Annotated in this window: 91 protein-coding genes (2 of these 91 cut by a window edge); 43 read left to right on the forward strand and 48 right to left on the reverse strand. The window is 62.5% G+C overall.

Annotation, left to right across the window (positions count from 1 at the left end):
• Both P3T17_RS15235 and P3T17_RS15240 read left to right on the forward strand, forming a co-directional pair.
• Positions 1 to 146: the final stretch of a CaiB/BaiF CoA transferase family protein gene (locus tag P3T17_RS15235; RefSeq protein WP_429407609.1), read on the forward strand. 1,045 nt of this gene lie to the left of the window's left edge; 146 of the gene's 1,191 nt are visible here — the last part of the coding sequence; its start codon lies off the left edge, out of view; it ends in the stop codon at positions 144 to 146.
• A gap of 22 nt (positions 147 to 168) precedes the next feature.
• Entirely contained in the window at positions 169 to 1,119 is a 951-nt protein-coding gene (locus P3T17_RS15240) for a hydroxymethylglutaryl-CoA lyase (protein WP_429407611.1), read from the forward strand.
• A gap of 18 nt (positions 1,120 to 1,137) precedes the next feature.
• On the opposite strand, the gene P3T17_RS15245 is transcribed toward P3T17_RS15240, so the two are convergent.
• From P3T17_RS15245 to P3T17_RS15280, 8 genes are all read right to left on the reverse strand, one after another.
• Complete coding sequence (locus P3T17_RS15245) at positions 1,138 to 2,076, reverse strand: endo alpha-1,4 polygalactosaminidase (RefSeq protein ID WP_429407613.1); 939 nt, start codon at positions 2,074 to 2,076, stop codon at positions 1,138 to 1,140.
• Positions 2,077 to 2,085: 9 nt separating this feature from the next.
• Complete coding sequence (gene pelG, locus P3T17_RS15250) at positions 2,086 to 3,459, reverse strand: exopolysaccharide Pel transporter PelG (protein WP_074265075.1); 1,374 nt, start codon at positions 3,457 to 3,459, stop codon at positions 2,086 to 2,088.
• Positions 3,459 to 5,087 carry a GT4 family glycosyltransferase PelF gene (gene pelF / locus P3T17_RS15255; RefSeq protein WP_429407614.1) on the reverse strand — a complete coding sequence of 543 codons (1,629 nt, stop codon included), beginning with the start codon at positions 5,085 to 5,087 and terminating at the stop codon, positions 3,459 to 3,461. The genes pelG and pelF overlap by 1 nt, the downstream gene beginning before the upstream one ends.
• Entirely contained in the window at positions 5,084 to 6,097 is a 1,014-nt protein-coding gene (locus P3T17_RS15260; RefSeq protein ID WP_429407616.1) for a tetratricopeptide repeat protein, read from the reverse strand. The genes pelF and P3T17_RS15260 overlap by 4 nt, the downstream gene beginning before the upstream one ends.
• Entirely contained in the window at positions 6,090 to 7,514 is a 1,425-nt protein-coding gene (locus P3T17_RS15265) for a PelD GGDEF domain-containing protein (RefSeq protein ID WP_429407617.1), read from the reverse strand. Before P3T17_RS15265 ends, P3T17_RS15260 begins: the two co-directional genes overlap by 8 nt.
• Before the next feature lie 49 nt (positions 7,515 to 7,563).
• Positions 7,564 to 8,115, reverse strand: a complete 552-nt coding sequence (locus P3T17_RS15270; RefSeq protein ID WP_074265079.1) for a penicillin-binding protein activator LpoB — start codon at positions 8,113 to 8,115, stop codon at positions 7,564 to 7,566.
• A gap of 116 nt (positions 8,116 to 8,231) precedes the next feature.
• Positions 8,232 to 12,359 carry a tetratricopeptide repeat protein gene (locus P3T17_RS15275; protein WP_429407619.1) on the reverse strand — a complete coding sequence of 1,376 codons (4,128 nt, stop codon included), beginning with the start codon at positions 12,357 to 12,359 and terminating at the stop codon, positions 8,232 to 8,234.
• Positions 12,349 to 15,204 carry a sugar ABC transporter gene (locus P3T17_RS15280; RefSeq protein ID WP_429407621.1) on the reverse strand — a complete coding sequence of 952 codons (2,856 nt, stop codon included), beginning with the start codon at positions 15,202 to 15,204 and terminating at the stop codon, positions 12,349 to 12,351. The genes P3T17_RS15275 and P3T17_RS15280 overlap by 11 nt, the downstream gene beginning before the upstream one ends.
• A 776-nt stretch (positions 15,205 to 15,980) precedes the next feature.
• Between P3T17_RS15280 and P3T17_RS15285 the strand changes: the two genes are divergently transcribed.
• Together P3T17_RS15285 and P3T17_RS15290 are read left to right on the forward strand one after the other, a co-directional pair.
• Positions 15,981 to 17,387: a sensor domain-containing diguanylate cyclase gene (locus P3T17_RS15285; RefSeq protein WP_429407623.1), complete on the forward strand. Its 1,407-nt coding sequence runs from the start codon at positions 15,981 to 15,983 to the stop codon at positions 17,385 to 17,387.
• A 116-nt stretch (positions 17,388 to 17,503) separates the two neighbouring features.
• Positions 17,504 to 17,665: a DUF1328 family protein gene (locus P3T17_RS15290; RefSeq protein WP_074265082.1), complete on the forward strand. Its 162-nt coding sequence runs from the start codon at positions 17,504 to 17,506 to the stop codon at positions 17,663 to 17,665.
• Between the two features lie 109 nt (positions 17,666 to 17,774).
• On the opposite strand, the gene P3T17_RS15295 is transcribed toward P3T17_RS15290, so the two are convergent.
• The 3 genes from P3T17_RS15295 to P3T17_RS15305 form a co-directional block, all read right to left on the reverse strand.
• The gene (locus tag P3T17_RS15295; protein ID WP_429407625.1) at positions 17,775 to 18,119 is read right to left on the reverse strand and encodes a hypothetical protein; all 345 of its coding nucleotides are present in this window, start codon (positions 18,117 to 18,119) and stop codon (positions 17,775 to 17,777) included.
• Between the two features lie 51 nt (positions 18,120 to 18,170).
• A complete protein-coding gene (locus tag P3T17_RS15300; RefSeq protein WP_429407627.1) occupies positions 18,171 to 18,809 on the reverse strand; it encodes a GNAT family N-acetyltransferase in 639 nt (212 codons plus the stop codon).
• 146 nt (positions 18,810 to 18,955) lie between these two features.
• The gene (locus P3T17_RS15305; RefSeq protein ID WP_429407629.1) at positions 18,956 to 19,996 is read right to left on the reverse strand and encodes a glycosyltransferase; all 1,041 of its coding nucleotides are present in this window, start codon (positions 19,994 to 19,996) and stop codon (positions 18,956 to 18,958) included.
• 331 nt (positions 19,997 to 20,327) lie between these two features.
• Here P3T17_RS15305 and P3T17_RS15310 point away from each other — a divergent pair, with 331 nt between their 5' ends.
• A complete protein-coding gene (locus tag P3T17_RS15310; RefSeq protein ID WP_074265085.1) occupies positions 20,328 to 21,752 on the forward strand; it encodes a hypothetical protein in 1,425 nt (474 codons plus the stop codon).
• Between the two features lie 50 nt (positions 21,753 to 21,802).
• On the opposite strand, the gene rfbC is transcribed toward P3T17_RS15310, so the two are convergent.
• Both rfbC and P3T17_RS15320 read right to left on the reverse strand, forming a co-directional pair.
• Entirely contained in the window at positions 21,803 to 22,354 is a 552-nt protein-coding gene (rfbC, locus tag P3T17_RS15315; RefSeq protein WP_074265086.1) for a dTDP-4-dehydrorhamnose 3,5-epimerase, read from the reverse strand.
• Positions 22,355 to 22,582: 228 nt separating this feature from the next.
• Positions 22,583 to 23,830 (reverse strand): oligosaccharide flippase family protein, encoded by a 1,248-nt coding sequence (locus tag P3T17_RS15320; protein ID WP_429407631.1) that lies wholly within the window; start codon positions 23,828 to 23,830, stop codon positions 22,583 to 22,585.
• A 134-nt stretch (positions 23,831 to 23,964) separates the two neighbouring features.
• On the opposite strand from P3T17_RS15320, the gene P3T17_RS15325 reads away from it, so the two are divergent.
• Complete coding sequence (locus P3T17_RS15325; RefSeq protein ID WP_074265088.1) at positions 23,965 to 25,236, forward strand: glycosyltransferase family 4 protein; 1,272 nt, start codon at positions 23,965 to 23,967, stop codon at positions 25,234 to 25,236.
• 78 nt (positions 25,237 to 25,314) lie between these two features.
• On the opposite strand, the gene P3T17_RS15330 is transcribed toward P3T17_RS15325, so the two are convergent.
• Positions 25,315 to 26,481, reverse strand: a complete 1,167-nt coding sequence (locus P3T17_RS15330; protein ID WP_429407633.1) for an acyltransferase family protein — start codon at positions 26,479 to 26,481, stop codon at positions 25,315 to 25,317.
• 272 nt (positions 26,482 to 26,753) lie between these two features.
• On the opposite strand from P3T17_RS15330, the gene P3T17_RS15335 reads away from it, so the two are divergent.
• Complete coding sequence (locus P3T17_RS15335; protein WP_429407634.1) at positions 26,754 to 27,953, forward strand: glycosyltransferase; 1,200 nt, start codon at positions 26,754 to 26,756, stop codon at positions 27,951 to 27,953.
• 80 nt (positions 27,954 to 28,033) lie between these two features.
• Here the strand turns inward: P3T17_RS15335 and P3T17_RS15340 are convergent, their stop codons facing one another.
• Both P3T17_RS15340 and P3T17_RS15345 read right to left on the reverse strand, forming a co-directional pair.
• Complete coding sequence (locus P3T17_RS15340; protein ID WP_429407636.1) at positions 28,034 to 29,782, reverse strand: FAD-dependent oxidoreductase; 1,749 nt, start codon at positions 29,780 to 29,782, stop codon at positions 28,034 to 28,036.
• A 281-nt stretch (positions 29,783 to 30,063) separates the two neighbouring features.
• Positions 30,064 to 30,702: a putative colanic acid biosynthesis acetyltransferase gene (locus P3T17_RS15345; protein WP_074266118.1), complete on the reverse strand. Its 639-nt coding sequence runs from the start codon at positions 30,700 to 30,702 to the stop codon at positions 30,064 to 30,066.
• A gap of 275 nt (positions 30,703 to 30,977) precedes the next feature.
• On the opposite strand from P3T17_RS15345, the gene P3T17_RS15350 reads away from it, so the two are divergent.
• Positions 30,978 to 31,550 (forward strand): hypothetical protein, encoded by a 573-nt coding sequence (locus P3T17_RS15350; protein WP_429407637.1) that lies wholly within the window; start codon positions 30,978 to 30,980, stop codon positions 31,548 to 31,550.
• 29 nt (positions 31,551 to 31,579) lie between these two features.
• On the opposite strand, the gene P3T17_RS15355 is transcribed toward P3T17_RS15350, so the two are convergent.
• From P3T17_RS15355 to P3T17_RS15400, 10 genes are all read right to left on the reverse strand, one after another.
• Positions 31,580 to 32,938, reverse strand: coding sequence for a glycosyltransferase WbuB (locus tag P3T17_RS15355; protein ID WP_429407639.1), 1,359 nt, complete (start codon positions 32,936 to 32,938; stop codon positions 31,580 to 31,582).
• A 77-nt stretch (positions 32,939 to 33,015) separates the two neighbouring features.
• Positions 33,016 to 34,161, reverse strand: a complete 1,146-nt coding sequence (locus tag P3T17_RS15360) for a glycosyltransferase family 4 protein (protein WP_074265093.1) — start codon at positions 34,159 to 34,161, stop codon at positions 33,016 to 33,018.
• 1 nt (position 34,162) lies between these two features.
• Positions 34,163 to 35,119, reverse strand: a complete 957-nt coding sequence (locus P3T17_RS15365) for a GDP-L-fucose synthase family protein (RefSeq protein WP_429407641.1) — start codon at positions 35,117 to 35,119, stop codon at positions 34,163 to 34,165.
• 17 nt (positions 35,120 to 35,136) lie between these two features.
• The gene (gmd, locus tag P3T17_RS15370; protein WP_074265095.1) at positions 35,137 to 36,255 is read right to left on the reverse strand and encodes a GDP-mannose 4,6-dehydratase; all 1,119 of its coding nucleotides are present in this window, start codon (positions 36,253 to 36,255) and stop codon (positions 35,137 to 35,139) included.
• Between the two features lie 111 nt (positions 36,256 to 36,366).
• Positions 36,367 to 38,598, reverse strand: a complete 2,232-nt coding sequence (locus tag P3T17_RS15375) for a polysaccharide biosynthesis tyrosine autokinase (RefSeq protein ID WP_429407643.1) — start codon at positions 38,596 to 38,598, stop codon at positions 36,367 to 36,369.
• 84 nt (positions 38,599 to 38,682) lie between these two features.
• The gene (locus tag P3T17_RS15380; RefSeq protein ID WP_083611435.1) at positions 38,683 to 39,855 is read right to left on the reverse strand and encodes a polysaccharide biosynthesis/export family protein; all 1,173 of its coding nucleotides are present in this window, start codon (positions 39,853 to 39,855) and stop codon (positions 38,683 to 38,685) included.
• Positions 39,856 to 39,874: 19 nt separating this feature from the next.
• A complete protein-coding gene (locus P3T17_RS15385) occupies positions 39,875 to 41,263 on the reverse strand; it encodes an undecaprenyl-phosphate glucose phosphotransferase (protein ID WP_074265097.1) in 1,389 nt (462 codons plus the stop codon).
• 51 nt (positions 41,264 to 41,314) lie between these two features.
• Positions 41,315 to 42,859, reverse strand: coding sequence for a mannose-1-phosphate guanylyltransferase/mannose-6-phosphate isomerase (locus P3T17_RS15390; protein WP_429407645.1), 1,545 nt, complete (start codon positions 42,857 to 42,859; stop codon positions 41,315 to 41,317).
• A gap of 156 nt (positions 42,860 to 43,015) precedes the next feature.
• A complete protein-coding gene (locus P3T17_RS15395; protein WP_074265098.1) occupies positions 43,016 to 44,014 on the reverse strand; it encodes a GlxA family transcriptional regulator in 999 nt (332 codons plus the stop codon).
• Positions 44,015 to 44,070: 56 nt separating this feature from the next.
• Positions 44,071 to 44,358: a hypothetical protein gene (locus tag P3T17_RS15400; protein WP_143787526.1), complete on the reverse strand. Its 288-nt coding sequence runs from the start codon at positions 44,356 to 44,358 to the stop codon at positions 44,071 to 44,073.
• A gap of 51 nt (positions 44,359 to 44,409) precedes the next feature.
• Here P3T17_RS15400 and P3T17_RS15405 point away from each other — a divergent pair, with 51 nt between their 5' ends.
• From P3T17_RS15405 to P3T17_RS15415, 3 genes are all read left to right on the forward strand, one after another.
• On the forward strand, positions 44,410 to 44,679 hold the full coding sequence (locus tag P3T17_RS15405) for a hypothetical protein (protein ID WP_429407647.1): 270 nt from the start codon (positions 44,410 to 44,412) through the stop codon (positions 44,677 to 44,679).
• Positions 44,680 to 45,189: 510 nt separating this feature from the next.
• Entirely contained in the window at positions 45,190 to 47,730 is a 2,541-nt protein-coding gene (locus P3T17_RS15410; RefSeq protein WP_429407649.1) for a hypothetical protein, read from the forward strand.
• Positions 47,731 to 47,850: 120 nt separating this feature from the next.
• On the forward strand, positions 47,851 to 48,303 hold the full coding sequence (locus tag P3T17_RS15415) for a GDP-mannose mannosyl hydrolase (RefSeq protein WP_429407651.1): 453 nt from the start codon (positions 47,851 to 47,853) through the stop codon (positions 48,301 to 48,303).
• Positions 48,304 to 48,380: 77 nt separating this feature from the next.
• On the opposite strand, the gene galU is transcribed toward P3T17_RS15415, so the two are convergent.
• Positions 48,381 to 49,274: a UTP--glucose-1-phosphate uridylyltransferase GalU gene (gene galU, locus P3T17_RS15420; RefSeq protein ID WP_429407653.1), complete on the reverse strand. Its 894-nt coding sequence runs from the start codon at positions 49,272 to 49,274 to the stop codon at positions 48,381 to 48,383.
• Between the two features lie 250 nt (positions 49,275 to 49,524).
• Here galU and P3T17_RS15425 point away from each other — a divergent pair, with 250 nt between their 5' ends.
• The 8 genes from P3T17_RS15425 (at position 49,525) to P3T17_RS15460 (ending at position 58,706) form a co-directional block, all read left to right on the forward strand.
• Positions 49,525 to 49,893, forward strand: a complete 369-nt coding sequence (locus P3T17_RS15425; protein ID WP_174567531.1) for a hypothetical protein — start codon at positions 49,525 to 49,527, stop codon at positions 49,891 to 49,893.
• Positions 49,894 to 50,213: 320 nt separating this feature from the next.
• Positions 50,214 to 51,137, forward strand: a complete 924-nt coding sequence (locus P3T17_RS15430; RefSeq protein ID WP_074265104.1) for a LysR family transcriptional regulator — start codon at positions 50,214 to 50,216, stop codon at positions 51,135 to 51,137.
• A 28-nt stretch (positions 51,138 to 51,165) separates the two neighbouring features.
• On the forward strand, positions 51,166 to 51,840 hold the full coding sequence (locus P3T17_RS15435) for a response regulator transcription factor (RefSeq protein WP_074265105.1): 675 nt from the start codon (positions 51,166 to 51,168) through the stop codon (positions 51,838 to 51,840).
• A gap of 285 nt (positions 51,841 to 52,125) precedes the next feature.
• Entirely contained in the window at positions 52,126 to 55,377 is a 3,252-nt protein-coding gene (locus tag P3T17_RS15440; RefSeq protein ID WP_429407655.1) for an efflux RND transporter permease subunit, read from the forward strand.
• Positions 55,367 to 56,584 carry an efflux RND transporter periplasmic adaptor subunit gene (locus P3T17_RS15445; RefSeq protein ID WP_429407657.1) on the forward strand — a complete coding sequence of 406 codons (1,218 nt, stop codon included), beginning with the start codon at positions 55,367 to 55,369 and terminating at the stop codon, positions 56,582 to 56,584. Before P3T17_RS15440 ends, P3T17_RS15445 begins: the two co-directional genes overlap by 11 nt.
• Positions 56,577 to 58,064, forward strand: a complete 1,488-nt coding sequence (locus tag P3T17_RS15450; RefSeq protein ID WP_429407659.1) for an efflux transporter outer membrane subunit — start codon at positions 56,577 to 56,579, stop codon at positions 58,062 to 58,064. Before P3T17_RS15445 ends, P3T17_RS15450 begins: the two co-directional genes overlap by 8 nt.
• A 152-nt stretch (positions 58,065 to 58,216) precedes the next feature.
• Entirely contained in the window at positions 58,217 to 58,489 is a 273-nt protein-coding gene (locus P3T17_RS15455; protein WP_429407661.1) for a DUF4148 domain-containing protein, read from the forward strand.
• A gap of 61 nt (positions 58,490 to 58,550) precedes the next feature.
• Entirely contained in the window at positions 58,551 to 58,706 is a 156-nt protein-coding gene (locus tag P3T17_RS15460) for a hypothetical protein (RefSeq protein ID WP_429407663.1), read from the forward strand.
• A 117-nt stretch (positions 58,707 to 58,823) separates the two neighbouring features.
• On the opposite strand, the gene P3T17_RS15465 is transcribed toward P3T17_RS15460, so the two are convergent.
• The 3 genes from P3T17_RS15465 to P3T17_RS15475 all read right to left on the reverse strand — a co-directional run bounded on the left by P3T17_RS15465 (position 58,824) and on the right by P3T17_RS15475 (position 61,667).
• Positions 58,824 to 59,537: a winged helix-turn-helix transcriptional regulator gene (locus P3T17_RS15465; protein WP_429407665.1), complete on the reverse strand. Its 714-nt coding sequence runs from the start codon at positions 59,535 to 59,537 to the stop codon at positions 58,824 to 58,826.
• 38 nt (positions 59,538 to 59,575) lie between these two features.
• Positions 59,576 to 60,874 (reverse strand): ATP-binding protein, encoded by a 1,299-nt coding sequence (locus tag P3T17_RS15470; protein ID WP_429407903.1) that lies wholly within the window; start codon positions 60,872 to 60,874, stop codon positions 59,576 to 59,578.
• 115 nt (positions 60,875 to 60,989) lie between these two features.
• Positions 60,990 to 61,667, reverse strand: coding sequence for a response regulator transcription factor (locus P3T17_RS15475; RefSeq protein ID WP_074265112.1), 678 nt, complete (start codon positions 61,665 to 61,667; stop codon positions 60,990 to 60,992).
• Positions 61,668 to 62,075: 408 nt separating this feature from the next.
• On the opposite strand from P3T17_RS15475, the gene P3T17_RS15480 reads away from it, so the two are divergent.
• The 7 genes from P3T17_RS15480 to P3T17_RS15510 all read left to right on the forward strand — a co-directional run bounded on the left by P3T17_RS15480 (position 62,076) and on the right by P3T17_RS15510 (position 68,890).
• Entirely contained in the window at positions 62,076 to 62,423 is a 348-nt protein-coding gene (locus P3T17_RS15480; protein WP_074265113.1) for a DUF4148 domain-containing protein, read from the forward strand.
• A 913-nt stretch (positions 62,424 to 63,336) separates the two neighbouring features.
• Entirely contained in the window at positions 63,337 to 64,038 is a 702-nt protein-coding gene (locus P3T17_RS15485) for an energy transducer TonB (RefSeq protein WP_074265114.1), read from the forward strand.
• 80 nt (positions 64,039 to 64,118) lie between these two features.
• Complete coding sequence (locus tag P3T17_RS15490) at positions 64,119 to 65,039, forward strand: MotA/TolQ/ExbB proton channel family protein (RefSeq protein WP_074265115.1); 921 nt, start codon at positions 64,119 to 64,121, stop codon at positions 65,037 to 65,039.
• A 3-nt stretch (positions 65,040 to 65,042) separates the two neighbouring features.
• Positions 65,043 to 65,468: an ExbD/TolR family protein gene (locus P3T17_RS15495; RefSeq protein ID WP_074265116.1), complete on the forward strand. Its 426-nt coding sequence runs from the start codon at positions 65,043 to 65,045 to the stop codon at positions 65,466 to 65,468.
• Between the two features lie 111 nt (positions 65,469 to 65,579).
• The gene (locus P3T17_RS15500) at positions 65,580 to 66,008 is read left to right on the forward strand and encodes an ExbD/TolR family protein (protein ID WP_429407667.1); all 429 of its coding nucleotides are present in this window, start codon (positions 65,580 to 65,582) and stop codon (positions 66,006 to 66,008) included.
• A gap of 16 nt (positions 66,009 to 66,024) precedes the next feature.
• Positions 66,025 to 67,227, forward strand: a complete 1,203-nt coding sequence (locus P3T17_RS15505) for a tetratricopeptide repeat protein (RefSeq protein ID WP_074265118.1) — start codon at positions 66,025 to 66,027, stop codon at positions 67,225 to 67,227.
• Positions 67,228 to 67,504: 277 nt separating this feature from the next.
• The gene (locus P3T17_RS15510) at positions 67,505 to 68,890 is read left to right on the forward strand and encodes a Fic family protein (protein ID WP_429407669.1); all 1,386 of its coding nucleotides are present in this window, start codon (positions 67,505 to 67,507) and stop codon (positions 68,888 to 68,890) included.
• A gap of 54 nt (positions 68,891 to 68,944) precedes the next feature.
• Here P3T17_RS15510 and P3T17_RS15515 read toward each other — a convergent pair whose 3' ends face one another.
• The 12 genes from P3T17_RS15515 to uvrA all read right to left on the reverse strand — a co-directional run bounded on the left by P3T17_RS15515 (position 68,945) and on the right by uvrA (position 92,210).
• Complete coding sequence (locus tag P3T17_RS15515; RefSeq protein WP_429407670.1) at positions 68,945 to 72,157, reverse strand: multidrug efflux RND transporter permease subunit; 3,213 nt, start codon at positions 72,155 to 72,157, stop codon at positions 68,945 to 68,947.
• A gap of 11 nt (positions 72,158 to 72,168) precedes the next feature.
• On the reverse strand, positions 72,169 to 72,723 hold the full coding sequence (locus P3T17_RS15520) for a GNAT family N-acetyltransferase (RefSeq protein WP_074265121.1): 555 nt from the start codon (positions 72,721 to 72,723) through the stop codon (positions 72,169 to 72,171).
• Positions 72,698 to 73,270: a GNAT family N-acetyltransferase gene (locus P3T17_RS15525; RefSeq protein ID WP_429407672.1), complete on the reverse strand. Its 573-nt coding sequence runs from the start codon at positions 73,268 to 73,270 to the stop codon at positions 72,698 to 72,700. Before P3T17_RS15525 ends, P3T17_RS15520 begins: the two co-directional genes overlap by 26 nt.
• Before the next feature lie 4 nt (positions 73,271 to 73,274).
• On the reverse strand, positions 73,275 to 74,624 hold the full coding sequence (locus tag P3T17_RS15530; RefSeq protein WP_429407674.1) for a TldD/PmbA family protein: 1,350 nt from the start codon (positions 74,622 to 74,624) through the stop codon (positions 73,275 to 73,277).
• 11 nt (positions 74,625 to 74,635) lie between these two features.
• Entirely contained in the window at positions 74,636 to 76,072 is a 1,437-nt protein-coding gene (locus tag P3T17_RS15535) for a TldD/PmbA family protein (protein WP_429407676.1), read from the reverse strand.
• Positions 76,069 to 77,712, reverse strand: coding sequence for an ABC transporter ATP-binding protein (locus tag P3T17_RS15540; RefSeq protein WP_074265124.1), 1,644 nt, complete (start codon positions 77,710 to 77,712; stop codon positions 76,069 to 76,071). Before P3T17_RS15540 ends, P3T17_RS15535 begins: the two co-directional genes overlap by 4 nt.
• Positions 77,712 to 78,824 (reverse strand): ABC transporter permease, encoded by a 1,113-nt coding sequence (locus P3T17_RS15545; protein WP_429407677.1) that lies wholly within the window; start codon positions 78,822 to 78,824, stop codon positions 77,712 to 77,714. The genes P3T17_RS15540 and P3T17_RS15545 overlap by 1 nt, the downstream gene beginning before the upstream one ends.
• Positions 78,778 to 79,830, reverse strand: a complete 1,053-nt coding sequence (locus P3T17_RS15550; protein ID WP_074265126.1) for a microcin C ABC transporter permease YejB — start codon at positions 79,828 to 79,830, stop codon at positions 78,778 to 78,780. Before P3T17_RS15550 ends, P3T17_RS15545 begins: the two co-directional genes overlap by 47 nt.
• A gap of 8 nt (positions 79,831 to 79,838) precedes the next feature.
• Entirely contained in the window at positions 79,839 to 81,779 is a 1,941-nt protein-coding gene (locus tag P3T17_RS15555; protein ID WP_429407905.1) for an extracellular solute-binding protein, read from the reverse strand.
• 324 nt (positions 81,780 to 82,103) lie between these two features.
• On the reverse strand, positions 82,104 to 84,809 hold the full coding sequence (locus tag P3T17_RS15560) for a TonB-dependent receptor (RefSeq protein ID WP_429407679.1): 2,706 nt from the start codon (positions 84,807 to 84,809) through the stop codon (positions 82,104 to 82,106).
• A 383-nt stretch (positions 84,810 to 85,192) separates the two neighbouring features.
• The gene (locus P3T17_RS15565) at positions 85,193 to 85,768 is read right to left on the reverse strand and encodes a helix-turn-helix domain-containing protein (protein WP_074265128.1); all 576 of its coding nucleotides are present in this window, start codon (positions 85,766 to 85,768) and stop codon (positions 85,193 to 85,195) included.
• Between the two features lie 553 nt (positions 85,769 to 86,321).
• Entirely contained in the window at positions 86,322 to 92,210 is a 5,889-nt protein-coding gene (gene uvrA, locus P3T17_RS15570; RefSeq protein ID WP_429407681.1) for an excinuclease ABC subunit UvrA, read from the reverse strand.
• A 307-nt stretch (positions 92,211 to 92,517) separates the two neighbouring features.
• Here uvrA and P3T17_RS15575 point away from each other — a divergent pair, with 307 nt between their 5' ends.
• Positions 92,518 to 92,664, forward strand: a complete 147-nt coding sequence (locus P3T17_RS15575) for a hypothetical protein (RefSeq protein WP_167379392.1) — start codon at positions 92,518 to 92,520, stop codon at positions 92,662 to 92,664.
• Positions 92,665 to 92,699: 35 nt separating this feature from the next.
• Here the strand turns inward: P3T17_RS15575 and P3T17_RS15580 are convergent, their stop codons facing one another.
• Positions 92,700 to 93,068, reverse strand: coding sequence for a single-stranded DNA-binding protein (locus P3T17_RS15580; RefSeq protein ID WP_429407683.1), 369 nt, complete (start codon positions 93,066 to 93,068; stop codon positions 92,700 to 92,702).
• An 86-nt stretch (positions 93,069 to 93,154) separates the two neighbouring features.
• The gene (locus tag P3T17_RS15585; RefSeq protein WP_074265131.1) at positions 93,155 to 93,946 is read right to left on the reverse strand and encodes an SDR family NAD(P)-dependent oxidoreductase; all 792 of its coding nucleotides are present in this window, start codon (positions 93,944 to 93,946) and stop codon (positions 93,155 to 93,157) included.
• A 229-nt stretch (positions 93,947 to 94,175) separates the two neighbouring features.
• Here P3T17_RS15585 and P3T17_RS15590 point away from each other — a divergent pair, with 229 nt between their 5' ends.
• Complete coding sequence (locus P3T17_RS15590) at positions 94,176 to 95,147, forward strand: LysR substrate-binding domain-containing protein (RefSeq protein WP_429407684.1); 972 nt, start codon at positions 94,176 to 94,178, stop codon at positions 95,145 to 95,147.
• A gap of 54 nt (positions 95,148 to 95,201) precedes the next feature.
• Here P3T17_RS15590 and P3T17_RS15595 read toward each other — a convergent pair whose 3' ends face one another.
• Positions 95,202 to 96,095, reverse strand: a complete 894-nt coding sequence (locus tag P3T17_RS15595) for a LysR family transcriptional regulator (RefSeq protein WP_429407686.1) — start codon at positions 96,093 to 96,095, stop codon at positions 95,202 to 95,204.
• A 192-nt stretch (positions 96,096 to 96,287) separates the two neighbouring features.
• On the opposite strand from P3T17_RS15595, the gene P3T17_RS15600 reads away from it, so the two are divergent.
• The 11 genes from P3T17_RS15600 to P3T17_RS15650 all read left to right on the forward strand — a co-directional run bounded on the left by P3T17_RS15600 (position 96,288) and on the right by P3T17_RS15650 (position 106,891).
• Positions 96,288 to 97,034, forward strand: a complete 747-nt coding sequence (locus P3T17_RS15600) for an SDR family oxidoreductase (protein WP_074265134.1) — start codon at positions 96,288 to 96,290, stop codon at positions 97,032 to 97,034.
• 54 nt (positions 97,035 to 97,088) lie between these two features.
• Positions 97,089 to 97,982 carry an SDR family oxidoreductase gene (locus P3T17_RS15605; protein ID WP_429407688.1) on the forward strand — a complete coding sequence of 298 codons (894 nt, stop codon included), beginning with the start codon at positions 97,089 to 97,091 and terminating at the stop codon, positions 97,980 to 97,982.
• Between the two features lie 97 nt (positions 97,983 to 98,079).
• Positions 98,080 to 98,886, forward strand: coding sequence for a hypothetical protein (locus P3T17_RS15610; protein ID WP_429407690.1), 807 nt, complete (start codon positions 98,080 to 98,082; stop codon positions 98,884 to 98,886).
• 129 nt (positions 98,887 to 99,015) lie between these two features.
• On the forward strand, positions 99,016 to 100,062 hold the full coding sequence (locus P3T17_RS15615; RefSeq protein WP_429407692.1) for a LacI family DNA-binding transcriptional regulator: 1,047 nt from the start codon (positions 99,016 to 99,018) through the stop codon (positions 100,060 to 100,062).
• A gap of 245 nt (positions 100,063 to 100,307) precedes the next feature.
• Complete coding sequence (locus P3T17_RS15620) at positions 100,308 to 101,252, forward strand: substrate-binding domain-containing protein (protein WP_074265138.1); 945 nt, start codon at positions 100,308 to 100,310, stop codon at positions 101,250 to 101,252.
• A 19-nt stretch (positions 101,253 to 101,271) separates the two neighbouring features.
• Complete coding sequence (locus P3T17_RS15625; protein ID WP_429407694.1) at positions 101,272 to 102,063, forward strand: ATP-binding cassette domain-containing protein; 792 nt, start codon at positions 101,272 to 101,274, stop codon at positions 102,061 to 102,063.
• Positions 102,060 to 103,079, forward strand: coding sequence for an ABC transporter permease (locus P3T17_RS15630; RefSeq protein ID WP_429407696.1), 1,020 nt, complete (start codon positions 102,060 to 102,062; stop codon positions 103,077 to 103,079). The genes P3T17_RS15625 and P3T17_RS15630 overlap by 4 nt, the downstream gene beginning before the upstream one ends.
• 3 nt (positions 103,080 to 103,082) lie before the next feature.
• Complete coding sequence (locus tag P3T17_RS15635) at positions 103,083 to 104,177, forward strand: phosphotriesterase family protein (RefSeq protein WP_429407698.1); 1,095 nt, start codon at positions 103,083 to 103,085, stop codon at positions 104,175 to 104,177.
• A gap of 116 nt (positions 104,178 to 104,293) precedes the next feature.
• Positions 104,294 to 105,055, forward strand: a complete 762-nt coding sequence (locus P3T17_RS15640; protein ID WP_074265141.1) for a glutamine amidotransferase — start codon at positions 104,294 to 104,296, stop codon at positions 105,053 to 105,055.
• Positions 105,056 to 105,067: 12 nt separating this feature from the next.
• Positions 105,068 to 106,045, forward strand: a complete 978-nt coding sequence (locus tag P3T17_RS15645) for a ribokinase (RefSeq protein WP_429407700.1) — start codon at positions 105,068 to 105,070, stop codon at positions 106,043 to 106,045.
• 6 nt (positions 106,046 to 106,051) lie between these two features.
• The gene (locus P3T17_RS15650) at positions 106,052 to 106,891 is read left to right on the forward strand and encodes a BtpA/SgcQ family protein (RefSeq protein WP_074265143.1); all 840 of its coding nucleotides are present in this window, start codon (positions 106,052 to 106,054) and stop codon (positions 106,889 to 106,891) included.
• A 50-nt stretch (positions 106,892 to 106,941) separates the two neighbouring features.
• On the opposite strand, the gene P3T17_RS15655 is transcribed toward P3T17_RS15650, so the two are convergent.
• On the reverse strand, positions 106,942 to 107,340 hold the full coding sequence (locus P3T17_RS15655; protein WP_074265144.1) for a PPC domain-containing DNA-binding protein: 399 nt from the start codon (positions 107,338 to 107,340) through the stop codon (positions 106,942 to 106,944).
• Between the two features lie 24 nt (positions 107,341 to 107,364).
• Positions 107,365 to 107,850 (reverse strand): hypothetical protein, encoded by a 486-nt coding sequence (locus P3T17_RS15660; protein WP_429407702.1) that lies wholly within the window; start codon positions 107,848 to 107,850, stop codon positions 107,365 to 107,367.
• A gap of 243 nt (positions 107,851 to 108,093) precedes the next feature.
• Between P3T17_RS15660 and P3T17_RS15665 the strand changes: the two genes are divergently transcribed.
• A complete protein-coding gene (locus P3T17_RS15665; protein WP_429407704.1) occupies positions 108,094 to 109,662 on the forward strand; it encodes an amidase in 1,569 nt (522 codons plus the stop codon).
• Here P3T17_RS15665 and cls read toward each other — a convergent pair whose 3' ends face one another.
• Positions 109,663 to 110,925, reverse strand: a complete 1,263-nt coding sequence (cls, locus tag P3T17_RS15670; RefSeq protein WP_429407706.1) for a cardiolipin synthase — start codon at positions 110,923 to 110,925, stop codon at positions 109,663 to 109,665.
• Positions 110,926 to 111,174: 249 nt separating this feature from the next.
• Between cls and P3T17_RS15675 the strand changes: the two genes are divergently transcribed.
• From P3T17_RS15675 to pstS, 3 genes are all read left to right on the forward strand, one after another.
• Positions 111,175 to 112,572: an MFS transporter gene (locus tag P3T17_RS15675; protein WP_429407708.1), complete on the forward strand. Its 1,398-nt coding sequence runs from the start codon at positions 111,175 to 111,177 to the stop codon at positions 112,570 to 112,572.
• 404 nt (positions 112,573 to 112,976) lie between these two features.
• Entirely contained in the window at positions 112,977 to 114,461 is a 1,485-nt protein-coding gene (locus P3T17_RS15680) for an MFS transporter (RefSeq protein WP_074265147.1), read from the forward strand.
• Between the two features lie 69 nt (positions 114,462 to 114,530).
• On the forward strand, positions 114,531 to 115,343 hold the 5' portion of the coding sequence (gene pstS / locus P3T17_RS15685) for a phosphate ABC transporter substrate-binding protein PstS (protein ID WP_429407710.1). 279 nt of this gene lie beyond the right edge of the window; 813 of the gene's 1,092 nt are visible here — the first part of the coding sequence; the start codon lies at positions 114,531 to 114,533; the stop codon falls past the right edge of the window.

The following is a 115,343-nucleotide window of genomic DNA, read 5'->3' on the forward strand; positions in this document are numbered from 1 at the left end:
CCGGCGTTTTGCCGAAACTGAACGCCACTCCGGGCACGATCCGCACACTCGCGCCCGAACTCGGCCAGCATACCGATGAGGTGCTCGCCACCCTCGGCCTGGACGACGCCAAACGCGCTGCGCTGCGCGAACGCGGCATCATCTGAACAAGCATTCAGGAGACCTTCGATGAACGCCACCCGCCCTCGCCTGTACATCCAGGAAGTCGCCACCCGCGACGGCTTCCAGAACGAAGCCCGCTTCATTGAAACCGACGACAAGGTTGCCTTGATCGATCGACTGAGTGCCTGCGGTTTCGCCAAGATCGAAGTGACTTCGTTCACCTCGCCGCGCGCCATTCCGGCGCTGCGCGATGCCGAAGCGGTAATGCATCGTATCGAGCGCCGCGCCGGTGTGGTCTATACCGTGCTGGTGCCGAACGTGCGAGGTGCCGAACGCGCGTTGTCATGCGACGTCGACGAAGTCAATCTGGTGATGTCGGTCAGCGAAAGCCACAATCGGGCAAATCTGCGCATGAGCCGGGAAGAATCGTTCGCACAACTGCGGGATGTGATCAAAGTAGTGAGCCGCACGCGAGTCGCGATTAACGTGTCGCTGTCGACCGCGTTTGGCTGCCCCATGGAGGGCGACGTTGCGGAAGACGAAGTGCTGAGCTGGGTTGCGCGCTTCGCCACGCTCGGCGTGCACGGGGTCACGCTGTGCGACACGACCGGCATGGCGTATCCCAACCAGGTCCGGCAACTGGCACAACGCACGCGCGATGAATTCGCCGGACTGGAAACCACACTGCACTTTCACAACACGCGGGGGATGGCGCTCGCCAATACGCTGGCTGCATTGGACGCGGGCATCGACCGCTTCGACGCCTCGCTGGGCGGCCTGGGCGGTTGTCCCTATGCACCGGGCGCGACGGGGAACGTGTGCACCGAAGAACTCGTGCACATGCTGGAACTGAACGGCTACGATACCGGTGTCGATCTAAGCCAGGTGTTGCAGGCTGCCGCATATTTGCCAAGGCTGATCGGCCACGACGTGCCGAGCCAGTTGCTCAAGGCCGGTCGGCGGCTCGATCTGCATCCGGCTCCGGATGCGGGTGAGCAGCGTCCTTCCGCGGCCTGAACGGCGGCGTTCCGCTCGTCAGGGCTGCGCGCCCGGTATCTCGTCAGGGCAGATTCCCGCACGTCCGACTCCAACGGTCTGCAGCGCGCCGTCTGCCACATACGGCACCAAACCGTCCTTGCAGATTTTCAGCACGGTGTCGCGCGTGCATTGTTCGTCGCCGGGAGCACAGTAGTCGATTGCGATCACTGGCAACTCATATTTTTCGCTCACAACCCTCGCCTGCCCCAGCAGCCAGTCGCGGTCTGCCTGTGACACCGTCGTATAACGCTGGTTCGGCTGATCCCAGCCGCTGTAGAGCGATTCGAAAGCCACCGCGTACACGAGATCGTGCACCTGCGGCAGGATCTCGAAGCCGCGGTTAAACATCAATCTGGCTCGTGGATAGCGCTTCTTGATCGCGCGGATCACCTCCACCAGTCCCGCTTGCTGGCGGGCGCGGTCTGCATCGGTCTTGGCGATCAGTTGATACGAATCGAGCGTATCCAGAAAGAAGCCGCGATAGCCTTTACGCCAGAGCGGCGCAATCACCTGCTTCACATAGAACGCTGGCCAGCCGGGTGCGTCCTGATCGACGACCTTCGACGCCCACGCGGGGTTATTGCCAGCCAGCCAGTCCTGCGGCATCGCCGCGTAGTAGTCGCGTTGCGGCGTGACTTCGCCGACGCTGACGTACGCGAACCAGGCGATATGACGATTATGCTGGATTGCAGGATCGAGGTTGCTATCCGGCTCGACCACCACCACATCGAATCCGGACAGTGCCTCGACAGGTACCTTGTCACCGTAAAAGAACGCCACTGAGGGCTGCATGGAAGCATTCGCCGCCGTGGCGGCGTGACTCCCCGCGCTAGCGGCGCTCTGGGCTTGCGCGAGAGGTCCCAGTCCGGCGGCCGTGCCGAAGCAGGCCACCCAGGCAGCGAAGCGGCACAACGCGCGCACCATAAACATTCGCATCCCGCACTATCAGTTATGCAGCATGTAGGTTTCGTATTCGAGTTTGGCGAACTTGCGATCCAGCGTCAGCACCGCGCCGACTACCAGAATCAGCAGCGCCAAAGCAAAACCATACCCATACGTATTGGGACTCATCTGCAACGTGATCCACGTCAGCGCGCCGTTGAGCACCACAAACGCCACACACAGCTTCAACACCGTACGTCGTGCATCCAGATAGAAGAACACGTTCAGGAGACCCAACAGCACCACCTGCAGACTGGCCGCAATCACGTCGACGGTGAGAAGCGGCATGTACAGCGGCGAGATATTCAGCGCCGCGAGCACGTTCGACCCGAAAGCGAAAATCAGCAGCAGCACGACAACCTGAATCTTGATGATCTCATACAGACCCGCACGCACGCTGCCCACCATCATGTCGCGCATATCGTTGATGTGGCGCAGCGTCGCGCCGCTGCGCACGGCATCGTAGAACGCGTCGTAATACTCGACGAAGTCCGCCTCGATACGCACCAGGAAGGTCGCCATGCCAGGCATCACGCACACATAGGCGATGAACACCGGGATATCGTAGATCACCGATGCATGCAGCGGCCCGATGACCGGCGCGCCCGTGCCTGGCGAATACCAGAACATGAACTTGTCGAGCCACACGCCGAGATTGAAGAACAGCCCCACCAGCGCGAGCGTCGGATAAGCGAAGCGCTTGTCGAACACCTCGAAGGAAATCAGCCGGCCGCTGCGGTAGTTACGGTAGATCAATCCGGACAGACCGCCCAGCAACACCAGGTGGCCCGCAACAAAGCCGCCGAGCAGCCCCGACAGGCCGTGCCGGTTGAGCATCAGCGCGAACGCGACGGTGCAGCCGTAGCCGATCAGAAACACAAACAGGATCTGCCGGTACTGCTTGACGCTGGAGAGAAAAATCACGGCGATCCAGATGTTGCTGATCACCACGAAACCGGCCACCATCAGCACGCGATAGGCCAAAGGCTCGCTCTTGAACCCCACCAGCATCGCCACTACGCCCACCAGCCCGGAAGCGATCGTGCTGACCAGCACGACCCCGTTGTAGTTCGACAGCACCAGATCGTCGCGCTTTTCAAACAGGCGGTCGGAGATGAAACGCGTAAACGACAGTTGCAGCGGACCCGTCAAAATCAGGCTCAGCGCAATCAGATACGTCACCGATATCTGAAACTGCACGATCGCGTATTTCGGTATCACGAACGCGAGGCTCATCACCCCGATGATCAGGATACCGAAGATCGACAGGATCAACGGCCCCGAGCTGATCAGGCCCGCGTAGGCATAAGCCCGCGCGACACCGAACAGCGTGTCGTGCTTGAGGATCTTGCGCAGTTCGAAACCAATCCCGGCCATTAGCGTGTCTCCCCGGCTTGAGCGGTGCGCGGGCCCGTCTGCGCGCCATGGTGCACCGGGCAGCCGCCCGCGGCTGCGTTGCGCGAGCCGCGCGGAACATCCGGGGCCGCTGCGAGCTTCTCGTACAGGGTCCGGTAGCTGTCGGTCATCTGCGCCTTCGTGTAATAGCGGCGCACCCGTGCGAGGCCAGCCTGCTGCGCGGCCTGCCAGCGGGCGTCGTCGTTCAGCAGCGCCACCACGGCCTGCGCGAAGGCGGCCGGATTGGCGATCTGCACCACTGCGCCCGCACTGCCGAGCGCGCGGTCTTCCTCATCGAGTCCTTCGATCATCTGGCGGCATGCGCCGACATCAGTCGTGATGGACGGAATACCGGCTGCAAACCCTTCCAGCACGACCAGTGGCAACGCCTCGCTGATCGACGTGAGGGCGATGACGTCGATTTTCGGCAGCACATCGTCGATGCGCTGAAAGCCGAGGAACTTCACGTTTTCTGCCAGCCCCAGACTCTCCACCAGCGCACGGCATTCGAGCGCGTAAGCCGGATCTTCTTCTTCCGGCCCGATGATCCAGCCTTCGATCTCGGGCATGCTGCGCGAAGCCACGAACATGGCGCGAATAAACGTCTTGATGTCCTTGATCGGCACCACCCGGCCGATCAGCGCGACCACCTTGTGCGGCCCTGCCTTGCGCTGCTCGACAAGCGGTGCAAGGCCGTCGACGTCCACGCCATTCGGAATGCTGCGGGTGCGCTCGGCAACCGCGCCGTCTGCGACCTGGCGCAAGCGGTTCGTTTCGTACAGGGCGACGATGTCGTCGGCGGCGTCGTACGCGAGCTTGCCGATCGCCTCGAAAAAGCGCACCCAGAGTTCGCGGAAATAGCTGATACGCGAGATGTCACGCTCGAATGCGCCGCGATTGTCGCGAATCCACTGACTCTGCAACAGATCGATCTTGCGCTCTTTCGTGTAGATACCGTGCTCGGAAATCAGCAGCGGCCGCCCCGTGCGGTAGTGCAGCAGCGCACCGAGAAAGCCTGCGTACCCCGTCGAAATGGTGTGATAGACCTTCGCCGGTATCAGCTTCTCGGCGACGTTCGCGAGTAACCACAACGGCTTGTGCATGATCCGCACGGTCCAGAAGTAGTCGGTAAACGACGGGTCGGTGCAGTGCTTTTCGTACTGCTCGACGATGAACTCCCACGACTGGCGGCTCGCCAGAAACTGCGCTTCGTTGAGCGCGCCGTGTTCGCCGAGCGTCGGCACCATCTCGGCCATCAGCTTGCCCACATCCGCACCGCGCACGTCGCGCAATGCCGCGTGCAGTTCGGCCGACTTCGCAAACGCCGCGGCGTCGCCTTCAATCTCGCGCGGCCGGCTGGCGTCTACGGAAGCCGTCTCATACAGGTAATGGGTCTCGAAGTGCACGACGTTGTCGGGCAACTTGTAGGCGGCACCGTGATAGTCCTGCTCGCGGCTGCCGATAAAGACAATCGCAAAGCGCGTCTGCGGGTACGCGCGCAGCATTTCGTTGACCCAGCTCGACACCCCGCCCCGCACAAACGGGAAGGTGCCTTCCAGCAGCAGGCAGACATCGGCATCGGCGGCACGCCGCATCAAGGACTCTTTCATGATGACCAGTAAGTCACAGCAGGTTTGAGCGTCGGCAGCGCTGCGGCATTGCCGAGCGTCGCGAGCCATTGACTGGTTTGGGCGTAGTCGCCGCGCAGGAACGCCACTTCGGCGAGCCATGGTGTCAGGCGTTCACGCGGAAAGCCCAGTTCGAGGGCGCGTTCCATGTACTGTCCCGCTTCATCGGGGCGGCCTTCGGCAAGCGCGAGGCGGCCGCGAATCAGCCACAGCGCCGCGTCCTTGTCGTCGGTAGCGAGCGCATCGCGTGCGTAGCGGTCGGCCTGCTCGAGCGTATGGCGATACACCGCGCCCTGCACGAGGTTCTGATAGACCAGCTCGAAATACAGTTCGGCGAGGCGCCGGTTGATCGCATGGCGCTCGCTGTCGTCCTTCGCCTGTTCGAGGGCTTTAGCGGTCGTGAAGATCTTCTGCATGATCTCGTTCTCGGCCTGGTCCAGCGTGCCGTAAGCAATCAGACGCACGTCCTCGATCGGATCGGCCAGCAGATCGCGCAACAGTGTGCCCGTGGTGCGGGTGGGCATGCTCTGGATTGCGACGAGTGCGGTAAGCCGGTCGGTCGACGAGACCTGCGTGTTGATCAGGCGCGCCTGCAGCCGGGCTCCGCCACCGTGCGAAACACGCGAGACGAGGTAGCTGACGAATTCGGGGCGCGGCACATCGGTCAGTTGATCGCTGTCTCTCGTGCCGGGGAACCACGCAGCCCAGATACAGCTCGCCAGCAGGACGAAGCCGGCGCCGAGCGGCACGAACGTGCACAGCACCCACAGCAGCAGGAGCGTCCAGAAGCGCGGCTCGCGGTAACGCGACGGCAGCATCACGCGCAGCAGCAGCGCCTGCACGAGCGCAACCAGCGCCTGCGCGACAAAGCCGGCCAGCAGCGGATCGACGCCCGCAGGTGCGCGCAGGAAGCTCAGGTACGCGAAGTATTCCACCAGCACATAGCCGGCGAACGACAGCACGTTGACGAGGGCGGAAATGAGCTTAGACATCGAGGCCGCTACGCTTGAGAAGGCGCTGCAGCGCCGGACCGGGATCCATGGTGCCCAGATGCAGCGTATGCACGCCGACGCGGGCGCTCTCCAGATTCAGGTTGAACTGGGCCGAGAGGCTGCCTTCGATACGGGCGAGATAACCGTCGATGCCGGTCGTGTCCGTTGCAGGCATGAGGTTGACCAGCACCGACTGCGACGCCGTTTGCACCGGCCACATCAGGTCGAGCGCGCGACGGCGGCGAATCACGTGTTCGAACAGCGAGTCGCCCGCTTCGTCGCGCGGGAACGCCAGCGCGACCATCGACGAAGCGATTCCGGCGTCGCGCTGCAGACGCGTCAGGCGTCCAAGGTCGAGCGCGAAATCGTACGGACAGCCAGGCACAGCGGCAAGGATGCCCTGCACGAGGCCCGAGTGCTCCACGCCGTCCGCGTAATAGCCGAGCAGCACCAGCAGCAGTTGCAGGTTATCGAAGTTCAGCGACAGGAACGGCATGCGCTTGATCACCAGCACCGCCAGCAACTGGCCGTCGGCGCTGACCAGCGGCGCGCACACCAGGTATTGCGACTGGGCGACGGGGATATCCTCGCTTTTCAGATGCGCGACGCTCATCGTGCTGATAGCGTGCGTGACAAGCTCGTCGTCCGGCGCGAGCGCGAAGTCATCGCCCACGCGGGCAGCAGCCTCGCGGCCGACCTGGCCGTTGCGCACCGGGAACAGCGCCGCGACTTCGATCTGGCATACCTGGGCGACAAATTCGAGCAGACCATGCGCGCCCGGCAACGCGCGCAACGAAGCAGGAGGTGTGACGGCGTCCTGAGCGCCGCTCTCTCCCAGCACCGACAGACGTCGCAACTCGGTAATCGAATCGCGCAGCGTGGTGGGCCGGGACAGCAGATCTTTTTCGAGCCGCTCGTGCGACAGGCGCATCAGATAGTGGCTGTTGGTGATCGCCACGAGACGGTCGTTCAGGTAATCATTGATGGTCGAAGCACGCGCGGCGCGATGGCCCCACGTATCGCCGAAGTGACCCGCGACGATGGTCTGCAGCAGCCCGCCGGTGAAGAACATCAGGGGCCACGGCTGGCCGTGGCTGCCGCCCAGCAGATACCATGCGCCCACCGTCATCGCGCTCGCCAGCAGTCCGAGCAACGTGCCGTAGCGCAGCGCGATCACGAACGGCGCGAACCACAACCACGGGAAACCCGAATTCAGCAGCAGCGGATCCGTACGGTCGAACGCCCAGCACAGCCCGAACACCACGAGCATGAAGATGATCGTTTCGACAATGGCGAAGGGCCGTGTAACAGCGGGCGCGACCAGCCGACGCACGGCGCCAAGGTTGCCGAACGGATTCGAGTGGCGCGGTTTCGACGCGGCGGCGCCGGTTTGCGCGGTAGCGGTAGCTGTATTCACGGCGTGTTCCTCATGACGGAGCGAATTGCGGATGACGGCGTGCCGTCACTCACGAATGCGCGTGCAGCGGTGCAAGCAGGCCACCGATCAGCGTCGTGGCGACACTCGAGAGACTCGAGCGGCTCCAGCCACTGCGCGTGCCCGTAGCACTCCAGACAACCTGGCCCGACGTCACGTCGATCAGCTGGAACGTAAGACCAGCCACCGGTTCGCCGTCGACACCGACCTTGTAGCGCCACTCTTCGACCGCACCGGTCAGCACGTACTTGATGTGCTGATCGCGCGCCCAGCCGAGTTGCTTCTCGCCCGTGTCGCGCTGCGCGGTGTCGAACATGGCGGTATTCGCGCCGTCGACCGGTGCAAGGCGCACGTCCGCGAAACCGTTCGCGCGCAGCACGTTCGCAGCGATCGCAGCTGCGCTGCCACCGGCGGCCGGCGTTTCGGTGAAGTTAGCCATCGACACCACCGCAACCGAATCCTGTGACGTCAAAGCCGGCATGCCGGTCTGCCGGATCGAGCTGCATGCGCCGAGCAACAGCGCGCATGTCGCCAGCGCGGCGGACCAGCCGGCCATACGGGACCATCCTTTAGTCTTGCTCATCGAACCACTCCTCAGTTTATGTCGTCTTTCTTGCCGAATTCGTAGCTTGTGTCTACGTTATCTACGTTACATAAGCGTTGCGGCAACCCCGCCGCCCGCCCCCGACCTCGCCCGGATCAATAAAACCAGTTGTAGCGCATACCCACCACCGTCTGCGGCGTACCCAGCCGCGACACGGACTGATGCTCGAAATACAGCGCGAGATGATCGCCGCCGAACACCGAACCCGCGAGTCCAACGCTGACGTCAGGCCCCCACCCCTGGATCGAGTTGTGCACGATGCCCACGTCGAGAAACGGCCGCCATGCATGCGTGTACTGATTGAGCAGGTCGTTGCCGAAGCCGAAGTACAGGCCATACTGCGTATAGCTCTGCGGTATGAAGTCGCTGGCGAGAGCCGGCTGCAAGGCCGCCGGCTCGAGCTGCGAAATCAGACTGTCGGCCGAACCACTCGCACCGTAACCGCCGTGCTCGCCAACCAGACGGAACGTGTAATCGGGGTAGCCCGTGCGGATCCGGTAGCTGATTTCACCGGTTTCCAGCAACCCGCTGCCGATGTAATCGCGCGCCTGGCTGTAGAAGCGGTCGCCTTCGACGCTACCGGTCATCGTGATTTGCTGGGTTGCGCGCCACGTGAAGTCGCCGACCAGATTGTCCTTCATGCCGCCAATCTGGAGGAACTGGTCCTCGTCTGCGAGCTGATTGCGGCCAGCGTGCACGCCGAACTGCAGATCCGAGTTGCGGCCCGTTTCCGCTGCGAGCTGCACCGTGTAGAAACTGTCGAGCGCCTCGCGGCGGCCGATCGTCACGCTCGCCGTTGAATCCACCGTCTGCCGCTGCAGGAAAAAGCTGAGCGAGCGATCGACGGACGGAACATTGACGAGTTGGGTAATGTCCGTCGAGCGCTGGAAGTTCTGCACTTCCGTCGCGCCGATCAGGTAGTGGTCGGCGATTTTCTTGCTGCCGGCGAGCGTCTGCGCGACGTAGTCGAGCGGATGCTCGACATAGTTCACGACGCTCGCGTCGATCGACTGCGGCCAGTCGAGCGCTGTTTCGGTCAGGCGCGTATGCACGTCGTTGTTGTCGGGAGCGCCGTCGAGTCCGTCGAAGGCGAGCTGCTCTGCCCGGCCCTGCCGGTCGGTTGCGACCTCGGCGTCGATGCGATCGTCCAGCGGCAGGCGCGAGCGCTCCTGCGCGAGCAGTTGTTCCATCGCGCCGGTATCGTTTTCCGCGAGTGCGATCGTGAGACGCGCATCGGCTGGCTGAGCAAGGCGCGCCGCGTATTGCTGGGCCAGCCAGCGCTTCGCGAGCGGATTGCTCTCGTGCGACACACCCCAGGCGATCGCTACGTCCTTGGCGACTGCATCGCGCAGGCGGTTATTCTGCGCGGTATCGATACCGGCTTCGGGCGCCGCGCCGGGCAAACCCTTGGCAGTACCGAGCAGCGAACGGCGCGCAAGCTTCACGCTCTCCGTCGACTGGGTGCCGGAGAGCAGATCGTTCAGCATGGCGGCCGAGTCGTCGCCGGTCTGGAAATCCGTCGAGAGCGTCACGCGCCGGCCACGAATGTCCGCGAGGGTTTCAGCGTCCTGGCCGGAACGGCCCCGCTGCGCGGCACGTGCCGCGCCGTGCAGTTTGGCCAGTGCCGCTTCATCCTGCTGCAGTTGCTGCCAGACCTTATGACGGATCGACCAGGCGAGATCGGGGCGGCCTGCCATTTCCTGGGCGTCGGCATACGTCATCAGCCACAGCGGATCCCGCGACAACGAAGCGGATTCGCGCCGCAGATAGTCGAGCGCGCGCACCGGACGGTTCAGGCGCATCTCGGCGGCCGCGTACGGTTCCCATAACGCAGCACTCCTGTCTTCCGTGCCACGCCAGCGTTTCAAGGTCGCATCCAGCTGCGCGTCGGTGCCGTAGTCGACCAGGGTCCACAAATAGGCCGCGCGCAGGTCCGAAGTCGCACCCGGCAGATTGACCGCGTGCTTCAGATCGTCGAGCGCCTTCTCGGGCTGGTCGGTCAGGCGATAGTATTCGGCGCGCACGCCGAGTACGCCGGGCGACTGCAGCGCTTCGTTGCGCTCCTGCTCCGTGAGGCTCGCCAGCAGCGCGGCCACACGGTCGAGCGCCTGTGCGTCGGTGTAGTAATAGATCGCGTTTTGCAGCGCACGCGGCGAATGATCGCGGCGGTACTGCAACTCGGCAACCCGTGCTGCATCGATCGGATACGGATCGAAGAAGTACGTCATGTCACCAAGGTCTTCCGGCGTGCTGTCACCGCCCGCGAGCAGATGACGGTACGCTTCGCTCGCCTCGGCGTCACGCTGCAACAGGCGTGCGAGTTCGGCGTAGTTGCGCCAGTAGTCGGTATCGCTGTCTTTCGCGTTACCGCGTGCGCTTTGCAGTGCTGCGAACGAGGCCTCGTAATTACCCTCGCGATACAGCACGCTCGCCGTACGCAGCGCCGCGCCCGCGTTGCCGGGATCGCGCGACTGCACGGCGCGGTACGCCGCGAGCGCCTGATCGTCGTGGCCCGCGCGTTCGGCGAGCGCGCCGATGCGCTGATCGATTGCATCGGCGTTGTGTCCGCGCGGCAAGCCTCGCAAAAACGCGAGGCCGTCGTCCGGCCGGCCGAGCCGCTCGTAAGTCGCGATCACGTTGTCGACCAGCTTCAGATCGTCGGGCGACGCCTGGGACGCGTGAACGAGGGCCGCAAGATACGCGTTGTCGTCGTCGAGCATCGGTGCGATGCGCAGGACGTTTTGCCAACCTACAGGGTCGTTCGACAGTCTTGCATAGTCGAGCCAGGCATTCAGCGCGAGCGACGGATTGCGGTCCCACTCGGCGGTCTGCGCAAGACGCTTCGTCCACAGGACCGAGCGCGGATCCCGCTGGACCTGCTGCTGGGCGATTTTCTCGGCATTTGCGAGGTCACCCGATTCGACGAACGACTGGAATACGAGGTCGGCTACCTTCGGATCCTTGCCGCCGCCCGGCGCGGTGCCGTCGGACGCCGGTGCGGGCGCCGCGGCGGATGCCGGGTCGGCTGGCGCAACGGGCGTGGGACTGGCCGGCGCGGCGGGTGCCGGGCTGGGTGTCGTGGCGGCCGCCAGCGTGGCCGTAACGGCCGGCGCGGGGCTCGGCGCCGCAACGGGCTTCGTGCCCGGCGCCGGCGTGGGCACCGGGTTTGCACCCGTGCTCGCGGCAACCCGGATCACGCCCCACCACTCCGTCGCCTTGCGCATGCTCACCGAGGCGTAACCATGGTGCGTCGGCAGCGGGCCATCCATATAGGCATACGCCGACTGCGGCGTGTCTTGCTCCCCACCCTGCGGAGCGTCCGATGCGATTGCAGCCGTACCATCCTGTGCCAGAGCCGTGTCAGGCCCAGACGGCTGCGCCTGCGCGTAGCGCGCGAGCATCTTCGCGTAGTAATCGACGCGATCGGGCCGGTTGGCGGCGCGCGCGAGATTGAGCAACACCACGAGGGTCGCCGGATCGGTATCGAGCGCGCCGAGATGTTGATCGGCAGCCGTCAGCGCCTCGTTCAACAGATTGCCTGACTGCAGCGTGCGGATCGCCGCAATGAAACAGCGCCGCTGTTCTTCGCGCGTCTTCGCCGCGGCCTGCTGGCGGAACCAGGCATCGGCCCCGGCGCGGTAGTCGCCCGTCTGAATGGCGTAGCGTGTGATCTGCGTATCCCAACCGTTGCGCCCGCCCGGGTCGCCCGCCGAAAGACGCGTGTAGAGTTGCAACGCCAGATCGGGCAAACCAACCGCGGCGCAACGCTGCGCCAGCCATTCGAGATCCTTCGGCGCCCACGGCAGGCGCGCGGCCTGCGTCAACTGCGCACGCAGATTCGCAAGCGCGGCTTCGCGGCGGGGGTCGTCCTCGGGAATCGCGAACGTACGCTGTTCGGCGATCGACAGCCGCAGCATCATCGCGGCAAGCCGCATGTGAGTCGAACCGAGCGCCTCCATCCGCCGGGCTACCCGGGCGGCGTCGTCCATCCGCCCGAGCGACGTGTACTGCGCACCCAGCAGCGAGAGGAATTCCTCGTTGTTCGGCTGGACCTTCGACCAGGCTTCGAGGTAGGCAGCACTCAGATCGCTCGGCGCGCCTACTGATGCCAGCCGTTGCTGCAGGCCACCGCGCGGCGACGACGCGATCATCGTCAGCGGCACCACTGCAGCAAGCAGCAGGACGAGCTTGGTCGGAGCGATACGCGGACGCTCAGCGCGCACAGTTGACCTCGACCGGTTGATAGTTCATCTGCAGATCCGCGCTCGCGGACGTGTCGAAACGCAGGGACGAGCCGTTGCGTTGTACAGCCACGGACCGGCCGGCAACCTCGACACTGCAGGTGCCAGCATTGGCCAGTTGTACGAACGGCTGGTAATAGCCACCAAACTCGAATGCCATCCCGCGCGCCGTACGTTTGAACTGACGGACGTAACCGTTGGCGACGGCGATGTAGGGCAGTTGTGCATTCGCCGTCTGCGCCGCATCGGCCTGGGTGATCGCAAATGACGCGGCGCCATCCGCGAAGTGAATGTATGTGCCGTCGGCGCCCACGTCGTAACCGGTGACACCGGCCGACGCGCGCAGATCCGGTACGCTGCCTGGAGGCGCACGCAGTTCGCGCACTTCGCCGTCGCCACGCACGATCCAGTTCGAATCAGGGCTGCGTGCGGCGCCCGCCGGCGCAATCGCACGCGCAACCGCGAAGTTATGCCAGTCGAGCACCTTGTGCGTGTAATCCGTGATCCTGACCGGCAGCACCGGCTCTTTGAGCACCGTCGAGAAAATCTGGTCGAGCGCGCGCAGCGATGCGACCTTGGTACCGCTATACATGTGGTAGTAAATGTCGATCGGCTTGAAGCGCAGCGGTTTGTCGGTCAGGTCGAAGGTCTCGAGTACCCGCGTAAAACCGTAGAACGGGCCAAGCCAGTCATTGGTGTAAACGTTCTCATCCTGATTCGGTGCGTACACCTGGTATGCACCCGGCCCTTTGTCGACACCGATCGGCGCGATATTGGTCCAGCTGTTCGCGCTCTTCGTGATGACCGTGTCCCCGCCATTGATGTTCTGGACGCCCGCCGCGTAGGTTTTGCGCACGACGATCGCGGGCGGCTCGCAGTTGCCGGGCCACTGCAGGATGACCGTCTTCTTGCCCGGCGGCGCGAGGCGCGTGTTGATGTAGTCGATCGAGCCAGTAATCTCGCGATCGATATTGAACTTGTAGTTCGGGATGTTTAGCGAAAACGCCGTATCGCCACCGCCGCGATCGATCCGCTCACCCGTCGTCGCATCGACGTCCTCCCACTCGAACGGGTGAGAATAGGTGTGCGTACCAATCTCGACGTACGGCAGTGCGAACATTTTGCGAGCGATCTCTTCGAGACGCGGCGAGATCTGCGGATACAGGCCCTTCGGCCCCACTTCGCCTTCAATGACCGACAGGGTCATCGGGATCTTGTAGCGGCTGAATACCTGTTCATAAAGCGCTTCGCCTGAGTAATCGGCCCCGGGGAATTCGACGCGTGACGCGAAGCCGTCGCCGTCCACGTGCGTCATGAAGAGGCGCCGGCCGTTTTCCGTCGTCACGTTGGGCGCCGGCATCTGCCGCAGGCGCAACGCTGCGGTGAGAAACGAAATGGGCTGGATCGCCCAGCGTTCCTGACCGATACCGTTGAGCGATACGATCGTGTACGGGTTCATCGCGTAGCCGCCCCACGGCGTGAGCGCGACTTCGTCGAGCGTGGCGTTGCCCGAGCGCACGCGCAGCAGCGAATGGCTCGCGGCGCCTACCTGAATACCGACGAGGTCGCGCGGCCCCGGTTTCGGGTCGATCTCGAAGCCGATCATCGGATCTCGCGAAACGATTTCCAGCGGATCGTTGAAGGGACCGGCAACGGCCAGCAGATCGAGCGCCGCGCCGTCGTCCTGCTCGGCGTCAAAACCGAACTGGCCAAGAAATGCGACCGGGACGTGCGCCGCCATGCGCGCCTCTACCCACGTGCGCCATGCACTGCTGTCACGCAGATCGTCGCCCTGGAACCACGCGACGACACCCGCGTACCGGTCCGGGGTGATGTCGCTGGGCAACTGGCCATTGGCGTCGGCGTATTCGACGTCATAGCCGAGATAGTTGAGCGGCGTCGCGAGATCGCGCACGCCCGGAGTTTCGTCCAGCGGCAGACCCGCAGCCGGATCTTGCACCACCAGGATCTTGCGCGGCAGCACTTCGATCGCTCCCACACCGACCACATCGGCGGCAGCGTCCGTCACATACGGCGCCACGCCCGTCGCCAGCACCGTGGCCGCCGTCGCGCGGGCGCACACGCGGTCGGCAGGCGGGCAATATTCGAGCGAAATGACCGGCACGCCGGTCTGCTGCGTGAAGGCGCGGTCAGCGGCGACACGGCTCGCGCGCGTGGCGTCCGGCACGTCGAGCAGCTGTGCACCGCCGTTGCCCAGCCCACGCACCAGCGAATCGCCAATCACCGCGTACAAGGCTTTGGCATGCGTTTGCGCCGCTTGCAGCGCGTCCGGGCCGGCGACGACGAGGCGTGCATCCGGATGGGTGGTACGAATAGCCTCGGCGGCCGCGATCGCCGCTGGCGTGTCGAGCAGGAAGCCGCGATAGCCCCGCTGCCACAGCGGCGCGAGGGATTGTGCAAAAGCGTTGGGTGTGACGCCCGGATCCGACGGGTGCGTGCGGGCAATCCACACGGTATGCGCCAGCGGATGCGCTGCGGGATCAAAACCACGCGTGGGATCGACCACCACGGCGTCGAATGCCTGCAGCAGATCGACCGGGACGTTCGAACCGAAGAAAAGCGCCAGGTTCGGCTGTGCCGGATGGCCGGAGACGCCGGCAAGCGCCTCGCCGGCATGGGCCGGCGACGCTGCCTGCGCGTACGCAGCCTGGTTCGGCGCGAGGCTCGTTGCCAGAACGATGAGTGTAGCGGCGCAGCAACGCACCGCTCTCGTCGCCAGCGTACTCAGCTGTAGTCGTTTGATGAGCGCCACCACCCCCGGGGCCCCCACTTGCGCGCCGAATCTCGGCGCAATCCTCGTTCGCATCTGATTTCTTATGATCGCTTTGAATGTTTTATTGGCGACCGGCGATACACGGCCCAGCTATTCAGGCCAAATCTACCGATTCGACTTCATAATGCTGACCACACTACCCCGCGGCATCCCCTCCCCGGGACAAAACAGGTAACCGGATTCATGCTGCTACAGACAGGATCGATCGACGCGCAAAAGGCATCGTTTGATACGATGATTCGGCGCGCATTTTAGCGCGTTCGCCGAATAAAGTAAGTATTATTTTTGAGACAAGTGATAACGCCAATGCCAATTAGATCAACAGGTTGGCCGGCAATTATGAGATGAAGCCCCCGCCAATAGGCGCCCGCAAACGTTTCCGCCAAGGTTAATAACCACCCAATCTCCGTTGTTAAAATTTAACGATCGTTGACTATTGAATGGCAACGTACGCCAGCGAACGGTCGCACTATTTAATTGATGATACGAATAGGCCGCAAACGTTATCGTCCGCATTCGCAAAGCGCTGACTTATTTTCTATGCCGGAATAAGCGGTGCGCGTATTGTGCTCTTTCTGATGTCATTCCGGACCCCATTCTCAATCGTCATTCGAGCTCAGTGTCGTGGCGATCCTGGGCGCGCGTCAATTCCCAAATATTCGGCCATCCCATCCTTCCTTACGGGTACAAGCGTCGCCCAAACGCCACACCAGTCGATAGAATGCCCGTGGGACACAAGCCACGCCCTGCTTTCATACGTCTTTCAATATTCTTTCGCAGTCCAACTCATCACTTCACTCTAGCGTCGCATGAAGAGCAGCATCATGAGCCTGCCGGCCAGCCGGCGTCATCGCCTTGCGGCGTATGCCGTAGCGGGCCTTATTCTGAGCGTGGTTCTGGCCGTGCTGCCGGTGGCAAATGTCCGCGAGCCGAATGTCACGGCCTTCCTGCCGCTGTTCGCGATGGCCGTGTTCGTTACCGAGGGCCTCACCGCCTATTTGTTGTGGACGCAGTTCATGATCACACGTGGGCCGTTTCTCGCTGCATTGAGTGGCGCCTACGCGTACACGTCCGTCACGGTCGCGATCCAGTTGATGGTCTTCCCCGGCGTGTTCTCGCCGCAAGGGCTGCTGGGCGCCGGGCCACAGAGCGCGCTATGGATCTGGGCTTTCTGGCATAGCGGCTCGCCACTGCTGATCCTCGCCGCGCTGTTCGTGCGCCGCCGCTTCCAGACTCCAGTGCCGCATGCGAAGACGCGTCTTGTCGGCCTGCTTTCGTTAGGTGTCCCGGTTTGTTTGTCGCTGCTGCTTTGCCTCATCGCGATCCGCGGGGACGCCTGGTTGCCCCAACTGGTCGACCCCCGGTCGTACCAACGGCTGCCGAACAGTCCCTCGGGTGTGAACATCGCCATCTTGACCGCCGGGACGTTTCTCTACCTGGTCTACAGCACCCGCCTGCAGACCTTGCTCGAACTCTGGCTGGGCGTAGCCCTCTTTGCCGGACTTGGCGACGTGCTGGTGACGATTGCGGCGAACTCGCGCTATAGCATCGGCTGGTACGTGGCCCGGCTCGAATCGGTGCTGGCTTCGAGCATGGTGCTCGGCGTGCTGATCTGGGAAATCAGTCACCTGTATCGCGAGTTGCACGCGGCCAATGCAAGGCTGAGCGAATTCGCGTCGCGCGACGGCCTGACCGGCATCTTCAATCGCCGCTACTTCGACGAGCGCTACCCCATGGCGTTGGGCCATGCCCAAACGGCGCGACGTGCATTGTCGATCCTGATGGTGGACATCGATCATTTCAAGCGCTTTAACGACACGCTCGGGCATCTGCGCGGCGATGAATGCCTGGTCGCCGTTGCCGGTGCGCTGCAGGCCAGTCTGCGGCGCAGCGGCGATTTTGTAGCGCGCTTCGGTGGCGAAGAGTTCGTCGTCGTGCTGCCGGACTGCGACCACGAGATGGCCACGAAGCTTGCCGAAAACGTGCACGCGGCAGTCGCGCGCCTCGCCGTCGCGGCCCCGTTCACCGACGCGGGCTGCGTGAGCGTCTCGGTGGGTGTCGCGACTTCGCAGCCCGAGGCGGCCATACCGGCCGCCGAGCTTCTTGCCCAGGCCGACGCCGCGTTATATCGCGCCAAGGAAGCCGGCCGCAACCGCGTCACGGCCTGGCAAGCAACGCCGCTCGGCCTTGCCTCGATTCAGGCCCGTTCGCTGTGACGGGCACAGGAGTTGCTGCCAGACGCTCAGTGGCGCGCGCGTGCTGAGCCGTTGAGGCGCAGCGCAGACCGACGTCCGCCGCTTCGACCATCCAGCCATCCAACGAGGAGACGCCCATGCTTCGCTACGCTGCAATTTTCTTCATCATTGCCATCATCGCTGCAGTGTTCGGTTTCGGTGGCATCGCCGCCGGCGCCGCTGAGATCGCCAAGGTCCTGTTCTTTATCTTTATCGTGATCTTCCTCGTGACCTTGCTGATGGGCGTGGTGCGACGCTGACGGCTAGCGAGGGCCAAAGGAACACCGGACTGGGCCGTCGCGCATTGCAATTGTTGCGCCTCCGGATTGCAATAGTTGCGGCCCAGTTTGCGACTGCGCCTCGATGAGATCAGAGCGCCGCAGCCGCAGGATTAAGCTCGATATGCAGCACGACCAGCCAGCGCCGCGGACAATCGGCCGCAATGCGCGGCCCCGGTTGACCGTCGCGCGCGGCGGCGACAAAACCCTTCTCTTTGGCAAAGCTGAACGCGCGGCGCGCGTCGGCCTGCAGCCACATCGAAACGAGTCCGCAGGTCACGAAACCGAACACGGAAACAATCTGCGGCGAGATGCCCGCGTCGATCTGCCGTGCAAGCACCGTGAACGCAGTAGTCAGGATCTGGCTTGCCGCAATCGCGATCAACACGACCTTGAGCATGCCCCGGAACATCATCCCCGGTCTTGGGCGCACCATCTCTTTCTTCGGTCCTTCTGCTGGTTTGTTTAGGGGGTCTCGCATGGCAGCCTATGCCGCGCGGGCAATCTGGCGGCGCGGCAGTTCGAGCCGCTGCGACCACGTGGCGAGGGTTCGCGCCGCCACTGCGGGTTTGCTGAGAATCGCGCTGTCGTAGCGTTTGCCGTCAAAGCGCATGAAGTCGACGATGCGAAAGCCGTGGCCGCGATAAAACGCAACCAGATGCGCAGCGGGCTGCGGGGTATCCAGAGCGAGTTCGGCATAGCCGCGGGTGGCCGCCCAGTGATCGGCGAAGGCCAGCAGCAGCGTGCCGATGCCGCGCGCCTGCCAGGCCGGTTCGACGCCGAACTGGCGCAGGCTCGCGATATCGTCGCGGCGGTACAGTTCGCAAGGCGACTCGCGATCGGGCGCATACAAGGTCATGGTGCCCACAATGCGGCCATCGCATACAGCCACGTAGCAATCGCCGCGTGAAGCCCGCGAACGCGTCACTGCGACGCTCTGATCGACGCAGCTACAGTTCAGGCCCATCGTGCCGAGCCGCTCAAACGCGCGATGCAGCATGGTTGTGAGCGCATCGAACGAATCGCGCGCCGGATCGAAGCGCCGCAGTTCGATACGGCCAAGGCCGCGCCGGACATACTCGATCCGCTGGGGCTGCTGCAGGGCTGCGCGCTGATTCGTACTCACCTTGACCATCCACATTCATCATCAGGTGATTGAAGTGTAGATTTGGCCTGTGAGCACCCGCAAGAAAAAATGTCGTAAAAACTGCATACATCGCCGGGCGACCGGGTGGCCGCCGCCAAGGCTTGCAGCAGGAAAGCCGGCGTGTATCAAACGAAGTGACCACACTCGCGGACAATTTCGCCCGTGCTGCCGACGATCGCCGCGGCCGCGATTTCATCCATGCTTGCGCTCCACCTGTCACGCACGACCTTGTCGTGAGCTTGCGCCCCCTCCATGATTTCGCTTCGTTCGAAGTGAGCTTCTGCATGCTTTATATAGTCGCCGTAAGCGGCACCTTGCGGCACCAGCACTCCGAAGCGCCCGAAATTCTCCCTGAAGGTTGCGCGGTCAGGAACGACCGGACGGCAGCCACACAGCGCCGCTTCGAGAACCGGCATGCAAAAGCCCTCGAGGTCCGAGGTCGAAATGACCGTACCGGAACGACGATAAATACTCGAGAGTTCGTCATCGCTCAGGCCCGTGAATACCTTGATTCTCTTTGCGAGCCCTAGCGCCTCGACCTCTTGCGTCAGAACCGGCGCCGCCTCGCGCGGCACGACCATCGCGACAGTCCCCGTGCCCTCGGCGTCTTCCTTGACGTAACCCAGCACGCGCTGATAGTTCTTGTGCTCAGCCAACGTCCCCACCCACACCGCTTCGTAGCGTTCACCGGCAGGCGCCTCGCCGACGGAGGACAGAAACTGCCTGTCTATCGGAACGCCGCAGATGTGGTACGGCAACTTTCCGTAGACCTGATTGATCATGCGTCCAGTCGCATGGGTCACGCTGTAAATAAAGCCCATTTTTCTGGAAGCCCATGGCAGGTAGTAGCGATAAAACAGAAGCGACTTTCTGTTGCGCGGATAGAAGTACTGGATGATGTCGTGATAGATCGGAATCTGCTTTGAAAATGCGAACGGAACCACGTATTCCTGGGATGTCACGACAATCAACGGATAACCCGCCGAGCGCCACGCATCGAACACGAAAGCCCAGTAAATCACGAGCCAGGGAACGTGCAACCTGCCGAGGATTCTCAATACGGCATGATTCCGCTGCGCATCTTCCAGCTCCTTCGCCCCTAGCACGATGACTTCGCAACCGTGCGACCTGAGCGCCCCGGTCATGTGCGTCAGAAAGCGTGCCATGCTCCCCGGCCCACCCACATTGGCTCCTGGCCCGCATACCAAAACTGATTTCACCTGGCCTCCGCGCAATCGATAAACGTGCGATGAATTAATGGTCCACTGAGCTATACGCGCTCGCCCGCCAACATAGCGGCGTTCGCAGACAGGCCGTAGACGATCAACCTGACGAGTGTGCGCCACCGATCCGTGCGGCGCCGCCGAAAATTAGTCGTTTGACGCCGCGCGTCCGAATGGCGGGGTACCCACTGTTATATTCAGAAAAAAAGGGGGATACGGTCATGGCAAATACCATCTGCCGGGGCGATCCATGTGGAACAAGAGAGAGCCCGTGATGCGCAATTTCTTCACTTCGTTCTGGCTATGGATCTTCCTGTTGCCGCTCGCGCTGGACTACAAGGCGGCCGACGACGCGCGCAGCCACCTCGCGCAGATCCTGCTCGTCATACCGGTGCTAGGTGCCGGCTTCGTCCTCGAACTGATTGCACCACGCTTTGCACGCAAGGCCAAGCTTCGTTCGATCGTCAGCGTTGCGGTGATGGTGACTGTCCTCGGCAGCATCGTGCCGCAACTGCTGGAAGGTAACGACTTCGGCAACTACCTGCGCGTTCTGCTGCCATTTCTGCTGTTCCTGCTCGGCTACCGCGTGATGTGCCATCCCTGGCACGAACAACGCATCGGGCAGATCGAGAAGGCCCTGTTCTGGGCAAACGTCCTGTGTCTGCTGTTCACGCTGGTGTACGGCATGAAAACTACGGCCACCGGTCTCGACGACGTCCGCTACCGCATCGTCTCCCCCACCTTCCTGGTCCTTCAGGCTGCCCTGCTGCATGAATTCGTCATTGCGAAGCGCTTTACCAAGTTCTCTATCTTCATCTTCATGATCACGGTGGTGATCGAACTGCTAAGCGTTACGCGAAGCCTGATGCTGGGCACACTGCTCCTGCTCATGCTGGCGACCTGGCTGGGTGCGCCGTCGATCCATCGTCTGATGCGCGCAGTGCTGCGCGCGGCGCTCGTCGCCGTCATCTGCGGTGCGGTGATCGCAGGCGGAGCCTCGTTCTTCCCGACCGTCGCCGAACACTGGACTATCCGCATGTCCGCATCGAAGGCGACCGAGTCGGGCAGAGATCCCACCACGATAACGCGTCTGGCTGAAATGAAGGATCAGTATGACCAGATCACGTCTTCGCCCGATTCGCTGCTGTTCGGCAAGGGCTATGGACACTATTACCGCTACTCTCCGTCGTATTTGCCGGATCTGGCAGGACAGATCAGTGCCAAGGACTTCTACGCAATCCACGAGTGGTTCGCCGGGCACAACTTCTGGGTCTACCAGTTGTTCGCAGGCGGCATCGTATTCGGTCTTGCGCTACCGTTAGCGCTGCTCTACTCGCTCTACCGCTGCTGCATCGCTTACAGAAAATGGCGGGCAGTCGCACCCAATTCACTGTACCTGCCGGTGATGGGACGCGCGATTCTGATGGTGGCGGCCTTGCCGGCGACGTCGATAGGTGGCAATCCGCTCGGCCCACGCTTTGCGGGGCTGGTGTTCGGTGTCGCCCTGGGCCTGATGATTTCGATGCACGCGCACCTGCATCGGATGCACGTAGCACGGACTCGCCGCGCGATGCCGATCAACGTTGCGCGCGCCAGGCTGAACGCCGGCGTCACGGGTGTGAAGGGCATGCCGCACCTGCCTGGTGTGCCCGGGGTGACTCGTGTGCCGGGCTCGTCCGGAATGCCGGGCATGCAATAGCGCAGTCTGGCGACGAGACAGAAGCAGAAGCGACTACGCGTAATGCCTGCCTACGCGTAGAACTCGCTCTCGTACAGCCGCTTGCCGGCTTCGTCCTTGGGCGCGAGGATGGGCGCAAACTCGATCGGCCAGTCGATGCCAATATCCGGGTCGCTCCACAGGATGCTGCGCTCGTGTTCGGGATACCAGTAGTCGGTTGCCCTGCACAGGCACTCGGCCATATCCGACATCACCACGAAGCCATGCGCGAATCCGGGCGGCACCCACATTTGCCGGCGGTTGGCAGCGCTCAGATGCACGCCGATCCATTTTCCGAAGGTATGCGAACTAAGGCGGACATCCACAGCCACATCGAAGACGTCTCCCACTACTACACGCATGAGCTTGCCCTGCGGGCGGTGAATCTGATAATGCAGACCACGCAACACGCCGCACTTCGAGCGTGAATGATCGTCCTGTACGAATTCGACGCCACCGGCCACCGACTCGGCGAATTCGTCGGCGTTGAATGTTTCGAACGAGCTGCCCGCCTCGTCGCAGAACAGGTCTGTTTCGACGATCTTGACTTCCGGAAGCGCCGTTCGTGTCACCTTGATGCTCATGCCGCTCTTCCCGTGAAGAGGTGCTGCCGTCCCGCCATGAGGACCGGCGCGTCGACTGGCTAACCGTTCGTAACCGCTGCACACACTGCGCGTGACGCCCTGCTTCGCAGCATGTGAAAAATGTGCGCTCATGCGATCACTCCTTCGATCCCGCGGGCGATCGCCAGGTACCGCTTCGCCAGAGATCCTGCGCCCCGTCGACGACACGTGGGCACTCAAAAACCTGCATCACGTCCTCTTCACACTCCGGTAAAACATCCAGCCGGCGCTGCCGACAAGACCCACTGTCATGGACCACGCCACACCCGTGACGCCCCAGAAGTGCGTCGCCGGCGGCACGGTGATGACGAGCGTGATGATCTGCAGAACCGCAGCCTGGGTCGCTACCTTCGGCAACCCGATTGCACGCACGTAGGCAACCAGCACGGCGATGAGCGAGCCGATCGCCATGTTGATGACAAAGATCCTGAAGAGCGGTACCGCAGACATCCAGGCCGGTCCGAGCACGAACATGAACAGCGGCCCGGCGACGGCGCGCAACACGAGCACCAGAAGCACTAGCCCAACCGTAGCGATGGCAAAGTAGCGCACAAACAGCTTTTGCGCCGAGCCGTCCTCGCGCCGATGATGGGCGGAAAAGGTCGGAAACAGGTACTGCTGCATGGCGATGGCCGCGTCCGCGAGCAACATCTGCGCAAACTTCGACGACATCTGATAAGCGCCGAGCGCCGCCGGCCCAAGCAGTTTGCCGACCAGCACCTTGTCGAACTGGTTGAGCAGCAGGTTGACGATACTGCCCGCCCAGATCCAGCGGCTGAAGTTCACGTAATGACCAATGCCGTGCCACGACAGACGAACCGGCGGCCGTGGCGACATCGTGGTCCACGTCAGCGTCGTCTTCAGCGTCTCTCCGGCGATCATGCCGATCAACATGGCGTAAGCACCTGTACCCGCCCAGGCACACGCGAGTCCGAGCGCGCAATCGGTAAACGCCGCTGAGGTTTCGACGCCAGCCAGCTGCTGAAAACTCCGCTCGCGCTGAAGCATGAAATATGCTGGCGAGGCGAGGCCACGGATCAGCGGCAACGCCGCGGCCAGTTGCAACAGCAACAGCGAACCGCCCAAATGGAATTGCGAATTCATGAGCGGTGCAAGCGCGATCAACAGCAGCGCAATCATGGCGCCACGTGTGGTCAGCGTCGTCCACACTGCACCGAGTTCCGTGCGAGTGGGCGTGCTCTTCGCCTGCACCACGGCCTGGGCGAGGCCGGTATCGCTCAGGGACTCGGCAATCGCCACCGCGAGCAACGCGACACTGACGCTACCGATCGCAGACGGTCCGAGCAGACGTCCAATCGCGAGAAATTTGATCGCCACGAGGCCACGTACGACAATCTGCTGGATCAGGACCCAGGTCGCCGCACTGCTATTGAAAGCAGGCCTCATCGAGACAAGCGGAACCCTGATCGATCTCACAGCGGACCTCCCCTTTAGTATTTGCTACAGCATGCCTGACACGGTAACGCGGCTGTTTATGCGGGGACCGCCATCTCCTAGCCGATATCGGCCCCGCGCAGGCCTGTGACAATGTTTTTCGCTACCTTCGGGGTATGACAAAAGACACTATCCTCGTGATCGAACCCGACTTCTCCGGACACCGTTGGCGCTATGCCGAGTGGGCCGGACAAGCGTGTGTCGAAGCCGGCTACCAGTGCGTCATCGTGACCGCCTCGGCGAACGCGACGCATCCGCTTGCGCAACGCCTTGCCGCCGGTAACCGCAACGACAACGGCACCGGCAGCAATGCGGACCTGCAGATCACCTTCGTCGACCCGCCTGCCGAAGCGAGCCGCGCGAGCCTCAGCTCAGTGAGCTACGTGCGCTACTTCCGCCATTTCCAGCACATCTATCGCACCGTCAGCCGCGAGTACCGCGTGGTGCTGGCAGTCGTACCGTATGTGGACTACTTCTTTTATGCGTTGCCATTTCTCGGCTCACCGTTCGGCAACACACCGTGGATCGGCATCACGATGCGTGCGGCCTTCCATCATCACGAGGCTGGCGTGCGCGCACCGCGCCGTCCGCTGGTCAATGCCATCAAGGAGCAGCTATTTCGCCGCGCAGTGCGGACAAGCGGCCTGAAAACCTTGCTGACCATCGACCCGACGCTCTCCGACTGGTGCGCGAGCCATCCTGAACCCGGCGCTGCGCCGGTGCAGTATCTCGCCGACCCCTCCCCTGATGCCGTGCCAGGCGACCCGTGGCTCGCCCGCGAGCGGCTCGGTCTGCCAGGCTACGGGCAGTATGTGCTGGTGTACGGCTCGATCGGCGAACGCAAAGGCATCTTCGAGCTCATCGAGGCGCTGGCTGCGCGAGAGGACGCACCGACGCTGGTGATCGCCGGCGCCCAGGAGAAGGACGCACGAGCGCCTCTGCGCGACGCGCTCGCGCAACTGAGCCCCGAGCCCGTGGTACTTGACCGCTTCATCGACAGCGACGCCGAACAGGATCTCTTCTCGGCCTGCGACATCATCTGGCTCGGCTATAAAGGACACTACGGCATGAGCGGCGTGCTGGTGCAGGCGTATCGCGCAGGGCGGCCGGTCATCGCCACAGCGGACGGACTGATTGGCTGGTTTTGCCGGGACGGCGAACTGGGCCCGGTGATCGACGATCTCACGCCAGACTCGATCAATCAGGCTCTCGACACGCTGCTGGATTCCATCTGGGTGAGGCCGGGCGCATCGAACGGCCATCTGCTCGAGCGCAACACCCTGGCTCACTTCAAGCAGACGCTGCAGTCCGCGATTCAGGTGTCGTCGGCGCGCCAGACTCGCGGCGCGGCCTCACTGCCCACTCAAGCGGCAGTGCCACGCCCATAAGTGGCTCCTTGAGCAGTTCCCTGAGCAGGGATTTAAGCGAAGAACCCCTAAGCAATGCCTGCCAGTGGGGTTCCTCTGTTACGAGACCTGTCCGCCGACCGCCGGCACTTCCAGTTCCTCCGGCATGCCCTCGCCCTTGGCGCCCTTGCGGCGAGCCGGGAAAATCGCATCGCGGATACGCAGGAACGGGAACTCGATGGCGCGCGTCGTCACATAGCCGATCGCGATCGCAATCGCAAACTGCGCGATCAGCACCGGCGCCCATGCGGCGATGGCCGGCACATGCAATGCCGCGAACTTGCGGATCAACATGTCGCCGGGTGCAAGCGCCAGCGAGTGCCACAGGTAGATACCGTACGAGTAGACGCCGATCCACGCCACCGCACGGAACAGCCATGCTTCGCGCAGCTTCTGCGAGTACTCGATGGTCAGCACGATCAACGCGCAAAAGCCGAGCGCCTGGATCGTGTAACCGATGCTCTCGTCGAGCGGAATGTTCTTCGTGGCGAGCACGAGCCATGCAACAAGCGCCAGCACCAGCGCTATCAGGGTTTTCTTGTGCGCGGCCAGGCGGCGATAAAGCTCCGGCTTCATCCAGTACACCGCCGCCAGAATTACGCCGAACAGCAGGCTGTCGATGCGGTATTGCGTGTAGAAGAACGCGGCATCCAGATTGCCGTTCGCGACCACCGCGCAGCGCGCGGCCAGCACGATCACACAGAGGGTCAGCAGCGTGGCGATGACCGCATTCGCCCGCAGTCTGAGCGCCGCGACGATCATCAGGAGTGCTGGCAGAAAAAGATAGAAGTGCTCTTCGACCGCCAGACTCCACGTCTGACTAATCGAGGACCCCAGATAGTTCTGCATATGCGTGAGATTCTGAACCAGGAAAGTGCTGGTCGGATGGCGTCCCGAGAGCACATGGAACAGGATCAGCACATAGTAGGCGGGCCAGATCTTGAAGATCCGCCGGATGATGAAGCGTCGCGCATCGATGTGGCCCACCTTGGCATACTGCTTGAGCAGCAGCCCACCCACAAGAAAGCCGCTCAGCGTGAAGAACAAGTTGACCCCTTCACGGCCGAAACTCTTCAGCGGATACTCGATGGCCGCGATAATCGCACTGCCCGTTTGTACGCTGTGGAAATGAAAACCCATCACCGCAATGATCGCAATGCCCCGAATGAAATCGAGCTCGATCGAGCGTTGGGGCCCTTTGCTATTTTCTGTCCCAAACCAGCGCATGATTTTTCCCCCTGACACGGAATTGACGTGTTCAAAACGTGTTTCCGCGATCCGTCCTCTTATCTTCTTGTGACGGATACGGTTTGATCCGCCAACATCACGGCTTTCACGGCCATTGTGTGTACTGTTGGCGAACTCCAACACCCGTGTGCGAAGACGTACCAAGGCAGCAGTCGATTCACGCCGAAGGCTAGCCGCCTTGCGCCTCGCGAGGCGGTTACGCGAATGTGCACTGCTATATTCGAAACCATAATTGGGGGGAATACGGTGCCATGAAGATTCTGCATTTGCTGTCGACGCTCGACCCGCGCGCAGGTGGTCCCACGGAAGGCGTGCGGCAAAGCGGCGTGAACATGACAGCGCTCGGCCATCGGATTGAAGTCGCGACTGTCGACGACCCGTCTGCGCCATGGCTCGAATCGTTCCCACTCCCCGTTCATGCACTCGGCCCCGCCAGAGGCTCGTACGGCCTCACGCCGAAGCTGGTGCCGTGGCTCAAGGCACACGCTGCCTCATTCGATGCCGTGATCGTCAACGGTCTATGGCAGTACCACGGCTACGCCGCCTGGAAAGCACTGCGGCATCTCGACGTGCCGTATTACGTGTTTCCGCACGGCATGCTGGATCCATGGTTCAAGCGCACCTACCCGCTCAAGCATCTCAAGAAGTCCCTGTATTGGCCGTGGGCCGAGTACCGGGTCTTGCGCGATGCGACGCGTGTGATGTTTACCGCCCAGGAAGAATGTCGCCTCGCGCGCGAATCGTTCCGCCTCTACCGGGTCAATGAAGAGGTCGTCGCGTTCGGGACCAACCGGCCGCCCGCCGACGCGGGAAGTTTGCGGGAAGCGTTTTACGCGACCTATCCAGCCCTGCGCGGCAAACGGTTGATCCTGTTCCTCGGCCGTATCCATCCAAAGAAGGGTTGTGACCTGCTGTTGCAGGCGTTTGCCGCGGCGCGCGATCTCGACCCAGCGGCACATCTCGTGATGGCCGGCCCGGACGGCGGCCAGTGGAACGCGACGTTGAAGACGCTGAGTGCCAAACTCGCGATCGACAGCCGCGTCACATGGACTGGCATGCTGCAGGACGATCGAAAGTGGGGGGCGTTCTATGCCGCTGATGCGTTCGTCCTGCCGTCACACCAGGAGAACTTCGGCATCGCTGTGGCGGAAGCGCTCGCCTGCGGCCTGCCTGCGCTGATCTCCGACAAGGTGAATATCTGGCGCGAAGTCGAAGCAGATGGTGCGGGCTTCGTGGCGCCTGATACCGTCGCAGGCACACTCGCCAACCTCACCCGCTGGCTGCAACTCGACGCAACCGATGCGCAGAAGATGCGCAAGCAGGCCTTGCACTGCTTCGAGCAGCACTTCACGGTGGATGCAATGTCGGCCGATCTGCTGCGTGTGCTGCAGCAGGGCCGCCGCAAGCAAGGCGCAGAGGAGCGTTCGCCGCTAGCGCTGGGGCAAGGTTAGGTTTAGTCAGGTTACCGAAGCATAGTCGCCAAAGCCCAGAGCCCCACGCGCGCCCCAACTCCGGGCGCCCGCGCTTCTCCTCACTTCTTCGCCAGAAACAGCAGGTCCTCGCCCAACGGCCGCACCTCGGCTGCGAACGGCAATTTTTCGCCCACCAGTTCCCCGCCCGCCGCCGGCGCTTGCGTCAGCGTAGCGAGGTTCGCCTGCAGCCCGGGCTCGCGGCCCTTGAGCGCGTGCGCCACGTGTTCGGCGAGCCGCAACGTCAGGGCCACAATCGTGATGGTCGGGAAATTTGCGCCCACGGTCGGAAACACCGAACTGCCGGCTACGTACAGATTGGCAATGCCATGCACCTTGCAATCGCGATCCACTACACCCTGGCGCGGCGAATCGTGCATGCGGGTGGTCCCCATGTGGTGCCATGTGCCTTCGATCTGTTCCGGCCATGGCCGCCCTTCGAGCGGTGCATCGAGCGAGACGCTCGCCACCCCGCCCAGTTGCATCTCCTGTGCGAGCAATGCGTTGGTGCGGTCGAAGGTGCGCTTCACCAGTTCCGTCAACTGCCAGTCCACTTTCACACGCTGCATGCCGAGACGATCGCGTTGCGTCGACAAGGTCACGCGGCTATCGCGATTCGGTTCTGCCTCCACGATGGTCTGGAACTTCACGTCGGTGATCAGCGCGCGCGGCTGAAACAGGCGCGCCGCGCCAAAGCAGCCAGCCTCGACCGGATGCAACGCCATCGTGGCGATATCGCGGCGCAGGCTCCAGCCCGGCTGGTCCTTTTTCAGCAAGGCCTGCTTGCAGCGGATCAGTGCTTCAGCACCATCGGTGTTCTCACCATAGAACATCGAATAGAACCACACGCGCGCGTTGAGCAGCTTCTCGCGTTCGAGCACCTCCTGGGTCAGCGCGAACTGCGACGAGATATGCTGGCCGTGAGCCTTCACCGCGTCGTTCTGGTAGTGATACTTGATGTCGTAGAGCTTGTTGCGCGCCCACGCCGGATTGAAGCGAATGCTGCCCGACATGATGCGCGGATGGTCCATGAAATACCGGCCCACCAGATCGTGGCCATTGCCGAGACCCACCGCCTGCACCTTGTTGGCCGCCAGCAGCAGACGCGCATTCTCGATGCCGCCCGTGGCCAGGATGAAGATCTTTGCAGTCACCACGAAGTGGCGCCCGCTCAGCGTGACGACCTGCACGCGCGAAACGTTCTGCGCCTGGGTATCCGTGTCGATGTCGAGCACGTTGGCGTTAAGGAAGACGCGCACATGGTGCGACTTCTGCAACTCGCCGCGGTACAGTTTGCCGAAGCGCACCGGCGGGCTGAACTGCGAGATCGTGTCGCGTACGTTGCCGCTCGGCAGCGGATGCCGGCGCACATCGGAACGGTTGATCGAACTCTCCCAAAACGCCGGATCGAAATTCTGCGGTCCGAGCTTGAGCAAGCCATGCGTCGCCGCGTAATAGGGTTTCAGTTCCTCGAGCCCGAACGGCCAGCCGCTGTCTTTGACCCAATCACGCTTTTCGAAGTCCCAGGGATCGAGCGGACGGCACCAGCCACCCCAGCAATTGCTGCTGCCGCCGAGAAAGCGGCTGCGGCTGCCATCCGCGAACGTATAGGGAATGCCGACGTTCTCGCCGCGATACAGGTCGCGTGTTTCGTCGTCGGCCTTGTAACCGCCGCTCTCGAGCAGGCATGTGTCGATGCCGAGCTTGCTCATTTCGAGCGCGAACGTAATACCGGCTACGCCTGCTCCGATTATGCAAACGGTGGTCCTAATGACCGACCGCTCTTCCACACCCCGGCTGTCGATGAACATCCCCGCTCCCGTGATTCTTGTGCAGCCGCCGTACCGGCACTCCACGCCGTGCCACCCAATGTTCCTGAGCACTGCCGAGGACCTTTGCTGTACACGCACTTGCGATGCCGCCACCTGGCCCGCGGCGACATTCAGTGGTACGTGTTCAGGCACCTCTGCACTACTGTCGACATGCCGCTCGATACGGTCTGCTGTCGCCCGGGATGAACGGTCCCGAATACGCCAAGTACTGCCATCTATCTTTCATGCGGATTGCGAACAACGGTGTGCGCTATCACGCATTACTGCACGCGTTGTGGCGCAAACCGCTGCTTGATAAATCGCGCCGGATTGCCTCCATAGACACCGTTGGCCGCCAGCGATCGATGCACCACCGAAAGCGGCGTCACGAGCGCAGAACGGCCGATCGTCACGCCCATCTGCACGACGCATTTCGACGCTATCCACGCACCGTCTTCAATCACGATCGGCGCCACGCGCAGATCCATGTTGGTGGCGTAATCGTGGGAACCGGCGGTGAGAAAAACGCCCTGCGAGATGCACACGTTCGAGCCGATGCGGATCAGTGCCTGGTTATAGATCCACGCATCGACGCCGAACCACGAGTTCGCACCGACCTCGAGATTCCATGGCGCCTTGATGCGTAGTGGATGCACGAAGCGGCAGTTGGGGCCGATCTTCGCGCCGAACCAACGCAACAGTGTGACGCGCAGCGCGGAGAACGGCACCAGCTTGTTGTTGATGACGCACGCTTCCACCACGAACCACAACGCTTCGGTCAGGCGGCTCACCTGCCGCACATAATTGCCCTTGCCCGCGAGGCTGAGATCGATGACCGGGCAAAGCGCCGGCGTCGCCTTTGCGGCATCCGCCTGCCATTCCCTCGCTGCATCGAGTTCGTTGAGTTCGTCGCGTTTCATCTGAGTATTGCGCTCCACTTGCATGCTGCTACCTCGATGTGGACCTTCGTCCATCGTCGCTGCCAGGCACTATTTCGCCTTGTAGCATTACGTAATAAATTGGCACAGTCCTCGCAAGGTTTCGTTCTTGCTAGCGACGATTGGCTTGATGCGCACAGGCTTTGTCGGCTTTGGACTGGCATCTTATTAGGGACGTTGCGCGGTTGACACTACCATTAGCATGACGCAGCGCGATAGCGCGTGCCGCCAACCTGTAGTACCCCGGACGCCTTGCCATGAAACCTCGTGCCCTGCGCATCACGCTCTCCTTCTCCCTCGCACTGGCCAGCACTGCAACCTGCGTTGCGAGCTATGGCCAGTCGCTTGCAACCTACGGCAACGCCCCCGCTGCCGAAGCAGCAGGCGCAGCTGCCGCTGCGAATCGCGCTGGCGACCGGGCCGCGTTTGCGCCCGGCACTAACGATGCCTCGCTACTGGGCGGCCCGACTGCGTATGGCGAGGTCTACAGCGCCCAGACGCTTGACGACGACCAGCAGCAAAACGTTCCTGCTACGGCGGCCAATCCGCAAGGCCGTGGCGTCACGCCGGTCGAACATATGCTCGCCACCCCCGGCACGCCTCAGCCCGGCGGTGTTGCCCTGCGCACCGCAAACGCCGGCAACCCAGGACTCAAGGCTGGCGGCAATGCTGCCACTGCGGGCCGTGGCGTCGCCACAGGCGTGTTGAGCGAGGATCCGAATATCGCCGCACAGCAGCTCTACGGCAGCAGCAAGGCGACACAACAGCTCTATGGCGGCGGTGCAGCAGCCGGTGCCGGTCAACGCGAAATCTACAAGTCGCCCTGGTAAAAGCCGCGCGTCCAGCGGGGAGATCACGCTCAGTCGACCTGGGTCGGCTCCAGCGGTGCAGCCGCCAACTTCTCCTGTACCAGACCGTTGCCCGTGTTCGGGCCACGCACGACACCGCCAGGACCAGCGCCCTCAGCGCCGCCTGCCACCGCGCTATCCCGTCCACACAACTCCAGTAGTTTCCTGTTCAACGCACCGAACACGCTTGTGCTCGACAATGCGCGTTCGGCATATTCGCGTCCCGCTGCACCGAGCGCTGCACGACGTGCCGGATCGGCGGCCAGCGTCACGATTGCTTCAACCAGCGCGCCGACGTTCTCGGGCGGCACAACCACTCCGCGCGGCGCCACGACGTCATGGAGCTCGGTACCTGGGCATGCCATCGCGACGATCGCGCGGCCGCTCGCCAGCATGCCGTTGAGCTTCGACGGCATCACCAGATCGGCAGCGCCGCCGCGCTGCGGCAGCACGTGAATGTCGGCGAGATTGAGCAACTGGTTCAACTGACGCGCAGGTTGCAAAGCCATAAAACTGCAGTTCGGCAGGTCCGTGCAACGCGCTTCGAGCATCGCCCGCGCCGGCCCGTTGCCGCAAAACACGAAACTGATGTCCGTGCGCTCCGCAAGTTGGACCGCAGCTTCGGCCAGCACTTCAAGCCCTTGCTTCGATCCCATGTTGCCGGCATACAGAATCACCGTCTGCGGCAAACTGCGCTTCGCGAGTCCGAGCAGCTCGCGGTAATAGCGGGCGTGCACGAGGGGAACGATGGCGCGGGTATCGACCCAGTTCGGCAAACAGTACGCCTTGAGCGGATCGACTCCCTTGAGGACGGCGCGCTCAACCATCCTGGCGGAGAGACTCGACACGACGTCGAAGCGCGTCAACAGCCACCGCTCGATCGCAAGCGCGACACGCCGGGCACGCGAGCCCTGAATGAGCCCGAGATCGAACGCCGCGTCTACCTCGTAGTCCTGAATGTGAAGCCACGCGCGCGCCCCGCTCAAACGTGCCACGAGCCAGGCGGCGGGCGCGCTCATGAGGCTCGGCGCAATGCTCATCACAACCTCGGGACGCCACACGAGTTGCGCCGCTAGCACCGGCAGCGACGTCAGCGAATAGCTCGCCAGATGCAGGAGACGCGCAACGCCGGTGGGCCTTGCCGGCACCCACAGCGGTACCCGCTGCACCCGCACCCCGTTGCGCATTTCGCGGCGATAGCGCCAGGCGCTGAAGCTTTCGGCGACGCGCCACTGCGGGTAGTACGGCGGCCCGCAGACGACCCGCACCTCGTGACCTTCGGAGACCAGCGCCTCCGCCATCTCGGCGGTATATTTGCCGACTCCGGTGAGCTCTGGCGCGTAGTTGAGCCCAACAATCAGTATTTTCATACCCATCCCCATTCGGCACATCACGCGGCGCGCGCCGGCGCCTGCGTGTCAATTTCTTCAACCACGGCCTCGTCAAGCTAGCTTGCGAGCATCACCGCGCAGCCTCGTGCAATGTTCGATGCCGCATTCGGTGGATCGAAGCGCTGGATGACGTCCATGCAGGCGCGCGCGGTTTTCTCCGTATCCGCAAACGCCTCGAGGGCCTTCAGCATCGTGCGATGCAGCGACGCGCCGTCGCCGGAGCGGAACGCGTACCCCGTCACGGCGTCGATCACGAGTTCGGGCACGCAGCCGCAGTTGTCGCTGACCACCACCGGACAGCCATGACTGAGCGCTTCATTCACGACAAGACCCCACGGCTCGCTGAAGCTCGGCAGCACCAGGCACGATGCGCCGAAATATTCGCGCGACAACCCTTCGTCCTGCAGACTACCGACGAAGCACACGGCTTCACCGAGTCCGCTTTCGTTCACCCGATTCTGCAGCTGCTCGCCCTGCGGGCCAGTGCCGACGATGCGTAACTTTGCTTGTGGAATGCGCTGGCGAATCGCGGCAAACGCATCGAGCAATGCGTCGACGCCCTTCTCCTGCGAAAGCCGGCCAACGAACAGGAACACCGGGTCCTGATTGCGGCGCGCATGCAGACGCTCGTCGAGCGCGCGCTCGGGCACGAAGGACCATGGTAACGCCGCCGCCTGACACGGCACGAAGATACGTTCACGTTTCGCGCCGAGTGACATCAGATATTCGCGGCTGCGCTCGCCAAAACCGAAATAGCCGTCGCACAAGGAGAAAAACACTCGCTTCGGGATCGACGTCAGCAGGCGGCGCGGCCGATCTCGCCCGGTGGAGTCGCAGAACACGGCGCGGCGCTTGCCGGTCGCAATGCAGGCGAGCAGCATCGCCCAGTACTCGGGCCGATGGTAGCCGGGCAGCACCACGAGATCGGCCGGCGTGCGCAGGACTTCCATCGTGAGACGGTACATCATGCGCCACGTCGGCACGTCCTCGTAGCAGCCGTTGAACAGCGTGCGCATCGGATAGCGGTGGTATGAATAATCGACCTCGGAAAAGCCGAGCCGGAAGTGTTCGGTCTCGGAAATCTGAACGATCGAATACTTGATCGGGCTTGCCGCCGAGATCGTATGCAGTGCCGAGAAAACGACAGCCTTGTGGCGCGACCAGACCACGTTATGAAAGATCGTGACCGAACCCGTTGCCATGTCACACCGTCCCTTCGGAAAGCGTGGCCGCGCCGAAGCGCGTAACGAAGTCCCGATAGGTCGCCTCGATCCCTTCATGCAAGCCAATGCTTGCCCGCCAGCCCATACGTGCAAGACGTGACACATCGAGCAGTTTGCGCGGCGTGCCGTCGGGTTTCGAGGTGTCGAAAACAATCTCGCCGTCGAAGCCGACCGCCTCGGCGACCTGCTGCGCCACCTCGCGGATCGACAGGTCATCGCCCATGCCGACGTTCAACAATCCGTCGGCCACTTCGCGATCGAGCACGAACTCGGTGGCTGCCGCCAGGTCGTCGACATGCAGAAACTCGCGACGGGGCGTGCCGGTGCCCCACACGGTCAGCACGCTGTCGCCATGCAGTTTTGCTTCGTGTGCCTTACGGATCAGCGCCGGCAGCACGTGACTGCTGCGCAGGTCGTAGTTGTCGTTCGGGCCGTACAGATTGGTCGGCATCAGCGCGACGAACTTCGTGCCGTACTGGCGGTTGTACGCCTCGCACAGCTTGAGGCCGGCGATCTTGGCAATCGCATAAGGCTCATTGGTCGCTTCGAGCGGTGAGCTCAGCAGATATTCTTCTTCGATCGGTTGCGGGCAGTTCTTCGGATAGATGCACGACGAACCGAAGAATACGAGCCGCGTCACGCCTGCCTGATAGGCGGCGTGAATCACGTTGGTTTCGATGGCGAGATTCTGATAGATGAAGTCAGCCGGCTGCGTAGCGTTCGCAAGAATGCCGCCCACACGCGCTGCCGCCAGCAGGACGACATCCACGTGTTCAGCGGCGAAAAAGCGCTGCACCGCCTTCTGATCGAGCAGATCCAGCTCGGTGTGTGTTCTCGTCAAAATGTCCGTGTAGCCGTCTTCCTGCAGACGGCGTACCAGTGCCGAGCCGACCATACCCCGATGGCCGGCCACGAAGATGCGTGCGCTCTTGTCCATAACCGTCACTCTCGATGTTATTCGTGATGTTCGAGGGCCTTGAAACCGGCCAGCGTCACCAGCGCGTCGCGACGCGCAATCTGGAAGTCCGATCGCACCATTTCCTTGACGAGTGTCAGGAACGGCGTGGTCGGTCTCCAGCCCATTTTGGCGTGCGCCTTCGACGGATCGCCGAGCAGCGTCTGCACTTCAGTCGGACGGAAGTAGCGCGGATCGACCCGCACCAGCACGTGGCCCGGCGAAAGCCGTGTTTCTTTGCCCTCCACCCTGTCGACGATGCCGACTTCATCCACGCCCTGGCCTTCGAATCGCACCATCACGCCCAACTCGGCGGCTGCGGCCTGGACGAACTCGCGCACGCTGTACTGCTGGCCGGTGGCGATCACGAAGTCTTCGGGTTCCTCCTGCTGCAGCATCAGCCATTGCATCTCGACGTAGTCGCGCGCATGGCCCCAGTCGCGCATGGCGGACAGGTTGCCGAGGTACATGTCGTCCTGCAGGCCCACCGCGACCCGTGCGAGCGCACGAGTGATCTTGCGCGTCACGAAGGTTTCGCCGCGCACCGGTGACTCGTGGTTGAACAGGATGCCGTTGCAGGCATACATGCCATACGCTTCGCGATAGTTGACGGTGATCCAGTACGCGTATAGCTTTGCCACGGCGTACGGGCTGCGTGGATAGAACGGCGTGGTCTCTTTCTGCGGCGTTTCCCGCACGAGCCCGTACAGTTCCGAGGTAGACGCCTGATAGAAGCGGGTCTTTTTCTCGAGTCCGAGAATGCGCATCGCCTCCAGAATCCGCAACGTGCCGAGGCCGTCCGCATTGGCGGTGTACTCCGGTTCCTCGAACGACACCGCAACGTGGCTCTGCGCGGCGAGGTTGTAGATCTCGTCGGGCTGCACACGCTGGATGATGCGGACCATACTCGACGAATCGGTCAGATCGCCGTGATGCAAAAAGAAATGCCGGTCGGCCACGTGCGGATCGCACATCAGGTGATCGATCCGATCGGTATTGAACAGCGACGTGCGCCGCTTGATACCGTGCACATCGTAGCCTTTGGCGAGCAGCAGATCGGCAAGATACGAGCCGTCCTGGCCTGTTACGCCGGTTATCAAAGCGACCTTACGATCCATTGTGTTCCCCTCGTCGAAACGTTTGACTACAGTGCTGCACGTGCGGCTGCCCACCGCGCGCGCGTAGAAATCGTCTAGCCTGACCGCACGATCTGTGACGCCCGCGCAGCGTCAATCCGCGCGGCTTTCGTATCCGTAATAGCCGGTGTAGCCACCCAGGTTGAGCTTCGGCGGCGGCACATCGGTCAACAGCACGCCGTGCAGGTTGACGCCTGCATTGACAAGGCGTTTAAGCGCTTCGGAGATTTCCGTCGGCGGATGGCGACCGTGGCGCACCACCATCAGCGTCGTGCCCGCGTGCTTGCCGATCAGCGCGGCGTCGGTCACGGCCAGCACCGGCGGCGTATCGACGATCACCAGGTCGTAGACCCGCCCGAAATGTTCGAGCAAAGTCCGGAAGCGGTCGCTCATCAGCAGCTCGGATGGATTGCCCGGCAAACCGCCCTTGGTGAGGACGTCAAGGCCGGGCAGCACGTCGCGCAGCACGCACTCCTGAATATCTGCGCCATTCAGTACGTCCGCGAGACCCGGGGTATGCGGCAAGCCAAAATGCTTGTGGATATCGCCCCGCCGCATATCGCCGTCGATCAGCAGCACGCGCTTGTGTGCCGAAGCCACCAGCGCAGACAGGTTGACCGACATGAACGACTTGCCGGCATCCGGCCGCGAGCCGGTCAGCATGACGACGTTATTGCGCGCCGAGGTCAGCGCGTACTGCAACGTGGTGCGCAGGCTGCGCACGCCTTCCACGGCGACGTCGTCCGGCGCCTGGGCGGCAAGCACGTGCACACCGGCGCGACGCAAGCCGACATTGCGCTGCACGCGAATCTGCAGGTTGCTGCGCGGCACCACTGCACAAACCGGCACGCCGAGCAGCGATTCGATTTCCGTGGTGTTCTGCACGCCGCCATACAGCGTCTTGCGCGTGAATGCCGCGAGGATGCCGAGGACGAGGCCAAGGCCAGTGCTGATCAGGATCAGCAAGGCGCGTTGCGGGCGGACTGGATCGTCAGCAGGCTCCGCATAGTCGACCACGCGCACGTTGCCCACCTGGCCTGCCTTGACGATACGCAACTGCTGCGCGCTGTTAAGCAGGTTGGTGTAAAGCTCGGTGTCGACGCGGACGTCGCGCAACATCCGCAGCGCGGTTTGCTCTGTGTCCGGCAGCGTCGACACGTTATGCGTCAAGCCGCCCTGCACGCTTTGCAACTGGGCGATCTGCGCGTCGAGCGCGGCTACCGCGGGGTGCGCTGCGGTAAAGCGCGTGGCCAGTTCGGCGCGCTGTTGCTGCAGGTCCACAAGCTTGGTCTTGTTCTCGACGATCTGTTGCAGCAGCAGCCGGCTTTCCTCGCTCAGATCGACCGTACCCTCCTTGTTGCGGAAGGTGTTGTAGCGCTGCTCGGCCTGATCGAGTTCGGTGCGCAACTGCGGCAACTGCTGGTCGAGAAACGCCAGCGTATGCTCGGCCTCGGCCGACTTGCGGTCGATGTCCTGCTGCACGTACTGGCGAGCGATGTTATTGACGATCGCCGCCGTCAGTTCGCTATCGGCGCCTTCGAGCGTCACCGCGATGATGCCCGACTGCACGGTCGTCTCTATGACGTTGAGCTCTTTCTGCAGTTTGTTGACCGTATCGAGCGTCGACGCGCGGCTCAGACTGAATTGCGTGCCGGGACGTGCGATCAACTGGTCGATCTGCAGCCGCACAGGGCCGCGCGAAGTGGTGCCGACCGCGAGCTGTCCGGTCCGCGCACGCAACACTTCGGCGCCGCTTTCGTCGGTCACCACATACGAGTCGTCCGGCAGTACGGTCAGCGCAAACGGCTTGTCGTACATGTCCTTAGGCGTGTCGAACAACGAGACCGTGATCTGCTCGCCGCCCCATCCGTACTGCGGCATGCCGAACAGCGGCGGAGCAAGGCCGTCGCTGCTGCGCCAGCGCGCCAACATCTTGCCGATCACGGGGAAATGATGCGGCGCCGCGGTGATGTCGAGATGGAGCTTGCGCACCGTCTCATCGATCACGAGCCGCGAGCGGAGCAACTCGATCTGTGCCGAGGTCACCGCCTTGGTGTCGAAGATCGACGCCATGGTCTGCAATGCGTCCTTGTTGCCGTTGGCATTGCCGCCGTTGCCGTCGTTCGCGGTGTCCACCTGGATCATCGCGTCCGCGCGGTACACCGGCGTCTGCACGAACGCCACCGTGGTGCCGATCAGCAGCGCCGATAGCGTCACCACGAGGATCATCCGCCAGTGCTGCGAAATGACGGTCAGATAGTCAGACAGACGCAGCTCGTCGGCGGTCTGGACATCGACATATCGGTTTTCAAAATTGGTAGCCATAGTGTCATCAATCCCGCACAACAATTACGTTGAATCGGCGTGCCGCGCCGGGTACGTTCTTGCCCCAACGTGCCCGGCTACGGCTTACTTCGTCACGATTGCCGCGGTCAGTCCTGCGTTGACCAACGGCAACAACAGGTTCAGCACACGGTTAAAGCGCACCAGCCCGCCCGCGTCCACATACACCACGTCTTTCGGCTCCAGATCGAACTGGTTCGCGAGCAGCATCGAGACCGGCGAAGTAGCGTCGAGATGCCAGACCTGCGGCTTGATTCCGGGGCCGCCGCGAATCACGTAGAGTTCCTTCGCGGCCGCGGTGGTGGAATTCAGGCTGCCTGCCTGCGAGATCGCCTCGCCGAGCGAGAGCTTGCCGTTCTTCATCGGCAACACCGTTGCGGGCTTGTTGACTTCGCCCATCACGTAGACGCCGTAGTCTTCACGCGCCTCGACCCGCAGCAGATCGCCGTTCTGAAGCACGATCTTCGAGGGGTTCTGGTTGTTGTGCAGCATCTGCGAGACATTGATGTAGTAGGTCTTGTCGTCGCGCACGATCACCACGTGGCCCTGGTCGGCGGTCGGCGCAAAGCCGCCCGCGCGGCTGATCGCTTCGGTCAACGTCATCGGAATGTCGTTGATGGTTTGCGAGCCGGGCGCGCGCACCTCGCCGTCGATGTAGACCTGCGACGCGCGGAACGACGCAATGCGCACCGTGACCTGAGGCTTGACCATCACCTTGCCGAGGTCGGCGGTAATCCTGCGCTGCACCTGCTCCGCACTTTCGCCGGCTACATGTAGCGTGCCGACATACGGAAACTGCAGGTTGCCTTCGTGATCGACCAGAAAGCCCAGCGCGGCATCCGACGGACGCGAGGGTGCGACCGGCTGACCGAGCGCGGCCGCCAGCTCCGGGTGATCCCAGACGGTAATCTGCAGCACGTCGCCGGGGCCGATCTTGTAGGGTCCGACGGTACCTAGCAGCGGCGTCAGATCATTGCCGTCGCCGCTCACCATAGCCTGATGCTCCTGCTGGATGGTTGCGAGCGTGATATCGGTGATCGGAATCTCTTGCGAACCGGTGGCCTTGCCATCGTCAGTATTGCTAACCGGCAGGCTTGGTGGCTGCACCATGCGCTGGCCGGGTACAACCGAGCACGCTGCCAGCATCGCAACGGCCGCCATGATGCCGAACAGACGCGCACGCTCAATTGCCGTGTGCCTGACACCAACCCTATACGTCGCGCTTTTTATTTGACTCATTTCAGTCTCCCTCACCGCGTCAATATGCATTGTTATGTACCAGGCCTTTGACGATCGTTGCCGCGATGATGCGCATGTCCAACCCAAAGGACCAGTTACCGAGGTAGTACAGGTCATGCTCCACACGCCGCTCCATTTTTTCGATCCGATCGGTCTCGCCGCGATAGCCGTTGATCTGCGCCCATCCCGTGATGCCCGGCTTGATCCGGTAACGCTGGATGTAGCCGGCCACCACCTTCTGATACAGATCGTCATGCTCAAGGGCGTGCGGGCGCGGTCCGACGACCGACATATCGCCGCGTAGCACGTTGAAGAATTGCGGCAGCTCGTCGAGACTGGTGCGGCGCAGGAACGCGCCCACCCGGGTGATGCGCTCGTCGTGACGGGTCGCCTGACGCAGCGCTCCGGGCTTTTCCGTGTGCAGCCGCATGGAGCGGAACTTGTAGATCGTGAAGACGCGGCCGTCGGCGCCCTTGCGTTTCTGCCTGAACAGAACGGGGCCACGCGAGGACAGCTTGACCGCGATCGCAATGCCCAACAGCAGCGGCGCGAGCGAAATCAGCGCGACGGCGGCGAACACGCGATCGAACATCTCCTTTTGCAGTTCGGAGGTCTGCGAGAGCGGCGAGGCGACCAGGTTGATGGCCGGCACGCCGAGCAGATCGATCATGGAACTCTCGAACATCGCGACGCTGCGCAGATCGGGCATGAAGCGGATGTTGACGAGGTCTTCACGCAGCTCCTTCACACACTCGTAGATCGTGTGTTCTTCGGAAAGCGGCAAGGCCAGCCACAACTCATGGACGTCCTGCGCGCGGATATAGTCGGTGAAGGTGTGCAGATCGTCGAAGGCGGGCACCGTCGGAATCACGTTGCTGAGCGCCGGGCCATCGTGCAACACGTCGAGCACCGCCGCGGTACGAAAGCCCGCTGCCGTGCAGCCGTCGATCTTGCGCACCAGTTCCGCCGCATGCGAGCCGCGCCCCACCACCGCCACCTTGCGCAGATTCAGGCCGGCCACGCGCATACGCGCCAGCACGCGGTGCACGACGATTCGCGAGGCGATCATCAGGGCGCCGGTCATGGCGGTCCAGTAAGCAAACCACAGACGTGAGACGAAGTCGCTACGGTGCAGGGTGAACATCAACACGAGCGCGCAGGTTTGTACGGTCAGCCAAGCGAGCGACACCTGCCCGGCCAGCCCCATCTTCGAGCGGCCGCGCCATGACTCGTAGACGCCGAAGGCGGGGAAAAGCGCGAGGGCGAACGCAGCCGCGAACGCGACGAAGGCGTAATAGAAGCTGCGCTGCCCAATGTCATCAAAGCGTATCTGGGACGCGAAATAGGCGCCCGAAACGACCAGCACGACATCCAGCACGCGCGCGGCCAACGCTACAGGCTTGATCATTTTTCTCTCCCCACCACCTGCATTGAAACGGTTTCGCCAACTACGCCAGACTCAATTGCAGCGGCCGTACGTATCGTCGAACCGCACGATATCGTCTTCGCCGAGATACGATCCTGATTGGACTTCGATGATTTCGAGCGGCACCTTGCCGGGGTTTTCAAGCCTGTGACGTACGCCGAGCGGAATGTAGGTCGACTCGTTTTCGCTCAGTAGAAAGCGCTCCTCGCCGCGCGTGACCATCGCCGTGCCGCGCACGACGACCCAGTGTTCCGCGCGATGGTGATGCAGTTGCAGCGAGAGCCGCGAACCCGGCTCGACCACGATGCGCTTCACCTGGAAGCGGTCGCCCTGATCGATGGAATCGTAAAAGCCCCATGGGCGCCGCACCTTGCGGTGTGCGTCGGCTTCGGGTGAACGGTCGGCCTTGATGCGTGCGACCAGACCCTTGACCTCCTGCACGTGCGAGCGGTCGGCGACCAGCACGGCGTCCGCCGTTTCGACCACGACGATATTGCTGATGCCTACACAGGCCACCAGACGCCCTTCCGAATGCGCGTACGACGAGGAGCTGCCTTCGAACACCACGCGGCCACGGCCGACATTGCCGGCGTCATCCTTGTCGAGCGCATCCCATACCGCGTCCCACGATCCCAGATCGGACCAGCCCGCCACCAGCGGCACGACGACACCCTCGAAGGGCTGGCCTTCGGGTCCTGCTGTATTGAGCCGCTCCATCACGGCGTAATCGATCGAATCCGACGGCGCCTTGGCAAACGCCTCCGCCTGCGGGCGGAAGAACGTGCCATCCGTCTTGCCGCCGGCAACCGCGGCGAGGCAAGCCTCGGCCATGGCAGGTTGCAGACGTTCGACCAGTTCGAGCCATACCGAAGCGCGCACGACGAAGATGCCGCTGTTCCACCAGTACGCACCCGAGGCGACGTATTGCGTGGCCAGTTCGAGCGCGGGTTTTTCGACGAAGCGGTCGATGCGGAAGGTGTCCGGTTCGATCTCGGCGCCGAGGCGGATATAGCCGAATGCCGTGTCGGGCCGCGTCGGCGGCACGCCGAGCGTGGCGATTGCGCCGCGCTGCGCATGCTCGGCGGCGCGTGCGAGGGCCTGCTGGAACGACGCGGTGTCGAGCACGGCGTGATCGGCCGGCATCGCGACCAGAATCACGTCGTCGCCGTCGGCTATCGCCAGTGCGGCAGCGAGCGTCAACGCCGGCGCCGTATCGCGGCGTGCCGGCTCGACGATGAGCTGTGCCTCGACGCCGTTCTCGCGCAACTGCTCGGCCGTCACGAAGCGATGCTCTTCGCCGCAGATGATGATCGGCGCAGACCTGACCGTCCATTGCGCGGAAAAGCCTTGCATGCGCGAGACGGTGTCCTGCAGCAGCGATTGCGTGCCGATTACGTCGATCAACTGTTTGGGGTGGTTCTCGCGCGACAGCGGCCAAAGGCGGGTTCCCGAGCCGCCAGCAAGAATCACCGGGGCGATGCTCAACCCGCTCGACGGCTGTTCGGTAAATGTCAGCTTGCCCGCGCCATCGCCGGTGCTGCCGTCCTGGTCGGCGTTATCCCGGTACGCATTTTCCATTTTTAGTACTCCTACACCTAAATAGGGCGTTCTTTTCGTTGACAGGCCGAGGTGCGCGAACACGCGCATCCAACCCACGCTCACGGGCGGCCTGCCCCGTTCGCACCCCCAGATCTCAGGCGGCGATGCCGCTCGCCATTCCCGGATCCGTCGTGTTTAGTCCTGCGTAACAGTACGGCTGCGAGCGCGGTATTCCGTCGGTGAGAGCGCCATGCGTTTGCGGAAGATTTTCGCCAGCCGGTCGCCATTGCCGGTGCCGCTGCGCCGTGCAATCTTGTCCACGGGCAACTCCGTTTCCGTAAGGAAGTTGCATGCGATGCGCAAGCGAACCTGCAACAGGTAATCGGACGGCGTAACGTGCATCTCATGCTTGAAGCGGCGCAGGAAATTACGCTCGCTCATGGCCGCCACATGCGCGGCATCGGCTACCGACACCGGTCGATCGCAGTTAGCCTCCATCCAGCGTGCCGCCGCGCGGATCTTTTCGCCGACGCTCATCGTGCCGCCCTCGGCGAGCCGCGGCATCAAGGCAGCGCCCATGCCGGGCATGACGCGATCGGCGACATTGCGGGCCACGTCGAGACCCAGATCGCGCTTGATGGACATCAGCGCGCTCTTGCTCGAGTCATGATGGTCGTTCGCTTCGCTGAGCGTGCTGTCGTTCGCGACGTGCGTCAGATATGGACTCGTATGTCTGATGTCGTCGTGTTCGGCGAGACCCGCAGCGGCCAGGATCAGACGGCCCTCGGCGATTGGTTCGATGGTGCGGGTGCGCGAGCGCACCGAGCGCAGCCAGCCGAGCAGGCGTTCGTCGCGAGCCGCCAGGTTGGCGCCATAGCCGCCTGCTACGAACAGCACATCGAAGCCGGTGTTGTAGCGTGCGTCGACGCCATCCGTCCACATCCGCGCGGACGACGAGCTGGCAATGCTGCCGCCTTCCATCGAGAGAAATTGCACTTCGTAAGGTGGGTCGTCGCCGCCATGCGCGGTGGCGATTTCGTTGGCCGTATGGAACATCTCGGCCACGATGCCCGCGCCCAGCAAGCCGAATCGTTCGAACAACAGGATGCCTACGCGGCGCGCTGCACATCGCACATTCACGTTAGGCGTATGCAGCCAGGTAATCCTCGCGGTATCAACGGACATATGCGGCATGATCTTCCCCTACCATGTCATGCGTTGCGGGCCGAATCTTCTGATTTTCTAACTTTTTAATAACATTGCACTGCATCATATCCACGCCGAAAATCGCCGTTGATGACAGTGACCGAAATGCGCGCGATGTTGGCGGATTGCGTCGCTATATATAAATTCGCAAAATGGAAATCGATGCGAACGTACAACAGCTTGGCTAATCGCGACATTTGACTCATTGATATCCTTGTGCCGCATTTTAGCGGAACGTATAAAACATCAGATGAATCAAAACGGTCTACTGGACGAGCGCAAGCCGGTACGGCAGGCGAAATTGCCGGTGAAACGGCAATGTTGCTCTGCATGTGAAAGGAGTCCGCGGAGGAATCCTCGTACGATGGCCTGTTTTGAACTTTATGATGCATCGCACCAAGCACGTCGCGTACCAGCCCGATGTGGCGGGGGATTGCGGGGAGCAGCACCTTGCCGTGCTGTCCCGGACGGCGAAAAACGTTTCAAAGGTGAAATTGATTGAAGGAGCCAGATCGGCTTTAAGCAATTGGAACGAAGAAGTGAGGCCTTTATTATTTTATGAAATCGCCGCCAATACCCTATTTACAGCCCACAACCGAATTTGTTTCAAAACCGTACAGAGTCCGGAGGTGTCGGAAATGTTTCAATATTGAAACGCCATGCAAATTCAATAAGTCTGATCTATTCGTCCGACCGGATTTCGAATCGGCTCTCGCATAAGCGGCCAGTTATGGTAACAGCGTTTCATCCGTGTAACTATTTCGCTCGTCAGACGATTTATTCCGACGGGCGCAGGCATCTATTACTGATTAAAAAACCAGCGCGATCGCAGCATTGCATATTTTGTCCGTAAGCTCGCGCGGATTGCACAACGCGCGACGTTTATTGCTCCGATGACCTGGAGTTTGTCGTGGCGTACCAGGTACGCGTCCCCTATGCTGAGATTTGACACCACAAGCGGGCGTACGCCGGCGATGAGGGTGCTAACGCTGCACCACGTTGACGAATCGCTGCACCGTGCGTGGAACGGCCGAAGACAACACGCGAGCTGCGTGGTGTAGCGCACTGGACGGGGTTTTATCGTGTGCCTGAATGATGTGAGTATTGCTTCTGCCATGTTCACGGCGCTACTCGCGCGCCGCTGCGTCGTTCTTCGGACCACCATGAGACACACACCGTCCTCGCAGCACGAGCTTGCGCCATCTGTGTCCCTCTTTCGGCGTGGCGGATTTTCACTGACGACGCTCGCGCTTTGTCTGATGGTGGCGCTCACCATCGCCGCCTGCAGCCAGCACGATGTCGCTGTGAACGCGGCCACGGAAAACGACCCGCAAGCCCCACAGGCGTCATCGGCGCAGACGGCGAGCCCGGCGACGCTGTGCGCAGCAGAGCGCGGGTTTTGCCGCTTCTCCGGCACCGAACAGGTTCGCTACGGCACCTCGAACCGCTACGTCGTGCTCACGCTCACCGGCGGCAAGCCTTGCAATAACAGCGTATTCGGCGACCCGGCACCGGGCTCGCAAAAGAGTTGCTGGATCGTGCGCACCTCGGCGACGAACGCCGCTGCGCCACCGAACCCAGCCCCAACGCTTGTCGCAGACGGAACCGATGCCCGCTCTCAGGATCCGCCACCGGCCGCCACCGCCGCGCCCCACCGTGCCGCTATCACCTGGACCGCGTGCGCCAGCGAGCGCGGCACGTGTGCTTTCTCAGGTACGCACGACGTCAAGTACGGCAGCGATTCAAAATATGTCATCCTGACCTTTACCGGCGGCACGGCGTGCGACAACACCGTGTTCGGCGATCCGGCGCCCGGCGCGCAAAAACGCTGCTGGTACGACAGCGGCGTGGCGCCGGCACCCACGCCGACATCGATCATCGCGACGCCTGGCAAGAGTGCGCTGACCTGTGGCGCACCGTCCGAACCGGCCAACGCGGCGGCCGACGGCCCCGCCATCGAAGCGGATACACCCGGCGGCGACGGTACGCGCATGTTCGCCAACGGTCGCCCCTTCGCGGTGGAACTCACCACGCGCGCCAGGCAGCGCGACACACTCGACTGGCAGATTCTCGATACCTGGAGCAACGTGCGCGCATCCGGGCAATTCCAGATCGCGAGCGGCCCGCAGGTCGTCACGCTCAATTGCGTATCGACGCTCGCCGGTTACTTTGCCATCTCCGCGAGCCTGAGTTCGGCCGGCGCAGACCTGCCGGCTCGCGGCACGCGGCCGGTCGGCATGGCGAGCTTCGGCGTTCTGCCCGATCTGTCTGGCGTCATCACTCCCCCCACCTACGCGCGTGAGGACCTGCACCGGTTCGGCGGCCAGGGCTCGGCCTATGTGACGCCCGGCCAGCACTGCTGCTCGGGCGACGGCTACCGGCCGCTCTACCCCGATCTGGGACTGCGGTGGGTCAACGATAACCGCAACTGGTACATGATGGAGCCGAACGGCCCGAACACCTTCAACGCCGCGTCCTATCCGCTCGCACCGTTCCTCAAGGGCGGCGATCTGCTGCGCCTGATCCAGCTGGACGGGATTCCCGCATGGGCGAGCCCCACGCACGTTGCCACCCACAGCTATCTGCCAGTCTCGGTGCCGGCGTATCAGGCCTTCATGACCAAGGTCGGCCAGGAGTCGAACCAGGTGCGCACCCAGCACTTTCCGCGGCAATCGCGCAACTACTATCAGGTGACGTGGGAGCCCGATTACAACAGCGGCTTACCCTGGAAGGACACGGACGCCAATCTGGTCGCGCTGTATCAGGCCACCTGGCAGGCCATTCACGCAAGCGACCCCAATGCCGTGATCATGGGCACCACCAACGCCTCGGTCGCCACCAATACCGAATGGCTGCAGCGGCTCCAGCCGCTCGGCATCGCGAAGTACCTCGACGGCGTGTCGATTCATGGCTACTACGACGTCGGCACCACGCCGTCGCATCCACCCGAGCGGCTCGTGGGCGACAGCGATCCCGCCAAGGCGGCCCAGTCGCTGCCTGCGACCATGCGTGCGCTGCGCCAGCAGATTGCCTCGACGCTCAAACCCGGCGCGCGTCTGTTTGTCACCGAAACCGGCATCAGCTACGACATCGGCTCCAAATATGGCCCGAACTATCCGACGCCGAACGTGCTGTACGCCCAGGGCGCGCTGGTCGCGCGCACGCACCTGATCCTGCTCGGCGAGGGTGCCGATGTGACCTATCTGTTCTATGCGACCGACTTTCCGGACCAGGCTGGTTATGGACTGTTCTTCGATCTCGCCGATCCGCAAGGTGGCTACGGGCCGTCCGCCATCAGTCCGAAGCCCGCGGCCATGGTCACCGCTGCGATGACCCGCCTTATCGACGGCACCAACACGCTCGGCCCGCTCAACAATCTGCCGGCCGGTGTCTACGCGTATGCGTTCCAGCAGTTGAATAACGGCGCGGTGGTCACGGCCCTATGGACCCATAACAATGCAGCCTGGAACGCGAGCAAGGGCTTCAGCGCAACCTATCAGGTGCCCTACAGCCTGCAGGTCGACGCGCCGGGCAGCTCCGGCCAGGTGACGGTGCTCGACATGATGGGCAATCCGTCGAGCCTGCCCTACAGCAACGGCGTGGCTGCGCTCACGCTGACTGAGGCGCCCATCTACGTGATTTCGACCAACGCGGGCGTCGCTCGCGCCAACGTCACGACGCCGGCCGGTTACGTCGCGCAGTGAGCTTGTCCTGATGCGCAGAGAGTTCGGCGCATTTGGCAGGGATGCCGCTGGCGGATGCGCCGGCACGAAACGCTAGACTGAGATCTGCTCGCGCAGACGACTGAGGAGATCGACGCTACCATGCTTGCCCGCCCCGAATTCCTCGACGTCGTTCGCCTGACGCCGCTCATCTCGATCGACCTCATCGTCGTCGACGACCAGGGACGGGTGCTGCTCGGACGTCGCGTCAACCGCCCCGCACTGGGCGCTTGGTTCGTGCCCGGCGGAAGGATCCACAAGGACGAATCGCTAAGCGGCGCATTCAGCCGGATCGCACGCGAAGAACTCGGGCTGGAGAATCAGTCGCAGAATGCGGCCTGCTTTCGCGGCGTATTCGAACATCACTATGACGAAAACTTCGCCGGCGCGGCCGATATCTCAACTCACTACATCGTGCTCGGCTATATGCTGGTGCTGCGCGAAACAGCGCGTATCGGTTGCTTCGAACAGCACAGCGACTACGTCTGGATGACGCCGTCGGAACTGCTGGCCTGCAGCGACGTGCATGAGAACACCAAGGCGTATTTCCGCTAAGGAAACTTAGAAGCGCTTAATACACAAGCACACAAGCGCGACTGCAGGTTTCTCAGCCGCGCATTGTCACACCCGGCTCATTCGGCCATCTCCAGGCTATCTGCCGCGAGTTTTACATTCAGATAAGCTTCAAAGCCAGCTTTCACCTCGGGATGCCTGAGCGCGAACTCGACCGTCGCCTTCAGATAACCGAGCTTGCTGCCGCAGTCGAAACGCTTGCCGTGGTAGCGGTAGGCGAGCACCTGTTCGTCGGCGAGCAGCGACTGGATCGCATCGGTCAACTGGATCTCGCCGCCGGCGCCTGGCTGCGTCTTGCGCAGATGCCCGAAAATCCCCGGCGTCAGCACATAACGCCCCACGACACCTAGATTCGACGGCGCCCGCGCCGGTTCGGGTTTTTCCACCACGCCCGACATGCGGAACACGCGGTCGTCCCACGCCTTGCCCTCTATCACGCCATAGGATCGCGTTTCCCGCGGCTCGATCTCTTCCACGCCGATCACCGAACAGTGGTAATGGTCGAAGACGCCGATCATCTGCGTCAGCACGGGTGGGCGGCCGTCGATCAGATCGTCGGCCAGCATCACGGCAAACGGCTCGTCGCCGATCAGCTTCTCAGCGCACAGAACCGCATGGCCGAGGCCGCGCGGCTCCGACTGCCGCACATAAAAGCAATCGACGTGGCTCGGCTTGATGCCGCGCACCAGAGCAAGCAGATCCTGCTTGCCACGGGCCATCAGTTCGGCCTCGATCTCGTATGACTTGTCGAAGTGATCTTCGATCGCGCGCTTGCCGCGCCCCGTGACGAAGATCATTTCGGTAATGCCGGCGGCGATCGCTTCTTCGACCGCATACTGGATCAAGGGCTTGTCGACGATCGGCAGCATCTCTTTGGGGCTGGCCTTGGTGGCGGGCAGAAATCGCGTTCCGAGTCCGCCTACGGGAAAAACCGCTTTATGAACGTTGCGCATTTTCTTCACTCCCCTTTCGTGTCGTTGTTTCCGGTTTCCCGCTATGTGAATCCGAGCCTATTCCGCAGCTGTCGAAATTACCTGCCAACTGTTCGCCGTTTCCCGCCGCCGGTGGCGAAGCCAGCCTATACCGGGTCACGCGTTACTTAAATTAAGTTTCATCAAACGATTGCCCTGTTTCAGCCAACGCGCGCGGCCGCCGATCCATAATTTCCTCAACGTGATACGTATTGAGGAGCCGGACATGCCGATGAGCATCGAGATGATCAACGAGTACGGTGACAATGCAGTACGGGTTGCCGTCGACGACAATTCTGTGCTGCTGGCGGCGAGCGAAGTCGACGCGGTCATCGAGCGCCTGAGCCTGCTGCGCGCCGCGATGCGGCCTGAAGTGCCGAAAGAGCCGTCGCGCACGCACCAGTATGTAATCGAAATGGATCCTTGCTGGCACACGGAGAAACATCCGCTCTATGACGGCGCCGTGCTGTTCATGCGACACACCGGTCTCGGCTGGGCCGGCTTTGCGCTGCCCACGGCAAGCCTCGCCAAACTTAACGACGCCTTGTCGAAGCATCTCAAGCAACTGGAAGTGGAAGAGGCGCACGCGCTGATGAATTGAAGCGTTGCAACGATTTGTTCCGCTTTGTGCAGCAATGTATTTCAAAGTTCGTCTCCACTGCGCACATGCGACACCCTATACTGACCTTTCCGCATCACTGCGGTCTTTTTCAAGATCTCCTTACAGCGCGGCTTGTCCGCGCTTTTTTTTTGCCTGTCGCTTTTGCAAGGCGACCCGCGCACCGCGCCTCCGACGCGCGCAATGTATCCACGCAGTTCATGAACATTGCACAAAATTAAAAAAGACTTAATCAAGCTGGCAGTGCCATGTTATCTGCGAGCGCCCATGATGCACGCATCGTCCTTTCCTAGTGTACGAACATGAACCAGCTACAAGCGATGCGTGTCTTCACACGCGTAGTCGATCTCGCCAGCTTCAACCTGGCCGCGAGACAACTGGGCATGTCGGCTGCCGCCGTCACGCGCAGTGTCAGTATGCTCGAGGCGCATCTGAACATGCGCCTGCTCAACCGCACGACGCGCAGCCTGTCGCTCACGGAAGTGGGCAAGGAGTATCTGGACGGCTGCCGCACGATCATCGAAAAGCTCGATGAAATGGAATCGAACCTCGTGCAGACCACCCGCGACCCGCGCGGCACCTTGCGCATCGCCACACCCATGACCTTCGCGACCTCAGGGCTCGGCAACCTGCTCGCCTCCTATCGAACGCTGCATCCGCGGGTCGATTTCGACATCACCACCTTCGACACGCATATCGACATGGTGGAAGGCGGCTACGACGTATGCTTCTCCGACGACCGCCGCCTCGCCAGCTCCACACTGGTGAGCCGCACACTCACGAGCATCGAGGAAGTCACGGTCGCTTCGCCGTCGTATCTGGCTCGCCACGGCACGCCGCGCGACCCGGCCGCACTGAATCGTCATGGCTTGCTGACGGTCTCCGACGGCACCTCGCGGACCTGGGAATTCGCGGATGCCGACGGCGTCTACCGCGTCAACACCGGTAGCGCATTGACGGCGACCAGCAGCGCGATGGTGCGGGTGGCCGCTCTCAACCACATGGGCATCGCGTTGCTGCCGCTGCCGTTCGTCGACGAAGACCTCGCTCACGGCACGCTCGTGCCGGTGCTCGAAGAGTACCAGGTGAATGGCGGTCCCCGTCATGTGTCGATCCTGTACTCCGGCCGCAACTATCTGTCGATGAAGGTGCGCAGCTTTATCGACTTTGCTGTGAGCCAGTATCGCGCACCCGACAAGCAGGTCGCGTTGCGGGTCGTCGCCTGATGGCCCTGAAGAAATACGCTAGCGAACCATGCCGAAGATACTGACGATCGAAGACGATGAACTGATCGCGGACGATATCGTGCGCACGCTCACATCGAGCGGTTTCTCGGTCGACGTGGCTCGCACCGGCCGCGAAGGCATGGCCAAGGTCATGGCAGGCGAATACGACGTCGTCACGCTCGACCGCATGCTGCCGGATCTCGACGGTCTGACGATCGTCGCCACCATGCGCGGTGTGGGCATGGAAACGCCGGTGCTGGTGATGAGCGCGATGTCCGATGTCGATCATCGCATTCAGGGGCTGCGCGCCGGTGGCGACGACTATCTGACCAAGCCGTTCTCGGCCGACGAGATGTTTGCACGCGTGGAAGTACTGCTGCGGCGGCGTCCGCGTAATGCCAAGGCCGAGACCTTGCTGCGTACCGGTGCGCTTGAGCTCGACCTGGTGCGCCGACGCGTCACCCACGGCAAGCGCGAACTCGAACTGCAGCCGACCGAATTCCGCGTCCTCGAATTCATGATGCGTCATGCAGGCCAGGTGCTGACGCGCACGATGATTTTCGAAGCGGTGTGGGGTTGCCGCTTTGATCCGGGCACCAATCTCATCGACGTGCACGTGGGGCGTCTGCGCAAGAAGGTGGACGTGCCGGGCGAGCGTCCACTGATCCGTACCATCCGCGGCTCCGGCTACCTGTTCGGTTGACGCGCAAGCGCGTCGCCGCCCTCTCCCCTCTCATCGAACACAGCGTGCCCCATGCGGCGCGCTGTGTGTCTTTGCACGTGATCGCGCTGCCGCACGGCTAACGCGTCGTCACCGCACTGTGAATTTCGCCCATGCGTGGCAACTAAAACTTGTTTCATTTTTTTAGTCGCAGGGTGTTAGGGCCTGCTCTACAGAATACCGACATCGGGTAATCCACCAGTGGGATTTGCCCTAACCGACTGACGCCGCCGAGTCATCGCGCCATTCTGAACGGAGCAGCTTTCGATGTTAAAAATAGTCCGGCTAGCGCTAACGCGGCCTTACACGTTCATCGTGCTTGCGCTGCTGATCGTCCTGATCGGCCCGCTGTCCGCGTTGCGCACACCAACCGATATCTTCCCTGACATCCGCATTCCGGTGATCAGCGTGGTGTGGAACTACGCGGGCCTGCAACCGGACGACATGGCCGGGCGCATCGTCACGTATTACGAGCGCACGCTCGGCACCACGGTCAACGATGTTCAGCACATCGAATCGCAATCGTTTCGCGGCTACGGCATCGTCAAGATTTTCTTCCAGCCGAACGTCGATATTCGCACGGCCACGGCGCAGGTCACTTCGGTTTCGCAGACCGTGCTGAAGCAGATGCCGCCTGGCACGACGCCGCCGCAGATCCTCAACTACAACGCCTCGACCGTGCCGGTTCTGCAACTGGCGCTCACCAGCAATACGCTCGACGAACAGAAGCTCGCCGACTACGCGACCAACTTCATCCGTCCGCAACTGCTGAGCGTGCCCGGCGTGGCGATTCCGACCGCCTACGGTGGCAAGACCCGCGAAGTACAGATCGACCTCGACCCACAAGCGCTGCAGGCGAAGAAACTCTCCGCGCAGGATGTAGCCGACGCCCTGGCTCAGCAGAACCAGATCATCCCGGCTGGCACCGAGAAGATCGGTAGCTTCGAATACAACATCAAGCTGAACAACAGCCCGCTGTCGCTGCAGGAACTGAACAACCTGCCGATCAAGACCGTGGACGGCGCAACCATCTATATTCGCGACGTCGCCCACGTGCGGGACGGCTATCCCCCGCAGACCAACATCGTGCGCGTGGACGGACACCGCGCGGTGCTGATGAGTATCCTGAAGAACGGCTCGGCCTCCACGCTCGACATCATCGCGGGTGTCAAGGCGCAACTGCCGCGCATCGAGGAGACGCTGCCGCCCGGGCTCAAGCTCGTTACGATGGGCGATCAATCCACCTTCGTGAAGGGCGCCGTGAGCGGTGTGGCGCGCGAAGGCATCATCGCCGCGGCGCTGACGTCGCTGATGATTCTGCTGTTCCTCGGCAGCTGGCGCTCGACGCTGATCATCGCGGCGTCGATTCCTCTCGCCGTGCTGGCTGCCATTGCCGGCCTCTCGGCGATGGGCGAAACGCTCAACGTGATGACGCTAGGCGGTCTCGCGCTTGCGGTCGGGATTCTGGTGGACGACGCTACCGTCACGATCGAAAACATCAACTGGCACCTCGAGCAAGGCAAGGATGTCAGGAGCGCGATCATGGATGGCGCCGCGCAGATCGTCGGGCCGGCGTTCGTCTCGTTGCTGTGTATCTGTATCGTGTTCGTGCCGATGCTGCTGCTGAACGGCATCGCCCGCTTCCTGTTCGTGCCGATGGCCGAAGCGGTGATCTTTGCGATGGTGGCGTCGTTTGTGCTGTCGCGCACCTTCGTGCCGATGCTCGCGCAGTATCTGCTGAAGCCGCATGCGTCGGGCGGTCACGCCTCCGGCGAACTGGCGGCGGCGATGGAACCGCACGGCGGCCACCACCACCCACCCGCTTCGCGCAATCCGCTGGTGCGCTTTCAGCGCGGCTTCGAGCATCGCTTCGAACGCGTGCGCGCAGTGTATCGCATCGTGCTTGGCCTCGCGCTGACCAACCGCAAGCGCTTCGTGGTTGGCTTTCTGATCGTGGTCGGCGCGTCGTTCCTGCTTGCGCCATGGCTGGGGCGCAATTTCTTTCCCGACATCGATTCGGGCGAAATCTCGCTTCATGTCCGCGCGCCGGTCGGCACGCGCATCGAAGATACCGCCGCCGAGTTCGATCACATCGAGAACGCCGTGCGCAGTGTAGTGCCGCCCAATCAACTCGGCAGCATCATCGACAACGTCGGGCTGCCGAACAGCGGTATCAACCTGACCTACAACAATAGCGGCACTACGGGGCCGAACGACGGCGATATCATGATTTCGCTGAACGAAAATCATGCACCTACCGCCGGCTATGTGAAAACACTGCGCAAGATCCTGCCGCGCGAATTCCCCGGCACGACCTTCTCGTTTCTGCCGGCTGATATCGTCAGCCAGATTCTGAACTTCGGCTCACCGGCACCGATCGACCTGCAGGTGGCGGGCCCGAACCAGGATGCCAACCATCGCTACGCCAACGAAGTGATGCGTCGCATGCGCCTGATTCCGGGCATTGCCGATACGCGCATCCAGCAGGCGTCGACTTACCCGCAGTTCACCGTGGCGGTCGACCGGTCGCGCGCAGACGAACTGGGCATCACCGAGCAGGACGTGACCAATTCCGTGGTAGCGAGCCTCTCTGGCACGAGCCAGGTGTCACCCACCTATTGGCTGAATCCGCATAACGGTGTGTCGTATCCGATCGTCGCACAGACGCCGCAATACCGCATGGAGTCGCTCTCGGCGCTGAACAATTTGCCAATCACTGGCAAGAACGGCCAGTCGCAGATTCTGGGTGGCATTGCGACGATCGAGCGCGGCGTCGGCGATGCCGTCGTCTCGCACTACAACATCGAGCCGCTCTACGACGTATTTGCAACCACCCAGGGGCGCGATCTGGGCGCAGTCGCAACGGACATCCAGCACATCCTGCATGCCACGGCGAAAGACGTGCCGAAGGGCTCGACGGTCACCTTGCGCGGCCAGGTCGAGACGATGAACAGCGCCTTCCTCGGACTCTCGCTTGGCCTCGTCGGCGCGATCGCGTTGATCTACATGCTGATTGTCGTCAACTTCCATTCGTGGTCCGATGCATTCGTCATCGTCACCGCGTTGCCTGCTGCGCTCGCCGGGATCGTCTGGATGCTGTTCACCACGCATACGCCGCTCTCAGTGCCGGCGTTGACCGGCGCCATTCTCTGCATGGGCGTGGCCACGGCCAACAGCATTCTGGTGGTGAGCTTCGCACGCGAACGCCTCGCGGTCACGGGCAACGCGCTGGTCGCAGCAATGGAAGCCGGCTTCACACGCTTTCGCCCGGTGCTGATGACCGCGCTCGCGATGATCATCGGCATGGCGCCGATGGCGCTCGGTCTTGGCGACGGCGGCGAACAGAACGCGCCGCTTGGGCGCGCGGTGATCGGCGGTCTGATCTGCGCGACCTTCGCCACGTTGCTGTTCGTCCCGGTTGTGTTCAGCCTGGTGCACCGTCGCGATGCGGCGAAGCACCCTCCTGTCAAAGACAAAAATCATCCTACTTCCGAAACCGGAGCCCTCCATGTCCACTGAGATCGAGATCAATTCGCCCAAGCGGCTACGTCATCTGAAGCTGGTTGGCATCGTCGTGCTGCTCGCTGCTGCGGGGATCGTGACAACCGGCATCTTTACCCGCGTGCACGCCAAACAGGAAATGACCGCGTGGTCTGCCGCGCAGGCCATTCCGACCGTCGCCGCGCATACGCCGGGTCAACAGGGCGCAACGCAATCCCTGGTTCTGCCAGGTCATCTGTCCGCCTTCGTCGACGCACCCATCTATGCGCGGGTGCCGGGCTATCTGCACGCGTGGTACGCGGATATCGGCACGCATGTGAAGGCTGGGCAACTGCTCGGCCTGATCGATACGCCCGATCTCGACCAGCAATTGCTGCAGGCCAAAGCCGACTTGCAGGACGCGCAGGCGAACGAAAAGCTCGCGGCATCCACCGCCAAACGCTGGACCGAAATGCTCAAGCAGGATTCCGTCTCGCAGCAGGACACCGATGAGAAGACCGGCGACCTGGCTGCCAAGCAGGCGATCGTGGCAAGCGCCCAGGCGAATGTGAACCGTCTCGAAGCACTTGAATCGTTCAAACGGATCACCGCGCCGTTCGATGGTGTCGTCACCGCGCGCAAGACCGATATCGGCGACCTGATCAACGCGGGCGGCGGTGACGGTCATGAACTGTTTACGGTCTCCGACGCGCGTCAGTTGCGGGTGTATGTCAGCGTGCCGCAAAGCGACGCTGCAGCCATCAAGCCGGGCATGACGGCAACGCTGACCATGCCTGAGCGTCCCGGGATGACATTCGAAGCGAAGCTGCTCGACACCGACGATTCGATCACACAGTCTTCGGGCACACTGCTCGTGCAACTCGAGGTAGATAACCAGAACGGCCTGCTGATTCCAGGCGAATACACCGAAGTCCACTTTGCAATGCCCACCGACCCTCATGCGCTGCTCGTTCCAGCCAGCGCGTTGATCTTCCGGCAAAGCGGCTTGCAGGTGGCGGTGGTCGGCAAGGGCGATCAAGCGATACTCAAGCCTGTCACTATCGCTACGGATCTCGGCACCCAGGTCGAAATCGGCTCGGGCCTCGAGGCCAGCGACCGCGTGATCGACAACCCGCCCGACTCGATCGCCACAGGTGACGCGGTGCGAATCGCGGCGGCGCACGCCGCCAACCCATCTTCCACGTCGCTCGCCGACCATGGCGACGCGGAGCGCGCCCATGGCTAGGCTCAAGTTACAGCGCAGCCTGTGCGTAGCGCTGGCCGTCAGCGCACTGTTTAGCGGCTGCTCGTTCGCACCGGTCTATCAGGTGCCGCCCACGGCCATTCCGACGGCCTTCAAGGAAAGCGGTGCCTGGCAACTAGCCAAACCCGCCGATCAGGTGCCGCGCGATGGCTGGTGGCAGGTATATCGCGACCCGGTGCTCGACAAGCTCGAAGTGCAGGTGGCGGCGGCTAATCCGAACGTCGCTGCTGCAGTGGCGCGCCATGACGAAGCCGTCGACTATCTGGCGCAGGCGCGCTCGGGCCTGTTCCCGACCATCGGCGCGCAGGCCAATGTCTCGAGCAACCGGCAATCGGAGAACCGGCCGTTGCGCGGCTCCGGCGAACCTTCGGTGTATGGCTCGAACACGGTCGACGTCGGCATCAACTACGACCTCGATCTGTGGGGCAAGGTGCGCAACGAAGTAGCCGCAGGCCAGGCGGCCGCCCAGGCGAGCGACGCGGATCTCGCCTCCGTGCGTCTGAGCTTGCAGGCGAGTCTTGCGGACGCCTACTTCAATCTGCGCGGACTCGACGAGCAGCAACAACTGCTGGCGGACACGATTACCACCTATGAACGCGCCTTGCAGCTCACGATGAGCCGTCACGCCGGCGGCATTGCTTCGGACCTCGATGTATCGCGCGCGCAGACGCAACTCGCTTCGGCGCGTGCCGCTGCCGAGGACGTCAAGGCTCAACGCGCACTGTACGAACACGCCATTGCATCGCTGACTGGCGTGCCGGCGTCGTCGTTCTCGCTCACAGCATCGACCGGCCTCGCCTATCTGCCGTCGATTCCACCCGGCCTGCCCTCTGCGCTGCTGCAGCGGCGTCCCGATATCGCCGCTGCCGAGCGGCGCGTGGCTGAGGCGAACGCAAAGATCGGCATCGCCAAGGCGGCGTTCTTCCCGGACGTTTCGCTGGGACTCGACGGTGGCTTCCAGAGCGACACGCTTTCGCCGTGGATCATGGCGCCCAACGAAATCTGGTCGATCGGTCCGAGTCTCGTGATGACCCTGTTCGACGGCGGCCGCCGCGAAGCCATGACGCAGGAAGCGCGTGCAAAGCTGGCGGAAAACGGCGCGAAATACAAGGCAGCGGTGCTGCTCGCGTTCCAGCAGGTCGAAGACAATCTGGCCCAGCTGCATCATCTTGGCGATGAGGCGACGCAGCAGGACGAAGCGCTCACCGACGCGCAACGCACCTTGAATCTCTCGATGTCGCGCTATCGCGATGGAACGGTCAGCTATCTGGATGTGGTGACCGCGCAGACCACTGAACTGAATACGCAGATCCTCGCGTTGAACGTGAATACGCGGCGCTTACTGGCCTCGGTGGGACTGATCGAGGCGCTGGGCGGCGGATGGTCGGCGGATCAGACGGCGGTGGCAGCCGCGCCCGCTACGCCGGTTCAGGCAAAAGCGTTATCCGCTGCACGTGGATAAATTTCTTTTCACGTTTAGATCGTCGAACCGCTATCCCCCGGCGACTATCCTTCTAATCAACCGGGCAGCGAATTCTTTACTTCGCTTTTAACTTCGCGCCGCGGTCAGGCAACCAGATATAGACCGACCACTAATTCGTAAGGACAACCAACATGAAATACCTGATGATCGCTATCGCTTTTGTGGGCGCCACTGCTACCGCTTCCGCTTTCGCGCAAACCAGTGCATCGACCACGCAGCAACCGGCCGCTTCGGCACAACTGGCACAGAACTCGAACTCCACCGTCGAGCAGGCCGGCCAATGGGTTCCGCCGTATGGCGAGGAACAGGCCCCCAAGACGCGTGCGCAGGTCTACCAGGAACTGGTGCATGCCGAACAGGATGGCCAGATGCAGTATCTCAACTCGACGGTCTACGAACACTAAGGCTAGCGGAATAGACGCCGCTGCGCGCGCTGTCCGTACCGCTTCACGCCGGATCAAAGCCATGAAAGCCCGTACCGTACTCAAGCGCGCCGTAATTTACGCGCTCGCCGCCGCCACCGCCGGACTACTGCTATCCGGCTGCGCGGCGCCCGGCCCCGACACCGCCAACGGCTGTGTCGGACCGCCCGGCTTCTGCACACCGTATTTCGGTTCATGAGCGTCAGCATGAACGACACGAGCGCGCTCCCCAAACGGGTTAGCGCGTTCGTTTCATTGCGGCTTCGTCTTAAGATTTGAGGCGTATCACCCTGAGGAAAGGGGTGCGCGGCGTCCCTCAGTGCGATCCAGTACTGATCTGGTAGCCGTAACGGCTGACGGTCTCGATGTGCACTTCCGGCAAATATTGTGCGAGCTTGCGCCGCAAACGCGAGACCACCAGATTGACGCTCGACGGGTCGACATCGTCCTTCTCGGGCCACGCATAGCGAATCAGTTGCTCGCGCGGGACCGGCGCGTTGAACTGGCGCATCAGGCATTCGATCAGCAGATACTCGCGCCGCGTCACCACCAGCCGCCGTTCGCCGTCGACCAGTTCATGCGTCAGCGGATCCAGTGAGAGCGTGGCGCTCGCCTCACCGGGAGCGGTCGCCATCGCCGGCGGCAAATCGTGTGCAGCGCGCGAGGCCGCCGTGCGCCGCAACGCCTGCAGACGCTCGTGCAGTTCGATGAAGGAGTACGGTTGCCCGAAACAGGCGTCGGCGCCCGCACGCAGCACCCGGCTGCGGTCCTGGGCGTTCGAGTGGCCAAGCACGGCGATGATCGCCGCGCCCGCACCGGCCGTGACGAATTGCGGCAGCGTCTCCAGCAGGCTTGCATAGGACGAGGCGTCGAGGGCCATCACAATAATCGCGTCGAACGGCTCCTGCGTGGTCAGAAACGCGCCGTCGCGCACGTCCTCGGCGCGTTGCAGACTGTGTGCGCTCTCCTGCAGCGCTTTATAGAGCCAGGCGGATTCGGGATGGGACGCGGCGACGAACAGGATACGCATTCAACCTCCCGTGCAGAAGGGAAAGAGAGCGGGAAGGCTCACGCGAGCGTCCTCGACCAGCATTCGATGCTCACCCGCGCGCCAGGCTCCGCATTACCGATGCGGATCGTAAAGTCATGCACACGCATCACGGCAGAGACGATCGAAAGCCCCAGACCCGAGCCCGCCAGATGGCGAGTACCCTCGCCGCGATAAAAGCGTTGCAGCACCGCGTCGCGCTCATCGAGCGGAATGCCAGGCCCGTTGTCGACGATCTCGACCAGCGGCCCTGCGGGCGTTTGGCGCAACGACATGCGCACCACGCCGCCGGCAGGTGTGAACTTGAAGGCATTGTCGAGCAGATTGCTGAACGCTTCGAACAGCAGCGCACGATCGCCGTGGATCGGCTCGACGGCTTCGGACTCGACAACAAACTGTAGCGAGCGAAGTTCCGCCAGCGGTTCGTACAACTCGCCGACTTCCTCGATGAGCGCCTGCAGTTCCACGGTCGCAAAACCGCCGCGCCGCTGCAGCGTGCCGATCTCCGAAATGCGCAGCATGGCGCGGAAACGGTCGAGCAACGCGTCGGTCTCGTCACGGGCACGCGCGACCAGCGCCGACACGGCAACGTCATCGAGGATATCGGAGCGTTCCGCGATGTGCCCCAGCAACGTCCGCACGTGTGCGAGCGGCGTGCGCAGATCATGGGCGATACCGTCGCACGCGCCCTTGACCTCGTTCATGAGGCGCTCCACTTCCTCGAGCATGTGATTGACGAGGTGCCCAAGCATATCGATCTCATCGCGCCCGCCGATCGGCAAACGCTGACCGAGATCGCCCTGGGCGATGCGCAGCGTGACGCGGCGAATCGCCTTCAGGCGGCGCATTTGCCGCACGCTGAGCGCAAGGCCGCCCACCACGCCGGCAACGAGACACAGCAGACCGCCGCCGATCAGCGCGTTGATGATGGTCTGGCGAATCCGCAGGATATGGGTGAGGTCGCGCGCCAGCACGAGGGTCTCGCCGTCGCGACGGCGTTCGGCCATTGCGCGAACCACGGGCGAGGGCTCCCCGCTCAACGTCTGCAGGCTGTTGCGGGCGAGTGTCACGCCGCCCCGGTCAGGTGCCAGTCCCGGCGGCAGCGCAAGCACGTCACCCGCAACATAGTGGCCGTCAGGCGAAAACAGACCGTAGTAATTGGCATGCATGCGCTCGTGCTCGAGCCGGCGATGGATCGCATCGGCCAGCGCGCTATGCGGCATCGAATCGAAGTAGATGAGCTGCCACTGCATCACGACGTCGGTCTCGTGCTCCATGTCGCCGGTGACCGCGGCGCCGATGAAGCCCAGCAGCGACATGACGGAAATGGAGAAGATCACGGCGTATACCGCGATCAGACGAAACGTCGTGGAATGCCAACGGCGCCCCAGTGCGGATTGCGCGGGGAAAGAGTTGTCCGTCAAGGTTATCTGCTCACGCGAGGATGTAGCCCGAGCCCCGCACGGTCTGGATCATCTGTTTCACGCCGGGAGGATCGATCTTCTTGCGCAGACGTCCCATGTGCACGTCGATCAGGTTCGTGCCCGGGTCGAAGTGGTAACCCCACACCGCTTCGAACAGCATGGTGCGGGTAATGGTCTGGCCGGCGTGGCGCATCATGAATTCGAGCACGCGGTATTCGGTCGGCAGCAGCACGATCTCCTCGCCGTCGCGCTGGACCTTGCGCGAGATCAGATCGAGTTCGAGCGGGCCGACGCGTAGCGTTGTTTCGAACTGCGTGGCGGGCGTTTGACTGCGGCGCAGCAGGACTTCGAGGCGCGCGGTCATTTCTTCGGGGTCGAACGGCTTGGTCAGATAGTCGTCGCCACCCGCGCGCAGGCCACGCACGCGTTCGTCCACGTCGCCGAGCGCGCTCAGCATCAGAACCGGCGTCTGGATGCCGATGCTGCGCATGGTGGTGAGGATGGTCAGGCCGTCGACGCCCGGCAGCATGCGGTCGAGCGTGATGACGTCGTATTCGTCGCTGACGGCGCGCGCCATGCCATCACGGCCGTTCGCCACCCAGTCCACGGTGAAGCCGCGACTTTTCAGCTCGCCGACTATTTCGTTGGCGGTGATCTCGTCATCTTCGATCGTCAGCACTCGCGACATGATGATTTCACGCGCGACAGCGAACTCAGCCGACCTGAGCGGCGTGCGCGACTGGTTATCAGTAGAAGTACATGATGCCATATTCGGCTTGCAGGTTTGAGTTCGGAAGCGGACGGCGCGCCGGGCGCCGCAACGTGGACAACAGATGGCCACAGGCTACGCGCGAGGCCGTAACGCTCACATATCGGTTTCATTAAAAAATATTTAAACAAGGAAAAGGCGCCCAGAACTCACGGGGATCCGCGCGCAGCGCACGCTTTGACGCCCTCCCCGGCGGCGGCGCAAAGATGAACGATCTTTCATCGTTAAGAGGGCGAAACGGTATGGGCCCTCCACTAGCCTGTTTGCATCCGGTAGCCACTTTTTCTGGCTGCCTTTGTACGAAGTTTTCCACCAAGGGATGCAAACATGAAACTCGCGACACGCACCGTTTTGATGGCCCTGTTGCTCGCCGGCAGCGCTTCTGCAATGGCCGCTCCCGGTCTCACGCCAAAGCAATGCAACAGTTATCCGTTCACGAAGCTCAAGGGCGAAGTCACGCACAAGCAGTTGATGCGCGAACTCGGCGAACTGGAGGCCATGGGCTACAACCCCGCCACGGACGAAAACGTCTACCCTGCCGACCTCGAGGCGGCCGAAGCGAAGCTGCAGGCCGAATACCGCGCCGACTGCATGCCGCCCGCTTCAGCGACCGATGCGCACCCCGATAACACCGCGGCACCGGCAACGACCGGCGCAGTCAACCCGGCGAGCTGACCGTGCATCGGGCAAGCGCTCGCGTGCCTCTGAAATCCGCCGCACAGACCGTCGAAACCAGGCGTCTAGGCGAATACCCTGCAAGCGCGCTTCTCGCGCTTGCAGTCCTTATCCCGCTCTCATCATTTGCAGGCGCCGCCCTTGTCACGCGCGAACTTCGCGGACATTGCACGATGCGCGTGGCTATCCATTTCGCACACCCCGCGGTACGTTTTTTTCCCGTGCAGCCAACCGGCGACCTGCTTTAGAATCGTGTCGCGTAGCGCAAGGCGTTGACGCTGTTTTTTATCGCGTCGTAAATCAGTATTAACGTCAGCCTTCACAACCTTACAAAAGCATTTGGCATAACGTTGAAGTTAAACGACTTTTTCGCCCCAACCATTCACTCTTGTAAGCTGGCCGGCGAAATGCGCTCCACATGATTAGAGCGCATCCTCTAAACACAGTATGCCCCCATCAAAAAAAGTTTGACGCGAGATTTTGAACTGATATCGTTCCGTCGCAGGAATTACAGCCGCAGCTAATGACGGTCTGTGAAATACGTGTGACGTTCGAGCATCTTTTCGTCCGTCACGGCCTGCGCCAAAGCGAAGGGGATGTATCAAATACCGTCTATTAGTACTTCTACGCAGATAGATTACTGGCTGTTTCCGCTCATCCCCGCGGACCGCTCAGAATCTGTCCGACGCGGGCATGCGCCTTGCACACAGACGGCCTATAGCCGTTGCAACCCGGGATCTGAACCCAAGGCGCAAGCCTTTAGGCTCGAGTCGAGTGCTACGGCCCGCCCATCTGGAGTCCAAAAAGAATGTTGCGCGCCCTCGTTAGGGCTGAAGGAAACAATGTTTCGACGTAGCAAGAACGCTGCAGTCACGGAAATGGGCGGTTCACGCCGGGAGGAACGAAGGTGGTTATGAAAGTTGAAGGGCAGTTTCCGGCGGGCACGACCGCAGTTCACAGAACTGGGCGCCCGCGCGAATTCGGGAAAAAGCAGCAGAACCCCGTGCGCCGCTTTGGCGGTATTGCCGCCGTTCTTCTCCTCCATATAGTGCTGATCTATGCACTGCTCAATGGCCTCGCCACCAAGGTGGTGCAGGTCATTCAACATCCGATTGAAACCAAGATCATCGAGCCGGTGAAGCCGCCGCCTCCGCCGCCGTTGCCGACCGTGCAGTTGCCGCCGCCGAAGTTCGCGCCGCCGCCGCCGCCGTTCGTGCCGCCGCCGGAAGTCAACGTGCCGACTCCGCCGCAGCCCACCATTACGCACCAGGCCGCTCCGGTCGTGGCGCAGCCGGCACCGCCGCCTGCCCCGCCCGCTCCGCCGGCCCCGTCGAAGCCGGTGAGCGCCCAGGTCGACGTGGCGTGCCCGAACTCCGACCAGATCCGCTCAACCGTGGTGTATCCGAAGGAAGCTCAGGAAAACAACGTCACGGGTGACGTACTCATCGAATTCGTAGTCGATCCGCAGGGCCATATTACGGATGAGCATGTCGCGAAATCGTCGGATGACTCTTCCCTCGATCGCGCGGCGTTCAATGCGGTAAAGAAGTTTAGTTGCGTTTCCCAAGGCCAACCTGTCCGTGTCCAGGTTCCGTTCTCGTTCAACCTGAACTGAACTGAACCCACGAACCGAGCGGTACCGGTAGCGATTTATTAGTCACGTTGTACAAGTTCAACGCATGAACTGGAGCAGACATGAAGAAGCGTTCTCTCGCCGCAGTGGCGGCAAGCATGGTGTTGACCGTAACCACGGCAACGACCTTTGTCGCACCGCAAATTGCCTACGCGCAAGCTAGCGACGCAACCGTAGCAGCATCGGCAACCGACGCCGCACCGACGGCCGCACCCGCAGCAGCACCGGCGGACCAGGCTGTGCCGCCGCCGGCACCCGCCACCTCCGAAACCGTCAACAACCCGTACGGTCTTGGCGCCCTGTGGAAAAACGGTGACTTCGTTGCCCGCTTCGTGCTGATCCTGCTGGTGATCATGTCGATGGGCAGCTGGTACATCATGATCACGAAGTTCTTCGAACAGTTCCGTGCGAACCGCCGCTTCAAGAGCGCGGACGAACAGCTGTGGACCGCGCCTTCGCTCGCCGAAGGCGCGAAGATGCTGGACGAAGGTTCGCCGTTCCGCTTCATCGCCGAAACCGCGATCGATGCCGGTGAACACCATGACGAAGCGCTCCTCGAAGCCGTCGACCGCAACACCTGGATCGACGTGTCGGTCGAGCGCGCGATCACCAACGTGTCGAACCGCCTGCAGGACGGCCTCGCCTTCCTCGGTACGGTCGGCTCCACGGCGCCGTTCGTCGGCCTGTTCGGTACGGTCTGGGGTATCTATCACGCACTGACGGCTATCGGTATCGCCGGCCAGGCTTCGATCGACAAGGTGGCAGGTCCGGTCGGTGAAGCGCTGATCATGACGGCAATCGGTCTGGCAGTGGCAGTTCCGGCGGTGCTCGGCTACAACTTCCTGGTTCGCCGCAACAAGTCGGTGATGGAACGCGTCCGCGGCTTCGGCGCACAACTGCACACCGTCCTGCTGGCCGGCAGCGGCCGCGCAAAGCGCCCGGCTGCAGCCCAGAAGGCTACGTTGGTCGAACACGCGGGGTAAGCCATGGCTATGAGCGTCGGGCAAGAGGGGGATGAGGACGAAGTCATCTCCGCCATCAACACCACGCCGCTAGTCGATGTGATGCTGGTTTTGCTGATCATCTTCCTGATCACGATTCCTGTTGTTACGCACACGGTGCCGGTGAAGTTGCCGAATGAGGCAGTCCAGCCGCTGCAGACCACGCCCAAAAGTATCGTGATCGCGGTCAACCGCGATGGCGATTTCTTCTGGAACGAGAAGCACGTGGATGCAGCGACGCTGCTCACGCAGTTGAAGACCGTGTCGGTGATGCAACCGCAGCCGGAAGTCAACGTGCGTGGCGACCAGAACACGCGTTATGAGTTTATCGGCCGCGTGATCACCGCCTGCGAGCGTGCTGGCATCGCCAAGGTGTCATTTATCACTGAGCCGCCGCCGCGCGGGGGTTGAGTAGGCTTGCATGGGATCCGAGTAAGCGCCAAAGCGCTAACTCGGGTCGACCGCGAGGCATGGGACCGCAGTAAGCGCTAAAGCGCTAACTGCGGTCGACAGGAGCAGATTATGGGAATGAACGTATCTTCAGGCGGTGGCGGTGAACCGGATGTGATGGTCGACATCAACACCACGCCGCTGATCGACGTGATGCTGGTGTTGCTGATCATGCTGATCATCACGATTCCGATCCAGACGCACGCCATCAAGATGAACCTGCCGGTCGGCAACCCACCTCCTCCGGCGGTCCAGCCGGAAGTGGTGCAGATCGATATCGACTTCGACGGCACGATGATGTGGAACGGTACGGTTATTCCGGACCAGGCCACCCTCAACTCGAAACTGTCTCAGGTTGCTGCCGAGCCGGTACAGGCTGAGATTCATCTGCTGCCGAACAAGCTGGTGCCGTACAAGGATGTCGCTGCCGTGCTGGCTGCCGCACAACGTATTGGCGCCACCAAGATCGGGTTGATCGGCAACGAGCAGTACATGCAATAAGGATGTGAGAGTGCTAATGATCCATCAACGGTTCAAGCGTGCCGTGATCGCGGCCGCTTTCGGGGGGTTGTCTGCCCTCGTCGTGCTGCCGACCGTGTCGCATGCTGCCGACACCCTGCGTCCCGAAGTGGCCAAGCCGCTGAACGCGGCGCAGGATTCGTACCGGGCTCACAAGTATCAGGACGCGCTGGCGAAGATCGCGCAGGCCGACGCCGTCCCGAACAAGACGCCCTACGAAAACTACATGATCGAAGAGATGCGCGGCGCGGCTGCCGCTGCGGCCGGCGACTCCGGTACCGCGGCGAAGGCCTACGAAACGCTGCTCGCTTCGGGCAAGCTGACGGGCGCCGACGAGCAACGCACCACCGCTGCTCTCGCTGGCATCTACTTCGAGGGTAAGAACTATCCTCTGGCGATCAAGACCGCGCAGCGTTACATGAAGGCCGGCGGCACGGATCCGGACATGCGGACCCTGCTGATCCAGTCGTACTACCTGTCGAACGACTGCGGCAACGTGGTGAGCCTGCTCAAGCCTACGGTGGATGCACAGGCGCGTGCCGGTCATGCTCCGGACGAATCGCAGCTGCAGTTGCTGGGCACGTGCGCGCAGCGCTCCAACGACTCGGCCACCTATCGCGGTGCGCTCGAAAAGCTGGTGGCGTACCACCCGAAGCAGTCGTACTGGGATGATCTGTTCTCGGCGATCCGCAGCAAGCCAGGCTACGCGTCGAATCTGGATATCGACACCTACCGTTTGCGCCGTGCTACCGGTTCGCTGACGACGGCTGACGATTATATGCAGATGACGCAGTTGTCGATCCTTGCCGGCACTCCGGTTGAAGGCAAGCAGGTGGTCGATCAGGGCTTCTCGTCAGGCGTGCTCGGCAAGGACGCCGGTGCGGACCGCGAAAAGCGTCTGCAGGCGCTGGCGACCAAGCGTGCGACGAGCACGGTCGACAGCAACGGTGTGCCGATTCCGCCGTTCGATCTGGCGTTCAACCAGGTCTTCGCGGGCCAGGCGCCGCAAGGTCTGGCGACGATGGAAGGGCTGATTGCCAAGGGTGGTCTGCCGCATCCGGATCAGGCGCAACTGCATCTGGGCGAAGCGTATTACTTCGCCGGGCAGAAGCAGAAGGCGATTCAGGCGTTCAAGGCGGTCAAGGGCGACGACGGCTCGGCTGACCTGGCGCGGTTGTGGATTCTGGTGGCGTCGAAGTAAGCGCTCCTCCTTCGCTGTACACGCTGTACCTCGCGCCGCAAGCTGGACTCTCGAAGTCCCGGTTTGCGGCGCGATTCTTTTTGCTCCCCTCCCCTCGTTTCGTCTCCCCGCTGACGCCCGCTTAGATCAATCTTGGATCATTCTTAGATCAATTTATGGATCTTGAATCATTCTTAGATCAATCTTGGATCATTCTTGGTTCATTTTCCGTCCGTTTTGAGCTAAGATTGATTCAAGAATCAATCTTGAATCAATTTTGCAGGTATCCAGCGAGAAAATGGCGAAGCGCGGACTGTACGACACCGTTCTGAGGTTTCTGGCCAGGCAGCGCGATCTGGGACACCACGAGTTGTCCCGGTCGGACATCGCGGCGGCACTGGGTGAGCCGCCGGCGACGGTACTCCGCTACCTGAACCGGCTCAAAGCGGACGGAAAAGTAGTCCAGTCGGGAAGTACCTCGGCCTCCCGTTACAGCCTTGCCAGTTTCGAGGGGACGGTGCAAACACCCGCGCCTTCCTCCGTCACGCGTCCCGGCTCAGTAATTCCAACGGGATCCCCCTCGTGGTCTCCGTCTTCAAGCGATCTCCTCGCTGCTCTCGAGGTGCCTCTCGGCGCCCGTCAGCCGGTAACTTATCAGCGCAAGTTCGTCGACGATTACGAACCCAATCGGACGTTCCTGCTGCCTGAGTCGCTCGCAAACGATCTCTATCGGGAAGGACGGATGCAAGGACAACAGCCCGCCGGCACGTACGCGCGCAATGTCATCGAGCCACTGCTGATCGACCTGTCTTTTTCGTCGTCCCGGCTCGAAGGCAACCGCTACACCCGGCTCGATACCGAGGTCCTGTTCCGGTCGGGGCACGCCAACCCGCAGGACAAGGACGCGATCATGCTGCTCAACCACAAGCGCGCGATCGAGTTCCTGATCGACGAGGTGCCGCTCTATGGGCTCACCGTGATGGTGATCCGGAACATCCATACCTTGTTGATGCAGGGCCTGCTGCACGACGAAGATTCGCTCGGGGCGATTCGCCAGAAGGTCGTCAACATCAACAACACGGCGTATGTGCCGGCACATATGCCTTCGCTGCTCGAGGAGATGCTCGGCATCATCGTTGCGAAGGCACGTGATATCAAGAATCCCGTAGAAGCCGCTTTCTTCCTCTGGGTGAACCTGGCCTACCTCCAGCCGTTCGAGGACGGTAACAAGCGAACCAGCCGGCTCAGCGCAAATATCCCGCTTCTGATGTACAACTGCGCGCCGCTCAGTTTTCTCGACGTGACGGACGACGACTATAGTCGCGCGAGGATCGGCGTGTATGAAAAGCTGGATGTCAGCATCGCTGCGGATCTGTTCGCGTGGACCTACCGCCGCTCGATCGGGAAATATGCCGTGCAGATTCAGGCGGCTGGCCTGCCCGACCTGTTTCGCGCGACGCATCGCGATGCCATCAACGAACTGGTGAGCCGCGTTGTGCGAGAAGGCCATCCGCTCGGGACGGCCATCGCCGAATTTGACCTCCCTGCGCAGGATGCTGAGAAGCTCGCCGAGATCGTCAAAGGAGATATCGTCCGGCTCGGCGAGCATAACTTCGCCCGTTACCGCCTGACGCTACGCGAGTTGATGCGTTGGGTCGATGCAGGACGCCCTGTCACCGAGTAGCGAAGAAAGGCGCGCCGTCGGCGCACATGGCATGAGCCGACGCCATCGCTTTACCTACTGCGACTCCATCTCCCGGTCCGAGCGCGCCGGGCTCACCGGCCCATCCGGCTTACGCTCGTCCGCCGCGACATGCCCGGCGTCAGCCAGACGCCGGCGCTTGCCCTGCGTCAGCGACGCGACCGCATGGAACGCCACCGGCGCGAACACCAGGCCAAGGAGCGTGGCCGCCAGCACTCCGCCGAATACGCCGGTACCGATCGACTGACGGCTCTCGGCCCCTGCCCCGCCCGATATCACCAGCGGCGCCACGCCCAGCAGGAACGCCGCTGAAGTCATCACGATCGGCCTGAAGCGCGCGGCCGAGGCATCGATCACCGCACGCGTCAACGGCAGGCCGCGCGCATGCAGATCGCGGGCGAACTGCACGATCAGAATCGCGTTCTTCGCCGACAGCCCGATCACGGTGATCATCCCCACCTTGAAGTACACGTCGTTAGGCATGCCGCGCATCAACACCGCCGACACCGCGCCGATCACGCCAAGCGGCACCACCATCAGCACCGCGAACGGAATCGTCCAGCTTTCGTACAACGCGGCGAGCGCCATGAACACGGCGAGCAGCGACAAACCGATCAGCAGCGGCGTCTGCTTCTCCGCCAGCGTTTCCTCCCGCGCGGCATCCACCCAGTCGTACGCCACGCCCACCGGCAACGCTGAGGCGAGCCGCTCCATCTCCTTCATCGCCGCGCCCGAGCTGTAGCCGCGCGCCGCGCGGCCGCTCACGTCGAGCGACGGGTAGCCGTTGTAGCGGCTCAACGCCACCGGCCCGACCGTCCACTTGCGCGTCGCGATGGCCGACAGCGGCACCATGGCCCCCTGCGAATTCATCACGGAGAGCGCCATCAGATCGTCGTCCGTCATGCGAGTCGACGCGTCACCCTCCACCACCACGCGCCGCATCTGACCCGAAGCCGGGAAGTCGTCGACATAGGTCGAACCGAAAGTGCTGCCCAGCAGGTCGGAAAGCTTGTCGAACGACACACCCAGCGCATAGGCCTTGGCCCGGTCGATCGTCAGCTCGACACGCGGCGCGTCGGGCAGGTCTTCGGAATGCACATCGGCAAGAACCGGATCGGCTTTGGCCTTCGCGAACAGGTCCTCGCGCGCCGCCTTAAGCGCGTCCAGACCGACGCCACCGCGATCCTCCATGCGGAACACAAAGCCGTCCGAGCGCCCCACCCCCGGTACCGACGGCGGCAACTGAGCGTCTACCCTGCCATCGAGAATGCTCGCGAATTCGCTATTCAACTGGTCCTGCAACTGGATTGCGCTGACTGTGCGCTTGTCCCAGTCCTTCAGTTCGACGAAGGCCATGCCGACGTTCTGGCCACTGCCCTGGAAACTCCAGCCAATCAGGCTCGTCACGTGAGCGATCTCGGCGTGGCGATTCAGGATCTGCTCGACCCGCTTGATCACCCCCAGCGTGCGCGCCTGGGTCGAACCGGCCGGCAACTGAACCATCACCTGCAGTTGTCCCTGATCTTCCGTCGGCAGAAAACCGCCCGGCATCTTCCAGTAGAGCAAGCCGCAGACGCCGACCAGCACCGCATAGATGGCGAGCATGCGCCCGATACGCTGCGAGGTGCGCGTGGTAAGCCAGCGGTAGCCATGCGAAGCCCCGTCGAAACCCTCGGCGAACTTCGAGGCGGCGCGCGCGAACAGGCCGCGCAGACCGCGGCGCGCTTCGCGCTGGTGCGGCGTCGAGCCGGTCGGTTTCAGCAGGTTGGCGCAGAGCGCCGGCGTGAGCGAAAGCGCCATGAACGACGACACCAGCATCGAGGCGATCATCGCCACCGAAAACTGGCGGTAGATGCCGCCGACGCTGCCCGGAAAGAACGCCATTGGCACGAACACCGCCGTCAGTACCGCGGTCACACCCACGATCGCACTGCCAATCTGCGACATCGCCTTGCGGGTCGCCTCTCGCGGCGGCAAGCCCTCCTCTTCCATCACGCGGTGCACGCTCTCGACCACCACGATCGCATCGTCGACCAGAATCCCGATCGCCAGCACGAGGCCGAACATCGTGAACACGTTGATCGACAGGCCGAACGCCCACATCGCGAGGAACGCGCCCATCAGCGTGACCGGGATCACCACCGTCGGCACCAGCGTATAACGCAGGTCACGCAGGAACAGCCACATCACGAAGAACACTAGCACCACAGCTTCGATCAGCGTGTAGACCACCTCACGAATCGCGATCTGCACAAAGTGCGCACTGTCGAAAGGGATCTGCATCTGTATGCCGGGCGGCAAGCTCTTCGACAGTTCGGCGAGGCGCGCTCGAATCGCGTTCGAGGTTTCCAGGGCATTACCACGCGGTCCTAACTGAATCCCGACGGTCGCGGACGAGCGGCCGTTCAGGCGCGACCAGAACGAGTAATCGTCGCGGCCGAGCTCGACGCGTGCCACATCGCGCAGGCGCACGGCCGATCCGTCCGGCTTCGCCTTCAGCACAATCTGGCCGAATTCCTCCGGCGATACCAGTTGTCCCTTGACGTTCACCGAGGCCACCAGCTCCTGCCCCGGCACCGAGGGCGCGTCGCCGAGCGTGCCGGCCGTCACCGTGGCGTTCTGAGCCGTGATCGCGGCGTTGACGTCGCCGGCGGCAAGTCCGTATTCGCGCAGCTTCATCGGATCGAGCCAGATCCGCAAGGCCTGGTCGGAGTCCCACAGTTGCGCCGAACCCACTCCGGGCGCGCGTTTCAGCTCGCGTATCACGTAGCGGTTCATGTAACTGCCAAGGTCGGACGAATCGCGCGTGCCGTCGGTGGACGTTAGCGCGACCAGCATCAGGAACGTATTCGAGGCCTTGAAGACGCTGATGCCGTTCTGCACCACCTGTTGCGGCAAACGCGGCTCGACCTGCTTGAGCCGGTTCTGCACATCGACCATCGCGATGTCGGGATTGGTGGCGGGCGAGAAGGTCGCGTCGATTTCCAGATTGCCCTGACCGTCGCTGCTGGTTTCGTAGTACAGCATCCCATCGGCGCCATCGAGACTCTCCTCGATGATGCTGCCCACGTCGCCGTCCACCACCTCGGTGGCTGCGCCCGGGTAGCTCGCGACGATCACGATGCGCGGCGGCGAGAGACGCGGATATTGGGCGACGGGAAGCTGCGGAATGGCGATCGCGCCTGCCACCATGATGGCAAGCGCGACAATCCATGCGAAGACCGGCCGGTCGATAAAAAATGAGGGCACTCAGGTTCCTGTCAGTGCTGCACGAAGGACGGCGCGTCGACGAGACGGGCCATGTGCAAGACATCGGCCAACTGGCCGTCGCGCATGGCATAGCCACGCGAACGTCCCTCTTCGACGAAACCAAAGCGGCGATAGAGCGCAATGGCCGCCACATTGTCCGCAAACACGGTCAGTTCGAGGCGGCGCAAACCGAGCGAGCCATCCGCGCATTCGACCAGCGCGGCGAGCAGCGCGGCACCCACACCGCGCCCCTGGAAGGCGTCGTGCACGGAGATGCCGATGGCGCCGATATGCGCACGGCGCGGCGTTTTCGCCAGCAGGCCGGCATGTCCGACCACACGGCCGTCAAGCTCCGCGCACACATTGATGCTGCCGGCGGGCAGTTTGGCAAGCCACTCCCGCAAGCCTTCCGCGGTGCGATAGCCGATCGTCAGCGTGCCACGCCGGACACCCGGTTGACACATGACGTCGGCGATCGCCTCCATGTCGGACGCTTCGCACGCGCGCACGACCACGCGCGGTGTCACCTGTGCTTCTCTCTCAAACCTCACGCTGCTCGTGTTCATTATTGTGGTCCGTTGCGAATGGCATCGGCTCACGCAACCGCGCCATGAAGTAGCAATCGATCAGTACACCGTCACGTAAAGACGCTCCACGGTGTAGTGCTTCTACTTCGAAACCGTATTTCCGGTAGAGCGCGATGGCCGGACCATTGTCCGTGAACACATAGAGTTCGACGCGCCGCAGACCCAGCCAGTTATCGGCCAGGTCGAGCATTTCGGCGACCAGCGCATTGCCGACGCCGCGGCCATGCCACGCTTCATGCACGCCGAGGCCGATCATGCCCGCATGAGCCCGACGCAGCTTGCCGGGGACCAATCGTCCGAAGCCGACCAGTATATCGCCGACCATCGCGGCAATGGCTACCTCGGGTAAAGCAATTTTCTCGATGCCCTCACGAGTCTTTTCGAGGGTCGGATACGGTGGATGCGGATGGCCGCGCAACATGGCAGGCTGCAGCTCCAGTGCATGGAACTGCGCCGCATCCGCGACGCGCAAGGCGCGCAGCGTGAACGCTTCAGGCAGTGGTTTTGCTGGCGCGTTCTTATCCATCCGCTTAAAGCGTTAACTCGAACGAACGCGTGAGGACCCCAGGCAGATGCATCCCGCCGGTCGCGCGTTCTCCGTAGGTGGAATCGTTCAACAGCAGTTCCGGTTGCGCGCCCAGCCGTTCCAGCTGATCGCCGAGCAGCCTGTACATGCTGTCGTCAAAGCGCATCGCCTCGACCGGCGCGACGATCTTGCCGTTCTCCACCCAGAACGTCGCGAAGCGCGTCATGCCGGTCAGGCGGCAATTCATCCGGTCCGAGAAATTCACGTACCAGAGGTTGCCGATGTAGAGGCCGGTGTCGAGCTGCGTCAGCACGTCGTCCTCGGCGAGGTCGCCGCCCTCCATCGACAGCGCAACAGGCGATTCGGAGTCCAGCGCGCCGTTGGGCTGCAGGCCGTATTCACGGGCGCTGCGGGCATTGGTCAGACGCTCCAGGCTGCGACCGTCCTGAATCAGCGGCACGCTGGCACGCAGATAACCGTCTTCGTTGAATCCCGGTGTGATGCCGATGCTCAGGTCTTCAGTCAACGTCACGCGTGGATCGAGCGCCGCTTCGCCGGTATGCAGCTTGTATAGCGAGCTGCGCGACGTAGCCTGCGCGCGGGCCGAGAAGCCACTCCACGAGGTCACGCCCAATAGTTCTTCGAGCGCAGCGGGCGCAAGATACGACCGGTAGCGCCCCGGCGCCAACGCCCGCGGCGTCAGCGCGAGGATCGGCAGGCGGGCCGCCGCCTGCTCGACCTTGCGGGCGAACGTGGCGTCGCTCCAGTGGTCGCCGGCGTAGCTCGTCTTGATGGCGCGGCCGCTCGGGTCGTACAGCGACCAGCTGAAGTTGAAGTTGCTGACTTCGTACCAGCCGCGGCTGCCTTTGGTCGATGCGAAACCGCGCACGATCGTGCCACCCGCATAAAAGCCCACGAAATCGAGCCCCTTCGCGCATTCGTCTACGGTACGTACCAGCGCTTGCGGCTCCGGCACCTTTCCGTCGCGGCGCGTCGAGCGTTCCCACTGCGACGTATCGAACAGCAGATGAGGATCGTCCGGTGCATCGCGCAGTCCATCGCGCAGCGTGGCGAGCGCACGGCTCACGTCCTGCAGGTCGCTCTCGGTTTCGCCGCAGACAGTCAGCGTGGAATACGCCTGACGTGCCCCGTCGATCAGGCGCAGCGTCAGCTTGCCTTGCGAGACACTGCCGATCTGCCGCACCTTGGCCGCGTTGAAGCGGATGAAATCGGATTGCTCAGCCGAGAACGAAATCAGCGTGATTTCGGCACCCCGCTGCGCATGCTCGACGGCATCGGCGAGTAGCAGGAAATGACGATACCAGTCCACCGTCGACGCATTTTGCAACATCATGGAGCCGCTCATCATGCGCCTCCAAAGACATCGATATTGCTGAACACGCAGGCAGGCGACGCATGGCCGACCCGGATCGCCTGGGCCGGCTCACCTTTGCCGCACATCGGCGTGCCGAACAGCTGGCGGGTGCTCGCATTGCCGACCGCGGAAAGGCTGCGCCAGAAATTCGCGGAGATGCCCCGATAGTTGGGCTGCTTGACGACCTGGGTGAGCTTGCCGTTTTCGATCAACTGACCGAACTCGCAGCCAAACTGAAACTTGTTGCGATGGTCGTCGATCGACCACGACGTATTGCTGCGCATCAGAATTCCGTGTTCGATATTGGCGATCATCTCGTCGAGCGACTGGTCACCCGGCTCGATATTCAGATTCGCCATCCGGTCGATCGGCGGCCGGTTCCAGTTCGACGCGCGCGAATTCGCGACACCCGGCAGATGCGCACGCTGTTGCGATAGCGCGCCGCCCAGCGGCCGCTCGAGCAGGCCGCCGCGAATCAGATAGTGCTTGTGTGCCGCGCTGCCGTCGTCGTCGAAGGCGTAGGCCGCCGCTTCTTCGCGCAGTTCCGGATCGAACGTAACGTTCAGCAGTTCGGAGCCATATTGATAGTGGCCGAACATCTCCGCCTTCACGAAACTCCAGCCGGCGTAGTTGCGCTCGTCGCCGAGAATACGGTCGAGCTCGAGCGGATGGCCGATCGACTCGTGAATCTGCAGCATCATCTGATCGGGCATCAGCAGCAGATCGCGCTTGCCGGACGGGCAATTCGGCGCGTTGAGCAGTTGCAGCGCCTCGTGGGCGATGCGCGCGCCGGCGCCGTCGAAACCATAGCGCGCCAGCACTTCGAGGCCGCCCTGCGCGAGCGTGCCGTAGTTACCGCCCAGCGTGCGCACTTGTGTGTCGCCATTGGCATGCGCGGCGACACTCAACTGCGGCATCACAAAACGGAAATGCTGGTCGATCCGCACGCCGTCGCCGGTCATGTAAAGCTGATCGGTGTGCGTCACCTGCACGCTCGCCGCGCGCTCGACGATGCGCGGGTCGATATTGGCGGCCGCGCACTCGCGCCAGAGCCGGTCAAGCCAGTCGCGCCGGCTCGGCAATGCGTGCTCCGTGTTCGGCGACACGTAGTGGCCGCTCGCGGCCGGACGCGCGATCTCGCGATGATCGATCAGCGACAGCTCGCTGCTCGCCCTCGCGCGTGCGGTTGCGATATCCAATGCAGCCTGCAAACCGGCTGCCGAGAGATTGGCGGTGGCCGCATAGCCGGCACCGGCGCCGGCATAGGCGATCAGCATGGCGCCGCGGTCACGCACGGTGCGCAGCGGCTGGGCGACATCGTCGCGGACTTCGTGATCGTCGATCGTTTCGTCGACGACGCGCAGCGACCAGAAATCCGCGTCGCTTTTCAGCGTGCGGGCAGCTTGCGCCCACCTTTCGTCAATCATGCAATTTTCTCTTGGATATCGGACACGGGCGCGATCATCGACGACGCCAGCAACGACTGGGTATACGGGTGCGACGGCGCGTGCAGCACGTGCATCGTATCGCCCGCTTCGACGATGCGGCCCGACTTCATCACGATCACGCGATGCGCCATGGCTTTCATCACCGCCAGATCGTGGGTGATGAACAGGTAGCTAAGCTTGTACTTTTTCTGCAGATTTGTCAGCAGATTCAGGACCTGCTTCTGGATCGACACGTCGAGTGCGCTGGTCGGCTCATCGAGCACCAGCAGTTCGGGTTCGACGGCCAGCGCGCGCGCGATGGCAATACGCTGACGTTGGCCGCCGGAAAACTCGTGCGGGTAACGCAGCATCGATTCAACCGGCATACCCACTTCTTCGAGCAACGCGCCGACGCGATCGCGCCGCACCCTCGCGTCGATGTCGGGCCGATGCACAGCCAGGCCTTCGCCGATAATCTGCTCGACCGTCATACGTGGCGACAGCGAGCCGAACGGGTCCTGAAACACCACCTGCATGCGCGCGTACAGCGCCCGCTTCGCCTTGGCGTTTTTCAGCGACGAGAGCGCCAGCCCGTCGATATCGATCGTCCCGGCGGCCGGGTGCTGCAGGCCGAGGACGGTCGCAGCGAGCGTCGACTTGCCAGAGCCCGATTCGCCGACGATGCCGAGCGTCTCGCCGCGGCGCAACGTCAGGTCCACGTCGTGCACCGCGCGGAAGGTCGACTTGCCGAAGATCGAACGCAAGCCTTTCGCCGATACGTGATAGTCGACGGCCAGACCCTTTACGTCGAGAATCTGCCGTGCGTCCGCTTCGACTGCGTCGATGTTACGTTGCGGTTCGCTATCGAGCAGGCGCTTTGTGTAGGGATGCTGAGGATTCGCAAACAGGGCCTCGGTAGTGTTGGTTTCGACCAGCACGCCCTTTTCCATCACCGCGACGCGCTGCGCGAAGCGCTTCACCAGATTCAGGTCGTGCGTGATCAGCAGCACCGCCATGCCGCGCTCGGCGGCTTCCTGTTCCTGCAACTCGATCAGCAGATCGACGATCTGCTGTCGCACGGTGACGTCGAGTGCGGTGGTCGGCTCGTCGGCCAGCAACAGACGCGGCCGGCACGCGAGCGCCATGGCGATCATCGCGCGCTGACGCTGGCCACCCGACAACTGGTGCGGGAAACTGTCGATGCGACGTTCCGGCTCGGGAATCCCGGTACGGCGCAGCAGTTCGATGCCGCGCTCGCGCGCCGCATTCGGGCGCATGCCTTCGTGCAGGCGCAGGCTTTCGGCAATCTGCTTGCCGACCGTGTAAAGCGGATTCAAGGCCGTCATCGGCTCCTGAAACACCATCGCGACATCGGCGCCGCGAATTCCGCGCATCTGCTGTTCGGTCTTTTGCAGTAGATCTTCGCCGTCGAGCAACATGCGCCCGCTCAGATCCGCCTGGTCCACGAGCCGCAGGATCGACAAGGCGGTCACGCTCTTGCCCGAGCCCGATTCGCCGACCAGCGCGACGCGTTCGCCGCGAGCAATCGACAGGCTCAGTTCCTGCACCGCGACTTTTTCGCCGAAGCGCACCGAGAAGCGGTCGATTTCCAGCAAGGGCCTGTTCAAAGGTTTGTTCATTACTTGCCACCCCCGAACGCCGAAGCGCGCATGCGCGTATCGAGCGCGTTGCGCAAGGCGTCGCCCATGAAGGTCAGCAACAGCAGCGTGATCACCAGCGCGGAGAACGCAGAGATCGAAATCCACCATGCATCGAGATTGTTCTTGCCTTCGGCGAGCAACTCGCCGAGGCTCGGCGTCGGCGGCGGCACACCCAGGCCGAGGAAGTCGAGACTGGTCAGCGACAGGATGGCCGCGCTCATGCGGAACGGCAGGAACGTGATCACCGGCGTCAGGCTGTTAGGCAGCACGTGTTTCCACATGATCTGCCAGTTCGAGAGGCCCATCGTGCGGGCAGCCTTCACGTAATCGAGCGAGCGGTTGCGCAGGAATTCGGCGCGCACGTAGTCCGACAGCACCAGCCAGCCGAACATCGACAGCAGGATAAAGAGCAGCCATAGCGTCGGTTCGAAGATCGAAGCGAAGATGATCAGCAGGTACAGGTCCGGCATCGAGCTCCAGATTTCGATCAGACGCTGGCCGATCAGGTCGGTGCGTCCGCCATAGAAGCCCTGAATGGCGCCCGTGAGCACACCGATCACCACGCCCGAAATCGTCAACGCGAACGCCATCAATACCGACAAACGGAAACCATACAGCAGGCGCGACAGCACATCGCGGCCAAACTGGTCGGTGCCGAGCCAGTTGCTCGACGACGGCGGCGCCGGATACGGATGCGCCGCGAAGTAGTCGATCGTGTCGTAGTGGTAATGGTTCGGCGGGTACACAGCGAAATTGCCGTTGCCCTGAATGCGCGAACGGATATACGGATCGAGGTAATTGGTCCTGGCCGGGAAGTCGCCGCCGAACAGCGCCTCCGGATAGTCCTTCACGATCGGAAAATAGTAGTGGCCGTCGTAACGCACGATGAGCGGACGGTCGTTGGCCAGCACTTCGCCGAACAGGCTGATCACGAACAGCGCGCCGAAAATCAGCAGGCTCCAGTAACCGAGACGCTGGCTCTTGAAACGCTGCCACGTGCGCCGCCACGGCGACACAGAGGCGACGAGCGTGACTGCCGACGGGTCAGCGGCCCAGGCGGTTGAATTGGATGCGGGGGTCGACGAGGACATAGCAGACGTCAGCAATAAGTTTGGTTACAAGACCGATCAGCGTGAACAGGAAGAGCGAACCGAGTACGACGGGGTAATCGCGGCGGATCACGGAGTCGTAGGACAGTTGGCCCATACCGTCGAGCGAGAACAGGGTTTCGATCAGCAGGTTGCCGTTCAGGAAGGCGCCCACGAAAGCGGCGGGCAGACCTGTCAGCAGCGGAATCGCAGCGTTGCGCAGCACGTGCTTCCACAGCACGTCGCGCTCCGGCGCCCCTTTGGCTCTTGCGGTCAGCACGTATTGCCGGCCAATCTCCTCAAGGAAGGTGTTCTTCGTCAGGATCGTGACGATAGCGAAGTTGCCGACCACCGATGCGGTGACAGGCAGCACGATGTGCCACAGGTAGTCCAGCAGCTTGCCGAACAGGCTCAGGTCCTGGAAGTTATCCGAGGTGAGACCGCGCATCGGAAACACCTGCCAGAAGGTACCGCCGCCGAACAGCATCAGCAGGAGGACGCCCAGCACGAAGCCTGGGATAGCATAACCTGCCAGCACCATAACGCTGGTGACCGTGTCGAACCGTGAGCCGTTGCGCACCGCTTTCGCGATGCCCAACGGCACCGATATCAGGTAGGTCAGTATCACCGTCCATAAGCCGAGGGTGATCGACACCGGCAGCTTGGACTTGATCACGTCCCACACGCTGTCGTGCTGATAGTAGGACTGCCCGAGATTGAAGGTCGCGTAGTTCTTCATCATCAGGAAGTAACGCGTGAGCGGCGGCTTGTCGAAGCCAAACTGCTTCTTGATCTGCTCGATCTGCTGCGGATCGACGCCCTGGCTGCCGTGATAGCCGCCGCCACCCGCCCCCGCCTCTCCGCCACGGCCTTTGCCGTGGCGGAGTTGCGTCATCACCTGTTCGACCGGCCCACCCGGCACGAACTGCGTGACGACAAAGGTTAGGGTCACGACGCCGATCAAGGTCGGCACCATCAACAACAGACGTCTAAGAATGTAAGCAAGCATGGTGAACCTCAGTTTGCTGCGGATGGAGCAGAAACCGGCGTGGCCGCGGAAAGCGCCGCCTGCGGTTTCTTGTACCAGTAGTCGATGATCCAGTCTTCCGCCTGGTACGTGACCGGCACGATCTTCGGATACGCCATTGTCGTCTTGTAGCCGATGCGGGAGTTCGCGTTGTAGTACTGCGGCACGAGGTAGTACTCGTTGATCAGCACACGGTCGAGCGCGCGGGTGGCCGCCTCGAGATCGTCGAGGTTGTTTGCGGCGAGCGCCGCGTGAACCAGCGCGTCCACCGCTTTCGACTGGATCCCCGGCCAGTTTTCCGAGCCCACCTGAGTCGCGGCCGCACTGCCGAAACGACGCTCCAGTTCCGCGCCCGGAATCGTGACCGGGTCGTAGATCTTGGTGGTCATGTCGTACTCGAAGTTATCGAGTCGCTTCTCATACAGCGCGCTGTCGATCTCGCGCATATGCGCCTGAATCCCGAGCGTGCCGAGTGCCTGCATGTACGGCAGGATCAGACGGTCCATACCGGGCTCGTCGTCCATGATCTCGATCGTCATCGGATTGCCGTTGGCATCGCGCAACGCACCGTCACGATAGTGCCAGCCGGCTTGCGCGAGCAGATCGCGAGCTTTGACGAGATTGCCGCGCAGCGAGTTGGGCGGCAGCGTGTTGGCCTGCTTCACCATGGGACCGAACACATCAGGCGGCAAGTCCGCGCGGAACGGCTCAAGCAACGCGAGTTCCTTCTGGCTCGGCATGCCCGTCGCGCCGAACGGGCTGGCGTCGAAATAGCTGTTCAGACGCGTGTACTGGCCGTAGAACATCATCCGGTTCATCCAGTCGTAGTCGAACGCAAGCGCCAGTGCGTGGCGCACGCGGACGTCCTTGAACATCGGCCGGCGCAGATTGATCAGGAAACCTTGCATTTGCGCCGGGCCGTCCGGCACATCGACCTGCTTGAGCAGACCGTTCTTGAAGTTCTTGCCGACATACTTGCGCGCCCATTGGGTGGCGCTGTATTCGACCCGGACGTCCGAATCGCCGGCCTTGAAGGACTCCAGCATCGTGTACTGGTCTAGGTACAGCTTGAAACGGATGCGGTCGAAGCGGAACATACCGCGCCGCGTCGGCAGATTCGCCGCCCAATAGTTCGGATTACGGACGTATTCGATGTCCTTGTCGTTCTTGCGCTGGGCGATCAGATAAGCGCCGCTAGCGATCGGCGGCGTTGCCGCGATCTGGTCGAACGGCGGACGTTTGCCGTCAGCCGTCATACCCCACTTCGGCGAAAACACCGGCAGGTCACCGGCGATCAGGGGCGCATCGCGCTCGGCTCGCTTGAAATCGAAGCGGATCGTCATCCTGTCGACGACCGTCGCGCTTTTGATGATCGAGAACTGCGCGTTGAACAGTGGCGAGGCCTGCGGGCTCGTCAGCGTATCAAAGGAATATTTGACGTCGGCGGCCGTGATCGGGTCGCCATTCGAAAAGCGCGCGGCGGGATTGATGTGGAACGTCGCGGAAGTCAGGTCCGGCGCCACATCCACATTGTCCGCAATCAGGGCGTATTCGGAGGCGAGTTCATCCCAACTGCGCTGCATCAGCGTATCGAACATCAGGTTCTGGATGTCCGGCGCAGGCGCGCCGCGAACCAGAAACGGATTGAGCGAATCGTAGCTCTGCAGTTCGTTGTAGTTCTCGAAATTCAGCGTGCCCGTGTTCGGCGCGTCAGGGTCCGCATAGTCGAAATGCGTGAAATTGGCGGGGTATTTGGGCTGGTCGTATTGGGCAATCGCGGAGGCGGCATGGGCCGGCGTCACCGCCAGACTCATTGCACCAAGCAGTGCGGCAACCAGCGCCGGAGCAACGCGCGTGGCAGCTTGCCGGGTCGCCAGAGCGCAAGAGATCGTCCATGCGGCGCGCGGCAACCGAAACTTCACAAGTCTCATCATCAGTATGCGTAGGTCGCGCGCTGGCTTGTGGCCGACACGCGGTTCGTCGGATCGACCTGGGCAATGCCAACCGCCATCGCCCGGATCACTTAAGGCGTCGCATGGCGCCTTGGGTTACGGGTAGCGTCGCACGACAAGTCCCGAACAGCAAGACCACATCGCTTACGCAATCCCTGCGTTCCTCTCGCGCTGGCCGGTCCGGCATGACATGCCCGTCACGGCGACGTACGGAGAAGCTCACAGTGTGCTACTTACGAAAAAAAGTCGCTCCGGCGGCACAAAGAATGCCGGAGCGACAATCGTCAACAGGCTTACAACTTGTTAGAACTTATACGTTGCACCCACTTGCAGGTAACGGCCCATGTACGTGTACAGGGACTGGTCGTAACCGGTCAGGTCGGTTGCATTGACCCACAGCGGATCGTACGGAGGCGCACGATTGAAGATGTTGTTCATGCCGCCGTAGATCGTCCAGTGCTTGAAGCCCGTGTACGCCACGTTCAGGTTGAACTGGCTATACGAACCGGTGGTGTAGTTCAGACCCAGCGCGTCCGAGTACGGCCCCGTGTATTGCCATTCCAGATCGGCATTCCACTGGTGGAAGTTCCACGACAGGTCGGTATTACCCTTCCAGCGCGGGAACGAACCGCCGAACGGCTGCGCGAGCGTCAGGTCGTTACCCGCACCATCAACCTGCGAGGAGAGACCGCCCACGCCGTTCATGTAGAAGTGCCAGATGTAGGCCCAGTCAGCCGTGAGCTTGAACGTACCGATCGGAGTCGGCAACGACTGCGCGAACGTCGTTTCGAAGCCGTCGGTGTTGAACGAACCCAGGTTCTCGTATTCGTTGACCATGTACGAGATCGAACCATCCGGGTTGTAGACCGTGGCCGCCGGGTTAGTCTGCGTGCCGATCGCCTTGTCGACTTCGATCTTGTACCAGTCGAAGCCGATGTCGGTCGTACGGGTCGGCGACAGTTCGAAGCCGATGTTGTAGTTCTTCGTACGTTCCGGTTGCAGAGCCGGGTTGCCCTTGGTGACGACGTTCTCGTCCTGACCATTCGGACCGATCGGCTGGATGCCAAGGCTCGACGAATTCGTATTTTCGAGGAATTCCGGTGCGCGGAAGCCACGGTTATACGAAGCGTAGGCGGTAAGCTGCTGGATCGGTTGGAAGCGCAGGGCGAAGCGCGGCGAGAACGCACCGCCGAAGTCGCTGTAATGGTCGTAACGGCCCGACTGGCTGAACGTCAGCATCTTGTTGATCAGGGGCACGTCCACCTGGTAATACACGGCCGCTACGTTGCGCTCACCGGCCACTTGCTGCGTGTTCGGGTTCAGCGTGTAGGGGCTCAGGTAGGCGCCGCCTTCTTCGATCAGTTCGCTTTCGTGCAGGAACTGCGCGCCGAGGCCGAGGCCAACATCGCCAGTCGGCAGATGGAACAGGTTCGGTGTTCCCGCCGTCGCGTCGACCGCGTCGAGCTTGGAAATACCGAGGTTGTTCGCCGTCGTCAGAATATTGCTGAGTGCGCCCGGGGTAGCCGACGGATTCACGTAATTAAACGTGCCATTGGCAAGCTCGTTGGTCAATGCGACCGGATTGACGATATCGCCGTAGGTATTGCTGACCGTGCTCATGGAATGGGTGTAGCCCAAATTCCAGTCCCAGTCTTCCTTACCCAGCTCGTAGCTGCCCTTCACGCCCATCGCGGCACGCCAGTAGTTCGCGTCCGTGGTGGAGCCATACGTGGTCGGCAACGCGCCAAAAATTTCCTGGGAAACGCCAGTCGTGTTGAACGGATTGTTCGCTGCCGCGGTAAACGAAATCGGATTCACCGACTTCGTGGCCGGGTTGTACTGGAGGCCATTGCCGTAGAGCGCATAACCATCGTTGACGGTCGTCGTATTGTTGCTTTCCCACAGGTCAGCATACGCGGTCGTCGTATCGTTGATCTTGAAGTCGGCATGAACCTTGGCGTTCAGACGCTCGGTCATCGGCTCGATCGAGTAGTCTTCCGCAGCGTTGCGCTGGCAGACGGTGCCGCCTGTGATTGCGCCTGCGCCGGCTTGCGTTGCGATGATGTTGTTGCCTACCGGCACTTGTGCACCCGGTGCACAGCCGAAGCCCGTGGTGACGCCAGTGGTGGGGTTCAGGTAGTACGAAGGAGCTTGAACATAACCGCCATAAGGCTGGTTGCTGAAGTTCTGGTTCTGGGTCGTATCGCGATCGGCAAGCGTATAACCGTTCGACTTGTAGTAGCTGGCAGCCGCCGTGACGTTGAAGCCGTCGGAGGCGAGGTTGCCGAAGCCGCCGAGGATGCCGAACTTGGTCGTGCCGCCGCCGCCTTGCGTGGCGCCGCCGTAGCTACCGTCGAGCTGCAGGCCCTGGAAGTTGTGCTTCGTGATGATGTTGACCACACCACCAATAGCATCCGAACCGTACTGCGACACAGCACCCGTCTTCACGACTTCGATGCGGTCGATCACGTCGAGCGGAATCGTATTCAGGTCGAAGAACTGGTCCGTGCCGTTAACCGCGAATGCGTACGGCGCAACACGCTGACCGTCGACCAGCACCAGCGTGTACTTTTCGCTGAGGCCGCGCAGTGCGATACCCGAACCGCCGGCAGCAAAGCTGTCGGAGGTGGATTCACTCCAGCTGTTGGCCGAGTTGGCCGAAATCTGGCGCATGTAATCGGATACGTCCTTCGCACCGGAATCCTGGATCTGCTTCGCGGTAACGACCTGGACCTGCTGGAAGCCCACTTTGTCCGACTGGCGGATCAGCGAACCCGTCACCTGGAACGTCTGCAGCTGCTTGACGTTCTTGCCGCCCGTCGCTGTAGCGCCCGATGCTGCCGCCGGAGCGGCCGCCGCTGCTGTGCCCGAAGCCGCTGCGGCAGGTGCCGGCGTCTCCGTGGTAGCCGGCTGACTTTGCGCGAACGCCGGAACGGCGATTGCGGTCGTCAATGCCAGTTCGGCCCAGATTATTCGTCTGATGGCCAACGCCAATGCCCGTTGTTTCATTTTTCCCCTTCTCACTCGTCAGTAAGGCCACACACCTGTTTGTGCGAAGAGAGGTCTTTTGAACCTCTCTACTCGTTTGCGGCGACGTTCGCCGCGCGCCGTCAAAGTTGCCCTGCGGTCGTATAACTTGAAGAAACACGACCGGTTTCCAATCCATTGCAGCGAGATAGAAAGGGCACTTCGACTTATTAATTTCTAACTACAAAAACATTACAATTTAGTTGTATTAACTTTCATTTTCATTTCAATCATTCGGCGAACATCAGCTTATGACCGAGCCGTTCGCCAGTCGATTGGCACTGCAAATTCACGTTACGGGTTAACCTGTAGGACTACTTAGGGATGTATTCAGACCGCCCCAGTACAAACACAATTGACCGTTACTAAAATAATCTTGGTGTGCCTACCCAGACGAGCACCGTCTCTTCGCCCGCGGTGTTAGCCCATGCGTGCGGGACTGTTGACTCGTAGTGCGCGGTGTCACCGGCCTGCAACACGAACGTCGTACCTTCGAGCGTCAGAGCAATCTGTCCGCTCATCACATACAAAAACTCTTCTCCTGCGTGCGTCGTCACTTCCGACGGTTGCTGGCCGGCTGGCATCTTCACCAGAATCGCTTCCAGCTTCCGGTCGACCGACAGGTTCGTCAGCCTGCCGAACAGGTTCGCCGAATCGGCAAACCCAAAAAATTTCAGTTCATCTCCGCGGCACACCGACTTCGCTTCGGTCGGCGTTTCCACGAAGTACTGCACCGTGACGCCGAGTGCCTGAGCAATGCCGACTAGCGACGTGAGAGACGGCGTGGCCTGCCCTCGTTCCACTTGCGACAGGAACGGCTTCGAGATACCAGCCGCTTTTGCCGTTTCATCTAACGTGCGCTTAAGCCGTTGTCGCAACGCGCGAATCTTGCTGCCCATTGCGAGTGCGGCTGCGGCCTTCTTATCGAGTGGCGGAACCATAGCAAGACAGAATCCAGTAGTCAAAATTTGTTTGATCTAGGCAAATTAAGTTACATCGAGTGAGCGATGTCGGGCGCAAAGTCAGTTGAGAAATTGGGTTAGTGATCGCCCCGGGCGATAACCGGACGAAACCGGTCACCTGGGCGAGGATCGAATTCATCCAGTGCCATGAGATGGTTGAATGCACAACTAAAGTGCGAGCGCATTCCCTTCCCAGCCTGGAATCGTTGAATTGGAATAGAAAACCTTGTGCGCGAAACCGGCGAAAATCTGGCCGGCAGGCGCAAGCGCGTTGACGCGCCTGATGGAGAGTGACGATATCAAGACAAAATCGTCCGTCAAACTTTTTTTGATGGGAACAGATAGTGTTTAGAGTCTTTCCTCCAATTACAGGGTGAACTTGTGGCGCCAGACGGGTTGCAAACGCTGTTTTAGGATTGATAGTGACGTCTGCCGCAAGCCGGGAAAACCCTCGTCGCAAATACGCTACAAGGGCCTCCCGTCAGGCTCAGTTGAGAGGCTCTTTGAGAAAGCCCCCTCCTGATTGGCTACTTCAACCGTGGGTGCCTTCGCCGGCCTCGACCGGTACGGCCGCCTCGCGTTTGACGCCACGCGCCAACACCGGACGCAGCGCTGCCCCGGTGTGGCTTTCTCGAACGCGCACAAGCCCCTCCGGATCCGTCGCCGCGACAATCGAGCCGCCGCCGACTCCCCCTTCCGGGCCGAGGTCGATGATCCAGTCGGCCTCGGCGATCACGTCCAGGTCGTGCTCGATGACGACGACACTATGACCGCCGTCCACCAACCGGTGCAACACGCGAATCAGCCGTGCCACGTCCGCCATATGCAGCCCAACCGTGGGTTCGTCCAGCACATAGAGTGTGTGCGGCGCCTTCTGGCCGCGCCGTGTGATGTCGTCGCGCACCTTGCTCAACTCGGTGACGAGTTTGATGCGCTGCGCTTCGCCGCCCGAGAGCGTCGGCGATGGCTGACCTAGCGTCAGATAGCCGAGGCCGACATCCTTCATCAACTGCAACGGATGCGCGATATTCGTGATGGGCGCGAAGAATTCGACGGCCTCGTCGATCTCCATGGTCAGCACGTCACCGATGTTTTTGCCGCGCCACGTAACCGCCAGCGTCTCCGGATTGAAGCGCTGGCCATGACAGACGTCGCACGGCACCTTCACGTCCGGCAGGAAGCTCATGCCAATGGTGCGCACGCCTTGGCCTTCACAGGCCGGGCAGCGGCCTTCGCCTGTATTGAACGAGAAGCGCGAGGCCGTATAGCCACGAGCGCGGGCTTCCAGCGTGCCGGCGAACAGCTTACGGATGGCATCCCATACGCCTATATAAGTAGCGGGACAGGAACGCGGCGTTTTGCCGATTGGCGTCTGGTCGACTTCTAGCACGCGGTCGATGCTCTCCCACCCGGTGACCGCATCGCAACCCTGCCACGCATGCGTGACGTTCAGTTGCGTCCGCGGTGCGCTGCGGGCCAGCACGCTCGAGCGCCGGTTGGCCGCCGGTTCGTCTTGCGCCGCCTTGCGGGCACGACGGGTAGCCGGCGACGACAGCACGGAGCGCCCCACGGCATCCAGCAGGTTCGCCATCAGCACGTCGCGCGCGAGCGTCGATTTGCCCGAGCCGCTCACCCCTGTCACCGCCACGAGGCGCGCCAACGGCAACCCCACGGTCACGTTGCGCAGGTTGTGCAGCTTGCCGCCGTGCACCGTCAACCACTGCTCCGGCACCGCCGCTGCGCTTTTGACCTTCGGCTTCACCGTGCGGCGCGGCTGCAACGGATGCACGATCGGGTTTGCAAGGAATTGCCCCGTCAACGAGTCTGATTGCGCCGACAGATCGGCCACGCTGCCCTGCGCGACCAGCGTGCCACCGCGCTTGCCCGCACCGGGGCCAATATCGATGATGTGGTCGGCACGCCGGATGGTGTCCTCGTCATGCTCGACGACGACCAGCGTATTACCCTTCTCGCCGAGCTTGCGCAGCGCGTTCAGCAGAATCTGGTTGTCGCGCGGATGGAGGCCGATGGTCGGCTCGTCGAGTACGTAGCAGACCCCTTGCAGGTTGCTGCCCAGTTGCGCCGCCAGCCTGATGCGTTGCGCCTCGCCGCCCGACAGGCTCGGTGCCGCGCGGTCGAGGCTCAGATAGCCAAGCCCCACTTCCTCGAGAAACTGCAGCCGGCTGCCGATCTCGCTTACGACGTCGCGGGCAATGTCCGCGTCGCGGCCCGTCAGGTCCAGCGCGTCTACCCAGCGGCGCGTGTCGCTCACCGTCCATTGCGCAACGTCGACGATCGCCTGGGCCTCGAAGGTCACCGCCCGCGCGGTCGGATTCAGGCGCGTGCCGTGGCAATCCGGACACGGCTCGTCGACTACGCCTTCCGGTTCCTGCTCTTCCGAGGGCAAGCTCTGCTCCCGGCCGCGGCCGTCTTCGGCGACCACCGTATCGTCGTAGGCCGCGCGTTGCTCGCGCGTGAGTGCGAGGCCTGTGCCGACGCAGGTCGTACACCAGCCATGCTTGCTGTTGTACGAGAACATCCGCGGGTCCAGTTCCGGATAGCTCGTGCCGCACACCGGACAGGCGCGCTTGGTGGACAGCACCTTCACCGTCCCTAGCCTTGCGGTGGCGCTGCCGCTCTTCAACGCGTTCTGCAGGCCGTCAAGCGGCGCGAGCAAATGCATCACGCCCTTGCCGATTTCGAGCGTTTCGTCGAGCAGGCGGCGCAACTCCGCTTCGTTGTCAGCGGACACGACGACGTCGGCCACCGGCAACTCGATCGTGTGCTCGCGAAAACGGTCGAGCTTGGGCCACGGGTCGACCGGCAGGAACTCGCCGTCCACGCGCAGATGGGAATTGCCACGCGCCTTCGCCCATTTGGCGAGATCGGTATAGACGCCTTTGCGGTTCACCACCAGCGGTGCGAGGAAGCCAACGTGTTGCCCCTTGTGGTCACGTAGCAACTGCGCTGCGATCGATTCCACGCTCTGTGCCGTGACCGGTGTGCCGTCGTGGATGCAATGTTGCAGTCCGAGCTTGACGTACAGCAGCCGCAAGAAATGCCAGACTTCCGAGGTGGTCGCCACGGTACTCTTGCGGCCGCCGCGCGAGAGGCGCTGCTCGATGGCCACGGTCGGCGGAATGCCATACACCGCGTCGACTTCGGGACGCCCTGCCGGCTGCACGATCGAACGCGCATAGGCGTTGAGCGACTCCAGATAACGGCGCTGCCCCTCATGGAACAGGATGTCGAACGCGAGCGTCGACTTGCCCGAACCGGACACGCCGGTGATTACGTTGAACTTGCCATGCGGGATATCGACGTCCAGCGATTTCAGGTTGTGCTCGCGCGCGTTGACGATGCGCACCACGTCCTCGCCTTCCACGGCACGACGCGCACGCGCCGCGGTCAACGCCTTTTGCAGCGGCATGCCTTGCGCGGCAGGATCCGCCGCCGCATCCATGGCCGCGTCGTACTGAAGCAGCGCCTGGCCGGTGTACGACTCGGCGCAGCGCTTGACCTGTTCCGGCGTGCCCGCGCACAGCACCCGGCCGCCGCCGTCGCCGCCTTCCGGCCCGAGATCGATCAGCCAGTCGGCCGCGCGGACCACGTCGAGGTTATGCTCGATCACGATCAAGGAATGGCCGCCCGCCAGCAGTTTGCCGAACGCCTGCATCAGCTTGGCGATGTCGTCGAAATGCAGCCCCGTGGTCGGCTCGTCGAACATGAAGAGCCGCACTGCGGTTGCCTGCTTCGCGCTGCGCGCGGTCTTCGCCTGCGCCGCCTCGGCGAGGAAGCCGGCCAGCTTGAGCCGCTGCGCTTCGCCGCCCGACAAGGTAGGCACCGGCTGGCCCAGTTTCACATATTCAAGACCCACGTCGACGATCGGCTTCAGCACGCGCAGCACTTCCGCATCCCCGGCGAAGTACGCGGTTGCCTCGCTGACGGTCAACTCAAGCACGTCGGCGATGCTCAACGCACGCGCCGGAGTGCCGCGCTCGATCTTCACTTCGAGCAGTTCGGCGCGATAACGGCGACCATCGCAATCCGGGCAACGCAGATAGACGTCGCTCAGGAACTGCATCTCGATGTGCTCGAAGCCCGAGCCGCCGCAAGTCGGGCAACGGCCGTCGCCCGAGTTGAAGCTGAACATGCCCGGACCGTAGCCGCGTTGTTGTGCGAGCGGCACCTTGGCAAACAGCTTGCGGATCTCGTCGAACGCGCCCACATAACTCGCCGGGTTCGAGCGCGCCGTCTTGCCGATCGGCGACTGGTCGACGAACACGACCTCGTTCACCTGATCGGCGCCGAGCAGACGCCGGAACGCCCCGGGCGATTCCGTCGCGACGCCGAGATGACGCGCTAGCGCCGGATACAGCACGTCCTGAATCAGTGTCGATTTGCCGGAGCCTGAAACGCCGGTAACGCACACGAGGCGCTGCAACGGAATCTCGACGGTTACGTCCTGCAGATTGTGCTGGCTCGCGCCTTCCAGCACGATGCGCGGCGTCTCCTTCGTGACCGGCCGGCTCGACCAGTGCGAGACATCGGCCACGTGGCGGTGTCCGCCGAGATACTCGCCCGTTAGCGTGCCCGACGAGCGGATGTCTTCGGGGACGCCGTCAAAAATGATCGTGCCGCCGCGCTCACCCGGACCGGGGCCCATGTCGATCAACCGGTCCGCCGCCAGCATCACCGACGGATCGTGCTCGACCACCACCAGCGTGTTGCCCGCATCACGCAAACGGTGCATCGCTTCCACGATGCGGTTCAGATCGCGCGGATGCAGCCCGATGCTCGGCTCGTCGAGCACGAACAGCGTTTTGGTGAGCGACGTGCCGAGCGCCGTCGTAAGGTTGATACGCTGCACCTCGCCGCCCGACAACGTGCGGCTCTGGCGATCCAGCGTCAGGTAGCCGAGCCCGACATCGCACAGATACTTCAGGCGCGTGCGTACTTCGGCGAGCAGCAGCTTTAGAGCATCGTCGAGCAGCGCACTCGGAAGGTTGAGGTTGTCGAAGAACCGCCGGATACGCTCGATGGGCAGCAGCATCAGATCGTGCACCGTCAGACCTGGCAGCGCTTCGAGTTGCGCGCGATTCCAGTCCACGCCACGTGGCAGGAAGCGCTGCACCGGTTCCAGCACGGCGTCCGCATTGACCTTCGTGCCGAGACGCCACAGCAGTGATTCGGTCTTCAGACGCGCACCGCCGCAGACCTCGCACGGCGTGTAGCTGCGGTATTTCGACAGCAGCACGCGGATGTGCATCTTGTACGCTTTCGATTCGAGGTATTCGAAGAAGCGCTTCACACCGTACCAGTGGCTCTGCCACTTGCCGTTCCAGTCGGGCGAGCCGTTGATGACCCAATCGCGCTGCGGCTGGGTCAAAGCGGACCAGGCCGTGTCACGCGGGATGCCAGCCTTGGCCGCATAGCGCATGAGGTCATCCTGACACTCCTTCCAGGCCGGCGTTTGCATAGGCTTGATCGCGCCGCCGCGCAAGGTCTTGCGCTCGTCGGGAATCACCAGGCCCAGATCGACGCCGATCACGCGGCCAAAGCCGCGGCAGGTTTCGCACGCCCCATAGGCGGAGTTGAACGAAAACAGCGCGGGCTGCGGATCGGCGTAGCGCAGGTCGCTGTCCGGGTTGTGCAAGCCGGTGGAAAAACGCCAGATCTGCGGCTCGGCTTCGGCGGACTCTTCCGACGCTTGCGGCAGCACATAGACGTTCACACGTCCGCCGCCGCGCTTCAGCGACGCTTCAATGGCTTCGACGGCACGGCCCTTCTCGACCGCGCTGAGACGGAAGCGGTCGGCCACGACGTCGAGCAGCTTGCGCGGGCCAGTGGGCGACTGCACCTCGCGCTGCGCCTGCACGCGCGTATAGCCGCTCGCGGAGAGCCATTGCGCGACCTCTTCTTCGGTGGCGGACTCAGGCAATTCGACCGGGAACGTCACCACAAGGCGCGGATCGTCCGCCGCCGTGCGCGCGGCCAGATCGCCATAGATCGTCTCAGGCGAATCGTGCCGCACGGGCTGAGCCGTCTTGCGATCGAACAGTTCGGCCGCGCGCGCATACAGCAGCTTCAGATGATCGTTGAGCTCGGTCATCGTGCCGACTGTGGAGCGCGAACTGCGCACCGGATTGGTCTGGTCGATCGCGATGGCCGGCGGCACGCCGTCGACACGGTCTACCTGCGGCCGGTCCATGCGGTCGAGGAACTGCCGCGCATACGCGCTGAACGTTTCGACATAGCGTCGCTGCCCTTCCGCGTACAGCGTGTCGAACACGAGGCTCGATTTGCCGGACCCCGAAGGCCCCGTTACGACCGTCATCTCGCCTGTCTGCAGGTCGAGATCGAGGTTCTTGAGGTTGTGCTGACGCGCTCCGCGAATGCGGATTTTTCCTGTAGATGACAATTTGCCCGACCGTCTGAATGAGTTGGCCACATCTTACGGCCGCTTTGCGACCGTAATGATTCACCGCGCCCGACCATATGGATCAATCGCCGCAGGGCGGATTTGAAGGGAACACTATACTGTATATTTATACAGTTTTCCATCGATGGTGCGGCCATGCGGTGTGGGTCTCGTTGCAAGCGTTGGGCCTGCTATGCCCGGCCGCGGTCAATGCCACAAAAACCCCGTAAGGCGCCGATAGTTTCAGAAAGACCCATAAAGACAACTAGTTGCTACGATGCGCGCGTACTCACGGGGAATTCAAAAAATGAGTCGCATAATCAAGGTGCTAATACTGGCGGGCGTGCTCAATCTGCAGGGTTGTGCGTCGTCGGTCGAGACGTTTGCTACAGGGGTCGTGGTCGGCGCAGTGGCCGGTGTGACGGCGGTGACCTGTGCGGTCGTGTGTCACTAACGCGGATGACCAGGCGGTCGCCACCGCCACCTCACTCAAAGCGGATCGTCGAGATGCGCGCCATCCTCTTGCGGCGCCTCTGAACCCATCGCCGCCCGCTTGCGCCGCACGTGATACGCGCTCAGCAGACCATGCGCCACCATGTCGAGTGCCGGTTTCACGAGCCCGTTCTTGTCAGTCCAGACCTTCGGCGTCAGCGCACCGCTCAAGGCCACGCTATCCGCATCGTTAAGCGCTAACAACCCGGTCTGCACCTCGTCGTCGAACGCAATCACGTTGACGAACAGCGTATCGCCGTCACCGGTGGTCGCACGCACCTTGCACGTCACAAAACGCTTGCCGTTCTGTCCAGTGCGGATCTGGGCTTCTCCATAGAGCCGCCCGCCTACCAGTCCATCGATCATCTCATCCGCTCCTGTTTCCTGTGGCTCGCGAGGCGTGAGCGCCTTGCGCGAGCCGTATGATCCCACGAGCGGAGCCGATCTCCGCGTTAAAACGCGCTCTTCACCACGCCGCCGTCGACGCGCAATGCAGCGCCGGTCGTCGCCGATGCCAGCGGACTCGCAACATACGCCACCAGCGAAGCCACTTCCTCGGTCGAAGCAAAGCGCTTGATCAGCGAAGTCGGCCGCACGTGTTCGAAGAACTCCTTCTCGACCTGCCCGGACGTTTTGCCGTCGGCCTTGGCAAGACCGTCGACGAAGTCGCCCACTCCGCGCGATTTGGTCGGACCCGGCAGCACGGTATTGACAGTGATGCCGGTGCCCGCGACAGATTCAGCAATGCCGCGCGCCACCGCAATCTGCGCCGTCTTGGTTACACCATAGTGGACCATTTCGACGGGAATCTGCAGCCCGCTCTCGCTCGAGATGAAAATGATGCGCCCCCAGTTGGCCCGCTTCATCGACGGCAGGTAGAGCCGAGCAAGACGCACTCCGCTCAGCACGTTGACATCGAAAAAGCGCTGCCAGTCCTCATCCGGGATCTCTTCGAATGGCTTCGGCTCGAAAATGCCGAGATTGTTGACGAGAATCTCCACATCCGGATAGCGCCGCGCGAGTTCGTTAGCCACGTCGGCCTTGCTGAGGTCGCCGGCAAAACCCAGCACGTCCCCGCCTGTGCTCGATTTCAGTTGTGCGACCACTTCATCCACCGCTTCCTGCTTGCGTCCGTTGACGATCACGCGCGCGCCTTCCTGCGCCAAAGCGCTGGCAATGGCGAGACCAATGCCGGCCGTGCTGCCGCTCACCAGCGCCAGTTTGCCTTTCAGTTGCAGATCCATTCTGTTTCCTCTCTCGGTAAGTCGGGCAAGTCGCATAAATCGAAAAGCCGCCGGTCGAAATCGCGGAAAAGCGCCGCATGCGCCCAAAGCGCGGCGCAATCCCTCTGTACTCAATCTACCGCAGAACGCTGGCCGAGCGCGCCGACGACGCGATCAAACCATTCTGGCGATACGCCGCCCATTTGATAATTGGCGTAGCATTTGAATAACTTTCAAATCCAGGCAGGCAATGGCAACCGATCGACTCGGCGATATGCAGCTATTCGTTGAAGCAGCAGCAGCCGGCAGCCTGTCGGCGGCCGGCCGCAAACTGGGCCTCTCGCCGGCTGCCGCCAGCGCGAGGCTTCTCAAGCTCGAGGCGGCATTGCACGCGCGCCTTTTCGAGCGCACCACGCGCCAGTTGCGCGTGACCGACGAAGGGCGGCTCTATCTGCAACACTGCCGTATCGCGCTGCAGGCCATCGAAGATGCCGAAGCCGCGCTGCAGGCGGGACAAAACCAGGTGCGCGGCAAGCTGCGGATTTCGGCCACCTCCGATTTCGGTCGCAATCTGCTGTATCACTGGCTCCACGAATTCAGCTCGCTGCACCCGGAGGTGAGCTATGCACTCAGCTTGTCGGATTCGGTCTCGAACCTGCTGCAGGAAGACATCGATCTGGCGATCCGTTTCGGCCTGCCGCTCGACAGCTCGCTGGTGGCACGCCGCCTCGCGCCGAACCGGCGCGTGTTGTGCGCGTCGCCGGACTACGTGGCGCGGCATGGCGAACCGAAAACACCGGCTGACCTCGCCAATCACCGCTTCATCGTGCTGGTGACAGCGGCCGGACCGCTGAACGAATTCCGCTTCGCACAGGACGACGAACGCGTGACCTACACGGTGCCCATCGAACGGTCCTGGGAAACCAACGACGGCGCGCTTGCGCGAGCGTGGGCGCTGGCAGGTCACGGCATCGTCCACAAGTCGATCTGGGATATCGCGGCGGACGTGCGCGCCGGCACGCTGACCATCCTGCTGCCGGACTGGTGCACCAACGAAGCGGGCGTCCACGCGCTATTCCACGGCAACCGCTATATGGCGCCGCGCGTGCGTGCGCTGCTGGACTTCCTGGTCGCGCGTTTTGAGCAGGCCGCTGAAGAACTGCTCGGCGATCTCGCGCAGTTGCCGGAGCGCCTGCAAAAAGACCTGTCCCGCAAGCGCTGAAGATGCGCCGCAGTGTGCCTGCAGCATTAAGCTAAAGGCACAGAGAAAACACGGCTACACACTAGCCGCCTCGAAGATATCGCGCAGCCACTGCGCAAACACTCGCACCCGCGACGACAACTGCCGGCTCTGCGGATACAGCACGGAAACCGGCATCGGCGGTGGCGGAAAGTCCTGCAGAATGATCTTCAGCTGTCCCGTCTTCAGCTCCTCCGCCACGCGGTAGCGCGGCACCTGCACGATCCCCAGTCCCGCCACGGCGCTACCGGTATAAAGATCCGCGCCCGCCACCGACACCACCGAGCCGAGATTCACCGCGCTCACCTGCCCGTCGATCGTAAATTCAAGCGGCAGCGCCTTTCCGGTTGCACTCGAGACGTAGTTGACCGCACGATGCGCTGACAACGCCGCCGGATCGCCCGGCTCCCCATACTTCGCCAGATACGCGGGGCTCGCCACGGTGACCTGCGAAAGCTGCGCGACGCGCCGCCCCACCATCGACGAATCCTGCAGGCTCCCAACCCGCAGCACGCAATCGACGCCCTCGCGCACGAGGTCGACCAGCCGGTCGTCCTCGCCGAGGTGCAGTTCGATCTGCGGATACTGCGCAAGAAACGCCGGCAGCGCGGGCACGACAAAAGTGCGCGCGAGCGTGCCCTGCAGATTGGCCCGTAACAGACCCTTGGGCGCAGTGTTCCTGAACGACTCCTCCGCCTCCTCCAGATCGGCAATCAGGCGCACGCAACGGCGGTAATGGGCCTCGCCATCGTGCGTCAGACGCACCGTCCGGGTGGTGCGCTCGAGCAGCCGCGTGCCGAGCCGCTGCTCCATGCGCTTGAGCAGATTGGTGACGGTGGCGCGTGGAATCTGCAGATCGTCCGATGCGTGGGTAAAGCTCTGGCGCTCGGCGATGCGTACGAACACCCGCATTTCCTCGAAGCGGTCCATGGGCGGCGCTCCCGGTCATTATTAAAGTGAATGGAACGATGATACCAAGCTAGGCCAGATTATCTTCAAAACGGAATGATCCATGATTCACCTCACGGACCCGCCGCGCTCAAGAGACGCACCCAAGAGACCGAGCAGACCGAGCAAGGACAACCGGGTCGCCCCGAACCACCCACCCTGAGGAAACGAATCATGAACACCGCAAACAACCCGTCCAAAGTCGCTCTCGTCACCGGCGCTTCGCGCGGCATCGGCGCAGCTGTCGCCCGCCGTCTCGCCAGCGATGGTTTCTCCGTAGTCGTCAACTACGCATCCAGCTCGAACGAAGCGGACGCGCTGGTCGCCGAACTGAAAGCCGCAGGCGCGCAAGCGATCGCCGTGAAAGCCGACGTCGCCAAGGCCGACGAGGTACGCCACATGTTCGAGATCAGCGAACAGCAGCTCGGCAAGGTCGACGTGCTCGTGAACAACGCCGGCGTGCTGAAGACCGTGCCGCTCGCCGACACCTCGGACGCCCTGTTCGACCAGACGCTCAACATCAACCTGCGCGGCACCTTCAACACGCTGCGCGAAGCGGCGGCACGCATGAGCGACGGCGGCCGCATCGTCAACTTCTCGAGCACGACGCTCGCGCTGAACATGCCCGGCTACGCGGTCTACAACGCAACCAAAGCGGCCGTCGAAGCATTCACGCATGTGTTCGCCAAGGAACTGCGCGGCCGCAACATCACGGTGAACGCCGTGGCGCCAGGGCCGATCGCCACCTCGCTGTTCCTCGACGGCAAAACCGACGAGCAGATCCAGACCTTCGCGAAGATGCCGCCGCTGCAACGCCTCGGTCAGCCGGACGATATCGCATCGGTCGTGTCGTTCCTCGCCGGTCCCGACGCGGGTTGGGTCAACGGTCAGATCCTGCGCGCCAACGGCGGCGTCGCTTAAGCGCGACCGGCTACCAACCTCATAACCAAACAACAAACCTTCCGGAGAAAAATCATGCACAACGTCATTCTGGTTACGGGCGCCGGCACAGGCATCGGCAAACTCACGGCCCAGGCACTCGCCGAAGCTGGTCATATCGTCTACGCGACGATGCGCGACGTCGAAGGCCGCAACAAGCCGCGCGCCGACGAATTGCGCGCGCTCGCCAAAGAACGCGGCATCGCCTTGCATCCGCTCGAACTCGACGTGCTGTCGCAAGACTCCGCCGATGCAGCTGCCGCAACGATCGTGCGCGAGCAGGGACGCATCGACGTGGTGATGCAAAACGCCGGGCATCTGGTAGTCGGTCCCGCTGAAGCCTTTACGCCCGAAGAGATGGCAAAGGTCTTCGACACCAACCTGTTCGGTGCGCAACGCGTGAACCGCGCTGTGCTGCCCTATCTGCGCCAGCAGGAGACCGGGCTGATGCTGTGGATCAGCAGCACCACGACCAAGGGCGGCTTTCCGCCGTTCATGGGCCCGTACGGTGCAGCGAAGGCTGCGATGGATTCGCTCGCCGTCACCCTCGCGTATGAAATTGCACGCTTTGGCATCGAGACTTCGATCGTCGTGCCGGGCGCTTTCACGCAAGGCACTGACCACTTTCCGAGCGCAGGCAAACCGGCTGACACCGGTATCGCCGCAGCGTACAGCCGGTATGACGGCGTGATGGATCAGATCGGCGCGCGTCTCTCGTCGCTCACGCCGGCAGACGCCGATCCGCAAGCGGTCGCCGATGAAATCGTGCGGATCGTCGGCTTGCCGAAGGGCACCCGGCCGATGCGCTCGGTGATCGACTTCGTCGGAGATGGCGCACGCGAAGTGCTCGAAGTATCGGAGCGTGTGCGGATCGACTTCGCGAAACGGATCGGCATGGGCGATCTGCTCGAAGCCAGGGTCGCGCGCTAAACTGCTCGCGAACGCGAGGCTCCCGTGCCATGATGGGATATGAACCCGCAGCGGCGTCAGCCGTCTGCCGAACCCCATCGAGGCACTGGAGTTGTCAATGACCGATCGCGAGACGCTGCATCCGTTGCGCCCCTTGCTGAAGAACTACGTGTGGGAGCATGGCAAGATCGGCACGCGCTATCTCGACTGCAGCAACGGTGAGATCAAGTTCGACGACGGCAAGAAGTCGCGCTTTGCCGCTGAAAAATACATCTACGTGCCGCTCGGCAAAGACGCCGTCGACGACCCGCAGATCGACGGTCCCTCGATCCAGGAAGCAGCGCTCGCGCGCTTCCTGCGCGCCGCCCAGTTGGGCAAACCGGAAGAAGCCGGCTCGCCGGCAGATGTGCAGCGCGCGGCGCAAGACTGCATGGAACTGGCCGTGTTCAGCGCCTATCAACGCGAGGCACACGAAGCCCAGGCGCGCTACGCCGAGGAAGCGATGTTCGACGACGAAATCCGCGCGGCGGTGGTGAGCGATATCCGTCGTCTGTACGCGGGCATGCGCGAGCATCTCGCACTCTACGACTTCACGGTGCTGCTCGGTTTGCCTGCACCGCTGCTCTTTAGCGACATGCCCTTCATCGACTGGCGGGTGCGCGTCAAACCCGCGCTGCCGCTCGTCTCGTTGCCGCTTGGACCTTACTCGCTGCTGGTGGGAACGCCCTCGGGCCGCACCAGCAAAGTGGCGCCGGTGATGTGGAAGACAGCAGCCTCCATGGGCGTATTGAAGGACCACAACCGCCTGATGGTGGAAGGCGCACACCTGTGGCTGGTGGCCACCTCGGACGACCAGCTCGTCGCGGTGCAGGAGCGCTTTCGTCCCGCAGAGCCGGACGCAACGCCCGACGCAGCGCAACCGTAACAGCAGCATGCCGCTCTGCCGGGCGCCTGACGCGGGCACGGCTTTCAGGGGCTCCACAGACTGCCCAGATGAACCAGGCGCAAAAGCGAGGCACGGTACACTAAGCCGAACATTCCGGGAACCGCTCAATTGGCAAAAGTCTCAACGATCCGCGACGTCGCCGAATTGGCCAACGTGTCCAAGGCCACTGTCTCGCGCTACCTGAACGGTACGCTCTCGCTGCCGCCGGAAACAAAGAAACGCGTCGACGATGCCGTTATCGCACTCAACTATCGGCAAAACAGTCTCGCACGCCGCCTGAGCCTCGGCAGCAGCGAAACGATCGGCCTCGCCATGCCCGACGTCGCCAATCCGTTCTTCGCAGAGCTCGCCGACGCCGTCGAGGAAGCCGCCTCGGAAGGCGGCTTCGGCCTCTCGTTGTGCATCACACGCAATCGCCTCGAACGCGAAGCGCTCTATCTGAGCTGGCTCGACACTCGCCATCTCGACGGCCTGATCTTCGCAACCAACCGTCCCGACGACGGCTCGCTCAGGCAACTGATCGGCGAGCGCGGCAACATCGTGCTGATCGATGAGGACGTGCCGGGTGTCGATGTGCCAAAGGTATTCGTCGACAACAGCGAGGGCGGCTATCTGGCCACGAAGCATCTGATCGACGCCGGCCATACGCGGATTGCCCACGTCACCGGGCCGGAGCCGCTCCTCACCGTGCGCGAGCGCTACGAAGGCTATCGTCGCGCACTCGACGAAGCCGGCATCCCGCTTGACCCTTCCCTCGTACTGTTCGGCGCCTATGACCGCAGCTTCGGCGAGGCAGCCGCGGCTGAGCTGGCCTCGCGCGAATTCCCGCCAACCGCCGTATTCGCCTCCAGCGATTACCTCGCGGTCGGCATGCTCGAAACGCTGCGCGACAGGGGTCTGGATGTGCCGGGAGACATGTCGATTGTCGGCTTCGACGATATGGAGTTCGCCAGTCTGCTGATGCCGCCGATTACCACCCTGCGGCAGTCCGCACGCGAACTCGGCCGCGCCGGCGTGGCCATCCTGCTCGCCATGCTGGCCGGCGACAGCGACGCCCCGTCCCTTTCGCCCGACGCCACGCCCGGCAAACCGGTCCACCGTCTGCCGGTGCGCCTGATCGAACGCGCCTCGGTGGCGCCTCCGCGCAAACGGTAGCCGCGCACCGCAGACCGCCAGGCATAGGCCGTCAAGCGAGTCCTCCATGCAAACCAGGGCGCTCCTAAGTAGTTTCCCTTGGTCTTTATTGAAAACATTGACACCGAAATACTCGCCACTTACTTTTAATAAACCGGTTTACAAGAAGGCGGACGCGATGTCGGTTGCGTCCTTGAAAGTCTTTTCCACTCCCCGGGACGGTCGCTTTGCGCGTGCTGCCCCGACCACCCAGAAAAGGAATTTCGATGAACGCAGCTATAGCTTTGCGCCGTCTCGCCGTCACCGTGCTCGCGCTCTCGACGCTCGGCGCCAGCGGCCTCGCCTGTGCCGCAGGCAAAAAGATCGCCCTCGTGCAGATCAACCAGGAAGCGCTCTTCTTCACCCAGATGGATGAAGGCGCGCAGAACGCGGCGAAGGCGGCCGGCGTCAACCTCGAGATCTACAACTCGAACAACGACCCGAACGCGCAGAACAACGCGATCGAGACGTACATCCAGCAGAAAGTGGACGCCATCCTGGTGGTGGCAATCGACGTCAACGGCATCAAACCGGCCATCACCGAAGCGAAAAAAGCCGGTATTCCGGTGGTCACCATCGACGCCATCGTGAACGGCGACAACTCGGTCCAGGTCGGCGTGGACAACAAGAAAGTCGGCGTGGACATCGGCAAATTTACGGCTAACCTGATCAATAAGTCGCTTGGCGGCAAGGCGCAGATCGGCGTGGTCGGGGCGTTGAATTCGTTCATCCAGAACGTCCGGCTCGACGGCTTCAAGGAAGGCGTCGCCAGCGCACCTGGGGCGAAGATCGTCGCCACCGTCGACGGCCAGAACGTTCAGGATCAGGCGCAAACGGCAGCAGAGAATCTGATTTCGGGCAATCCGACCCTGCAGGTCGTCTATGCGACCGGCGAGCCGGCCCTGATCGGTCTGGTGGCCGCGGCGCTTTCGCAAAACGCGACCGATCATCTGAAAATCGTCGGCTGGGATCTGAGCGCGCAGGCCATCAAGGGTATCGACTCGGGCTTCGTTGCCGCTGTCGTCCAGCAGGATCCGGAAGGCGAAGGCAAGGCGGCGGTCGGCGCTGCGCTCAAACTGATCAACAAGCAGCCGGTCGAAAAGAATATCTCGGTGCCGGTCACGATCGTCACGAAGGCGAACGTCGACAAGTACCGCGCGATTTTCAAGTAAGCCGGCAGAGGACACGCACATGAACAGCGACGCCATCCCTCCACGCGTACGCATGGAGAACATCACCAAAAGCTACGGCGCGGTGCAGTCGCTGCGCGGTGTGAATCTGGAAGTGGCGCCCGGCGAGGTGCTGGGTCTCGTCGGCGATAACGGCGCGGGCAAGTCGACGGTCTCCAAGGTGCTGTCCGGCGCGGTGATTCCCGATAGCGGCACGATCGAGATCGACGGCAAGCCGGTCCGTTTCGCGGATCCCGGCGACGCCCGCGCGCATCGCATCGAAATGGTCTATCAGGACCTGTCGCTATGCGACACCGTGGATGTCGCCGGCAACCTGTTTCTGGGCCGCGAACCGATGCGGCGCCTTCTCGGCGTGCCGATGCTCGATCACGCCAAGATGCACCACGACGCGCGCGAGATGCTCAACGGCCTGGGCATCCGCATTCCGAACACGCGCCTCGATGTCGAGAATCTCTCGGGTGGTCAACGGCAGGCCATTGCGATTTCACGCGCGGCGTCGTTCGATCCGAAGGTGCTGATCATGGACGAACCGACCGCGGCACTGGCCGTAGCGGAAGTCGAAGCCGTGCTCGAACTGGTGCAGACCATCAGCAAACGTGGTGTGAGTGTGATTCTCATCAGCCATCGTCTGCAGGACATGTTTCTGGTTTGCGACCGGATCAGCGTGATGTACGAAGGCCAGAACATCGCGGAGCGCAAGATTGCCGACACCAATCTGGAAGAGATCGTCGACCTGATCGTCGGACGCAAATTCAAGGCACGCTCGGCGCGGGCTCTTGCGGAGAACGAATGATGGAAATCGCCATGCATAAGGAGAAGGATCAGCAGGAACAGAAGGCGTCACGGCGTTCGTTCAGAAACCGGCTTGGCGGTAATGCCGGGGTTGCCAGCATCGCGGTGTTCTTCCTGTGCTGCGCGGTAGCCTTCAGTTTCGCTACCGATACCTTTCTCACCACGGGCAATCTGCTGAACGTGTTGCGCCAGAGCGCCCCGCTGCTGATCGTGGCAACCGCGATGACGCTCGTGATTACCACCGGCGGCATCGATCTGTCGATCGGCTCGACCCTCGCGCTGGTCGGCGCGCTGGCCGCTATCGCGCTGCATGCGGGCGCACCGGACAGCGTGGTGCTGATTGGCGGCATCCTGCTCGGTGCGTTTATTGGTGCTATCAACGGCTATTTCATCGCATGGGCCGGTATGCCGGCGTTTATCGTGACGCTCGGGACGCTCTCAGTGGTGCGTGGTCTCGCGCTGCTGATCACGCAGGGCTATTCGGTACCGATCGAAAACGACCGCTGGTTCGTGCAACTCGGGCGTGGACATCTGCTCGGCGTGCCGATGCCTGCGGCAATCTCGATCGTGATTCTGCTCGCCGGATGGTTCGCACTGCGTCACATGCGTTTCGGGCGATACGTGGTCGGTATAGGCACGAACGCCGAAGGGGTGCGGCGTGCAGGTGTCAACGTACGCGTCGTTACCTTGAAGGTCTACATTCTGAGCGGCGCGGCCGCCGGGCTGGCTGGTCTCATCACCACCGCGCGCCTGGGCAGCGGCTCGTCGAATCAGGGCGTCGGTTTCGAACTCGCGGTCATCGCCGCCGTCGTGCTCGGCAGTACGAACCTGTTCGGCGGACGCGGCACGATTCTCGGCACCCTGCTCGGTGCGCTGACCATCGCCGTATTGGGCAACGGCCTGATCCTGATCCACGTGTCGCCGTTTTATACCCAGATCATCCAGGGTGCCATCATGCTGCTCGCCATCTGGATGAACACGCGCATTTTCACGCCGCAACGCGGCCGCAAGGGTTGAGTCATGACGTCGATCTTTCGCCCGGTTGATCCGCTGCCGGTCGGCGTAGATAGCGGCCACGTGATGACCGTGCTCGGACCGCTGCCAGTCGCACAGATGGGCGTGACGCTGATGCACGAGCACATTCTGCTGGATGCGTCGGGCAAGTGGGTACCGCCGACCTGCTGCGGCGAGCGCGAGATCGGCGAGCAGAAGGTGCATATCGGCATTCTCGGCGCGTTGCGGATGAACCCGCTGATGAACCGCGACAACTGCCAGTTGTTCGACGTCGAGGCCGCGATCGATGAACTGATGCGCTTTCGCGAACTCGGCGGCAATACAGTGGTGGATCCAACCAACCTCGGCATCGGCCGCGATCCGGCTGCCTTGCAGAAAATCGCGCGGCGCACGGGCCTGAACGTCGTGATGTCCACCGGCTTCTATCTGGAGCCGACGCATCCGCGCTACGTCAGCGAGCGCTCCATCGACGATCTGGCCGCGCAACTGATTTTCGAAGTCGGCGGTGCGGACGAGAAGCCCGAAGTGGTGGCCGGCCTGATTGGCGAAATCGGCGTGTCCGCGGCGTTCACCACGCACGAAGAGAAATCGTTGCGGGCAGCCGCGCGCGCCAGCGCGGCGACCCATGTGCCGTTGTCGATCCACCTGCCCGGTTGGGTGCGGCACGGCCACCGTGTGCTCGATATCGTCGAACAGGAAGGCGCAGACCTGAATCACACGGTGCTGTGCCACATGAATCCGAGCCACATGGATACGGAATACCAGCACGCGCTCGCGCGTCGCGGCACGTGGCTCGAATACGACATGATCGGTATGGACTACTACTATCCCGAGGAAGACGCGCAGTCGCCATCCGACGAAGAGAATGCGCGGGCAATCAGGGCGCTGATCGACGCGGGCTTCATCGACCGTTTGCTGATGTCGCAGGACGTGTTTCTCAAGACCATGTTGACGCGCTATGGCGGCCACGGCTATGGCTACATCCTCAGGCATTTCGTGCCGCGGCTACGACGCCACGGTGTGACGGCCCCGCAAATCGAAACGCTGATGATCGCCAACCCGCTCAAGGTCTTTTCACGGCAACGCGAGGCAGGCAGATAGACAGATGCGCAGGCAGACCGCTTTCGACGCGTGTCTGCCCGTTCAACGGTAAACCGGTTTTACGCAGCGCATGCCGCCGCCGACACGGCCGCCCGCGCGCCTAACAGGAGATTCGCATGACCCGATCCGTATTGCTGGCCGGAGAGAGCTGGACCAGCACGTCGACACACATCAAGGGATTCGATCAGTTTCCGACGGTGACGTATCACAACGGCGCGACGCTGTTTCTCGACGCCTTGAAAGACAGCCGCTATGCGATCACGCATATGCCGAGCCATGAAGCACAAGAAGAATTTCCGACCACGCTCGAAGGCCTGCTAGCGTATGACGCGATCATCCTGTCCGACATCGGCGCCAATACGCTGCTGCTGCATCCGGACACGTGGGCGAAGAGCCAGCGCACGCCGAATCGCCTCAAACTGCTGCGCGAGTATGTGGCGGCCGGCCGCGGGCTGATGATGATCGGCGGTTATCTGAGCTTTCAGGGCATCAACGGCAGCGCGCGGTTTCGTGGGACGCCCGTTGAGGATGTGCTGCCGGTTACTTGCCTGCCCTATGACGACCGGGTCGAGGTGCCCGAAGGATTTACGCCGCAGGTGGTGGCTTCGCATCCGCTAGTTGAAGGCCTCGGCACTGCGTGGCCGCATCTGCTCGGTTACAACGAAGTGCAGGTCAAGCCTGGGGCCACTGTCATTGCCACCGTGCCGGAGACTGGCCACCCACTGCTGGTTGCGGGTACCTTTGGTCAGGGCCGTTCGCTGGCATGGACGAGCGACATGTCGCATCACTGGCTACCGCCGGAGTTCTCCGCGTGGGATGGCAATGCGCGGCTGTGGCTGAACTGCCTCGACTGGCTTACGTCGACAGCGGCGCACTAGGCTCTCGCTGTCATGCGCGCAGATATCCCGTTGGCTCACACGACGTTCGACGCACTCAACCTGGCGCCGCGTGTCTGCGTAGTCGGCAATGCGGCGCTCGATCTGAGCCTGCGCGTCGAACGCCTGCCGGTGGCGGGCGAGACTTCGCTCGCCGTCGAAACGCTCTACGATCTGGGTGGCAAGGGCGCCAATCAGGCCGTGGTCGCGGCACGCGCAGGCACACCGACACAGTTGTTCGCAGCGGTCGGTCAGGATGCCGAAGGGGATCGCATCGTTGCACAGTTGAGTGCAGAAGGTATCGACACCCGCCACATGATGCGTGCGCCCTACCCGACCGATCTGTCCATCATCACCGTGGATGCGCGCGGCGAGAACACCATCGTCACGCGTAACGAAGCCGCCGCCCGTTACGGTCCCGAGGCAAGCAGCATCGTCGATGCGACCCGCGCCGGCGACTGGATCGCCTTGCAGGGCAACCTGAGCGCGGACTTCACGGCGCAGATGCTGAGCGCCGCTCGGCTCGGTGCGCGCCGCACGCTGCTCAATCCCGGACCGGTGTGTTTCGATTGCGTGCCGATGCTTGGCGATGTCGACGTGCTGGTAGTCAACCGCGTCGAGGCGACAACGCTCAGCGCCCACGACGATCCGGTGCGCGCTGCCGCGGCGCTGCTGCATGCAGGTGCCCGCGAGGTTTGTGTCACGCTCGGCGCGCAAGGCGTGTTGTGGTGCAACGAGCGCGACACGCAGCATCTGCCCGCCATGCCAACGACCGCGATCGATACCGTAGGCGCTGGCGATGCTTTTTGCGGCACGCTACTCGCTGCGTTCGGCCACGGCCTGGCGATGCCATTGGCGTTGCGCTGGGCTCAGGCCGTTGCCGCTGTCGTCGTCACACGGCGCGGTGCGCAAGCCAGCTTTCCCGACCGCGCAACGATGCGCGACCTGCTTCTTTCCGTCCCACCCTTGGCCTCTCCCACTCAGGTAAGTTGAATCGATATGGACACTTCTTCTGGCGTCGGACGCGGGCAGACCGACTGCATCAAACGGATCTTCGGACGCGCCCGTGGCGTGGTAATTGGTGTGATCCACTGCCCGGCCTTCCCCGGCTCGCCGCGATATCAAGGGGCATCGAGTCAGGCGTTATATGAGGGAGCGCTTGCCGATGCGCTTGCGTATCGCAACGGTGGCGTCGATGGTCTGATCATCGAGAATCACGGTGATGTGCCGTTCTCCAAGCCCGAAGACATCGGGCACGAAACCTCGGCATTCATGGCGGTGACGGCCGATCGCATCGCGCGCGAAACCGGCCTGCCGATCGGCATCAACGTCCTGGCAAATGCGGCGATTCCTGCGCTGGCTATTGCCGCCGCGAGCCAGGCTGCGTTCGTGCGCGTCAATCAGTGGGCCAATGCGTACATTGCGAACGAGGGCTTTATCGAGGGCGCGGCCGCCAGCGCCTTGCGTTACCGGGCGCGTCTGCGCGCGGACGGCATTAGCGTGTTCGCCGATGCGCATGTCAAACACGGTGCGCACGCCATCGTCGCGGACCGCGCGCTGGAGGAACTGGTGCGCGACGTCGAATTCTTCGATGCGGATGCCATCATCGCCACCGGACAGCGCACGGGAGACGCTGCGAGCGCTGATTACCTGCGGCAGATCCGGGCGGCGACGAAACTGCCGCTGCTGGTGGGGAGCGGCTGCACTGAAGGCAATGTCGCGGAGATTCTTTCTATCGTGGACGCGGTGATTGTCGCGAGTTCGTTGAAGGTGGGGGGCGTGTGGTGGAATCCGGTTGATGAGACGAAGGTACGCGCATTTATGCAGGCGGCGCGTTAGCTGCAGTGCGCCGCATCACGACTCCGGCTCGCGACTTACGGCTCACGCAACTACGACTGCGGCCGGATAACCAGTTCCGCAAAGCCCGAACCCGCATCGTGCTCGCGTGAAAAACGATGCTCGGGCAGCAGCGCCAGCAATATTTCCGCCGTAGTTCGAACGATGCAGCCGCGCGTCACATGTCCGCCCGACACCTGTCCATGCGCGTCGGAAACGGACATGTGCAAATGCGCACCATCGGGTGAGATCGATCCGGCCAGCGTGAGAATCTCCATGTCGCCTCGCAACTCGGTGGGCTGATCCACGCCAGCGAAGCGCAACTGCGCGACGCTCAGACTGCCGATGCCCTGCAGCACAAAGGCCGCTTGCACACCGAACCCGCGCAGCGCGTCTTCAAGCGCGCCGCGCAGGTCATCTCCCGGAGACAAGCGCATCGGATGCGTTTGCATAGCTCGTACTCCCTCAACTACCCACTACTTCCCATTCGTCTCGCGCATATGTTGCGCGACTGCCTTGTAATCATAGGTCGGATAAAACTCCGTGCGGTAGCCGCCCCATGCGGTCTCCTCGATCGCCCGGTTGACTTCGCGTAGACGGTTTGCCGGTACGCGCAACGTCACGACCTGGCCAATGCCCATCATCACATACCACGACACCACCTCGATCCCCGGCGGCGGAAAAGCCTTATAAAAACCCTGCGCACGCAGTTCGTCGTTGATTTTCGGCAACGGCCTGGATTCGTCGTGCCGCAGGAAAATAGTCAGCAGGAAGGTATCGTCACCGGCGGGCACAGGGGCCGCGGTCTCGACACCAGGTGCTCCGGGCACGCCATTGACAGCAGTCGGAGCAGCGCCAGGCGCAGCCGGGTCTGCGCTCCACGCCGACCCGGAGATCCCGGTAGTTGCGGCAACAACCAGTACGGAACACAGCACAGTACGGCAAGTTAGCGTAATCGACATCGGATGCCTCCATGGTCTGCACGGACACGCAGTATCGTGCCCCGGCCCTGCACGCAAAGCAATATTTGCTCCCAGCAACTGTTTCGCCTCATGCGCAGCGAGGACTTTCGCCGCCATCTAATTTTGTTAAGGTAATCTCGCGCGATTGCGAATCGCCTCGACGGCGCAGAGGCTATGGCAACGGCACGGAAGCACAGCAAGGCGCGGCGGCTTCCGCGTTCACATTTCAACAAGAACCTCACTATGAGACGACGCAGTTTCTTCGCTTCAATCGGTCTGCTGGCCTCCGCTATCACCACAAGGAATGCGTCCGCCCTGCCCCCGGCCCTCGCACACGGGCACGGTGAAAACGCCCCCGATCCGTCCAACGCCGCACAAACCGCCCGCCACTATCTGGACCGGATTGCCCGGCTCGACCGGCGCGGCCCGGAATTGCGCAGCATCATCGAACTCAATCCGGACGCACCGCAAATGGCCGCTGCGCTCGATGCCGAGCGCGCGGCCGGCACGCTGCGCGGCCCGTTGCATGGCATGCCGGTCGTGATCAAGGACAACATCGCGACGGGCGACCGCATGTCGACGACCGCGGGTTCGCTGGCGCTCGACGGCGTGCACGCCACCCGCGACGCGCATTTGGTCGAGCGCCTGCGCGCGGCCGGCGGTGTGATCCTCGGCAAGACCAACCTGAGCGAATGGGCCAACATCCGCTCAGGACGCTCGACCAGCGGCTGGAGCGGGCGCGGTGGACTCTCGCGCAACCCGTATGCCCTGGACCGCTCCACGAGCGGCTCCAGTTCCGGCTCGGCGGCGGCCGTTGCGGCGAACCTCACACGCATGGCGATCGGCACCGAGACCGACGGCTCGATCGTCTCGCCGTCGTCGATCATGGGTGTGGTCGGGCTCAAGCCCACGGTAGGACGTATCAGCCGCGACGGCATCATCCCGATCTCGCACACGCAGGACACGCCTGGCCCGATCGCCCGCACTGTGAGCGACGCCGCGTTGCTGCTCACTGCGCTGGCCGGACCCGACCCGCGCGATCCTGCAACGCTCGGCGCGCCCGCGCCTGCCGACTATCTCGGCGCACTCGACAAAAACGCGCTGCGCGGCGCGCGCATCGGCGTGGCCCGCGAGTTCTTCAGCGGCCACGACGAAGTCGACGAAAGGATCGACTATGCGATTGCGCGGCTAGCCATGCTGGGAGCCGAGGTGATCGACCCGATCAACCTGCCGAAGGTGAACTACGACACCGAAGAACAGTCCGTGCTGCTGCACGAATTCAAGCACGATCTACCGTTGTGGCTCGCGAGCTTCGCCCCGCACGCGCAGATTCGTACGCTAGCCGATGTGATCGCCTTCAACAATGCGAACCACGAGACCGAGATGCCGTACTTCGGCCAGGAGCTGCTGATCCAGGCTGAGGCGCTGGGCGACCTCGACAGCGAGGTCTACATAAAAGCGCTGGCCGCCTGCCGCAAGGGCTCGCGTGACGAAGGCATCGACCGCGCGATCCGCGAGCACAACCTAGATGCGATTGTCGCCCCGACCGGCGGCACCGCGTGGCTGACCGATTTCATCAACGGCGACAGCAGCGGCGACGGTTTCTCCACGCCGGCCGCAGTAGCCGGCTATCCGCATCTGACAGTGCCGGCCGGGCTCGTGCGTGGCCTGCCGGTTGGTTTGTCGTTCGTCGGTCCGGCATGGAGCGAAGCGCGACTGCTGGCGCTCGGTTATGCGTTCGAACAGGCGACGCAGTGGCGTGAGGAGCCGCAGTACATCCAGCACTCGAGTATTCCGCCCGTCAGGGTTTGATCAGAGCTGGCCGTCGAGCAGCGCCGCGAGCCGCTCGACGAGCTTCTCCTTGAGCGGGCGGCGCAACCAGTCGTCCAGCGTCACCTGCTCCGACTTCGCCAGGTCGTCGGCAAAAATCGCTGCCTGACGCTGCGCGAAATCGCGGTCATAGATGTTCAGGTTCGCTTCGTCGTTCAGCTTGAACGAGCGGCTATCGAAGTTGGTCGAGCCTACCGATACGAGATATTCGTCCACCACCAGCAGCTTGCAGTGAAACATGGTGGGCTGGTACTCGTACATCTCGACACCCGCCTTCAACAGATCGCCCCAGCACGCGCGCGACGCCTCGCGCACGGTATGCGTGTCGATCCGTTGACCCGGCGTGAGCACCTGCACCCTGACGCCGCGCCGCGTGGCTTCGACGAGCGCGTTGATGGTCAGCTTGTCCGGCACGAAGTACGCGCTCGCCAGATGGATCGAGTGGGTCGCCGCCGTGATCGCCATCAGATACATCAACTGCATGTCGTCGCTGCCGCCCGATGGCGAGCTGCTGAACATATGCGCGACACCGTCGCCGCAGGGTGCGATCTCCGGAAAATAGTCGGGCCCGTGCAGCACATTGCCGCTCGCCTTGACCCAGTTGTCCATGAAGACCGCCTGCATGTGCCCGACTACCGGGCCGGCGACGCGAAAGTGCGTATCGCGCCAGTGCTGCGGATCCTGCGCATGGCCGGTCCATTCGGGCGCAATGCCGACGCCACCGGTGAAACCGGTGTGCCCGTCGATCACCAGCAGCTTGCGGTGGGTCCGGTCGTTCATGCGACCGAGTCCGGTCCAGTGTGGCTTGTGATAGCGGAACACTTCGGCGCCGCTGTCGTTCAGTATCTGCAGATAACGCCGGTCCATCTTCGACGAGCCCATCCAGTCCAGCAGCACATGCACCGCCAGGCCCTCGCGCGCTTTCTCGGCGAGCGCTTGCGCAAACTGCTCGCCGATCTCGCCGGACCAGTAAATAAACGTCTCGAACGTAATGGATTTCTGCGCCGTGCGGATTGCGGCGAGCATCGATGGAAAAATCGCATCGCCGTTCACGAGCACCTCGAAGCGGTTGCCTCCGATGACGGGCGGCCCGAGCAGCAGGCCCATCGAGCGCAAAAATTGCGGGTCGTCGCTGGCGTAGAGCCGCTCGATGTTGTGCTCGATCTTTTTCTCGCCGCTCGACAGGTTGGCGATCATCAGCACCACGACGAGCGTTACAAAGGCGGTCAGCAGAATCGTCAGCATGCGTGGATCCGGTTTGGCCCGCCAAAGCGAGCCGCGTGGGCAACATCAGTCTGCCAGCACGGTTTGTGCCGCACTCCGGTTGAGCATCTTCCGCGCCCTCCGCCTAGTCCGCACATGCCCCCTCGTCCTGCACCGCACAAGCGTTCGAAAACCGCATTGCGCGTTCATGTAGGGAACACTTCAGAGCAATTGTGCGCGTTCCAATGCCATAATCGCGACTTCGTAGTCCCTCTGCAGACCGTCGCACTCATGACACTTGTCCAGAAAGCGCTTCTTGCCCCGCTCATCGTCGCGTGCGCGATGTTCATGGAAAGCGTCGATGCAAATGTGATCGTGACCGCCCTACCCTCGATGGCACGCGACTTCGGCCGCGATCCGGTCACCCTCAAGATCGCCGTGACGAGTTACGTGCTCGGCCTCGGCGTGTTCATCCCCGTGTGCGGCTGGCTCGCCGACCGCTTCGGCGCTCGCACCGTGTTTCGCACCGCCATCGGCATTTTCGTGGGCGGCTCGCTGCTCTGCGCGGCCTCCAGTTCGCTCGGCACCTTCACGGTGGCCCGCTTTATCCAGGGTGTGGGCGGCGCGATGATGGTGCCGGTCGGGCGCATCATCATCTTCCGCGTAGTGCCCAAATCCGAGTTCATTCGCGCGATGAACTATCTGAGCGTGCCCGCCATGCTTGGGCCCGCGGCTGGACCGCTGCTGGGTGGCTTTATCACCACGTATCTGCATTGGCGGCTGATTTTCTTCATCAACGTGCCGGTCGGCATACTCGGCATCTATCTGACCAACCGTCATATCGTCAACACGCGTGAACCGCATCCGGGGCCGCTCGACTGGATCGGCTTCGTGCTCTCGGCAGGCGGCGCGGCTCTGTTTCTGCTGGGGCTTTCGCTGCTGGGCGGAGAAATGACGTCGAATAGCAATGCGGTTGGCATGTGCGTGTGCGGCGCATTTTTGCTTGCCATTTACGTACCCTATGCGCTGAAGGTTAAATTGCCGCTGCTCGATCTGCGGTTCTTCCGCATCCCGACCTTCCAGGCGAGCGTCGCAGGCGGTTCGCTTTTCCGGATCGGGCTCGGCGCTTTGCCGTTCCTGTTGCCATTGCTGTTGCAAGAGGGACTCGGCAGGAGCGCATTCGAATCCGGCCTGATTACCTGTGCCTCGGCCTTCGGCGGCATGTTCATGCGCACCATGGCATCGACGGTATTGCGGCGCTACGGGTTTCGTCAAGTGCTGGTCGTCAATGCTGCGCTGTCCGGCATCGCGATCGCCATCTGCGGCGCGTTCTTTCCGGGGACACCTACCTGGCTCATCTGGTTTGTGGTGCTGCTCGGCGGCTTCTTTCCGGCGCTGCAGTTCACCAGCCTGAACTCGCTGACCTACGCGGAAATCGCAAGCCGCGATGTCGGCCGCGCGACGAGCCTCGGCAGCGTCGTGCAGCAGATGTCGCTCGGCCTCGGCGTGACGATCGGCGGGATCGTCCTGCAGATTACGCGTGTGATGCACGGTCATTCGCATATTGCGTGGACGGATTTCTGGCCCGCATTTCTCGTAGTCGGACTCTGCTCGTTTGCTTCCATTCCGGTGACGCTGCGTCTGCCGCCTCATGCGGGCGAAGAGATCTCGCGGGGCAGCCGCGGGTGACGCGGAGAACGCGCTACGTTTGACAATGCCATTTAACGTTTTGGCGTTTTTCGCCTCGTAACTCTGGCGGAAAACACCGAGCGCTTCGATTACGTTATCCCTACATTTGCGTCGTTAACCTGAATGACGCCACTCTCGGGCGCTGTTCGCCGTTTAGTTGCGGACACACGCACCCCGTTGCATCGCAGCATTCATCCTTCGTCGATCCCGCGCTGATCCCTTAGCACTCCCGCAGAGATGGGGTTTCCCCTGGCGAGCGCCCTGCCGTGGCGCCTGTCATCCGCACGACACCCGCGCGCGGCACCATGCACGTTGGCATCGCAATTCCGTGCGAGGGTAGCGCTCCGCTCATCGAACTGCACTCCAACGCGAGCGCATTAGCAACACACCACAAGGAGAGTGATATGCATGATGTGGCAGACACCGACAGCGTGCAGCGCGCCGCCGTAAAGTCGGTTCAGCAGTACATCGACGAGCGTCCGATGTGGCCAGACGGCACACGTCTTCCTTCCGTCCCGATGACCGGCATGCAATGGCGCATCTGGGCGCTCGCAGCAGCCGGCAAATTCTTCGAAGGATTCGTGGTCTTCATGACCGGTGTGGCGTTGCCGCTGATCTCGCGCGAATTCGGCATCGGTGCTGCGCAGAACGGTCTGATCAGCGCGGCGAGCCTGATGGGGATTCTGGTGGGCGCCGTGGGTCTGGGCGGTATGTCCGATTACTTCGGGCGCAAGCGGATGTTCATCGTCGAAATGATCATCTTCGTAGCGTTCCTCGTGCTGCTGGTCGTCTGCACTAACTTCCTCTCGCTCGTGATCTGCCTGTTCGGTCTCGGTGTCGCGTTGGGCTGCGATTACCCGACCGCGCACATGATCATTTCCGAAAGCATTCCGAGTACCAGTCGCGGCAAGCTGGTGCTGGCCGCGTTCGGCTTCCAGGCGCTGGGCGCACTCGGCGGCACCGCTGTGGGCTTCCTCGTGCTGTCGACCGTCCCGAACCTCGACGCATGGCGCTGGATGTATGGCACCGCGATCATCCCGGCGCTGGCAGTGACCATCGGCCGCTTTTACATCACCGAGAGCCCGGGCTGGCTGCATATCCGCGGCGCAGTCGACCGTGCGGAAGCCGCTGCTACACGCCTGCTCGTGCGCACGCCGCAATATCCGACCAGTATCGCGCTGTCGCGCGAAATCGATAATGCCGCCACCGGTCACGGTCACGGCAGCTTTATGGCGTTGTTCGCCAAGCGCAATCTGCGCGCGACGATTCTCGCCTCGGTGCCGTGGTTCCTGCAGGATCTGGGCACGTACGGGATCGGCATCTTCACGCCGACGATCCTGGGCGCCGCCTTCGGCGCCAAGCAGGACCACGTGCGCAGCATCACCGACCTGATCCTCAACGACATCCTCGCTGCCAAGGGCGCTGCGCTGATCACGATGCTGCTGATCGTCGGCATCATCTTCGCGGTCATTCTGGCGGACAAGGTTGGCCGGATCTGGTTGCAGGTGGTCGGGTTCGTCGGCTGCGCAGCCGGATTGCTGCTTGCTTCGTTCTCCGATGGATTCGAAGGCTCGACCAAGACCGCGGTCATCTTCGCCGGCTTCATGCTGTTCAACTTCATGACCAACCTGGGACCGAACGCGCAGACCTATCTGCTGGCGGGCGAAGTATTCCCGACGGCGATTCGCGGCACAGGCGCAGGCTTCGCAGCGGCGGTCGGCAAGATCGGCGCAGTGGCGACTGCGTTCCTGTTCCCGATTCTGCTGACGGGCATCGGCACGGGGCCGCTGCTTTACATCCTCGTGGCCACATCGATTCTCGGCGCCGTGGTGACCTGGCTATTCCGCATCGAAACGAATGGTGTGAGCCTGGACGAGATTGGCCAGTAGACGCGTCTTTGTACCGCCTTTGTTGCTCCACATAAACGATGGCTTCCCAGCAATGCGACGGAGAGATGCATGAATCACGATGTTAAAAAACCTGCACTACGCCTGCGCTGGCAGCGTTTCGCTGCCGCGCCGCTATGCGTGGCAGCGCTCACGGTGATGACGGGCGCGTTGGCTAACGCACAAGACCTCACGCTGAACGAGACCGGCTCGACGCTGCTGTATCCGCTCTTCACGACCTGGGTGGACGCGTACACGAAGACGCATCCCGGCGTTCACATCACCGTTGCCGGCACGGGTTCCGAAGCCGGCATCCAGCAGGTGCTGGCGGGCAAAGTGCATATCGGCGCGTCCGATGCGTATATGTCCGATGCAGAGATGCGGCAACATCCGCAGATCATCAACGTGCCGCTGGCAATCGCTGCGCAGACCGTCAACTACAACGTGCCCGGTCTCAACGCAACGCATCTGAAGCTGGATGGGCCGGTGCTGGCTGGCATCTACAGCGGGACGATCCGTAACTGGGATGCACCGCAGATCGCCGCGCTCAATCCGGGCGTAACGTTGCCGAATCACGCTATCGTGCCGATCCGCCGGGCCGAAGGCTCGGGGGATACGTTCGTGTTTACCCAGTTTCTGTCGTTCGCAACGGATAGCTGGGAAAACGCCAACGGCTACGGCACGACAATTTCGTGGCCGAACGTACCGGGCAGCCTGACGGCGACGGGCAATGCAGGGATGGTGCAGACACTGCAGAGCACGCCCTTTTCGATTGGTTACGTGGGTGTCAGCTTTGGCGACAAACTGGCAGCCGCGCAACTCGGCACCGCTGCGCTCAAGAATGGCGCAGGGGAATTCGTGCTGCCCACCAAGGAGACGATCACG

Source organism: Paraburkholderia sp. GAS82, assembly GCF_050436285.1.
Lineage (GTDB): Bacteria > Pseudomonadota > Gammaproteobacteria > Burkholderiales > Burkholderiaceae > Paraburkholderia > Paraburkholderia phenazinium_B.

Bases quoted from the DNA above. Each gene is read 5' to 3' on its own strand.
- P3T17_RS15240 (WP_429407611.1), top strand. From the start codon at position 169: ATGAACGCCACCCGCCCTCGCCTGTACATCCAGGAAGTCGCCACCCGC.
- P3T17_RS15245 (WP_429407613.1), bottom strand. From the start codon at position 2,076: ATGCGAATGTTTATGGTGCGCGCGTTGTGCCGCTTCGCTGCCTGGGTG.
- pelG (WP_074265075.1), bottom strand. From the start codon at position 3,459: ATGGCCGGGATTGGTTTCGAACTGCGCAAGATCCTCAAGCACGACACG.
- pelF (WP_429407614.1), bottom strand. From the start codon at position 5,087: ATGAAAGAGTCCTTGATGCGGCGTGCCGCCGATGCCGATGTCTGCCTG.
- P3T17_RS15260 (WP_429407616.1), bottom strand. From the start codon at position 6,097: ATGTCTAAGCTCATTTCCGCCCTCGTCAACGTGCTGTCGTTCGCCGGC.
- P3T17_RS15270 (WP_074265079.1), bottom strand. From the start codon at position 8,115: ATGAGCAAGACTAAAGGATGGTCCCGTATGGCCGGCTGGTCCGCCGCG.
- P3T17_RS15280 (WP_429407621.1), bottom strand. From the start codon at position 15,204: ATGCGAACGAGGATTGCGCCGAGATTCGGCGCGCAAGTGGGGGCCCCG.
- P3T17_RS15285 (WP_429407623.1), top strand. From the start codon at position 15,981: ATGAAGAGCAGCATCATGAGCCTGCCGGCCAGCCGGCGTCATCGCCTT.
- P3T17_RS15290 (WP_074265082.1), top strand. From the start codon at position 17,504: ATGCTTCGCTACGCTGCAATTTTCTTCATCATTGCCATCATCGCTGCA.
- P3T17_RS15295 (WP_429407625.1), bottom strand. From the start codon at position 18,119: ATGGTGCGCCCAAGACCGGGGATGATGTTCCGGGGCATGCTCAAGGTC.
- P3T17_RS15305 (WP_429407629.1), bottom strand. From the start codon at position 19,996: ATGGCACGCTTTCTGACGCACATGACCGGGGCGCTCAGGTCGCACGGT.
- P3T17_RS15310 (WP_074265085.1), top strand. From the start codon at position 20,328: ATGCGCAATTTCTTCACTTCGTTCTGGCTATGGATCTTCCTGTTGCCG.
- rfbC (WP_074265086.1), bottom strand. From the start codon at position 22,354: ATGAGCATCAAGGTGACACGAACGGCGCTTCCGGAAGTCAAGATCGTC.
- P3T17_RS15325 (WP_074265088.1), top strand. From the start codon at position 23,965: ATGACAAAAGACACTATCCTCGTGATCGAACCCGACTTCTCCGGACAC.
- P3T17_RS15330 (WP_429407633.1), bottom strand. From the start codon at position 26,481: ATGCGCTGGTTTGGGACAGAAAATAGCAAAGGGCCCCAACGCTCGATC.
- P3T17_RS15335 (WP_429407634.1), top strand. From the start codon at position 26,754: ATGAAGATTCTGCATTTGCTGTCGACGCTCGACCCGCGCGCAGGTGGT.
- P3T17_RS15340 (WP_429407636.1), bottom strand. From the start codon at position 29,782: ATGTTCATCGACAGCCGGGGTGTGGAAGAGCGGTCGGTCATTAGGACC.
- P3T17_RS15345 (WP_074266118.1), bottom strand. From the start codon at position 30,702: ATGAAACGCGACGAACTCAACGAACTCGATGCAGCGAGGGAATGGCAG.
- P3T17_RS15350 (WP_429407637.1), top strand. From the start codon at position 30,978: ATGAAACCTCGTGCCCTGCGCATCACGCTCTCCTTCTCCCTCGCACTG.
- P3T17_RS15355 (WP_429407639.1), bottom strand. From the start codon at position 32,938: ATGAAAATACTGATTGTTGGGCTCAACTACGCGCCAGAGCTCACCGGA.
- P3T17_RS15360 (WP_074265093.1), bottom strand. From the start codon at position 34,161: ATGGCAACGGGTTCGGTCACGATCTTTCATAACGTGGTCTGGTCGCGC.
- P3T17_RS15365 (WP_429407641.1), bottom strand. From the start codon at position 35,119: ATGGACAAGAGCGCACGCATCTTCGTGGCCGGCCATCGGGGTATGGTC.
- gmd (WP_074265095.1), bottom strand. From the start codon at position 36,255: ATGGATCGTAAGGTCGCTTTGATAACCGGCGTAACAGGCCAGGACGGC.
- P3T17_RS15375 (WP_429407643.1), bottom strand. From the start codon at position 38,598: ATGGCTACCAATTTTGAAAACCGATATGTCGATGTCCAGACCGCCGAC.
- P3T17_RS15380 (WP_083611435.1), bottom strand. From the start codon at position 39,855: ATGAGTCAAATAAAAAGCGCGACGTATAGGGTTGGTGTCAGGCACACG.
- P3T17_RS15385 (WP_074265097.1), bottom strand. From the start codon at position 41,263: ATGATCAAGCCTGTAGCGTTGGCCGCGCGCGTGCTGGATGTCGTGCTG.
- P3T17_RS15390 (WP_429407645.1), bottom strand. From the start codon at position 42,859: ATGGAAAATGCGTACCGGGATAACGCCGACCAGGACGGCAGCACCGGC.
- P3T17_RS15395 (WP_074265098.1), bottom strand. From the start codon at position 44,014: ATGCCGCATATGTCCGTTGATACCGCGAGGATTACCTGGCTGCATACG.
- P3T17_RS15400 (WP_143787526.1), bottom strand. From the start codon at position 44,358: ATGCAGAGCAACATTGCCGTTTCACCGGCAATTTCGCCTGCCGTACCG.
- P3T17_RS15405 (WP_429407647.1), top strand. From the start codon at position 44,410: ATGATGCATCGCACCAAGCACGTCGCGTACCAGCCCGATGTGGCGGGG.
- P3T17_RS15410 (WP_429407649.1), top strand. From the start codon at position 45,190: ATGAGACACACACCGTCCTCGCAGCACGAGCTTGCGCCATCTGTGTCC.
- P3T17_RS15415 (WP_429407651.1), top strand. From the start codon at position 47,851: ATGCTTGCCCGCCCCGAATTCCTCGACGTCGTTCGCCTGACGCCGCTC.
- galU (WP_429407653.1), bottom strand. From the start codon at position 49,274: ATGCGCAACGTTCATAAAGCGGTTTTTCCCGTAGGCGGACTCGGAACG.
- P3T17_RS15425 (WP_174567531.1), top strand. From the start codon at position 49,525: ATGAGCATCGAGATGATCAACGAGTACGGTGACAATGCAGTACGGGTT.
- P3T17_RS15430 (WP_074265104.1), top strand. From the start codon at position 50,214: ATGAACCAGCTACAAGCGATGCGTGTCTTCACACGCGTAGTCGATCTC.
- P3T17_RS15435 (WP_074265105.1), top strand. From the start codon at position 51,166: ATGCCGAAGATACTGACGATCGAAGACGATGAACTGATCGCGGACGAT.
- P3T17_RS15440 (WP_429407655.1), top strand. From the start codon at position 52,126: ATGTTAAAAATAGTCCGGCTAGCGCTAACGCGGCCTTACACGTTCATC.
- P3T17_RS15445 (WP_429407657.1), top strand. From the start codon at position 55,367: ATGTCCACTGAGATCGAGATCAATTCGCCCAAGCGGCTACGTCATCTG.
- P3T17_RS15450 (WP_429407659.1), top strand. From the start codon at position 56,577: ATGGCTAGGCTCAAGTTACAGCGCAGCCTGTGCGTAGCGCTGGCCGTC.
- P3T17_RS15455 (WP_429407661.1), top strand. From the start codon at position 58,217: ATGAAATACCTGATGATCGCTATCGCTTTTGTGGGCGCCACTGCTACC.
- P3T17_RS15460 (WP_429407663.1), top strand. From the start codon at position 58,551: ATGAAAGCCCGTACCGTACTCAAGCGCGCCGTAATTTACGCGCTCGCC.
- P3T17_RS15465 (WP_429407665.1), bottom strand. From the start codon at position 59,537: ATGCGTATCCTGTTCGTCGCCGCGTCCCATCCCGAATCCGCCTGGCTC.
- P3T17_RS15470 (WP_429407903.1), bottom strand. From the start codon at position 60,874: ATGTCGCTGCTGGGCTTCATCGGCGCCGCGGTCACCGGCGACATGGAG.
- P3T17_RS15475 (WP_074265112.1), bottom strand. From the start codon at position 61,667: ATGTCGCGAGTGCTGACGATCGAAGATGACGAGATCACCGCCAACGAA.
- P3T17_RS15480 (WP_074265113.1), top strand. From the start codon at position 62,076: ATGAAACTCGCGACACGCACCGTTTTGATGGCCCTGTTGCTCGCCGGC.
- P3T17_RS15485 (WP_074265114.1), top strand. From the start codon at position 63,337: ATGAAAGTTGAAGGGCAGTTTCCGGCGGGCACGACCGCAGTTCACAGA.
- P3T17_RS15490 (WP_074265115.1), top strand. From the start codon at position 64,119: ATGAAGAAGCGTTCTCTCGCCGCAGTGGCGGCAAGCATGGTGTTGACC.
- P3T17_RS15495 (WP_074265116.1), top strand. From the start codon at position 65,043: ATGGCTATGAGCGTCGGGCAAGAGGGGGATGAGGACGAAGTCATCTCC.
- P3T17_RS15500 (WP_429407667.1), top strand. From the start codon at position 65,580: ATGGGAATGAACGTATCTTCAGGCGGTGGCGGTGAACCGGATGTGATG.
- P3T17_RS15505 (WP_074265118.1), top strand. From the start codon at position 66,025: ATGATCCATCAACGGTTCAAGCGTGCCGTGATCGCGGCCGCTTTCGGG.
- P3T17_RS15510 (WP_429407669.1), top strand. From the start codon at position 67,505: ATGGCGAAGCGCGGACTGTACGACACCGTTCTGAGGTTTCTGGCCAGG.
- P3T17_RS15520 (WP_074265121.1), bottom strand. From the start codon at position 72,723: ATGAACACGAGCAGCGTGAGGTTTGAGAGAGAAGCACAGGTGACACCG.
- P3T17_RS15525 (WP_429407672.1), bottom strand. From the start codon at position 73,270: ATGGATAAGAACGCGCCAGCAAAACCACTGCCTGAAGCGTTCACGCTG.
- P3T17_RS15530 (WP_429407674.1), bottom strand. From the start codon at position 74,624: ATGATGTTGCAAAATGCGTCGACGGTGGACTGGTATCGTCATTTCCTG.
- P3T17_RS15535 (WP_429407676.1), bottom strand. From the start codon at position 76,072: ATGATTGACGAAAGGTGGGCGCAAGCTGCCCGCACGCTGAAAAGCGAC.
- P3T17_RS15540 (WP_074265124.1), bottom strand. From the start codon at position 77,712: ATGAACAAACCTTTGAACAGGCCCTTGCTGGAAATCGACCGCTTCTCG.
- P3T17_RS15545 (WP_429407677.1), bottom strand. From the start codon at position 78,824: ATGTCCTCGTCGACCCCCGCATCCAATTCAACCGCCTGGGCCGCTGAC.
- P3T17_RS15550 (WP_074265126.1), bottom strand. From the start codon at position 79,830: ATGCTTGCTTACATTCTTAGACGTCTGTTGTTGATGGTGCCGACCTTG.
- P3T17_RS15555 (WP_429407905.1), bottom strand. From the start codon at position 81,779: ATGAGACTTGTGAAGTTTCGGTTGCCGCGCGCCGCATGGACGATCTCT.
- P3T17_RS15560 (WP_429407679.1), bottom strand. From the start codon at position 84,809: ATGAAACAACGGGCATTGGCGTTGGCCATCAGACGAATAATCTGGGCC.
- P3T17_RS15565 (WP_074265128.1), bottom strand. From the start codon at position 85,768: ATGGTTCCGCCACTCGATAAGAAGGCCGCAGCCGCACTCGCAATGGGC.
- P3T17_RS15575 (WP_167379392.1), top strand. From the start codon at position 92,518: ATGAGTCGCATAATCAAGGTGCTAATACTGGCGGGCGTGCTCAATCTG.
- P3T17_RS15580 (WP_429407683.1), bottom strand. From the start codon at position 93,068: ATGATCGATGGACTGGTAGGCGGGCGGCTCTATGGAGAAGCCCAGATC.
- P3T17_RS15585 (WP_074265131.1), bottom strand. From the start codon at position 93,946: ATGGATCTGCAACTGAAAGGCAAACTGGCGCTGGTGAGCGGCAGCACG.
- P3T17_RS15590 (WP_429407684.1), top strand. From the start codon at position 94,176: ATGGCAACCGATCGACTCGGCGATATGCAGCTATTCGTTGAAGCAGCA.
- P3T17_RS15595 (WP_429407686.1), bottom strand. From the start codon at position 96,095: ATGGACCGCTTCGAGGAAATGCGGGTGTTCGTACGCATCGCCGAGCGC.
- P3T17_RS15600 (WP_074265134.1), top strand. From the start codon at position 96,288: ATGAACACCGCAAACAACCCGTCCAAAGTCGCTCTCGTCACCGGCGCT.
- P3T17_RS15605 (WP_429407688.1), top strand. From the start codon at position 97,089: ATGCACAACGTCATTCTGGTTACGGGCGCCGGCACAGGCATCGGCAAA.
- P3T17_RS15610 (WP_429407690.1), top strand. From the start codon at position 98,080: ATGACCGATCGCGAGACGCTGCATCCGTTGCGCCCCTTGCTGAAGAAC.
- P3T17_RS15620 (WP_074265138.1), top strand. From the start codon at position 100,308: ATGAACGCAGCTATAGCTTTGCGCCGTCTCGCCGTCACCGTGCTCGCG.
- P3T17_RS15625 (WP_429407694.1), top strand. From the start codon at position 101,272: ATGAACAGCGACGCCATCCCTCCACGCGTACGCATGGAGAACATCACC.
- P3T17_RS15630 (WP_429407696.1), top strand. From the start codon at position 102,060: ATGATGGAAATCGCCATGCATAAGGAGAAGGATCAGCAGGAACAGAAG.
- P3T17_RS15635 (WP_429407698.1), top strand. From the start codon at position 103,083: ATGACGTCGATCTTTCGCCCGGTTGATCCGCTGCCGGTCGGCGTAGAT.
- P3T17_RS15640 (WP_074265141.1), top strand. From the start codon at position 104,294: ATGACCCGATCCGTATTGCTGGCCGGAGAGAGCTGGACCAGCACGTCG.
- P3T17_RS15645 (WP_429407700.1), top strand. From the start codon at position 105,068: ATGCGCGCAGATATCCCGTTGGCTCACACGACGTTCGACGCACTCAAC.
- P3T17_RS15650 (WP_074265143.1), top strand. From the start codon at position 106,052: ATGGACACTTCTTCTGGCGTCGGACGCGGGCAGACCGACTGCATCAAA.
- P3T17_RS15655 (WP_074265144.1), bottom strand. From the start codon at position 107,340: ATGCAAACGCATCCGATGCGCTTGTCTCCGGGAGATGACCTGCGCGGC.
- P3T17_RS15660 (WP_429407702.1), bottom strand. From the start codon at position 107,850: ATGTCGATTACGCTAACTTGCCGTACTGTGCTGTGTTCCGTACTGGTT.
- P3T17_RS15665 (WP_429407704.1), top strand. From the start codon at position 108,094: ATGAGACGACGCAGTTTCTTCGCTTCAATCGGTCTGCTGGCCTCCGCT.
- cls (WP_429407706.1), bottom strand. From the start codon at position 110,925: ATGCTGACGATTCTGCTGACCGCCTTTGTAACGCTCGTCGTGGTGCTG.
- P3T17_RS15675 (WP_429407708.1), top strand. From the start codon at position 111,175: ATGACACTTGTCCAGAAAGCGCTTCTTGCCCCGCTCATCGTCGCGTGC.
- P3T17_RS15680 (WP_074265147.1), top strand. From the start codon at position 112,977: ATGCATGATGTGGCAGACACCGACAGCGTGCAGCGCGCCGCCGTAAAG.